This is a genomic window from Cohnella sp. (genome assembly GCF_041640265.1).
Classification (GTDB): Bacteria; Bacillota; Bacilli; order Paenibacillales; family Paenibacillaceae; genus Cohnella.
The window spans coordinates 1-115,343 of record NZ_JBEQAP010000013.1; the positions used below are offsets into that span (position 1 = coordinate 1).

118 protein-coding genes, 1 tRNA gene and 2 pseudogenes (1 of these 121 running past the window's edge) are annotated in these 115,343 nt (G+C 47.3%); 14 read left to right on the forward strand and 107 right to left on the reverse strand.

Annotation, left to right across the window (positions count from 1 at the left end; all coding sequences use genetic code 11):
* Positions 1-140: 140 nt before the first annotated feature.
* Both ACESLK_RS11730 and ACESLK_RS11735 read right to left on the reverse strand, forming a co-directional pair.
* Positions 141-369 (reverse strand): annotated as a pseudogene (locus ACESLK_RS11730) (DJ-1/PfpI family protein); the annotation flags it as partial.
* Positions 370-439: 70 nt separating this feature from the next.
* A complete protein-coding gene (locus tag ACESLK_RS11735; protein WP_373229635.1) occupies positions 440-2,248 on the reverse strand; it encodes a response regulator in 1,809 nt (602 codons plus the stop codon).
* A 193-nt stretch (positions 2,249-2,441) separates the two neighbouring features.
* Here ACESLK_RS11735 and ACESLK_RS11740 point away from each other — a divergent pair, with 193 nt between their 5' ends.
* A complete protein-coding gene (locus ACESLK_RS11740) occupies positions 2,442-3,266 on the forward strand; it encodes a carbonic anhydrase (protein ID WP_373229636.1) in 825 nt (274 codons plus the stop codon).
* Positions 3,267-3,401: 135 nt separating this feature from the next.
* Here the strand turns inward: ACESLK_RS11740 and ACESLK_RS11745 are convergent, their stop codons facing one another.
* From ACESLK_RS11745 to ACESLK_RS11760, 4 genes and pseudogenes are all read right to left on the reverse strand, one after another.
* A complete protein-coding gene (locus ACESLK_RS11745) occupies positions 3,402-4,400 on the reverse strand; it encodes a phosphotransferase (protein WP_373229638.1) in 999 nt (332 codons plus the stop codon).
* 168 nt (positions 4,401-4,568) lie between these two features.
* On the reverse strand, positions 4,569-4,964 hold the full coding sequence (locus tag ACESLK_RS11750) for a DUF6526 family protein (RefSeq protein WP_373229640.1): 396 nt from the start codon (positions 4,962-4,964) through the stop codon (positions 4,569-4,571).
* Positions 4,965-5,058: 94 nt separating this feature from the next.
* Entirely contained in the window at positions 5,059-5,562 is a 504-nt protein-coding gene (locus ACESLK_RS11755) for a GNAT family N-acetyltransferase (RefSeq protein WP_373229641.1), read from the reverse strand.
* Positions 5,563-5,717: 155 nt separating this feature from the next.
* Positions 5,718-6,023 (reverse strand): annotated as a pseudogene (locus tag ACESLK_RS11760) (Lrp/AsnC family transcriptional regulator).
* A gap of 167 nt (positions 6,024-6,190) precedes the next feature.
* On the opposite strand from ACESLK_RS11760, the gene ACESLK_RS11765 reads away from it, so the two are divergent.
* On the forward strand, positions 6,191-6,949 hold the full coding sequence (locus ACESLK_RS11765) for an MBL fold metallo-hydrolase (RefSeq protein ID WP_373229642.1): 759 nt from the start codon (positions 6,191-6,193) through the stop codon (positions 6,947-6,949).
* Between the two features lie 307 nt (positions 6,950-7,256).
* Here ACESLK_RS11765 and ACESLK_RS11770 read toward each other — a convergent pair whose 3' ends face one another.
* The 9 genes from ACESLK_RS11770 to leuC form a co-directional block, all read right to left on the reverse strand.
* Positions 7,257-8,063, reverse strand: coding sequence for a YitT family protein (locus ACESLK_RS11770; protein WP_373229762.1), 807 nt, complete (start codon positions 8,061-8,063; stop codon positions 7,257-7,259).
* Positions 8,064-8,318: 255 nt separating this feature from the next.
* Positions 8,319-10,118: an ABC transporter ATP-binding protein gene (locus tag ACESLK_RS11775; protein WP_373229643.1), complete on the reverse strand. Its 1,800-nt coding sequence runs from the start codon at positions 10,116-10,118 to the stop codon at positions 8,319-8,321.
* On the reverse strand, positions 10,115-11,917 hold the full coding sequence (locus ACESLK_RS11780; protein ID WP_373229644.1) for an ABC transporter ATP-binding protein: 1,803 nt from the start codon (positions 11,915-11,917) through the stop codon (positions 10,115-10,117). Before ACESLK_RS11780 ends, ACESLK_RS11775 begins: the two co-directional genes overlap by 4 nt.
* A 259-nt stretch (positions 11,918-12,176) precedes the next feature.
* Entirely contained in the window at positions 12,177-15,863 is a 3,687-nt protein-coding gene (locus tag ACESLK_RS11785; protein WP_373229645.1) for a dynamin family protein, read from the reverse strand.
* Positions 15,863-16,528 (reverse strand): endonuclease III, encoded by a 666-nt coding sequence (nth, locus tag ACESLK_RS11790; protein WP_373229647.1) that lies wholly within the window; start codon positions 16,526-16,528, stop codon positions 15,863-15,865. The genes ACESLK_RS11785 and nth overlap by 1 nt, the downstream gene beginning before the upstream one ends.
* 163 nt (positions 16,529-16,691) lie before the next feature.
* Complete coding sequence (locus ACESLK_RS11795) at positions 16,692-19,418, reverse strand: S-layer homology domain-containing protein (RefSeq protein WP_373229648.1); 2,727 nt, start codon at positions 19,416-19,418, stop codon at positions 16,692-16,694.
* Positions 19,419-19,480: 62 nt separating this feature from the next.
* The gene (locus ACESLK_RS11800) at positions 19,481-21,028 is read right to left on the reverse strand and encodes an N-acetylmuramoyl-L-alanine amidase (RefSeq protein WP_373229649.1); all 1,548 of its coding nucleotides are present in this window, start codon (positions 21,026-21,028) and stop codon (positions 19,481-19,483) included.
* A gap of 188 nt (positions 21,029-21,216) precedes the next feature.
* On the reverse strand, positions 21,217-21,819 hold the full coding sequence (gene leuD / locus ACESLK_RS11805) for a 3-isopropylmalate dehydratase small subunit (RefSeq protein ID WP_373229650.1): 603 nt from the start codon (positions 21,817-21,819) through the stop codon (positions 21,217-21,219).
* Positions 21,820-21,882: 63 nt separating this feature from the next.
* Entirely contained in the window at positions 21,883-23,304 is a 1,422-nt protein-coding gene (gene leuC / locus ACESLK_RS11810) for a 3-isopropylmalate dehydratase large subunit (RefSeq protein ID WP_373229651.1), read from the reverse strand.
* Between the two features lie 141 nt (positions 23,305-23,445).
* Here leuC and ACESLK_RS11815 point away from each other — a divergent pair, with 141 nt between their 5' ends.
* Positions 23,446-24,360 carry a LysR family transcriptional regulator gene (locus ACESLK_RS11815; RefSeq protein ID WP_373229652.1) on the forward strand — a complete coding sequence of 305 codons (915 nt, stop codon included), beginning with the start codon at positions 23,446-23,448 and terminating at the stop codon, positions 24,358-24,360.
* Position 24,361: 1 nt separating this feature from the next.
* On the opposite strand, the gene ACESLK_RS11820 is transcribed toward ACESLK_RS11815, so the two are convergent.
* Positions 24,362-25,159: a carbon-nitrogen family hydrolase gene (locus tag ACESLK_RS11820; protein ID WP_373229653.1), complete on the reverse strand. Its 798-nt coding sequence runs from the start codon at positions 25,157-25,159 to the stop codon at positions 24,362-24,364.
* Between the two features lie 155 nt (positions 25,160-25,314).
* Between ACESLK_RS11820 and ACESLK_RS11825 the strand changes: the two genes are divergently transcribed.
* The 7 genes from ACESLK_RS11825 to mtnB all read left to right on the forward strand — a co-directional run bounded on the left by ACESLK_RS11825 (position 25,315) and on the right by mtnB (position 32,711).
* A complete protein-coding gene (locus ACESLK_RS11825) occupies positions 25,315-26,490 on the forward strand; it encodes a pyridoxal phosphate-dependent aminotransferase (protein ID WP_373229654.1) in 1,176 nt (391 codons plus the stop codon).
* A 368-nt stretch (positions 26,491-26,858) separates the two neighbouring features.
* A complete protein-coding gene (proB, locus tag ACESLK_RS11830; RefSeq protein ID WP_373229655.1) occupies positions 26,859-27,986 on the forward strand; it encodes a glutamate 5-kinase in 1,128 nt (375 codons plus the stop codon).
* Positions 27,979-29,226: a glutamate-5-semialdehyde dehydrogenase gene (locus ACESLK_RS11835; protein WP_373229656.1), complete on the forward strand. Its 1,248-nt coding sequence runs from the start codon at positions 27,979-27,981 to the stop codon at positions 29,224-29,226. Before proB ends, ACESLK_RS11835 begins: the two co-directional genes overlap by 8 nt.
* Positions 29,227-29,239: 13 nt before the next feature.
* Positions 29,240-30,112, forward strand: coding sequence for a pyrroline-5-carboxylate reductase (proC, locus tag ACESLK_RS11840; protein ID WP_373229657.1), 873 nt, complete (start codon positions 29,240-29,242; stop codon positions 30,110-30,112).
* A gap of 30 nt (positions 30,113-30,142) precedes the next feature.
* Positions 30,143-31,372, forward strand: a complete 1,230-nt coding sequence (locus ACESLK_RS11845) for a 2,3-diketo-5-methylthiopentyl-1-phosphate enolase (RefSeq protein ID WP_373229658.1) — start codon at positions 30,143-30,145, stop codon at positions 31,370-31,372.
* Positions 31,369-32,061 (forward strand): 2-hydroxy-3-keto-5-methylthiopentenyl-1-phosphate phosphatase, encoded by a 693-nt coding sequence (locus tag ACESLK_RS11850; RefSeq protein ID WP_373229659.1) that lies wholly within the window; start codon positions 31,369-31,371, stop codon positions 32,059-32,061. The genes ACESLK_RS11845 and ACESLK_RS11850 overlap by 4 nt, the downstream gene beginning before the upstream one ends.
* Positions 32,058-32,711, forward strand: coding sequence for a methylthioribulose 1-phosphate dehydratase (gene mtnB / locus ACESLK_RS11855; protein ID WP_373229660.1), 654 nt, complete (start codon positions 32,058-32,060; stop codon positions 32,709-32,711). The genes ACESLK_RS11850 and mtnB overlap by 4 nt, the downstream gene beginning before the upstream one ends.
* 98 nt (positions 32,712-32,809) lie before the next feature.
* Here the strand turns inward: mtnB and ACESLK_RS11860 are convergent, their stop codons facing one another.
* The gene (locus ACESLK_RS11860; RefSeq protein WP_373229661.1) at positions 32,810-34,183 is read right to left on the reverse strand and encodes an arsenic transporter; all 1,374 of its coding nucleotides are present in this window, start codon (positions 34,181-34,183) and stop codon (positions 32,810-32,812) included.
* A 73-nt stretch (positions 34,184-34,256) separates the two neighbouring features.
* Entirely contained in the window at positions 34,257-34,457 is a 201-nt protein-coding gene (locus tag ACESLK_RS11865; RefSeq protein WP_373229662.1) for a hypothetical protein, read from the reverse strand.
* A gap of 1,091 nt (positions 34,458-35,548) precedes the next feature.
* On the opposite strand from ACESLK_RS11865, the gene ACESLK_RS11870 reads away from it, so the two are divergent.
* A complete protein-coding gene (locus tag ACESLK_RS11870) occupies positions 35,549-36,436 on the forward strand; it encodes an EamA family transporter (RefSeq protein WP_373229663.1) in 888 nt (295 codons plus the stop codon).
* Between the two features lie 349 nt (positions 36,437-36,785).
* Here the strand turns inward: ACESLK_RS11870 and ACESLK_RS11875 are convergent, their stop codons facing one another.
* From ACESLK_RS11875 to ACESLK_RS11990, 24 genes are all read right to left on the reverse strand, one after another.
* Positions 36,786-37,493: a DnaD domain-containing protein gene (locus ACESLK_RS11875; protein WP_373229763.1), complete on the reverse strand. Its 708-nt coding sequence runs from the start codon at positions 37,491-37,493 to the stop codon at positions 36,786-36,788.
* 43 nt (positions 37,494-37,536) lie between these two features.
* The gene (asnS, locus tag ACESLK_RS11880) at positions 37,537-38,829 is read right to left on the reverse strand and encodes an asparagine--tRNA ligase (protein ID WP_373229665.1); all 1,293 of its coding nucleotides are present in this window, start codon (positions 38,827-38,829) and stop codon (positions 37,537-37,539) included.
* A gap of 15 nt (positions 38,830-38,844) precedes the next feature.
* On the reverse strand, positions 38,845-40,071 hold the full coding sequence (locus tag ACESLK_RS11885; protein WP_373229666.1) for an acetate kinase: 1,227 nt from the start codon (positions 40,069-40,071) through the stop codon (positions 38,845-38,847).
* A complete protein-coding gene (locus ACESLK_RS11890; RefSeq protein ID WP_373229667.1) occupies positions 40,068-40,943 on the reverse strand; it encodes a 3-hydroxyacyl-CoA dehydrogenase family protein in 876 nt (291 codons plus the stop codon). The genes ACESLK_RS11885 and ACESLK_RS11890 overlap by 4 nt, the downstream gene beginning before the upstream one ends.
* Positions 40,944-41,065: 122 nt before the next feature.
* Positions 41,066-42,280: a hypothetical protein gene (locus ACESLK_RS11895; RefSeq protein WP_373229668.1), complete on the reverse strand. Its 1,215-nt coding sequence runs from the start codon at positions 42,278-42,280 to the stop codon at positions 41,066-41,068.
* A complete protein-coding gene (locus ACESLK_RS11900; RefSeq protein WP_373229669.1) occupies positions 42,273-42,791 on the reverse strand; it encodes a sigma-70 family RNA polymerase sigma factor in 519 nt (172 codons plus the stop codon). The genes ACESLK_RS11895 and ACESLK_RS11900 overlap by 8 nt, the downstream gene beginning before the upstream one ends.
* Before the next feature lie 167 nt (positions 42,792-42,958).
* Positions 42,959-44,461, reverse strand: a complete 1,503-nt coding sequence (locus ACESLK_RS11905) for an AAA family ATPase (RefSeq protein ID WP_373229670.1) — start codon at positions 44,459-44,461, stop codon at positions 42,959-42,961.
* Positions 44,454-44,987 carry a hypothetical protein gene (locus ACESLK_RS11910; RefSeq protein WP_373229671.1) on the reverse strand — a complete coding sequence of 178 codons (534 nt, stop codon included), beginning with the start codon at positions 44,985-44,987 and terminating at the stop codon, positions 44,454-44,456. Before ACESLK_RS11910 ends, ACESLK_RS11905 begins: the two co-directional genes overlap by 8 nt.
* A gap of 165 nt (positions 44,988-45,152) precedes the next feature.
* Positions 45,153-45,677 carry a cell wall elongation regulator TseB-like domain-containing protein gene (locus tag ACESLK_RS11915; RefSeq protein ID WP_373229672.1) on the reverse strand — a complete coding sequence of 175 codons (525 nt, stop codon included), beginning with the start codon at positions 45,675-45,677 and terminating at the stop codon, positions 45,153-45,155.
* The gene (locus ACESLK_RS11920; protein ID WP_373229673.1) at positions 45,674-46,978 is read right to left on the reverse strand and encodes an amidohydrolase; all 1,305 of its coding nucleotides are present in this window, start codon (positions 46,976-46,978) and stop codon (positions 45,674-45,676) included. Before ACESLK_RS11920 ends, ACESLK_RS11915 begins: the two co-directional genes overlap by 4 nt.
* Entirely contained in the window at positions 46,959-47,630 is a 672-nt protein-coding gene (locus ACESLK_RS11925) for a redox-sensing transcriptional repressor Rex (protein ID WP_373229674.1), read from the reverse strand. The genes ACESLK_RS11920 and ACESLK_RS11925 overlap by 20 nt, the downstream gene beginning before the upstream one ends.
* Positions 47,627-50,521: an ATP-dependent DNA helicase DinG gene (gene dinG, locus ACESLK_RS11930; RefSeq protein WP_373229675.1), complete on the reverse strand. Its 2,895-nt coding sequence runs from the start codon at positions 50,519-50,521 to the stop codon at positions 47,627-47,629. Before dinG ends, ACESLK_RS11925 begins: the two co-directional genes overlap by 4 nt.
* Positions 50,522-50,578: 57 nt before the next feature.
* Positions 50,579-51,214, reverse strand: a complete 636-nt coding sequence (locus ACESLK_RS11935) for a tetratricopeptide repeat protein (RefSeq protein WP_373229677.1) — start codon at positions 51,212-51,214, stop codon at positions 50,579-50,581.
* Positions 51,215-51,285: 71 nt separating this feature from the next.
* Positions 51,286-51,669 carry an aspartate 1-decarboxylase gene (gene panD / locus ACESLK_RS11940; protein ID WP_373229678.1) on the reverse strand — a complete coding sequence of 128 codons (384 nt, stop codon included), beginning with the start codon at positions 51,667-51,669 and terminating at the stop codon, positions 51,286-51,288.
* Complete coding sequence (panC, locus tag ACESLK_RS11945) at positions 51,669-52,565, reverse strand: pantoate--beta-alanine ligase (protein ID WP_373229679.1); 897 nt, start codon at positions 52,563-52,565, stop codon at positions 51,669-51,671. Before panC ends, panD begins: the two co-directional genes overlap by 1 nt.
* On the reverse strand, positions 52,562-53,425 hold the full coding sequence (panB, locus tag ACESLK_RS11950) for a 3-methyl-2-oxobutanoate hydroxymethyltransferase (protein WP_373229680.1): 864 nt from the start codon (positions 53,423-53,425) through the stop codon (positions 52,562-52,564). Before panB ends, panC begins: the two co-directional genes overlap by 4 nt.
* Before the next feature lie 312 nt (positions 53,426-53,737).
* Positions 53,738-54,709 (reverse strand): biotin--[acetyl-CoA-carboxylase] ligase, encoded by a 972-nt coding sequence (locus tag ACESLK_RS11955; protein WP_373229681.1) that lies wholly within the window; start codon positions 54,707-54,709, stop codon positions 53,738-53,740.
* An 11-nt stretch (positions 54,710-54,720) separates the two neighbouring features.
* Positions 54,721-56,016 carry a CCA tRNA nucleotidyltransferase gene (locus tag ACESLK_RS11960; protein ID WP_373229682.1) on the reverse strand — a complete coding sequence of 432 codons (1,296 nt, stop codon included), beginning with the start codon at positions 56,014-56,016 and terminating at the stop codon, positions 54,721-54,723.
* A 43-nt stretch (positions 56,017-56,059) separates the two neighbouring features.
* Entirely contained in the window at positions 56,060-57,223 is a 1,164-nt protein-coding gene (gene bshA, locus ACESLK_RS11965) for an N-acetyl-alpha-D-glucosaminyl L-malate synthase BshA (protein ID WP_373229683.1), read from the reverse strand.
* Between the two features lie 101 nt (positions 57,224-57,324).
* A complete protein-coding gene (bshB1, locus tag ACESLK_RS11970) occupies positions 57,325-58,035 on the reverse strand; it encodes a bacillithiol biosynthesis deacetylase BshB1 (protein ID WP_373229684.1) in 711 nt (236 codons plus the stop codon).
* The gene (locus ACESLK_RS11975) at positions 58,032-58,460 is read right to left on the reverse strand and encodes a methylglyoxal synthase (RefSeq protein ID WP_373229764.1); all 429 of its coding nucleotides are present in this window, start codon (positions 58,458-58,460) and stop codon (positions 58,032-58,034) included. The genes bshB1 and ACESLK_RS11975 overlap by 4 nt, the downstream gene beginning before the upstream one ends.
* 70 nt (positions 58,461-58,530) lie before the next feature.
* Positions 58,531-59,334: a 4-hydroxy-tetrahydrodipicolinate reductase gene (gene dapB, locus ACESLK_RS11980; RefSeq protein WP_373229685.1), complete on the reverse strand. Its 804-nt coding sequence runs from the start codon at positions 59,332-59,334 to the stop codon at positions 58,531-58,533.
* Positions 59,335-59,338: 4 nt separating this feature from the next.
* Complete coding sequence (locus ACESLK_RS11985; RefSeq protein WP_373229686.1) at positions 59,339-59,887, reverse strand: tetratricopeptide repeat protein; 549 nt, start codon at positions 59,885-59,887, stop codon at positions 59,339-59,341.
* 45 nt (positions 59,888-59,932) lie between these two features.
* Positions 59,933-60,301, reverse strand: a complete 369-nt coding sequence (locus ACESLK_RS11990) for a nucleotide pyrophosphohydrolase (protein WP_373229687.1) — start codon at positions 60,299-60,301, stop codon at positions 59,933-59,935.
* An 85-nt stretch (positions 60,302-60,386) separates the two neighbouring features.
* Between ACESLK_RS11990 and ACESLK_RS11995 the strand changes: the two genes are divergently transcribed.
* Positions 60,387-61,256, forward strand: a complete 870-nt coding sequence (locus ACESLK_RS11995) for a YitT family protein (RefSeq protein ID WP_373229688.1) — start codon at positions 60,387-60,389, stop codon at positions 61,254-61,256.
* A 9-nt stretch (positions 61,257-61,265) separates the two neighbouring features.
* Here ACESLK_RS11995 and ACESLK_RS12000 read toward each other — a convergent pair whose 3' ends face one another.
* From ACESLK_RS12000 to hisC, 14 genes are all read right to left on the reverse strand, one after another.
* Positions 61,266-62,249, reverse strand: coding sequence for a sporulation protein YpjB (locus tag ACESLK_RS12000; protein WP_373229689.1), 984 nt, complete (start codon positions 62,247-62,249; stop codon positions 61,266-61,268).
* Positions 62,250-62,286: 37 nt separating this feature from the next.
* Positions 62,287-62,940 (reverse strand): DUF1405 domain-containing protein, encoded by a 654-nt coding sequence (locus ACESLK_RS12005; protein ID WP_373229690.1) that lies wholly within the window; start codon positions 62,938-62,940, stop codon positions 62,287-62,289.
* Between the two features lie 62 nt (positions 62,941-63,002).
* Complete coding sequence (locus ACESLK_RS12010) at positions 63,003-63,878, reverse strand: c-type cytochrome (protein ID WP_373229691.1); 876 nt, start codon at positions 63,876-63,878, stop codon at positions 63,003-63,005.
* A gap of 18 nt (positions 63,879-63,896) precedes the next feature.
* Complete coding sequence (gene qcrB / locus ACESLK_RS12015) at positions 63,897-64,568, reverse strand: menaquinol-cytochrome c reductase cytochrome b subunit (RefSeq protein WP_373229692.1); 672 nt, start codon at positions 64,566-64,568, stop codon at positions 63,897-63,899.
* A gap of 19 nt (positions 64,569-64,587) precedes the next feature.
* Entirely contained in the window at positions 64,588-65,121 is a 534-nt protein-coding gene (locus ACESLK_RS12020) for a Rieske (2Fe-2S) protein (RefSeq protein ID WP_373229693.1), read from the reverse strand.
* A gap of 262 nt (positions 65,122-65,383) precedes the next feature.
* Positions 65,384-65,800: a DUF2487 family protein gene (locus ACESLK_RS12025; RefSeq protein WP_373229694.1), complete on the reverse strand. Its 417-nt coding sequence runs from the start codon at positions 65,798-65,800 to the stop codon at positions 65,384-65,386.
* A 240-nt stretch (positions 65,801-66,040) separates the two neighbouring features.
* A complete protein-coding gene (locus ACESLK_RS12030) occupies positions 66,041-66,223 on the reverse strand; it encodes an IDEAL domain-containing protein (RefSeq protein ID WP_373229695.1) in 183 nt (60 codons plus the stop codon).
* Positions 66,224-66,260: 37 nt separating this feature from the next.
* A complete protein-coding gene (locus ACESLK_RS12035) occupies positions 66,261-66,767 on the reverse strand; it encodes a gamma carbonic anhydrase family protein (RefSeq protein WP_373229765.1) in 507 nt (168 codons plus the stop codon).
* A 74-nt stretch (positions 66,768-66,841) separates the two neighbouring features.
* A complete protein-coding gene (locus tag ACESLK_RS12040) occupies positions 66,842-68,056 on the reverse strand; it encodes a hypothetical protein (RefSeq protein WP_373229696.1) in 1,215 nt (404 codons plus the stop codon).
* A 105-nt stretch (positions 68,057-68,161) separates the two neighbouring features.
* The gene (locus tag ACESLK_RS12045) at positions 68,162-68,770 is read right to left on the reverse strand and encodes a histidine phosphatase family protein (protein ID WP_373229697.1); all 609 of its coding nucleotides are present in this window, start codon (positions 68,768-68,770) and stop codon (positions 68,162-68,164) included.
* Entirely contained in the window at positions 68,767-69,366 is a 600-nt protein-coding gene (locus tag ACESLK_RS12050; protein WP_373229698.1) for an anti-sigma factor family protein, read from the reverse strand. Before ACESLK_RS12050 ends, ACESLK_RS12045 begins: the two co-directional genes overlap by 4 nt.
* Positions 69,363-69,959: an RNA polymerase sigma factor gene (locus ACESLK_RS12055; protein WP_373229766.1), complete on the reverse strand. Its 597-nt coding sequence runs from the start codon at positions 69,957-69,959 to the stop codon at positions 69,363-69,365. Before ACESLK_RS12055 ends, ACESLK_RS12050 begins: the two co-directional genes overlap by 4 nt.
* Positions 69,960-70,430: 471 nt before the next feature.
* Complete coding sequence (locus ACESLK_RS12060; protein WP_373229700.1) at positions 70,431-71,549, reverse strand: prephenate dehydrogenase; 1,119 nt, start codon at positions 71,547-71,549, stop codon at positions 70,431-70,433.
* Between the two features lie 4 nt (positions 71,550-71,553).
* Entirely contained in the window at positions 71,554-72,651 is a 1,098-nt protein-coding gene (gene hisC / locus ACESLK_RS12065; protein ID WP_373229701.1) for a histidinol-phosphate transaminase, read from the reverse strand.
* 177 nt (positions 72,652-72,828) lie between these two features.
* On the opposite strand from hisC, the gene ACESLK_RS12070 reads away from it, so the two are divergent.
* The gene (locus ACESLK_RS12070) at positions 72,829-73,455 is read left to right on the forward strand and encodes a LysE family transporter (RefSeq protein WP_373229702.1); all 627 of its coding nucleotides are present in this window, start codon (positions 72,829-72,831) and stop codon (positions 73,453-73,455) included.
* Here ACESLK_RS12070 and ACESLK_RS12075 read toward each other — a convergent pair.
* The 35 genes from ACESLK_RS12075 to ACESLK_RS12245 all read right to left on the reverse strand — a co-directional run bounded on the left by ACESLK_RS12075 (position 73,437) and on the right by ACESLK_RS12245 (position 102,012).
* Complete coding sequence (locus ACESLK_RS12075; protein ID WP_373229703.1) at positions 73,437-74,801, reverse strand: amino acid permease; 1,365 nt, start codon at positions 74,799-74,801, stop codon at positions 73,437-73,439. The two genes, ACESLK_RS12070 and ACESLK_RS12075, sit on opposite strands and share 19 nt — an antisense overlap.
* A 168-nt stretch (positions 74,802-74,969) precedes the next feature.
* Positions 74,970-75,809, reverse strand: coding sequence for a tryptophan synthase subunit alpha (gene trpA, locus ACESLK_RS12080; protein WP_373229704.1), 840 nt, complete (start codon positions 75,807-75,809; stop codon positions 74,970-74,972).
* On the reverse strand, positions 75,806-77,008 hold the full coding sequence (gene trpB, locus ACESLK_RS12085) for a tryptophan synthase subunit beta (protein WP_373229705.1): 1,203 nt from the start codon (positions 77,006-77,008) through the stop codon (positions 75,806-75,808). Before trpB ends, trpA begins: the two co-directional genes overlap by 4 nt.
* Complete coding sequence (locus tag ACESLK_RS12090; RefSeq protein ID WP_373229706.1) at positions 77,005-77,691, reverse strand: phosphoribosylanthranilate isomerase; 687 nt, start codon at positions 77,689-77,691, stop codon at positions 77,005-77,007. Before ACESLK_RS12090 ends, trpB begins: the two co-directional genes overlap by 4 nt.
* Positions 77,688-78,494 (reverse strand): indole-3-glycerol phosphate synthase TrpC, encoded by an 807-nt coding sequence (gene trpC / locus ACESLK_RS12095; protein ID WP_373229707.1) that lies wholly within the window; start codon positions 78,492-78,494, stop codon positions 77,688-77,690. The genes ACESLK_RS12090 and trpC overlap by 4 nt, the downstream gene beginning before the upstream one ends.
* Complete coding sequence (gene trpD, locus ACESLK_RS12100; RefSeq protein ID WP_373229708.1) at positions 78,484-79,530, reverse strand: anthranilate phosphoribosyltransferase; 1,047 nt, start codon at positions 79,528-79,530, stop codon at positions 78,484-78,486. The genes trpC and trpD overlap by 11 nt, the downstream gene beginning before the upstream one ends.
* A 19-nt stretch (positions 79,531-79,549) precedes the next feature.
* Entirely contained in the window at positions 79,550-81,130 is a 1,581-nt protein-coding gene (gene trpE / locus ACESLK_RS12105; RefSeq protein WP_373229710.1) for an anthranilate synthase component I, read from the reverse strand.
* A gap of 354 nt (positions 81,131-81,484) precedes the next feature.
* Positions 81,485-81,772: a hypothetical protein gene (locus ACESLK_RS12110; protein ID WP_373229711.1), complete on the reverse strand. Its 288-nt coding sequence runs from the start codon at positions 81,770-81,772 to the stop codon at positions 81,485-81,487.
* A gap of 1 nt (position 81,773) precedes the next feature.
* Positions 81,774-82,175 (reverse strand): hypothetical protein, encoded by a 402-nt coding sequence (locus ACESLK_RS12115; protein ID WP_373229712.1) that lies wholly within the window; start codon positions 82,173-82,175, stop codon positions 81,774-81,776.
* Positions 82,169-82,807 carry a hypothetical protein gene (locus ACESLK_RS12120; RefSeq protein ID WP_373229714.1) on the reverse strand — a complete coding sequence of 213 codons (639 nt, stop codon included), beginning with the start codon at positions 82,805-82,807 and terminating at the stop codon, positions 82,169-82,171. Before ACESLK_RS12120 ends, ACESLK_RS12115 begins: the two co-directional genes overlap by 7 nt.
* Before the next feature lie 158 nt (positions 82,808-82,965).
* Positions 82,966-83,334 carry a chorismate mutase gene (gene aroH / locus ACESLK_RS12125; RefSeq protein ID WP_373229715.1) on the reverse strand — a complete coding sequence of 123 codons (369 nt, stop codon included), beginning with the start codon at positions 83,332-83,334 and terminating at the stop codon, positions 82,966-82,968.
* Positions 83,335-83,339: 5 nt separating this feature from the next.
* Positions 83,340-84,446, reverse strand: a complete 1,107-nt coding sequence (gene aroB, locus ACESLK_RS12130) for a 3-dehydroquinate synthase (protein ID WP_373229716.1) — start codon at positions 84,444-84,446, stop codon at positions 83,340-83,342.
* Positions 84,446-85,615: a chorismate synthase gene (aroC, locus tag ACESLK_RS12135; protein WP_373229717.1), complete on the reverse strand. Its 1,170-nt coding sequence runs from the start codon at positions 85,613-85,615 to the stop codon at positions 84,446-84,448. The genes aroB and aroC overlap by 1 nt, the downstream gene beginning before the upstream one ends.
* An 89-nt stretch (positions 85,616-85,704) precedes the next feature.
* On the reverse strand, positions 85,705-85,866 hold the full coding sequence (locus ACESLK_RS12140) for a hypothetical protein (RefSeq protein ID WP_373229718.1): 162 nt from the start codon (positions 85,864-85,866) through the stop codon (positions 85,705-85,707).
* Positions 85,867-85,925: 59 nt separating this feature from the next.
* A complete protein-coding gene (locus ACESLK_RS12145) occupies positions 85,926-86,750 on the reverse strand; it encodes a CheR family methyltransferase (RefSeq protein WP_373229719.1) in 825 nt (274 codons plus the stop codon).
* Between the two features lie 32 nt (positions 86,751-86,782).
* Positions 86,783-87,226 carry a nucleoside-diphosphate kinase gene (ndk, locus tag ACESLK_RS12150; protein ID WP_373229720.1) on the reverse strand — a complete coding sequence of 148 codons (444 nt, stop codon included), beginning with the start codon at positions 87,224-87,226 and terminating at the stop codon, positions 86,783-86,785.
* 56 nt (positions 87,227-87,282) lie between these two features.
* The gene (locus ACESLK_RS12155; RefSeq protein WP_373229721.1) at positions 87,283-88,257 is read right to left on the reverse strand and encodes a polyprenyl synthetase family protein; all 975 of its coding nucleotides are present in this window, start codon (positions 88,255-88,257) and stop codon (positions 87,283-87,285) included.
* A gap of 4 nt (positions 88,258-88,261) precedes the next feature.
* Positions 88,262-89,137, reverse strand: a complete 876-nt coding sequence (locus tag ACESLK_RS12160) for a menaquinone biosynthetic enzyme MqnA/MqnD family protein (RefSeq protein ID WP_373229722.1) — start codon at positions 89,135-89,137, stop codon at positions 88,262-88,264.
* Entirely contained in the window at positions 89,130-89,771 is a 642-nt protein-coding gene (locus ACESLK_RS12165; RefSeq protein WP_373229723.1) for a UbiX family flavin prenyltransferase, read from the reverse strand. The genes ACESLK_RS12160 and ACESLK_RS12165 overlap by 8 nt, the downstream gene beginning before the upstream one ends.
* Complete coding sequence (locus ACESLK_RS12170) at positions 89,765-90,640, reverse strand: UbiA-like polyprenyltransferase (RefSeq protein WP_373229724.1); 876 nt, start codon at positions 90,638-90,640, stop codon at positions 89,765-89,767. Before ACESLK_RS12170 ends, ACESLK_RS12165 begins: the two co-directional genes overlap by 7 nt.
* Positions 90,637-91,359, reverse strand: coding sequence for a demethylmenaquinone methyltransferase (locus ACESLK_RS12175; RefSeq protein ID WP_373229725.1), 723 nt, complete (start codon positions 91,357-91,359; stop codon positions 90,637-90,639). The genes ACESLK_RS12170 and ACESLK_RS12175 overlap by 4 nt, the downstream gene beginning before the upstream one ends.
* A 6-nt stretch (positions 91,360-91,365) precedes the next feature.
* Positions 91,366-92,244: a heptaprenyl diphosphate synthase component 1 gene (locus tag ACESLK_RS12180; RefSeq protein WP_373229726.1), complete on the reverse strand. Its 879-nt coding sequence runs from the start codon at positions 92,242-92,244 to the stop codon at positions 91,366-91,368.
* Between the two features lie 107 nt (positions 92,245-92,351).
* Positions 92,352-92,885 carry a hypothetical protein gene (locus ACESLK_RS12185; protein ID WP_373229727.1) on the reverse strand — a complete coding sequence of 178 codons (534 nt, stop codon included), beginning with the start codon at positions 92,883-92,885 and terminating at the stop codon, positions 92,352-92,354.
* 98 nt (positions 92,886-92,983) lie between these two features.
* On the reverse strand, positions 92,984-93,205 hold the full coding sequence (gene mtrB, locus ACESLK_RS12190) for a trp RNA-binding attenuation protein MtrB (protein ID WP_373229728.1): 222 nt from the start codon (positions 93,203-93,205) through the stop codon (positions 92,984-92,986).
* A 91-nt stretch (positions 93,206-93,296) separates the two neighbouring features.
* Positions 93,297-93,373, reverse strand: a tRNA-Pro gene (locus ACESLK_RS12195).
* 152 nt (positions 93,374-93,525) lie between these two features.
* Positions 93,526-93,819 carry an HU family DNA-binding protein gene (locus tag ACESLK_RS12200; protein WP_483862617.1) on the reverse strand — a complete coding sequence of 98 codons (294 nt, stop codon included), beginning with the start codon at positions 93,817-93,819 and terminating at the stop codon, positions 93,526-93,528.
* 105 nt (positions 93,820-93,924) lie between these two features.
* Positions 93,925-94,911 (reverse strand): ABC transporter permease, encoded by a 987-nt coding sequence (locus ACESLK_RS12205; protein WP_373229730.1) that lies wholly within the window; start codon positions 94,909-94,911, stop codon positions 93,925-93,927.
* Positions 94,908-96,398, reverse strand: a complete 1,491-nt coding sequence (locus ACESLK_RS12210) for a sugar ABC transporter ATP-binding protein (RefSeq protein ID WP_373229767.1) — start codon at positions 96,396-96,398, stop codon at positions 94,908-94,910. The genes ACESLK_RS12205 and ACESLK_RS12210 overlap by 4 nt, the downstream gene beginning before the upstream one ends.
* Positions 96,399-96,541: 143 nt before the next feature.
* Complete coding sequence (locus ACESLK_RS12215) at positions 96,542-97,681, reverse strand: sugar ABC transporter substrate-binding protein (RefSeq protein ID WP_373229731.1); 1,140 nt, start codon at positions 97,679-97,681, stop codon at positions 96,542-96,544.
* Between the two features lie 348 nt (positions 97,682-98,029).
* Entirely contained in the window at positions 98,030-99,508 is a 1,479-nt protein-coding gene (spoIVA, locus tag ACESLK_RS12220; protein ID WP_373229733.1) for a stage IV sporulation protein A, read from the reverse strand.
* 221 nt (positions 99,509-99,729) lie between these two features.
* Positions 99,730-100,464, reverse strand: coding sequence for a hypothetical protein (locus ACESLK_RS12225; protein ID WP_373229734.1), 735 nt, complete (start codon positions 100,462-100,464; stop codon positions 99,730-99,732).
* Between the two features lie 22 nt (positions 100,465-100,486).
* A complete protein-coding gene (locus ACESLK_RS12230; protein ID WP_373229735.1) occupies positions 100,487-100,846 on the reverse strand; it encodes a 2Fe-2S iron-sulfur cluster-binding protein in 360 nt (119 codons plus the stop codon).
* Positions 100,843-101,457, reverse strand: coding sequence for a nucleotidyltransferase domain-containing protein (locus ACESLK_RS12235; RefSeq protein ID WP_373229736.1), 615 nt, complete (start codon positions 101,455-101,457; stop codon positions 100,843-100,845). Before ACESLK_RS12235 ends, ACESLK_RS12230 begins: the two co-directional genes overlap by 4 nt.
* Positions 101,458-101,481: 24 nt before the next feature.
* Positions 101,482-101,775 carry a 2Fe-2S iron-sulfur cluster-binding protein gene (locus ACESLK_RS12240; RefSeq protein WP_373229737.1) on the reverse strand — a complete coding sequence of 98 codons (294 nt, stop codon included), beginning with the start codon at positions 101,773-101,775 and terminating at the stop codon, positions 101,482-101,484.
* 24 nt (positions 101,776-101,799) lie between these two features.
* Positions 101,800-102,012, reverse strand: a complete 213-nt coding sequence (locus tag ACESLK_RS12245) for a DUF2768 family protein (RefSeq protein WP_373229738.1) — start codon at positions 102,010-102,012, stop codon at positions 101,800-101,802.
* A 157-nt stretch (positions 102,013-102,169) separates the two neighbouring features.
* On the opposite strand from ACESLK_RS12245, the gene ACESLK_RS12250 reads away from it, so the two are divergent.
* Complete coding sequence (locus ACESLK_RS12250) at positions 102,170-102,628, forward strand: hypothetical protein (protein ID WP_373229739.1); 459 nt, start codon at positions 102,170-102,172, stop codon at positions 102,626-102,628.
* 275 nt (positions 102,629-102,903) lie between these two features.
* Here ACESLK_RS12250 and ACESLK_RS12255 read toward each other — a convergent pair whose 3' ends face one another.
* From ACESLK_RS12255 to ACESLK_RS12330, 16 genes are all read right to left on the reverse strand, one after another.
* Positions 102,904-103,179 (reverse strand): stage VI sporulation protein F, encoded by a 276-nt coding sequence (locus ACESLK_RS12255; RefSeq protein ID WP_373229740.1) that lies wholly within the window; start codon positions 103,177-103,179, stop codon positions 102,904-102,906.
* A 60-nt stretch (positions 103,180-103,239) separates the two neighbouring features.
* Positions 103,240-104,301: an NAD(P)H-dependent glycerol-3-phosphate dehydrogenase gene (locus ACESLK_RS12260; RefSeq protein ID WP_373229741.1), complete on the reverse strand. Its 1,062-nt coding sequence runs from the start codon at positions 104,299-104,301 to the stop codon at positions 103,240-103,242.
* Positions 104,291-104,908: a glycerol-3-phosphate 1-O-acyltransferase PlsY gene (plsY, locus tag ACESLK_RS12265; protein ID WP_373229742.1), complete on the reverse strand. Its 618-nt coding sequence runs from the start codon at positions 104,906-104,908 to the stop codon at positions 104,291-104,293. Before plsY ends, ACESLK_RS12260 begins: the two co-directional genes overlap by 11 nt.
* A gap of 11 nt (positions 104,909-104,919) precedes the next feature.
* Complete coding sequence (der, locus tag ACESLK_RS12270) at positions 104,920-106,242, reverse strand: ribosome biogenesis GTPase Der (RefSeq protein ID WP_373229743.1); 1,323 nt, start codon at positions 106,240-106,242, stop codon at positions 104,920-104,922.
* Positions 106,243-106,316: 74 nt separating this feature from the next.
* A complete protein-coding gene (locus ACESLK_RS12275; protein ID WP_373229744.1) occupies positions 106,317-106,496 on the reverse strand; it encodes a capping complex subunit for YIEGIA in 180 nt (59 codons plus the stop codon).
* Positions 106,489-107,409 carry a YIEGIA family protein gene (locus ACESLK_RS12280; RefSeq protein ID WP_373229745.1) on the reverse strand — a complete coding sequence of 307 codons (921 nt, stop codon included), beginning with the start codon at positions 107,407-107,409 and terminating at the stop codon, positions 106,489-106,491. Before ACESLK_RS12280 ends, ACESLK_RS12275 begins: the two co-directional genes overlap by 8 nt.
* On the reverse strand, positions 107,406-108,026 hold the full coding sequence (locus ACESLK_RS12285; RefSeq protein WP_373229746.1) for a hypothetical protein: 621 nt from the start codon (positions 108,024-108,026) through the stop codon (positions 107,406-107,408). The genes ACESLK_RS12280 and ACESLK_RS12285 overlap by 4 nt, the downstream gene beginning before the upstream one ends.
* 128 nt (positions 108,027-108,154) lie before the next feature.
* Positions 108,155-109,378, reverse strand: a complete 1,224-nt coding sequence (gene rpsA, locus ACESLK_RS12290) for a 30S ribosomal protein S1 (protein ID WP_373229747.1) — start codon at positions 109,376-109,378, stop codon at positions 108,155-108,157.
* 138 nt (positions 109,379-109,516) lie between these two features.
* Positions 109,517-110,104: a lysophospholipid acyltransferase family protein gene (locus ACESLK_RS12295; protein WP_373229748.1), complete on the reverse strand. Its 588-nt coding sequence runs from the start codon at positions 110,102-110,104 to the stop codon at positions 109,517-109,519.
* A 3-nt stretch (positions 110,105-110,107) separates the two neighbouring features.
* Positions 110,108-110,812 (reverse strand): (d)CMP kinase, encoded by a 705-nt coding sequence (gene cmk / locus ACESLK_RS12300; protein WP_373229749.1) that lies wholly within the window; start codon positions 110,810-110,812, stop codon positions 110,108-110,110.
* A 131-nt stretch (positions 110,813-110,943) separates the two neighbouring features.
* Positions 110,944-111,147: a DUF5359 family protein gene (locus ACESLK_RS12305; protein ID WP_373229750.1), complete on the reverse strand. Its 204-nt coding sequence runs from the start codon at positions 111,145-111,147 to the stop codon at positions 110,944-110,946.
* Positions 111,148-111,183: 36 nt separating this feature from the next.
* Positions 111,184-111,843 carry a flagellar brake protein gene (locus ACESLK_RS12310; RefSeq protein ID WP_373229751.1) on the reverse strand — a complete coding sequence of 220 codons (660 nt, stop codon included), beginning with the start codon at positions 111,841-111,843 and terminating at the stop codon, positions 111,184-111,186.
* Positions 111,844-111,984: 141 nt separating this feature from the next.
* On the reverse strand, positions 111,985-113,337 hold the full coding sequence (gene ypeB / locus ACESLK_RS12315) for a germination protein YpeB (protein ID WP_373229752.1): 1,353 nt from the start codon (positions 113,335-113,337) through the stop codon (positions 111,985-111,987).
* A gap of 351 nt (positions 113,338-113,688) precedes the next feature.
* Positions 113,689-114,384, reverse strand: coding sequence for a glutamic-type intramembrane protease PrsW (gene prsW, locus ACESLK_RS12320; protein ID WP_373229753.1), 696 nt, complete (start codon positions 114,382-114,384; stop codon positions 113,689-113,691).
* 121 nt (positions 114,385-114,505) lie between these two features.
* Positions 114,506-115,105: a genetic competence negative regulator gene (locus ACESLK_RS12325; RefSeq protein WP_373229755.1), complete on the reverse strand. Its 600-nt coding sequence runs from the start codon at positions 115,103-115,105 to the stop codon at positions 114,506-114,508.
* 190 nt (positions 115,106-115,295) lie between these two features.
* Positions 115,296-115,343, reverse strand: partial view of a hypothetical protein gene (locus ACESLK_RS12330; protein ID WP_373229756.1) — the 3' end only. 288 nt of this gene lie beyond the right edge of the window; only the last 48 of its 336 coding nucleotides appear in the window; the start codon falls outside the window, past its right edge; its stop codon occupies positions 115,296-115,298.

The window sequence follows — 115,343 nt, forward strand, 5'->3', positions numbered from 1 at the left end:
CCAGTGGAGTTGACACGTTGACGGACTGGTTACCGTCCAACCCCGCTATCCCATAAGCTATTGCTGTTGGGACTACTTTTCGCAAAATATTCGCTGCGCCGTTCACATCATTTTCTACATCGAAACGGCGTGAATTTAACGCCAACGGGTTTGTTCCTATTGAAAAAATGACTGACGATTCTGGGGCTATGTCTATCCAGTCGGATATATTCGGGGGCTCTACCACCAGGAATGATCAGGCCGCTGTATTGTTCGGGAATGACTTCGATAAACGAGATATGCGATCCCAATTGATAGCCCGGTTTTCCGTATAGGTTTCAATCCCTCGAAATCATGCACGACCGTGCGCAATACTTTTCTCTTCGGTGAAAATTTTATCTTTTACGCTTTAAGATATTCATCCGTTCAAATTGCGTAGATAATATTGGGATGACCAAACCTACTCGGTCAACAAGCCTTCCGCACGTGCCTTCTCCACCGCATCCTCGCGATTGCTGACGCCCAGCTTACCGTAAATCGTAGAAATGTAATTGCGCACCGTTCCTTCGGACAAGAACAGCTTTGCCGCCAACGTCTTATAACGCATTCCCGAATCCAGAAACTGCAATATCTCCATCTCGCGTTTGGTTAATCCGTAAAGAAATCGATCCACATCGGCCGGTTCGGCGACCTCGGAAACTCGATCGAACCTCTCCAGCATTTTGGCCGTGATCTCCCGATTAATCGCGGTTCCCCCCGAATGGACGAGGCGTACAGTCTCAATAAGCTCCTGCAATTGCGCCGACTTCAGGCAGTACCCGTCAGCACGGTTCTTTAAAGCGGTTAGCGCCTGATCCAACTCCTCGAAGGTGGACATCATCAACACTTTGATTCCCGGATAATCTTGCTTGATTGTCTGTAAAGCGGAAATTCCGTCCATGACCGGCATTTGCATGTCCATGAGAACCAGATCCGGATTCGTACGTTCGCAGATCCTAATAGCCTCAAGCCCGTTCCCGGCGGTAGCCGCTACATGAATCCCGTCCTCATTCTCCAACAAGGTCTTTAATCCTTCCAGTACGATTGGCTGGTCGTCCACTATGACGACATGAATGACTGGCTTAGTTTCCGGCGATTGATACGGCAGGGAGCAAGTCACGATCGTTCCGTTCCGAGGATCGGACTGGAGCTGCAGGCTTCCTTTCAAGGCCTCGAGCCTCTCCCGCATACCCGTTATGCCGAATCCGGGCTGCAAAGCTTCACATCCCGTTCCGTTATCCCGGATCTGCAGCGCAATGCGATCCTTCTCGAAGCGAAGCATCACGGTGATACGATCCGCCTGGCCGTGCCGAACCGAATTGGTCAGGGTCTCTTGCAAACAGCGCATGAACGTGAACCGGCCTTGTCGAGGTACAGGAATAGGATCCCCCGACTGTTCCAGCTCAATCTTCACGCCGGTCTGCTGCGCAAAGGCCCTGGCGATTTCATCCAGCAGCACCGGAAGCGGCAAGTCCGTTTGTTCCGTTTGAATATCGTGAATATGACTGCGAATGTCCTTGAAGCCCGCCCTCGTGAGGGACAGGAGCGTTTCCAGCTTGCTCTTCTCCGTGCCAGAAGCCATCGACCCGCGAAGCGACTCCATACCCATGATCAGGGATGTGAGCATGTGCCCGATCGTATCGTGCATTTCGCACGAAAGCCGGTTACGTTCCTCCAGAAGTGTTATTTTCTCAATCTGCTTTATATTTTGCTCCAACACTCTGTTCTGCTCTTCGATGATTTTGCTTTGTTTAGTCGAAGTAATAAGTAAACGAAAGGCATAGCCCAATCCGTAAACAACGCAATAATTGAAAATAATCCCAAACACGATGGTATCCCAAGAGTAGTTCATATGCCAACCAAGCCATGCCGGAAAAGCGAAGGCTGTCAAAGGAGCCAGCCACATGAACGCATAACCCGGGCTGTTGTATCCGATCATGAAAGAAATCGGAAGGAGATACAAATGGGTGTCCGGGTTCGATTTATTCAACAGGAACAGGATCACTCCGGGAAGCAATAGCTCACAGGCAGCATACAGATCTTGATTGATCCGCATAACCAGGTACGGAACAGATATGACAATGAAAGCAATAACTATCTTAATCCAGAACGGAAAGCTCCACTGCCCCTCCACTTCCCATAATAGCGCAATAATGGAAACGCACCAGCAAATCCTGAGCGCAATCATGAACCAATCGTACCATTCCCATCGTGCTATCTGACCGCGCATGACAATACCTCCACGTTGCTTCGCTACATTCCATTATATCTCGTAGTCACATCGGAAGTAATATCATATATGACAATCTATCATAGCGAAAGAGTGACGTTTTATAACTAGACGATATGATCCTCGTTTATGTTAAATATATGGTGTGGAATCTTCCAAGATGAACTTAAACGAAGAAACGAGGAGAATGTAAATGAACAGAAACACAGTAATTCGTGGAATGATGGCTGTTGTACTTACTCTGCCGCTGGCGGCGTGCGCTGCTCAAAATAGCGCAATACCAAGTACCAGTGCCAGTGCCAGTGTCAGTGCGGGTGCAACTGCAACGAAGCCCCCTCATTGGTCCTACTCGGGTGATACGGACCCTGCCAAATGGGCGACTCTAGATACGCAATATGCCGCATGCGCGAATGGAACCGAGCAGTCCCCTATCGATATTGAGCTTTCTCAATTAAAAGTAGACAAAGAGTTAGGCAAATTCGAGACCAATTATAAACCGACCGCCTTCACCCTAATGAACAACGGGCATACCGCTCAAGCGAATGACGCATCCGGCAGCAATACCATTACCATTGAAGGCAAAGTTTACACGCTCGTTCAACTGCATTTCCATAAACCTAGCGAAAACCAGATCAACGGTAAAACTTTCGATATGGAGATGCATCTTGTACACAAGAATAGTGAAGGCAAGCTTGCCGTGCTCGGCGTTCTAATCAAGTCAGGCAGTGAAAACAAACAACTGGCGGAAATCTTCTCGAAGCTTCCGAAGGATGAAACCGAGGAAGATCTCAAGCTGGATCAAGTCATTGATTTGAACGCGCTGCTGCCACAAGATAAGAAAGCATTCCGATATAAGGGCTCATTGACGACGCCTCCTTGCTCGGAAGGGGTAGACTGGACCGTGCTGGAGGAACCGATTGAACTATCAGAGAAGCAGATCCAAGCTTTCGGCGCTATTTTCTCCGACAATCATCGCCCTGTCCAGCCGCTCAACGGCAGAACGGTTGACACCCAATAATGTCTGCGACCGCCGCGGTATGGATCAATGAATAACCTCAGCCGTTGGCGGTCGCCCTTCTTCACCATAAGTGCTAGTAAAAAGCAGCATCTAGCAATCTTATCCCCTCGATATGTGTAGGGAACGGAGTAGATATTACTCTGTATATAGCCTAAGATATTCGGGATAGGAACGTAGATGTAATTCTTTAGCCCGTTTCTGAGTCATTTCTTTCACATGTGGTACATTTTCCGCATCAATGTAATCAGCAAGAACATCAATCACGTCATCAAGGAGCTTCGCTCTAAAATATAACTCAATCCGCTCGAAAATTTCATTACCAGCTATACCGATGACTTGATTTTTCCAAAACGGCCAATCTTTTGATTTATACAGAGGCCAAAGAAGCACGGAGTAATCCATTGCAGCATCTCCATAAACACTTAAATCATCCCAATCGATAATCCAAAAATGACTGTTTTCATACGCCAAGACATTCTCCCAGTTAATATCGTTGTGCACTACATCAGTCGCTCTCTTTTGAAAAGAAGGGTTCTGACTTACAATTTGTCTTAATATCTCTACTTCAGAATCAAACCAATCTAAAGATTCTTCTGTCACGAAGTTAAGCAACTGCTTTTCAGATCTAATGACTTGTAAATCTTCTTTAAATCGAGTTATGTACTCCTCATTAAATGCCTCTGAATAAGAATGGCTTCCAGCCTCACTTGAGATGGCCGTTTTGATTTCTTTATCTGAATGTAATTGGTTTAGTGCTTTCAGAACCTTTTCAACAACTGGTTTTGGATTAGAGATGGAACTTAGTGGTTTTCCATTAATGAAATCAAACACTAAACCATAAGAATAACCAGGTATAATTTCTTGTGTCACTTCTTCAATTAATCGAGGTGCATTATAGTTGTTCCTCAGATGTTCACTTATCATAGCCCACTGTTTAAGACGAGGAGCTTTCCGTTCTTGTGCGAGTTTAATATGCCGAATCGTTGCGCCGTCGGATAAGCGATAAGACTGGTTAACAAATCCTCCTGGATTCCAAATATACTTAGCTTCTATCTTCGAGCCATTTAATCCTAATGAATGTGAGTTTGTTTCGGCCCATTCCTTCACCAGCTTTTCGATGAGTTGTAGATTCATTATCGATCCCTTCTGATATTTATTAAGTTCCTGTTTCCGTCACTTCAACTGGATATTTTCTCTATAATTTCACTAACACAATGTTCAATATCCTTATTTGAGCAATCAAAAGTTTTATCACTATACTTAATGTATAGTGGAACTCTTTCCTCGTAAACGTCCTTAAGACTATTTCCTTTCTTTAAGGCGCCAGTTCATAACCGCCGAACGGATAGTTGTAGGGCTCATTCCGTCGGTCGCCGCCCGTTCACACAGGGCTGGAAATTCATCATCGCCGGCGTAACGCAAGGCGATAATCTGGGAGATCGAAATACGCGAGTCCAGCGTTCGCCCGGTCAGCCGGTAATGACGGAAGTTCTCCTCTATCCGGATCATTCGGTCTTGCGTCTTCGTCGCGTATCGCCGGATGCACGCAACCGCGAAGGCAAGACATACCGCTAGTATGAAAAGCAGCCAGTCTAGGTTAGACATCTCCCTTTGGCCCAGACCACGGAAGAGCTCTATGGTCGAGAATATGAGCACGACAATCGCCGTTAAAAGTTTTTTTGAAATCGTTTGCCACACTCTCCTGCCCGTTAATAAAAAAAAGGGAGCAGCAGCCGTAGCAAACTGCTCCTTGTTTGTTCAACTCCCTCGTGTTCCGTTATTTCAGTGAAGATTATACTTTTAGAACCATAAAATCCTCATCAAAATACTTCCCGTTGTACTTTAGGGCGTTATTTTCCACACCATAAACTTTGAACCCTAAAGACTTGTAAAGTTTTTTTGCAAAGTCATTTTCAGACATGACTGCTAAGTTTATTTGCTCTATCCCATCGCAATCTCTTGCTTTCCTAATTAGTTCAATCATTAGCGATCTTCCCAAACCTTGCCCTCTCATTTCTGGTGCAACATACATCCCAAAAACATTACCTTTATGAGCAGTTTTTAGACCGCTCTCACGTACAAAAGCTACGATTCCAACTAGCGAATCACTAACATCAAAAGCCCCAAGTACAACCTTGTCACTAGTGGGTTTCATTCGTTCTACTACAGTTTCCAGTGAAAATTTTACTTCTCGCTCATAAGTTGAGCCAAAAGCCTCTGGGTTGATTTTTAGCGCACTTAATCGTAATTCTTGATATAGCCTAGCATCGTGCTCATCCAAAACTCGAATATTCATTGATTTTACTCTCCTTTTGGATTGAATTCGGGTCGCCAACTTAGGTCCAGAATTCTTTTCCTACTGGTATGTTCGAACTGAAAGATGTCTTCGTTGAACTCTCATCTATGTATATAATCATCATCTACAAATGTGTAACGGGCTGTCTATCGATCTCACGATCTTTTAATAACCATCGACATTTTGTAGTTTGCATGTTCGCTCAATCCATCAAGAAATTGATCTACGTGTTCATTCGGTGGGAATCTACACTCAAGGAGGTAACATCCATCCCCACTAATTTTGTAGTTATTTCATATGTAGTGCTCTTTTGTATCAAGGACGCCAGTATCCTCCAGTTTCGCTACACGACTTGAAGCTGCTTGACCGGTTAGATGCACTTTTTCACCTAATTCCTTCATTGTGATACGACTATTTTGGGACAATTCGGCCAAGATAAGCATGTCGGTTTGATCCATAATAATCCTCCTCGTGGAAAATAAAAACACTATACATTGAAATGAGGTAATATAATTCTGATTGTTTTTCAAAATTCAAGTCAAAACGCCAAATGACTTGATTTAAGCTATGTAAACCAAAATATGTATCCGATACAATCAATACATAACAAAGCAAAGGAGCTATAAACATGAAAGTTACACTAATTAGAAATGCAACCTTGGTTGTTGAATATGCAGGCAAGAAATTTTTAGTTGATCCATTTTTGGCTGACAAGGGGGCTTACCCACCTTTACCTAACTCGTTAAGACAGGACCAAATTAATCCGTTGGTTAGCTTACCCACTTCCCTTGATAACATTATAAATGTTGATGCTGTTATTGTAACTCATCTGCATTTAGACCATTTTGATGACAAAGCCAAAGAAATTCTGCCAAAAGATATCCCAATGTTTGTACAAAATGAAGAAGACGCAAAGGAAATTCGCAATGCTGGTTTCCAAAAAGTTGAAATCCTTAGTGAAAGTTCACGTTTTGAAGATATTCAGCTAATCAAAACAAAAGGAGAACACGGTCGAGGGGAAATATTAAAACTCGCAGGTAACGTTTGTGGCGTTGTTTTTAAGCACGCCGATGAGAAAACGTTCTACGTAGCTGGAGATACGGTTTGGTATGAAGCTGTTCAGGAAGTAATCGAAACCCACAAGCCAGAGATCATTGTCGTTAACGGTGGGGATAATCAATTCCTACAAGGCGGATCTTTAGTAATGGGTAAAGATGATATTTATCACGTTTATCAAGCAGCTCCAGATTCCAAAATCATTTCAGTCCATATGGAAGCAGTAAATCACTGGACCTTATCAAGAGAAGAATTAAAAAACTTCCTTGCTGAAAAAGAAATATCTTCTATTGTGTTAGTACCAGATGACGGCGAATCCTACTCATTTTAAATGTTAAGAATGAAACACAACAATTAGTAAAACGAAACAAGCGGATTCGCCATATTATGGCGTAGAGGGTCTTATAGAATCAGAAAAGAATATGCATGATATTTTCGGCAACTAACTATTTAATAATCTAGTCAACGAAAAGCTGCCGGATGCTCCGGCAGCTTTTTTAGTAAGTTTATGTAATGTAATTAGCGAAACATGCCCCTTAGCGTAATAAAGGGCTATCACGAGGCAGCCCTTTCGGTATTGAACTAGCGTGTCCCGTTTTATTGTTTCAGATCCCCTTGCATAAATGTGGGGCACTCCCTCAGTGGATATCCTTCTTTTTAAATCGTCCACCTTTTACGTCGTGTATGTTGCCGATAGCAAGGAAAGCAAAGGGGTCAATCTCCTCAACAATTGCCTTCAACTTTGCTTCCTCAAGTCGAGTAATAACACAGAAAATGACCCTCTTATTCCCACCAAATCCACCTTCTCCATGCAAATACGTTATGCCGCGTCCCAACCGATTTACAATAGCATCCCCGAGACTTTGATTGTTTTCGCTAATTATCCAAACGGACTTCGACTGGTCAAGGCCTTCGAGTACAACGTCGATCAATTTGAAAGCTATATAATAGGCGATCAAAGAATACATCGCATGATCCCAGCCGAACACAAACCCGGCGCTGCCGAGGATAAATAAATTGAAGAACATGACGATCTCACCAACAGAAAAGGGTGATTTCTTATTGCACACAATCGCCACAATTTCGGTTCCATCAAGCGAGCCGCCTGAACGTATAACTAGACCTACTCCGACCCCTACAATAATTCCTCCGAAGACAGCAGCGAGGAGCGGATCGATAGTTAAAGGTGGCACTGGATGGAGCAATGTTGTACCTATAGACATTACGATAACTGAGAATAGTGTGGATAAGGCAAATGTTTTCCCGATTTGCTTATAACCTATTATAAGAAACGGCAGGTTTAATAAAACGAGGAAAATTCCAAGAGGAAGCTTTGATAAATGCGATAAAATAATCGAGATACCGACAATACCACCGTCAATAATGTTATTCGGAACGAGGAAAATCTCTAGTCCCACTGAAACAAACGCTGAACCAACAAACATAAAGAAGGCTCTCCTCAGAAACTTAACCCACGATAATTTTTTATGGGTTGACTGAGCATTAGTTTTTTTTTGATTTGTCTCGTTAGCCACTAAATATCTCTACCCCTTATTTTATATTTTTATCATGAATGAAAATCGATAAACAACCCTAACTACTAACAACCACTATATCATTAAACTCTTCTGCTAGTTAGCTTAATAGTAAAAAACGCCCTGTCGACGATTTAATCGCCAACAAGACGGTTTGGGCTAAGCTTATGCGGACAAAAACCGATACTGGGCGTCAACCAAATTTCGATAATGTCCTGGTCGTTTCATTAATTCATCGTGACTTCCCTTGTCGACGATTTCTCCATGATCAAGTACGACAATGAGGTCGCAATGCCTGATGGTGGACAATCGATGAGCTACAATGAAAGAGGTGCGACCTTGAAGCAGAGTTGACAACGCTTCTTGAATTCTCAGCTCCGTCTCGGTATCGATACTGGCGGTTGCTTCATCTAGAACAAGTATGCGCGGATTCGCGAGTAACGCGCGAGCAAAGGAAAGGAGCTGGCGTTGCCCAACTGAAAGAGCATTACCTCTCTCCTGAACCTCCGTGTCGTAGCCAGCAGGCAAATCTACGATGAAGTCATGCGCTCGAACAGAGCGTGCCGCAGCTTCGACTTCGGAATCGGTTGCACCCGGCCGACCATAACGAATATTTTCCCTGATCGTACCCGAGAAAATAAAGGTGTCCTGAAGCACGATTCCAATCTGAGAGCGTAAGCTTTCAATCGTGACATCCCTTACATCAATCCCATCAAGCAGCACTCTGCCCTCGACCGTGTCGTAGAAGCGGCACAGCAAATTAACGATCGTGCTTTTGCCGGAGCCTGTATGCCCAACCAATGCTACGGATAAGCCGGCTTTAATATCCAGATCGACTTTTCTTAGAGCAGGCCGGTCAGGCTCGTAGCCGAAGGTGACCCCTTCGAGCTTCACATTACCCTGAAGCGCTGGAAGAGCAGCGGCGTCTTCCTTCTCTGGAACCGCTGGTTTCTCATCCATAAATTCAAAGATGCGTTCAGCCGATGACATCGAGATCAATAGCTGGGAATACAACATGCCAAGTCTCGTAATAGGCTCCCAGAAGCTGCCGACATAGGTGATAAAGGTAACGAGCACACCTACCTTCAAGACGTCGGTTTGAATCAGATAAGTACCATATAGGAGCAATATGAGCGTTCCGACCGCAGATGTAATTTCGATAACGGGACCGAACAGCTGGTTAAGCGCGGATGCGGTGTTCCAAGAACGAATATTACTGCGGTTCATCTCATCGAAGTACTGGGTATTTTCTCTTTCCTGCGCGAATGCTTGGGTGACTCGGATCCCTTGAATGCTTTCATTCAGATGGGCATTTATCCGGGATTGCTTAATCCGAACGGTCTGCCAGGCGAACCGTATTCGTTTACGCAGCGCGGAGGACACGATAAACATTAAGGGTACGGTTATCATTACCGCAAGACCCAGCTTGGGTTCAAGGACTAACAAGATGATCGTAATCCCAATAAGCTGAACAATATCAATAACAGCGTTAATAACGCCGTTAGTAAACATATCCTGCAGCGAGTTGACGTCATTCGTAACTCTGACAAGTACGGAGCCCGCCGGACGCTTATCGAAAAACCGGAACGATAACGATTGAATATGACGGAATAACGCGGCTCTTAAATCAAATATAACCTTTTGGCCGATCTCATTCGTCTTCTGGATCGTATAACGCTGTGCCCACCAGCGCATTCCGTACATGAACAGCATAGCGGATACGATTATCATTAACAACGAAGTGCTGCTATTACCATCTTCAGGTCGAATAGCACGGTCAATGGCCATACCTAAGAGAAAAGGAATCGCGAGCTTTGATAACATTCCGAACACGGTCATCACGAATACGACTCGAGTAACGCCAGCCTTATAAGGTTTAATAAAAGTGAACAATCTTCCGATCTGCTTCCAGTTAAAAGCCTTTACAATGGCTTCGTCATCCTGATAAACGAACTTGCGGCTCATCCCGTCACCCTTCTCTCTACTGCGCTCTTAGAGCTGCTTGCCGCAGCATCCAATTCTTCGGGGCGATCAGCATATTGAATTCTGTAAGTTTCGCGATATAAGCCAGGCAGTTTAATGAGCTTATCATGTGAGCCTCGCTGCATGGTACGGCCCCGATCAAGCACGATAATTTCATCAGCATGGCGGAGCGTCGATATCCGGTGTGCAATCAAGAATACAGTTCGCCCCGCCATAACCTTTCGAATCGCCGTTTGTATTTCATGTTCCGTCTCCATATCGAGCGCGCTTGTCGCATCGTCGAGAATCAGCACCTTCGGCTTACGAAGCAATGCGCGAGCAATTGCAATCCGTTGCTTCTGACCGCCTGACAAACCCATACCGCGTTCACCTACTACCGTATCATAGCCAAGCGGCAGCTCGCGGATAAAGTCTTCCGCTTGTGCTAACCTCGCAGCCTCTTCGATTTCCTCCGAGCTTGCATCCGGGCACCCATAGCTAATGTTCTCTCTAATGGATGCCGAGAACAGGAACGACTCCTGGAAGACGATCGCCATCTGGCTCCTCAAGCTTGCAAGCTCGATATGGCGTACATCCACTCCATCTAGTGTCACTGATCCTTCACCCACATCATAGGCTCTCAGAAGAAGCCCAACAGCAGTCGACTTCCCAGATCCTGTACCTCCAAGAAGGCCAATCACTGAGCCTGCCGGCGCATCTAGATTAAAGCTGAGCAATGCAGACGGCTGATCGTCCCGGTTGGCATACCGAAAGCTCGTTTCCTCGAAACGAATATGTCCTAGTACCGCTTCGTCCTCGAGCACCAGGCAATCCGTTCTGTTTTTCACGGAAATTGGCTGATACAGCAGCTCTAGCAATCTCTCGCCTGCAGCCTTAGATTGCGTGTAGTTATTAATCTGAAACCCGAGCGTCCAGAGGGGTGCTACGATTAAGCCAAGCATTCCTGAGAGCGCAACCAAATCACCCAGCGTTAAACTCCCATTAATCACTCGCCACCCGCCGGCCAACAGCAATGCTGCTACACTTAGATTAGCAATGAACTCGATCATGGGAAAATATTTCGCCCAGACATTCGCGAGCTGCAAGTGATTGTCTCTGTAATCCACGTTTCCCTTTGCGAATTTCTTCAATTCAAAGGGTTCTCGAGCGAATGACTTTACCGTTCTTACTCCGGTAATGTTCTCTTGAACGCTTACCGTCAGACGGCCAACAACCGAGCGGATAGAGCGAAATACGGGATGGATGTTCTGCTCGAAACGGATTGCGATAAAACCTAGCACCGGAATTATAACCAGGGTCATTAGCGTTAGCTTCCAGTCGATGAAGAACATCATAGAGAAGCCGAACAATACCAGAAAAATCGTGTTGAGCAACTGCGCGAATCCGAACCCGATGAAGTTGCGGATCCCCTCGATATCAGCCGTAAGCCTAGACATCAAATCTCCAGTTCTAGCCGTGTCGTAAAAGGAAAAGGATAATTGCTGAAGCTTCTCGTAGCTTGCATTACGGAGTCTATAGGCCAGTCTGTTTCCTAGACGTCCGCCGCTAAAGCCGTGAACATACTGAAAGCCTGCTTTAACGCAAATTACGCCAACAGCTATAAGCGATAACCCCAATACCCCTTCGAATTTCGCAGGAACGATCATGTCATCAATAAGCGTTCCGAGAAGCAGCGGGTACACCAATCCGAGTGCAGTCGCGATCGCTAATCCGGCTACAGAACCCCAAAGAAATCCTTTGTCTTGCCAATAATACTCTTTCAATGCGCGAAAAATTTCCAAGAAAGGTCCTCCCCTTTACTGCTTTCCTCGGAAGTTTAGCGCAATCGCCAATCCCCGGCAACAGCGTTAATTGCTCCTAATTGCCTCTCCAATGGAAGTAACAGCCAAGAAGGCTGCCGAATCACCCGATATCTCCCATATCGTCGCAAATCATGCCCTATATCCCCTTGTTTATGCGTTTGGCAAAGATATTTGAAGACAATAAAAGAAAAGACCTTCTCCCATCCAAAGGATGATGGGAAAAAGTCAATTTTGAAGGTTATTGCCTGATTTTCCGCCATTGCTCCTGTAAATCCGTCAACAATCGTTCTTCCCCAGGCTTTCGGAGCGCGTCACTCATACTATTAGCGAACGAGGTCAACTGCCCTGCCCAACCATTCGCGCCAGCTTGAATGGATTTCAGAAGAGTCGTTGCTGCGGTATGGTTCCATTGTTCCGTTAGAATAGACAATTCAGCGTCAATCGTGGAGAAGAGGGTTTCATAAAGCTGCTCGCGCAGTGCTGCTGCCCCTTCCAGCTCGAAGAAATGCTTAGGAGTACGGAAGCTGCTCCAAAGTCTCCTACTGTCCAGCTGCGGTCCCTCAGCGAACGATTCAGGTAATGGCATCTCTAATACCTGACGCTCCGCCGGCTCTGGCGAGAAGCCTTCTACCGATAGCTCCTGTATGCCTGTCATCGTATTTAATGCCTTCTCCATCATTCCATAGACAGTACCCTCTAGCCGTAAGCCTGCAGCGCGCAGCTCCTGCTTGAGGTCCTCGTTAAGCGAGCGTTTCAAATCTTCTCCGCAAGCCTGCAGCATCTTCTTCAGATCTCGCCCGTCATCCTGGAGTACAGAAGGATGAAACGCTGCCTGAAAATGATCCTTAAACCGGAATCGCAATCTTTGGCGGAGATGATAGAACTGCTCATTAATTTCTTGCTGTAATGGCTGTAAGGCTGTCGTTGGAATCTGCTCCCCGCCTTGGGAACGCCACTGCTCTGCCTGCGACTGCAGTCTTGCGGCTTTGGCCTCTCGAGTCGCCGCATCCTCGTTAGCCGATTGGAGCCAGCTTTCCAGCAAGCGGTCCACTCTGTCTAGTTCCTTGTTAGCGGAGGCAAGCGCCAGCCCGCCCAGCTCCTCCTCGGAGAAGCCGCGGAATGCCTTCTCGAAGGCTGCGATTCCGGAAGCATGAAACGACTTACTGTCACCTGATCGCTTCGCATGCAGGCCCTGCAAGCTGGAAACGGCGAAGAGCCTTGGCTTACGGATGCCATGCTTAAGCAATTGGGAGCCCACATGAGCTTGTACCGACTCTAGCTCTGATTCAGAGGATGCAAGATCCGCAGCATTAATAATGAAAAACATTTTATCCAGCTCGAACACGTCCTTGACGCTTCCAAGCTGATTCAGAAATTCACGATCGGCTTCCGTGAACGCATGATTGTAATAAGTGACGAACAGAACCGCGTCCGCATTCTTAATATATTGGAAAGCTACTCCCGTGTGGCGGGCGTTAATAGAATCAGCGCCTGGCGTATCAACAAGTACGGCCCCGCTGCGAGTAATCGGCGAATCAACGAAAAGATCGATTTCTGCGACAAAGCAGGACGCTTGCTCCTCGGCAGCATATCGCCGATATTCCTCCTCTTGCACGATGAACCGAGTCCCAAGCAAAGCTCCATATTGCTTCCAGCCTTGAGCGGCAGCATACAGGAACGCGAGATGCGGACGTCCGCGCGGATGAAGCTCATTCGCAGAGACAGGCTCCTTCAGCGCAAGCAATTTCGGAATGTCCGAACCTACTTTATGAAGTGCCTCCTGACTGATCCCGATCCGCTTAAGCGAATGTCGAATATCCTCCTCGAAGGCTTCAAGAGATTTCATCATGATGAGGGCGGTACCATCTTGATTATCTCCAGAGGGAGCTAGTATTCGATTAATAGTCGCAGTCGTAGGATTCGGCGATACGGGAAGTACAGACTTACCGACCAATGCATTCGCAAAGGACGATTTGCCTGCGCTGAAGGCACCGAATAAGGCAATCGTGAAGCTCTTGTTTCTGAATCGCTTCGCCTTGGCGGACAGCCCGTCTGCAATCGAACGAAGCGAAGGAATCTGCGACAATAATTCAGCAGAACGCTCTAACCTATCCGCTGCACCATTCGGTGCTCCCAGGAGAGAATGGGTGTCATGCTCAAATTGATCATCAATCGCTTCAACTGCTGCTATAGGATTATACTCATTATTATTTTCTTCAATATCAAGAGTTAGATGATCAACTGAAACCGACTCCGTACGAGGTAAATCGAAATCCACGATCTTATCTATAGCGGGCAGACAAGCAAGCAGCTCGCTCTCCTTCGCCCGTTCGCTGGCCTCAAGCGTTGCTAATTCCTCAGCGGCTTCGTCTTTCTTATCAAGCTCAGCCAGCTGCATGTTCAAGGCTTCCGCCGCTGCATCAAGCTTTGGCTTGCGAAGCTGCTGGAGATCGTCGAACCACTGTAATGCGGCTTTACGATAAAATGCCTTCCACTGCGTACTGATCTCGGCGGAATAATGAAGAACGGCCTGACCTTCTGCTCCCGCACCAGGCTTCACCCGTTGCTTCAGCCATTCAGGCGTTGCTGCCTCGAAGGCTTTATCCAAAGTCACTTCCGTTAGATCGTCTTTCAAGCCCGCTTCTAATGCTTCCTCGCGAAGCATCGCCTTCAGATGTCCGGTAATATGTGCAGTAACCTGTTTGTTGAAATCCTCAGAAAGCCGCTCGAGTCTGCGTGATCTCTCCGCCTCTGTTTTCGCTGCACCAGCGAGCCACCCCGCCTTAAACCCCGATTGCATAGCCTCCAATACTTCTTTGGCTTTGTCTCTTGTTTCTGCTGGCGTCAGATTTGCATTGCCCAGCAAGCGATCGAGCTCAACACGAACCGTTTCTCTACGTTTAACAGACATACCTTTGATCTCGTTAAGCTTTTGTAAGAGAGAGGTTCTCAGTGAGTCTCTTAGATCGGATGCTCCATTCTCTCCTAACCTGAGCTGAAGGGCCTCGCGTTGATCTTGGTTTTGATGCTGCAGCGCTTCTCGGAACTGCTCAGACAGATGAGCCGCGGAACGCTCCGCACTTCTGAGCATTAGCGGCACTGCTAGAGGTTGGAGAGAAATAAATAAATCCTGCAATTCGCTCCATTGCGACAGAGGATGATTAAGCTCCCTTAAGGAAAGAAACAGCATCCCTGCAGGCTTGATATCCCAGTTGCTTAAAGCTTGACGGAGACTGTCCTGGAAAGCTGCAAAAGCAATTTGCTCCTCACGGTGTTTATCGATTTGGTTCACGATGACATAGGTCGGCTTACCCCACCTGGCTAGACTGCGCAGGAACCGAAAGTTAACCTCGGATTGAACATGATTATAATCCGTTACGTAGAATACAACATCCGCTAGATGAAGAGCAGACTCCGTTGCGGCACGATGAGCATCATCGGTTGAATCCACGCCCGGAGTATCCACAATCGCCATATGCTCGCCTAGCAACGGGATCGGATATGATACTTCAATAGAAGTAACCCCTTCTCCGTCGACTGCAAAATCATGCAGCTGTTCAACCTGAATTTGTCGGGCGGGAAATACGGTCCCGTTAGAATCACGAAATACGGTTTTCGCAGAAGGCCTACCGTTTATAATAGTCACAACATTCGCACTGGTAGGGATCGGTGACGCTGGCAACAGTACGGCTCCGCACAGCGCGTTAACCAATGAAGATTTCCCCGCGGAGAAATGGCCGCAAAAGGCAACTGTCAACCGGTTCAGCTTAAGCTTATCGGATAACTCGCGAAATTTCTCGGCATGAACCGCATCCCCGTGAGACTTGGCCAATATGGACATTCGTTCTAAAGCAAGACGAAACTCAAGCATAATGGAAGAGTGCTGCTGATCTTGGCTTGGAGCCAGGGTGTCGGATGAGCTCACTAGGTAACGCTCCTTTTCTTCAATGCCGCTTTCATGCGGATTTTGCCTTCCTTGCAATGCTCAATCAAAGGGCATAGATCACATTTAGGGTTTTGGGCTTTGCAATGATAACGTCCGAAAAAAATAAGCCTATGGTGCGTCATCGTCCACTCCTCGCGCGGAACCTTGCGCATCAGCTTCTTCTCGACCTCTAGAACTGAATCCCCCGCCTTGGCAATTCCCAGCCTTTTGGACACACGTTCCACATGGGTATCAACGGCGATTGCAGGCACATCGAAGGCATTCGATACTACCACATTAGCCGTTTTTCTACCGACTCCCGGCAGCTCGGTCAAGGATTCATGCTCACGAGGGATTTCTCCTCCATGCTTATCGATCACGATTTTGCAAAGCTTCTGAATATTCGCCGCTTTGTTGCGGAACAAGCCAATACGCCGGATATCATTCTCCAGCTCTTCTTGAGGAACATTTAAATAATCCTGCGGTGTACGATATTTATCAAATAGAGATGCCGTTACCTTATTGACGGTTTCATCTGTGCATTGTGCAGAAAGCAGGACTGCAATCGTCAATTCGAATGGATTACGATGGTTTAATTCACATCTCGCATCAGGAAACATCTCTGCCATTGTATCCAAAACTAGCCTAACTTTTGCAGCGTTCATGGATTCTCCTTCTTAAATACAGAAATTCATAACAAGTTTACCGGAAGTTTAAGGAATGGGCAAGATAAGGGGGGTATCCCCGTAAAATCATAATCGAAATAAGAAGAAAGGGACTGCTCAAAAGTTTATCACTTTTGAGACAGCCCCTTCTTTAATAAAATGATTACTTAACGATTTCCAATAATTTACCCCGGACGAAGTAGAGAGAGATTGGATCTCCGTTAGTTAAGCTCGATAAATTCAAGGTTGTTGACCCTTGATGGATGTACACTGATGAATCTACTGTAAAGGTGAAGTTCGTATCATTGATTGTTGCTTTTTTAATAACTAACGTACTTGTGCTCACATTAACGGATTGGACCGTTTTCTTCAGCGGAGTAATGATCTGAACGATCGTGCGGTCATTCTCGTCCTTCCGAATCTCAACGCGATCCTCGGGCATAACAGAGGCAAGCGACGCAACAATAGTGTTATCACGCATTATGATTGGGTTCGTTCCAAGGGCTCTTGTAACGGCTGCATTGGAACCTGTAACGAGATCTAATGAAGATGCTGTCATATTCACGGACGACACTTTACCGAATACTCCCGCTTGTACCGCCTTGATCTTAACGGGAGTGGTTCCTTGGAATGAAACGTTAACTAAGCTTCCTGCGCTGAACGCGCTAAGGCTTACCGCAGTACCATTCTCATTTTGCAGGACTGCGTTAGAAGCAAGAGTCCATTCTACGGTAACACCATCGTTACCCTTAACCTTAATCTTGCTGCTTGCCGGAGTAACGGAAACCACTTCAAATTGTACGTTCTTGTGAATTTGTATGGTTGAAAGCTGGTTTTGAAGACCATTCTGAATGATGGTCACTTGATCTCCTACCGCTATATCAGCAAGACTAATAGAGCTTTGGCTATACACTTCAGCATAGGCATTGGTATAAGAAAGCGTCATGCTATTCGTTGCGTCAATCATGACTTTAATTGTACGTGTTACCGCATTATTCTCAATGACTGTACCCGTAAACTTGGCAACAAGTGATACAGTAACTAGGTTATCTCCCGTATAAGCAATATTGATTTTCTTCCCTACGGTTGAGAGATAGGAAGCTGCCGCTTCCAAAGTTAGATACGTTCCATTTAATTCAAACTTAGTCGTCGAGGTAACGTCGAAATTATGTTTTATCCCATTTAAATCATTAACGATAAGAGTTTTGGCATTCCCGGCGTAGTCGATAATCGTAGCACCAATCATATTTTTCACGGTGCGGTTGGTGACAGAAATCTGAATCACATCTCCGTTATCGTTAAAGGTTAACGATATCGCATCTCCCGCATAAATATCCTCAAACGTTGCTTCGGGGATTCCGTCGATTTTTACCTTAGCATTAGCAGCTAAGAAATCCGACTCTAAACTATTATTTACGGTGTATTGAATCGAATTGTTAGATTTAACGACGCCTACTAGAATACCCGAGACCGCAGGTATTGACGACTTAGTAACTACGATGCTGGATACCAAACCTGTCTTAACCTCGTAGGTAATCATATCTCCTGCCTTGAGTTGATCAAAGGTCAGGTTGGCTCCGATATTGTTCTTGATCGTTGCATTAGCGGACACCGTTAAAGTCTCTTTCATATCTGAAAAAGGATCGTCCAAATGAAGGGAACGAGTTGACGGATTCCACTCCGCAACCCTACCGCTGCCATTCTTGTTTACAACAGATTGCTTAACCTCAACTGCTATGATTTTCCCATCTGTTCTTATCGTATCTACGCTTAATTTCACTTCAACATTTGTCGGCAGATCCTTCAACAATACCGATTTACCGTTCGAATCCGTAATCGCAGGCAAATATTGCGGATCATAAGTAAAGGTCTCGTATTCCGTACCGATCAGTACAGTCAATCGATTAAGATCCGCTGTATGAAGGGTTAACGTACCCTCGTAAGTTTTAATCTGAGGCGTATCCAACGTTTGTTCAACGTAACCGATACTCTTGTCGCTATTACTGATTAGTATGACTTTACCGTAAAGCTTCAACTGTTCCAAAGCAGCGGAAGCATTAGAGTCATAACGATAGATTAAGGAGTCCGACATTAAAGAGTAATTATGTATACCTCCACCTTCGTGCAGCAAGGTCAACTGTGTTGGAGTAATAGCTAGGAGAACACCAGACACTTGTCCGGAGAAAGCAACCTCGGCTTGCGCCAGGCTGAAGAGTGTCGCAATGGAAGCACGCGTAACGTCGGCAATGGGGGCAAATTCCGTTATCGTGACACCTTTAACCAAAGTAGCGACACCTTTCACTAAACCAGTTGAAACCGCAACATTTACATAACCACGATATTGGGCGCCGATTCGATCATCATCGGGAAATTCCGTTGTCTCCGTCGCAGCTTGTTTCGCTTCAGAGTCTTTACCGATCGCCCGAACAAGCAGACGAGTAACCCATTCACGGCTGGCGGGGCTTTTTCCCCATTCCTTGCTTGGATCTTGCTCAGCTAAGGCAACTTCTTCATTTAGATTGAGAAGCTGCTTCTTGAAAGCGAGATTAAGATATTTCTTATAATCATCTTTGATCTTTAATGATTCCGGTAATACTATCACGTCTGATGAATCAAGTTCATCTTCAAGACCCATGAAACGAATCGCGATAATAACGGCTTCTTGATGACTAACGGATTTGTTCGGCAAAAACGTACCATCCGGATAACCGCTTAGGATCTCCTGCATGGTCAGCTTTGAAAGATGCTTCTGTGCCCAATGACCGGAAACAACATCGCTGAATTGTTTAGCAGCAGCAGATGCTGACGATGTTGTCCAGCCTGCCCCCGTAAAAATCATAGAGGCTGCCAATAACCCTGTAACACTTTTCGATAAACGTGTCATCTTCATCCCAGAATTTCCCCTCTCCCTAAATACACACATACCGGCCCCCCTAACGAGGGCCGGATAACTTAAGATAATTTCAAATATTGCTTGATCCCAGCAGCAATAGCATCGGCTATCCGATTCTGCACAGCTTCCGTCCATAACTTGGGTTCGTCAATTTTGCTAGATAAGTATCCGGCTTCCAGCAAGACCGCCGGCATTTTCGTATACTTGATGACTTTGAAGCCTGCATTTCGCACTCCGTTGTCTTTTAATCCTGTAGCAGATGTTAGAAGTGAGTGCATAAACTTAGCAAATTCAAGGCTGTCCGGCCGAGTATAATACGTCTCAGTCCCGTTAGTGGAAGCGGTAAAGCTATTGGCATGTACGGAGATAAATAAATCGGCTCCTATGCTGTTAGCAAGATTAACCCGATCATCAAGTGACGGATAGGAATCATCCTGACGTGTAAGTACGAGGTTGATCCTCTCATCTCCTGCCAGCAGGGCTTGTACCTTCTTCACGATAATAAGGTTAAAGTCCTTCTCCCAACGTCCGTTAATGCTTTTTGCCCCTGGGTCAGAACCGCCATGGCCAGCATCCAGAACGACTGTAAACAACGACTTGTCAGGAACTGGCTGCTTTAGAATGATGAAAAACTCACCGTTGACTAAATTGTTCTGAATCTCGTAATCCCAGGCTTGATTCAAATCGAGAACAAATCTAAGCGCCTTCGGTTTATCTGCGTAAAGCGAATAACGAACCTTCTGCAAAGCTGGATGATCCGCCACGAGTAACTCGCCTTGCTTTCCAACGGAAGGATCTATTGGCAAAGCCGGGAGGAAACCGGCGGCATAATCCGTATTTGGCAGGTCTATAACGACTCGCTTAGGATTATCTAGCGTCGTCACGGTTGGCAAGAGTACGCCGTCATACTTCAGTACGATCGTATCAGATTCATACCGGACTTGATGAACATTTCCTCGGGTAAGAGGATTTGCAGGAATTTCTGGCTCAATGATGGTTCCCTGATCCGGGATTGGAGTTGTTGGAACCGGATCGGGATTATTTCCAGGATCTGGAACCGGATTCGGCTCTGGCGTCGGCTTCGGGTTTGTTATACCTACATCCGTATTGCCATCTCCATCAATCCCGCCAACGATCTCACCGTCTGGCTTAGGTTTATCTTCCGTGTTGCTCGATGAATACATAAATGCGGATTTGCTCGTGTTATCCCAGAAAATTTGAACTCCCAGGGAATCAGCAAGAAATCTGAGCGGTATGAGAGTATTGCTTGATTTCAATGTCGGCGGCACTAACATTTTGAGAGGCTGTTTATCGAGATAGGCTATGGGCTTGTTTAATGTCATAACAAGCTGATTTACGCTATTCGATACCGTCACCTGCTTCTTCTTATTATCGTAAAGGACCTTGTAGCCTAAGTTCTCCGTCACGATCCGTACAGGTATCATAACGGACTTTTCCATAAGAACTGGAGGTATTGCAGACTTTAGAACTTTGCCGTCCAAGATTAGCTTAGGAGTCGGTACAGCCGAACTCGCGGCATGAACCATTCCGGCACTCAAGAACAGCATGGCTGAGGCGACGATCAATAAGGACAACCACTTCTTCATGCTTCACCTCGATGTAAGGAAAGATTTGCGAAACTCGCATTGGGTTATACCCCAGTGCCTTGTCCACGAATCATTAGACGTTTAAACGATAGAAAAGTTGCGAAACAGAGGAAAAAAAGGCCTTTTGTCCCGAATTTTGACGATTCGGAAACAAAAGGCCTCTATCAATTACTATTGTTAATTTTCTATTAAGCTTTAACTCCTGCCGCTCGTTTGGCTTCGTATGCGGAAATCGATGATTCGTGTTTCAATGTCAAACCGATATCATCTAAGCCCTGCAGAAGGAATTGACGGCGATGCTCGTCTAATTCGAAAGGGATGCGCAGACCGTCGTTATCGGAAATCACTTTATTTTCCAAATCGATAGTTAGCGTATAACCTTCTTTAGCATTCGTACGTTGGAACAAGTCTTCTACTTGCTCTTCGCTAAGCTTGATCGGCAGAATAGAGTTTTTGAAGCAGTTGTTGTAGAAAATATCCGCGAAAGACGGAGCGATAATACAACGGAAACCGTAATCGCCGATTGCCCAAGGTGCATGCTCGCGGGAAGAACCGCACCCGAAGTTTGCGCGCGATAAGAGCACGGAAGCACCTTGATAACGCGGCTTGTTTAAGTTGAAATCGGGAATAACATTTCCTTGCTCATCCCATCTCCACTCGAAGAACAGGAATTGGCCGAAGCCGCTTCTTTCAATCCGTTTAAGAAATTGTTTAGGGATGATGGCATCCGTATCTACGTTAACCCGGTCAACCGGGGCTACAAGACCATTTAATTGTACAAAAGGTTCCATGTTCAGCTCTCCTCCTAGAATGCGACCGCTAGCCAGCAACGTTAATTGCGCTCGGTCGGCATGTTACGCCTTAACTTCAGACTTGAATTCCCATGTGCGAACATCGACGAAACGGCCTTGAACAGCAGCTGCTGCAGCCATTTCAGGAGATACGAGATGCGTGCGTCCGCCCCGGCCTTGACGGCCTTCAAAGTTACGGTTCGATGTCGATGCGCAGCGTTGGCCTGGCTGAAGAACGTCTGGGTTCATTGCCAAACACATACTGCAGCCTGCGTCACGCCATTCAAAGCCCGCTTCCGTAAACACTTTGTCCAAGCCTTCTTTTTCCGCTTGGATTTTAACGCGTCCGGAGCCTGGCACGACAATTGCCGTGACGTTCGGGCTGACTTTATGACCGCGAGCTACAGAAGCTGCTGCTCTCAGGTCCTCAATGCGTCCATTCGTGCATGAGCCGATGAAGACGTAGTCGATCGCGATATCGGTCATTGGAGTGCCTGGTTTCAGATCCATGTACTCCAGTGCGTTTGCTGCTGCTTTGCGCTCGTTCTCTGTTGGCAGATTCTCGGGAATTGGAACGGCAGAAGTAATACCGGTACCCATTCCTGGGCTTGTGCCCCATGTAACTTGAGGAATCAGCGAATCTACGTCGAAGTCGATCACCGTATCAAACTGTGCGCCTTCATCCGTACAAAGCGCTTTCCATTCTTTAACCGCAGCGTCGAATGCCGCACCTTGAGGAGCGTATTCACGACCGCGAAGATATTCGAAAGTCGTTTCATCTGGAGCGATCATACCGGCACGTCCGCCTGCCTCAATGGACATGTTGCAGACTGTCATCCGCTCTTCCATGGTCAGCGTGCGAATCGATTCACCGGAATATTCCATAACATAACCTGTAGCAAAATCAGTGCCGTATTGCGCAATCAAGCCCAGAATCATATCTTTAGCCGTGATGCCCGGCTTGCGTTTGCCGTTAAAACGGATAAGCATAGTTTTCGCTTTGGACTGCTGCAAGCATTGCGTAGCAAGTACATGCTCAACCTCGCTTGTACCGATTCCGAAAGCAAGCGCTCCGAACGCACCATGAGTAGAAGTGTGGCTATCTCCGCATACAATCGTTTTACCCGGATGGGTCAAACCTAATTCAGGTCCCATAACGTGCACTACGCCTTGGTCTGCTGAGCTTAGATCATACAGAGTTACGCCGAACTCTTTACAGTTGTTCGATAGCGTATCGATCTGCTGCTTGGAGATTGGATCGGTAATATTAAAGCGGTCTTTCGTTGGAACGTTGTGATCCATCGTTGCGAACGTTAGATCAGGACGTCTTACTTTACGGCCGGACATACGCAAGCCTTCGAATGCTTGCGGCGACGTCACTTCATGCACGAGGTGCAGGTCGATATAAAGGATGCTAGGCGTTCCTTCGTTTGCGACAATGACGTGATTGTTCCAAATTTTCTCGAACATCGTTTGTTTACTCATGTCTCGTTTCACCTCAATAAAGTCATCTTTAGGTCATCTTTTCTTCCCATGCTCCTATATTAACATTTCTTCTTTCATTGTTCCAAGATATAATATCTATAAGGTTAATAGTTCCAGTCTATAAAAGAAAGAAGGATGTACATGGAATTCCGTCAACTGCTATATGCGATCCAAATCGCTTCCGAACGCAATTTCTCTCGCGCCGCAGAGAAGCTGCATATCGCCCAGCCCTCTTTAAGCCAGCAGCTCTCTAAGCTAGAGAAGGAATTAGGTGTTCTATTATTCAAGCGCAGCACCAACTCCGTAGAACTCACTTATGCGGGCTCTGTATTTGTAGATAAAGCGCAGCAGATCGTGGATATGACGGATCAATTGCGCCGTGAAATGGAGGATATTGCCGATATGCGCAAAGGCAGGCTTGTTATCGGAAGCTTGCCAATGACCGGTGCGCATGTGCTTCCGCAAGTTCTTCCGGCTTACCGCGAAGCTTACCCTGATATCGAAATCGTGCTTATCGAAGAGTCTACCAAGCGATTGGAGCAGCTAACCGCCAGCGGAGGCACGGATGTCAGCCTGCTTTCCCTTCCGCTAGTCGAACCCTCCTTAGCTTATATCCCTGTTATCGAAGAAGAAATCTGCCTTGCCGTTCCGCCGGATCATTATTTATCCCAGCCAGAGTACAAGTCGGGCACTATTGCAGTTTCCAAGCTGCAAGACGAATCGTTTGTACTGCTAAAAAAAGGACAAGGCTTCAGGGCGATTGCCCATGATCTTTGCCAAACCGCGGGCTTCGACCCTCGTGTTGTGTTCGAGAGCGGCAATATCGAAACCGTTCAGTCCCTTGTCGCGGCTGGTATGGGCATTGCCTTCATTCCCAAGATGATGACCCGCAGCGATTGGCAAGGGCGCGCTCCAACCTACCTGACACTAGAAGGACGTCCGACGAGAACACTAGTCATTGCATACCGTAAGGGTCGTTACCTTTCCAATGCTGCTGAAGCGTTCATCACAATTTTCAGAGAAACGCTAAGCCGACTCGGCAATCGCACACCGTAAATTAGTTATACAAATTAGGTCTGCGGTCCGCGAATACCGGAATGCGTCCCCGAACCTCATCGGCAAGGGCCAGATCTATTTCAGCTGTTAAGATCGTTTCATTTTCCCCAGCCTCCGCGAGCACTTCACCCCATGGATCGATAACCATCGAGTGACCGAAGAAGCTTGTTCCTCCGCTGTCTCCAACCGTGTTGCAGGAAACCACGAACATTTGGTTCTCGATGGCACGTGCTTGCAGCAGCGTCCGCCAATGATGAAGACGAGGATGAGGCCACTCCGCAGGTACGAAAAGGATTTTGGCACCGCCTAGAGCCAGAGAGCGTGCTAATTCCGGGAATCGGATATCGTAACATATCATAACAGCTGCAGGTATTTCACCGATTGAGAACGTTCCTGGAGTATCTCCCGCTTGGAGATGCAAGTGCTCGTTCATCAATTGGAAGAGATGAATCTTCGAATATTCGCCGATTACTTCACCCGAACGATCGAATATATGAACAGTATTCGTTACGGCATCTCCCCTGCGCTGCGCAATTGAGCCGGCTAGAACACTAACCTCGTGACGTTTGCAAAAAGCCGATAGCAGCTTTTTCGTGCGCTCCCCATCCGGATCCGCCAAAGACTGTATTTGTTCCAGCGCATAGCCTGTATTCCACATTTCAGGCAATACGATAAGCTCCGGCTTCGGTTCAAGCGCCGCGGCGGCTTCAAGTCGCTCTATCATCTTCGCGAAGTTCGCGTCGGGATTTCCCGCTTCAATATTCATCTGAACCAATGCCAGGCGTAGTTTCGCCGTCAAATGGATGCACCCCTATCAATCGTTCCAATATGTTTCTCATCGTACTGCATTAACAGGACTTCAGCAACCTTCCTGCACGTTCCTTGCGTTGCCGAGTTTCATCCCATATGCTACATTCATCCTATCTTAAGTATGACGGAGCGTGACGAACCAAGATGTCTTTTAACATTACACCCGCAAAACGCATTCAGATGCTCCCCGAGCAATTTTTCGCTAAACTAGTTGCCAAAGCTAATGCGCGCGCCTCCACAGGAGGCGATGTCATTAATCTGGGCCAAGGCAATCCCGATCAGCCTACTCCGAGCAATATTGTAGAGAGATTAAAGCAAGCCGCGGATAATCCCCTGTATCACAAGTATCCTCCCTTTCGCGGATTCCCTTTCCTTAAACAGGCTGTCGCTCAGCGCTACAAGGCAGATTATGGCGTTGATCTCGATCCTGACAAAGAAGTCGCTATCCTATTCGGAGGCAAAACAGGTCTGGTGGAGCTCAGCCAGTGTTTATTGAATCCTGGGGATGTGTGTCTTGTACCGGACCCAGGTTATCCCGATTATTGGTCCGGTGTCGCACTAGCCGGCGCAGATATGGCGTTCATGCCGCTCACTGCAGAAAATGACTTCCTTCCTATCTATGACTCGCTAACTCCCGATCAAATCAATCGGGCTAAATTGATGTTCCTTAACTATCCGAACAATCCAACAGCCGCCACAGCAACTCCGGAATTTTATAAGAAAACTGTCGCTTTTGCAGAGCGTAATGGTATCGTTGTCGCGAGTGATTTCGCCTACGGCGCCATAGGATTTGACGGCAAACGTCCGATTAGCTTCCTGGAAACCCCAGGAGCCAAGGAGGTTGGCGTCGAGTTCTACACTTTGTCTAAGTCATACAATATGGCAGGCTGGCGTGTCGGTTTCGCCTTAGGTAATTCGCAAATTATCGAGCTTATTAATCAAATTCAAGATCATATTTACTGCAGTTTATTCGGCGGAATTCAAGAGGCAGCGACGGAGGCTTTAATTGGACCGCAGCATTCGGTTCAACAGCTAGTAGCAACCTATGAGCGGCGGCGTGATGTTCTATACAAGGCGTTGGATGAAATAGGCTGGAAAGCCGACAAACCTTCGGGCTCCTTCTTCTGTTGGCTTCCTATCCCTGTGGGCTATACCTCAATGTCCTTCGCGGACTACTTGCTAGAGCAAGCGGACGTTGTTGTCGCACCGGGATCCGGCTTTGGCGCGAACGGTGAAGGTTACGTTAGACTTGGCCTGCTCACAAGTGAGGAACGTTTAAAGGAAGTTGCTGCAAGGATCGGCCGTTTGGGACTATTCTAATGCTCGGTTTACATGCCTTTCATTCCTTTACAACCCTTATGGCACATGGTATTCTTAGTTTAAATTAAGGCGACGATCGGAATTCGGCGCAACATACGAACGCATTGAAGGGAAACGAAGCGGATCCGGACACGACCAGAGAGTAAATTTCTAGGCTGAGAGAATTTACCTTGTCCCCTGCCTCCCCTATCCCCGAGCGGCCGGCGATGAACCGGACAGTTCCTGCTGTTATCAGGATCATGAGAGGACGGATGCCTGCGATATAAGGCGCCGTCAATGAAGGTGGTACCGCGGAAGTTAATCTTTCGTCCTTTATTTAGGGCGGAAGTTTTTTTTATGCCCTTAGAAATGATAAAGGGGTTGAATTTATGGGTCAGCGTATCGTTGTCAAAATCGGAAGCAGCTCCCTCACCTCTGAGGAAGGCGGGCTTAACCGGGAGCATGTGCGTTTCTTCGCGAACGAGCTCGCCGCACTGCATGCAGCCGGCCATCAGGTGCTGCTCGTTACCTCCGGTGCCATAGCCGCTGGATTTCGCCGTCTTGGGTACAAGACAAGACCCAAGCAGGTTCACGAGAAGCAAGCCGCTGCCGCTGTCGGCCAAGCGTTATTGATGGAGGCCTATCAGGAAGCATTCATGGCAAGCGGAATTACCGCTGCACAAATCTTGCTTACCAGGCCGGACTTTAGCCATAGAAGCCGCGCACAGAATGCTCAGCGTACGATTGAGGAATTACTGAAGCAGCACGCCGTCCCAATTATCAACGAGAACGACACGGTTGCCGTCGATGAAATTAAATTCGGGGAGAACGATTCCTTATCCGCCCTCGTAGCCAATCTGGTCAAAGCAGACGGATTGTATATTCTTACCGATATGGACGGCGTCTACACCGGGGATCCTCGTACGACTCCCCATGCAGTCCGCATAGATCGTATTGAGGTTCTCTCCGATGAATTGTTCCGCTTCGCGGGAGGAGCCGGATCTTCCGTAGGAACAGGCGGAATGCGCTCCAAGATAGATGCAGCGCATATCGCTATGCAAGGCGGGGTGCCTTTGTTTGTCGGCAGAGTATCGGAAGCCGGTGATCTTCAGGCAGCTGTAGCCGGCAGCGGCAAGGGTACTTATTTCGCGTCCTCCCTTCATTCTTTGTCCGCCAAGAAGCACTGGATCGGCTTTCTTTCGGATCCCCAAGGCCGAATCATTGTCGACCATGGTGCCGAAGAGGCTTTGTTGAACAAAGGCCGAAGTCTGCTGCCTGCTGGAATAATCGCTTCAGAAGGTGAGTTTCACCCGGGAGAAGTGGTGGAGGTTGTTAATTCCCAAGGTCGGATATTGGGCCGGGGCGTAACCCACTATTCTGCTTGGCAAATTACCGCTGTTGCGGGCTTATCTAGCGAAGAAGTACAGCGACGCGTGGAGGTCGCTCGCATTGAAGTGATCCACCGTGATGAATGGGTCGCATCATCCCTAATTAAGGAGGCTAATACTCATGAGTGAAGTTGTGAATAAAGCTGCCGCAGCTAAAGCTGCCGCTGCAGTTCTTAATAGACTGACAACAGCCGAGAAGAATGAGGCTCTCCTCCTAATGGCAGGTGCCTTGATCTCTGAGCAGGACGAAATTTTGGCGGCCAATGAGGAGGATCTCATTCGTGGACGTGAGCAAGGCACCTCCTCTTCTCTACTCGATCGACTGAAGCTGACACCGGAACGAATTGCCGATATCGCTGAAGGCATAAAGCAAATTATCGATCTTCCCGATCCTGTCGGAGATGTGCTCGAAACGATCCACCGTCCGAATGGCTTATTTATTGAAAAAACACGTGTCCCCCTCGGAGTTATCGGCATCATTTATGAAGCAAGACCCAACGTGACGGTAGATGCTGCTGCGCTTTGTTTGAAGACAGGGAATGCAGTCGTGCTTCGCGGCGGCTCTTCCGCGATCTCCTCTAACCGTCGGATTGTAGCCGCGTTGCGGAATGCCTTATCTCGCTCCGCTATGCCTGCCGACTCTCTTCAGCTCATCGAGGATGCTAACCGCAGCTCCGTTGAAGAGATGCTTAAGCTTAATGGCCTTCTAGACGTCCTGATCCCTAGAGGCGGTGCCTCGCTCATTCGGAACGTTGTTCAAAACGCCACTGTACCCGTTATCGAGACAGGTGCAGGTGTTTGTCATACTTATATAGATGATACTGCCGACTATTCAATGGCTGAAGCCATTGCCCTAAACGCCAAGGTACAGCGCCCTTCTGTGTGTAACTCCATGGAAACCTTACTGTTGCACAGCACTTTCGCCAACAAACATTTGTCCGTACTGGCTGACAGATTTCGTGAAGCTAATGTGGAGCTTAGGGGCTGCGATCTTACTCGCGAGCTTATTCCTGGCATTCTTTCGGCTAGCGATCAGGATTATGCGACAGAATACAACGATTACATCCTTAATATAAAAGTGGTGCAAGACTTGGATGAAGCCTTGCAGCACATCGGTTTGTTCGGAACGAAGCATTCCGAGTGCATTGTTACGGAAACAGAAGCGCATGCAGACCGTTTCCTTATGGAGGTCGATGCAGCAGCTGTATATCATAATGCCTCGACTCGTTTCACCGATGGATTCGAATTTGGCTTTGGCGCCGAAATTGGCATCAGTACGCAGAAGCTCCATGCTCGCGGTCCTATGGGGCTGCCTTCATTAACGACTACTAAATACCGGGTCAAGGGCTCGGGTCAAATTAGAACCTAGGAGTGTGACCAACATGAGCGACCAGCTCTCCTCATCTTCATCGGGCCTATCCCTTTGTTTCTATGGAGCCGGAGCTATAGCCGAAGCGATATTGCGCGGCCTTATAGAGTCGAAGTTAGCAAACCCTAAGCAGATAAGCGTCATGAATCGTCAAAATGCAGATCGGTTACAAGAACTGAATCGGCTTTACGATATTGTTCCCGCAGCAACGGATATGGAGAAAAATATCGCTTTAGGCTCATCCGACGTTATTATCCTGGGGATGAAGCCGAAGGATTCTGCTGACGCTCTCAAAGCGCTGCAGCCTCTCTTGCGTCCGGAGCAGCTTATCATATCTGTAATCGCCGGCTTATCTATTTCGACCATTCACGAGTTGCTTGGCCGGCCTCAGCCGGTTGTCCGTACAATGCCCAATACCTCCAGTACGATCGGTCTTGGTGCTACGGGAATCAGCTTCTCCGAGTCGGTATCGACTAAGCAACGTGAGCTTGCACACGCCATGTTTCAGGCGATCGGCATAACGGCAATCGTGGACGAGCCTTTAATTGAAGCCGTTAACGGGGTATCCGGGACGGGTCCAGCGTATGTATATTATTTGATGGAAGCTATGATCTCTGCGGGCATTGAGCTTGGTTTGACTCCCGAAGCTGCCAAGGAGCTGACCGTCCAAACCGTACGAGGAGCGGCAGAGATGGTTAAAGCGACAGGAGAAAGTCCAAGTGATTTACGCCGCAAGGTAACCTCGCCGAATGGCACGACTCAAGCGGCTTTGGAGGTTTTGGAGCAATTTTCCTTCCAACAAGGAATGAATAAAGCGATTATTCGCTGCGCAGAACGAGCCAAGGAGATGGGTGAGGCGATTCGAGCAGAAGCGGTTAATTCGTAATATGGTGAAGAGAAAGAAGGCTGTTTCCGTATGAAACCATCCTATAGCAATGCGACTTACCGCGTTTATGATGATAAAGCTGACTTTCAGAAAAAAGCGCTCGGTATTGCCGTCGGCTTAACCGTCGGCAGCTGGACTGACTTGCCTGAAACGGCTAAAGAGCAGATGCAGAAGCACCTAGGTCAGGTAGTGTCTGTTAACGTTCATGAGCCTGAAGGGTTATTAGCAGGAGAGCGTTATGCTGACATTACAATCGCTTACCCAGACCTGAACTTCAGCCGGGATCTTCCCGCTTTTCTTGTGACAGCATTCGGAAAGCTTTCCATGGACGGGAAAATCAAGCTCATGGACATTCAACCCTCCGCAGATTTCCTTACCGCCTTTCCCGGACCGAAGTTTGGCGTCCAGGGTGTTCGGGATTTGCTCGGGATTCATAATCGTCCGCTTGTGATGAGTATTTTCAAATCGGTTATCGGTCATGACCTTGAAAACTTGCGCGAGCAGTTTCTGCAGCAAGCCCTTGGCGGCGTCGATTTGATCAAGGATGATGAAATTCTGTTCGAGAACCCTCTTACGCCGCTGCACAAAAGAATCGAGGTTTGCATCAGTGCCGCGCGTGAAGCTGAGCAAACGACCGGGCAGAAGCTTCTCTACTTCACTAATCTCACGGGGTCGACGTTCAAATTAAAGGAGAACGCCAAGCGGGCAATCGCAGCCGGGGCTAATGGACTCCTATTTAATGTTCTCGCCTATGGCTTTGATGCTTTAGCTGAGCTTGCAGCAGATCCAGATATTCATGTACCGATAGCCGCCCATCCAGCGATGGCTGGAGCCTTGTACCCTTCCCGCCATCATGGCATTTCCGCACCTCTCTTATTAGGTAAGCTGATGCGGATCGCCGGGGCAGACCTCTCTCTCTTCCCTTCGCCTTATGGCTCCGTTGTGATGCCAAAGGAAGAGAACTTAGCGGTTATGGAAGCTCTATTAACGTCAGATCTTCCTCAGAAGCCTGTATTCCCGGTTCCTTCTGCAGGCATCCATCCTGGCCTTGTTCCACTCATAATGGGAGATTTCGGACCGGAAGTCGTTGTCAATGCCGGCGGCGGCGTACACGGTCATCCCGGCGGCTCAGCAGCTGGAGGCCGTGCTTTCCGTCAAGCGGTGGATGCAGTAAATTCCGGCCTCTCTCTAGAGGCTTATGCTAACGACCACGAGGAATTAAGAATCGCCATCGAACGCTGGGGGGTACGCAACCCTTGAGCAACGACAGCAGCACGACAAGCTTTCCTCGTCCACCGGTCCTATTCTGTGATTTTGACGGAACGATCACCCTCAAAGACAATATCGTCGCTGTTATGAAGCACTTTAACCCGCCCGGTTGGGAAAATATTGTTCGGGACATCGTTAACGAGAGCATATCGATACAGCAAGGCGTTGGAGAATTGTTTTCACTCCTGCCCTCCTCCAAGAAGGAAGAAGTTACAACGTATATCTTGTCGAATGCCGGCATTCGAGACGGATTCCCGGAGCTGCTCGATTGGTGTAAGGAATATGATGTTCCATTCTATGTAACTAGCGGCGGAATCGATTTTTTCGTCTATCCATTACTTGCGCCGTATGGAATACCCGCAGATCATATTTACTGCAACGGCAGTGATTTTAGCGGTGATAACATCTCGATTACATGGCCGCACACCTGTGATGATAGCTGCTCGAACCGATGCGGCATGTGCAAAACAACAGTCATTCGCAAATTTCCGAAGGATGACTATTATCGTATTCTTATTGGCGACAGCGTTACCGATTTTGCGGGCGCGAAGCTTGTGGATCTGGTCTTCTCCCGTTCACACCTTACAGACAAATGCCGGGAGTTGAGCCTTCCGCATATCCCGTTCGAGACGTTCCATGATATCATTCGCCATCTTAACCAAGGAGGTCGTCCCTCATGAGCTTTGCCAGCTTGACATTGGAAGCTAAACAGCAAGTATTAGGAGAGCTATCGGCTATAAAAGCCGATTTTGCGGCACGCGGGTTTTTCCCCGGAACAAGCGGTAATCTATCCATGCGAGTTGGGCCGTATACTCCGGAGGAATTCTCGTTCGCCATTACAGCAAGCGGCAAGGACAAGTCCCAGTCGACACCTGAGGACTTCTTATTCGTTGACCAGAACGGAAAGCCGTGCGAGAATACTGCGCTTAAACCATCCGCCGAAACCCTAATCCATTGCGAGATTTACAGACTAACTGGATGCGGAGCGATCTTCCATATCCACTCCGTGTTCAATAGCCTCGTCTCGGAGTTGTTCTGGGAACGCCGTGCGGTTCCGATTGAAGGCATAGAGTTGATCAAAGCCTTCAATATTTGGGAGGAAGAAGCGATCATTGATGTTCCGATCCTATCTAACTTTACGGATGTACCGCGTATCGTTCCGGAGGTATCCGAACGCATCGATGTACGTATTCCCGGAATTCTCCTGCGCAAGCATGGCATTTATGCTTGGGGGCGAGATGCCTTCGAAGCTAAGCGTCATCTCGAGGCCTTCGAATTTCTTTTCGAATATGTTTATCGCTGGCAGCTGCTTACAAACCATAAACAATAAAAAGGATATCCACTCCATTACCTGCCCCCACAGCAGTTAAACGAGTGGATTTTTTTTCAGCCTGTAGCCTGTACAGCTACAGCCTAATATACCTTCTTCTAAATCAGAACAAACTCCGCAATCCAATTCACCCAATAATAAAGCAGGATAAGAGTAAAGATTAACGTCGGCGGGATCACTAGAAAAGTTACGCGTACATATTCCTTCCATCCAATCATAACCTTGTTCCTACTCAAAATATGAAACCAAATCAGAGAAGCTAAAGTTCCGATCGGTAATAAGAGCGACCCCACATCGCTGCCTATTACATTAGCCAAATAAGCGATTTTTAATGATAATGGATCAAGATTCATTTCCGTCAAAGTCAATGTACCGATCATTAACGCAGGATGATTATTGAAAATGGATGACAAGAAGGTCATTAAACCGCCCATGAGCAGGCTGGCATTCAATAGGTTGCCCGTTACTATAGGTCTCAGAAGTTCAACGAGCATCTGAGTTAAACCAATGTTATGAAGCCCGAATATAATGACGTACATTCCGAATGCGAATACGAAGATGGCCCAGGGTGTTTTTCGCAAGATATCGGTCGGAGCAATCTTCATCGCCATCCAACGCCAACCGAGGAGAATAAGAGAACCCGCAACCGCTACCCACTCCACGGGGATGTGGAAATAAGAAGCAACAAACAAACTCATTCTGACCAGGAATACAAAGATTAATATGTTACGCATCAAACGATTTCTTCCGATAAGCTCTTCCCGTGTCGGCTGAGATTTCAGAGGATGGTACTGATGACGACCTATACCATATCCGCCTCCCGCTACCTTCAAGGGGATCCTGCGCGGAATGTCCTTCTGCATAACCAAGAATAGCAGTCCAAATAGGAGCAGCAGCCCTAAAGTCGCAGGTACAAACATCAACAAGGTTTGCATATAAAGATCCATGCCCACAATTTTTAAAGAGATAAGATTAACGATATTGCTTACCCCTATTGGCGCGCTGGATGCCGTTGCTATTAAGGCTCCCGACAAAAGATACGGTATCTTCTGAGCATGCTTGAGTCCCAGATTGTGCAATAGAATGATTAAGATTGGAGTCGTGATCATTATGCTGCCGTCATTGTTAAAAAATAGGGTCATCAGAAAACAAAGCAAATTCACATACCCAAACAGCTTGTAGCCTGAGCCCTTCGCTCGTGCAGCTAATCCTTCTGCTGCCCAATAGAAAAATCCTACGCTCTCCAGTACCATCGCAATGACGAGCGTCGCGATGATGGTGATCGCTGCCCCACTTATCGTTTCGCCGATGACGGCAAGATCGGATAGAGATACGCTCCCAACAAATAAGACAAGCAGAGCGCCTCCGGTTGCGGAAATTGATTCGTCTAATCCTCTGGGGCGCCACAGAATCAACAGAGTCGTAAATAGGAAGAAGAATATCGTCAGGCTTACGACGGTGGGTCCATACACTTATTTCACCCCTAAGCTAACCAAGTAAAACGGCTTTGCCGTCTTTAAGACGGCTGTAGACGTTTGTATCATGCTACTCATTAACGGTTTGCTTTCTCATTAATGTTGTACCGGTTGCAGCAACGCTCGGGATATCCTCCAAGCTCTTGAAGGGTGCGGCGTTGCTCGTAACAGTCTTGGAATCTGACTCTTTATTCATAAGAAGGGGAGGCTTAAGCAAGAAATACACGCCAACAGCTGAAGGAACAATAAAGAGCAATAACAGTAACAGCATTTGAATCCCCCCTTCCTTGCCAACACCTCCCCTTACATCCATCATGAGAGGTTGTCTATACTGCAAGTTTATGTGGGGGGGATCAATACGGTTCTAATGACGATGCCCTATTTCCGCACAAATGTTCGTTTGTACGTGCGGCGATCGCACAATCTTCTAACAATATTTTCCTAATAATAGCTGATCCTTAAGGGAGAAAACCCATTTGCTATCAGAATTCTGATAGATCTATTGATGTTCGCTGAGTGACAACTGACTGTATTTCAATCACCTTCGTACGAGAACGAAACTAATAGTCGTCTCTTCATTGTCGCAAAATCCAACAATGTGAGCGCTTAATCAAGAAACGTCTCACCATTGTCGCAAAATCCAACAATGAGAGCGCTTAACCAAGAAACGTCTCACCATTGTCGCAAAATCTAACAATGAGAGCGCCTAACCAAGAAACGTCCCACCATTGTCACAAAATCTAACAATGAGAGCGCCTAACCAAGAAACGTCCCACCATTGTCGCAAAATCTAACAATGAGAGCACCTAACCAAGAAACGTCTCACCATTGTCGCAAAATGAGGCTGTCGATTAATTGTGGACAGTTTTAACATGAACGTACACATGCAGAGAATGTATATGATTTTTCGGATACATTTATAGAATCAGGGCTCAAATCGTGTTCTGTGTATGAAATTTCGCATAGTATCGACTGATTCGATGTGTGTGCTGCTCATTTTGTATGATTTTTCGCATACATTTTGTGGTCTCCCGCAAATTTCCGAAATTATGAATTATTAATCGACAGCTTCAAAATCCAACAATGAGAGCGCCTCGTAAGTGATGTACTCCGTAAAAGCACTCTATAGCTCACCTACAAACAGTGAGAAAGTTATGTTCGTTGATTGTGCTGTCGAAAACCGCTTTCACCCGACGGCTAAATGTGTTTGAATTAATAAAAAGACCGGACCCCTTCACATTGATGAAGGGGTCTCGGTTTTAATTAAAGAATGGTTTCTCCAGGTGTATTCCATTATACTTAGTTTTTTCAGCTATCGACTCTTGATTTGCTAATCTACGTAACTTAGGAGGGTAAACGGAGATGTGGTTAGTTTTTGCAGCAGCGGCAGCCGTTTGCTTTGGACTTAGAGGTATCTTGTACCAGTGGACCTCGCAAAAACTGCTTGATCGAAATTTAATGCTTCTAGGCGTTTTCTCCTTGGGTATAGCCGTTACGGCCATCGCGAACCTGTTCGCGGGTCAAGCATGGTCTTGGGGAGCTCTTATGGGCGTAACTATGGGTATCTTCTCCTTCGTTTCGAATTCAGCCATGTATAAGGGATTTGCCACGGCCAAAGCTTCTATTGTTGCGGTCTTTACAGGATTACCCCCTGCTGTCGTTGTCATAATTGCTTACTTCCTTTGGGGGGAGACGCTGAGTGGCTGGCAGATTGGCGCTTTTATCGTTATTCTGCTCGGCATACTCGTTATTCGTTATTCTAATGAGCTTTCCCTCTCTAATTTAAGAGGCGTACAGTGGGCAATTATTGCCATGCTCGGATTCGCTATAACGGATTTGTCCTCCAAGCAGTCACAGCTATGGGATGGAGAAGTTCTCCCTACACTTACTATGATGTTTACGACAGGTACGCTGTTGTTTCTTATTTCATGGCGCAGGCAGATCGCTAACCATAGAGTTATCTCATCGTTGTCCAGTGCGAGCCCTGATACTCCCATGAAACGTTGGTCTAACAGTCGCACCTATTTATGGGGAATGGTTGTTGGGATCACGAATGTTTCCGGCATGATCCTGATCTTGCCGGCATTCAAGTTAGGTGTAACAGGGCTCGTATCCGCAGTTATTGCAACAAATGTATTGCTGATCCTTTTGTTCTCGCGTTTGTTCTTAAAGGAACGATTTACCCGATTACAAATTGCCGGAATAACCTTTTCCATTACTGGCGTAATCCTGCTTCGTTTGCTTGGGTAATTATGAAAGCATTATCTGGCGCTGGTTAGCGAGTATTTCGTGTATCGTTAGATATCTAAGCCTCCACCACATTATCGGCAGCATCCGTGTTAGTTATTTGAATTCCTTGAGCTGCTAGCTCATCTGTATACTTTTCAAACTGTCCCTTGAGCTAGATTGTAAAGAATAGCCTTTAAGACGCTGCGAGCGTGCTAGAGGTGGAGAAATAGCCAGTTTCGGTGAGTATTAAACTAGTTCTGTTAAACTTAAGAAGACCCAAGCAATTACACTTAGGCCTTCTCTACTTTCTGTCATAGCTACTTATGAGTCAGAACCACTGGTTACGCAATGTTAACGAATTCAGATGAATTTAGCGTCCGGTACGGAACTTTTGTGCGTGCAGGCGCGCTTCCTCTACGTTCGTAACCCGGTTACGGCTCCATTCCAGCAAGATTCGATCGATATACCGGAAATTAAGCTTTCCTGAGAAAACGGATTCCTTCAGAGCAAAACGGATGAGCTCGTCGTGATAACGATCCTGGTCCAACCAGCCATTAATCGTCTCGTATTCCATAGGCGTAAGAGGACGGCCGAATTCTTGCTCGAACAACACAAACAGGTTATTCGGTGCTGCAATAGCGATCGGCTCCACTCTCGATGTCTCCGATTGATGCCCAATGCCCGTATCTCCTGCGTTGCCGCTGCGCAGCGGAAGCTCACCCGCGGCTAATAAAACACCCATTTTCTGATAAAGGCCGAGTAGATTGTATTTCTCTGACTGTACCCCGTTTGAAGGGTCAAATACTTCGTCTATCGTGATAAAGCCTTGTTTCATCAGCTTCTGTACGGCCTGCCCAACAATGGCTGGAGATGCACCCATACGTTCTTGAAGCTGCTCAATGGTCGGAAAATCATTCTGCTCCAGCTGCCGGAAGGCAATCAGGTGAAGCAAGAGCATTCCTTCCGTATCCGTCAGCTTCAAAGCCCGATAGGTACGCAGTAAAGCGTACGGGACGCTAACGGATCCATCCATATAAGCCTCCGCCATCCCGCGTGCTAATGCATTACGATCATTCATCACGGATCACCAACCTTCTCCAATCATATATAAGAAAATCGCTTTATGGATATAAGCGATAAAGTGTGCGTGGGAATGCTATCGTCTCGCGAACATGATCTAACCCGCATATCCAAGCGACAGCCCTTTCAAGACCCAAGCCGAAGCCGGAATGCGGAACCGAACCATAACGACGCAGGTCCATGTACCATCCATAAGCTTCCTCAGACAACTCATGCTCAGTGAATCGTTGCTCAAGCAACTTAGGGTCATCAATTCTCTGGGAGCCCCCAATAATTTCACCGTAGCCTTCAGGAGCAATCATATCCGCGCATAACACGACATCGGGTCGTTTCGGATCCGGCTTCATGTAGAAAGCTTTGAAGCTTGCAGGGTAGTGGGTGATAAATACCGGACGATCGAATTTCTCCGCAATCGCTGTCTCATGGGGCGCTCCGAAATCCTCTCCCCATGGCAACTCCATTCCTATTTCTTTTAGCAGAACAAGCGCTTCGTCATAGGTGATCCGAGGAAACGGCGGCAGTACACGTTCCAGCGCGGTTATATCTCGTTCAAGTACTGTAAGCTCGGCTCTGCATTTACTCAGAACTTGCCCAATGACGTGAGCGATGAACTGCTCCTGAACCTTTAAGCTCTGCTCATGATCAACGAAAGCCATTTCCGGCTCAATCATCCAGAACTCAATGAGATGGCGACGAGTTTTGGACTTCTCTGCACGGAAAGTCGGACCGAAGGAATACACCTTGCCGAGTGCCATTGCGGCAGTCTCCATATAGAGTTGCCCGCTCTGCGTCAGGTACGCGTCTTCATCGAAATACTTAGTATGAAACAAATTCGTCGTTCCCTCGCAAGAAGAAGGAGTCAATATTGGAGGATCAACTAATGTAAATCCACTTTCATCGAAGAAGCCTTGTATGGCAGATATAATCACAGCGCGAATACGCAGTATCGCCCTTTGCCTTGGTGCACGAAGCCACAAGTGCCGATTATCCATCAAGAAATCCACGCCGTGCTCCTTAGGTGTTATTGGATAATCCTTAGCAATCTGAATAATCTCTATCCCTGTTACGGAAAGCTCGAAGCCGGAAGGGCTTCGCGGATCTTCTCTCACTATACCAGTAACATAAAGCGAGCTTTCCTGCGTCAACTTGCCCGCTTGCTCCCAGACGGTTTCATCGACGTCCGCTTTAACCAGAACTCCTTGAATGAAGCCTGATCCGTCCCTTAGCTGCAGGAACTGAATTTTACCGCTCGAACGTTTGCGGGTTAGCCATGCTCCAAAGGTGACTGTTTGACCTATATGAGCTCCAATTGTGGCAATATCCATTCGTTCCATGGTTACTTTCCACTCCTATTCTGAAGTCGTTTCCTTAGTCTGGCGTTCAAGTACTAGCCGATACGTATCCCTTGCAATGAGCAGCTCTTCGTTCGTTGGGACGACTAATACGCTAACCTTGGATTCATCAGTAGTGATCCGGCGTGTATCCGAGGAGCGGACAGCATTACGAGCCTCATCAATATGAACCCCTAAGTAGGTTAAGCTCTTGCACACCTCTTTGCGCAGAACATCCGAATTTTCCCCAACGCCCGCTGTAAAAATAATAGCATCCGTTCCGTCCATTGCTGCCACATAAGCGCCAATATATTTACGGATGCGATATGCATACATTTCAAAGGCGAGCTTCGCATGCTCATTCCCTTCTTGCATCGCTTCTACGACTTCCCGCATATCGCTGCTTATTCCCGAGATGGCCAACAGGCCGCTATGCTTATTTAACATGGAATTGACTTCGTTTAAGGTTAGGTCCTCTTTGTTTAGCGTATACGGAACGATTGCCGGATCTAGGTCACCGCTTCTTGTTCCCATCATTAATCCTTCAAGCGGCGTCATTCCCATGCTCGTGTCGAAAGACTTGCCATGGAGGATTGCCGCACAGCTAGCCCCGTTTCCGATATGACAAGTTATTAGCTTCAAATCCTTCAGCGGACGTTCGAGGAACTCCGCCGCTCGCTTGCTCACATAATCGTGAGACGTTCCGTGAAAGCCGTATCGACGGATTTGGTGCTTACGGTAAAGCACAGTGGGAATCGCGTACAGGTAAGATTGAGGCGGCATGGTCTGATGAAAAGCCGTATCGAAAACAACTGCTTGAGGAACATGCTGAAGATTCGCCTCTACCGCAGTGATACCCATCATATGTGCTGGATTATGAAGGGGAGCAAGATCGAATAGCTTACGGATCTCGAGCTTAACATTCTGGTCGATAAGCACTGATTCGCTGAATGATTCACCTCCATGGACGACCCGATGCCCAACGGCTTGAATATCATGCATGCTTCTCAGCACCCCGAAATCCCGATGAGTAAGCATGTCTAATACTTTCTTGATCGCGGTCGTGTGATCCAGAATTTCGCTGACTTCCCGTACCTCCGGCTGGTGATCCACCTCGTGGGAGAGTATAGATGATTCCATGCCTATTCGCTCTACCCGACCCTTGGCCAGCACATTCTCTGTTGTCATATCATAGAGCTGATATTTAAGTGAGGAGCTCCCCGCGTTTATAACGAGTACATTCATGAGAGCCGTTCACCATCCTTATCGTAACTAAAAAAACCAATGCCGCTTTTAATACCAAGCTGTCCTGCACGAACCTTTTTCTTAAGCAGAAAAGAAGGACGGTACTTCAGTTCTCCATACTCGCGGAACATCCGTTCAAGCGCTGCGAGCACAGAATCGAGGCCGAACCGATCCGCCATCTCGAGCGGACCGTGCTCGAATTGGTAACCCATGCTCATGGCAGTGTCGATATCCTCCGGAGAAGCAACACCCTCCTCGAGCAGATGGAGCGCTTCATTGATGAGCAAACAGATGAGACGAGTTGTAACGAACCCGGGGGATTCGTACACCATGACTCCTTGTTTATCGATCACATTATCAATAAACGACTTCGTCCTGTTAAAGGTATCATCAGAGGTTTGCAATCCCCGGATGATCTCCACTACCTCAATCCGGATAGCGGGATAGACGAAATGCATGCCAATGACACGTTCCGGATACCGGCTTGCCCCTGCTAACTCCGTCAAGCTTAATGTTGAGGTATTGCTTGCCAGAACGGCATCCTTGGCCAATATCCCATCCAATTGCCGGAATACCTCCAGTTTGCTGTCCAAATCCTCGCTGATGGTCTCGATGACTAGCTCGCAATCCGCCAAATTCTGCAGCGATGTTTCCATATGTATTCGATTTAACGTTAATTTTTTCTCTGCAGCCGTTATCGCCCACCGTTCTATCTGACGGTCTAGGCTCGCTTCCAGCATTTCCTTTGCCTGCTGCAATTTTTCCGGAGTCTTCTCCACCAGGTGTACGTCTAGTCCCTTTACTGCAAGCATCTCCGCAATCCCTTGTCCCATTGTTCCAGCACCAACTACTCCAATACTTCGAAACGTCATCAGTATGCCCCCAACTCACTTCATGTTGTCGAGAAAAAAAATGATCATACCCCCGATGCGACAGATCGTAACTCGGTCGTTACAATATTAATCACAGTTCAAGATGAGGTATGATCATTTTATCATAAACGGGGTGTCGCCGTCGGCGGAATCCATTTGCTTAACTGTTTCTTCCAAGAATCGATATAATCAGTTTCCGCCCATTGGACCATGATAATGGACTCGTTGGGGGCAGTCTCAATCCTTAACGGCTTCATCCGTTCCTTAGGCAGCTTATAAGGATATAAGTCAATGCTAGTCGCCATCACTACAGCCAATATATCTTCGGTCGAAGAAGTGAAGGCATCCTCCGCATAAGGCTCAATCGCAGTTATTTCGTCCCATTCGAGAGCTAACATGTCCGGACCTGTGACCTTTGAGGTTAAAGGAAAGGAGATTTGCTGCAGGTCATACACGGATGCCGCATTGCTCAACTTCGATGCATCCGAGAGCTGCTTAGCCACCCATTTGCCTTGCGCGCGGGCGATTGTCCATCTGTGGATATCGGAGCCTATGGCCTCTAGTCCAAGCACCTCAGCAAGCGTATAATGCTTCTTCTCAAGGTTATTGGAGTTTCCTATACGATTAGATGCAAGCAGATGCTCAACCTCATTCACCCATACGTTGCTTTCATTAACGGCAGCGCCCTCTACAGATGCAATACTGGTCTGCAGAACGGACAAATAACGGTTGCCCGCAAAGAGCAGCTTCTCAGATGTTATAAGCGAATCAGAAGGTTTATTGATGGATTCAAGCGACTTTGCTTCATCCGCCGGGGCTGCAACTAAAATTTGAACGCCTTTACCGCGAGGGTCAGGTACAGTTGTGATTTTCCAGAATTTCTGCTTGAAGGGCATATAAATCCCGGGTCCCTCCGCAGCTATCGTAAGCTCATCATCCTGGGGAACAACAAGCACCGTACGATAGTCACTGCCGGGATAGCCTTGCTCCGAAGAAGAGAGGTCTTTCCTCAGACCGATCAGCATAGCGGCATTCAACTTTTCAGCCTCCGCGATCGAGGCAATCGGCTGTTGCATTGCAGATGCTTGCTTCGTGGCTTGAGCGCCATAGCCGAGATTACCTTTATTGAACTGATTCCACGACCATATTCCCAGTAGAACGACAAGTACAGTCGATAAAGCTAGTCCCGCCCTGCCGGCCGGCAGATTCCAGAAACGAGTAGTTCTCCGTCTCGGGTTATTGATGCGTTCGTGAATTCTCTTGCGCAGGGATTCATCAAATCCGTTTCGAGGAAGCGGACCGCGCGCAAGCTGTTCGAGTAATTCTTTATCATCCATTGCGGCTCGCCTCCTTCATCTTGGTCAATTTCTGCCGAGCATGGAACATCCGCGATTTAACTGTGCCCTCAGTTACATCAAGTACCTGGGCTATTTCTTTCAACGAAAGCTGATTATGAGCATATAGAATAATGACTTCCCTGTATTTGGAAGGCAGCTTAAGCACCATCTTCCACATGTCGTTAATCGCCAATTTCTCCACAATATCATGCTCGATGGAATGACGCTCTCCATAGTCCTCAACGAAATTTGATAATGTCACCTTGCGAAAAAAAGCCGAGCGCCGAAAATCGATTGCCGCGTTGCGCGTGATGGTCAAAAGCCAGGTTTTCACGGAAGCATCTTTACGGAAGGCATGCATATTACGAAAGACCTTAATGAACACCTCTTGCGTGATATCATCGGCTAAATCCCGCTTGCGCGTAATGCTAAAGGCATAATTCCAAACATCGTTACCGTATGCTTTCATTAATTCGTCGAGTAAAGCATTGTTATCTTCAGATTCAACCATATATTTTAAGAAATCGAAATTACTTCCTGAGTCCAATCCTGCCACCTCTATCCTAATAAACGATCTAAACCGGGTTTCGGTTCAATGCTATCATATTTAACATTTATTTTCCCGTTATAAAAAAAAAGGCCAACCAGTAAATCTGGCCGACCCATTCAATTAGTCATTTATGCAGCATGCTGTCCGAGGTACTCTCTCAATTGCTTGCCGGACAAGGTTTCTTCTCGAATAAGATGACTCAAGAGACTCTTAAAGGTATCGAGATGCGTACCAAGCAATTGTCTGGTTCGCTCTGTTAATCCATTTAAAATGGTTGCATTTTCTTGTGACCATTGCTCTTGTGTCAGAGCCTGAGGATGAATGATTCCAAGAGAGGACATTCCCGATTCAATCATCGTTCTTACGATGCTTGTCGCTTGCTCGAAATCCCCGCGCGACCCCGTACTTCGTCCCCCGTAGAACAGCTCCTCGGAGACCGCACCGCCAAGGGCGATCATGATCTGCTCCTCCAATACCTTCTGGGTGTAAAGATAACGGTCCTCTTGCGGATGATGGCGAACATAACCTAATGCCTGCCCTCGCGGTGTGAGCGAGACCTGCGCAACACTCTTAGGTCTTACACATTCTGCAACGATGGCATGTCCTAACTCGTGAATTGCCACTCGCTCGCGCTCTTCCCGTGTCGTCTCTCTGTCCATCCGCTCACCCATCATGACCTTATCGATCGCTTGGGATAAGTGAGAGGCTTGAATAAACTCAGCTTGCTCACGCATCGCATAGATTGCCGCTTCATTCATGACACTTTCAAGCTGTGCGCCGGAAAATCCGAAGGTTTCTTCAGCTACTTTAGTTAGTGACACTTCCTGATCGATCGGTTTGTTGCGGGCATGGAGCTGAAGGATATGCTCTCTGCTGGATTTGTCGGGCAAATCCACCTGGATTTGTCGGTCAAACCTTCCCGGACGGAGCAATGCAGGATCGAGCAGCTCCTTGCGGTTCGTTGCCGCGATCAGCAGCACTCGCACACTCTCTTCTCCTTGCACACCGTCCATTTCGGTCAGCAGTTGATTTAATGTTTGATCATACTCTCTGTGCTGGCCGCCGCCATCCCGCTTCCCGCCAATTCCGTCAATCTCATCGATAAATACAATGGCGCTTTCTCTCTTCTGCTTAATCGCCTGCTGGCGAGCATCTTTGAAGAGATCACGGATTCTGCCAGCACCGACACCCACATACATCTCCACGAATTCACTCCCGGAAGCCGCGATGAATGCAGAATTGGTATGGTGGGCTGCTGCCTTGGCAAGCAGAGTTTTACCCGTACCCGGAGGTCCTGTAAGCAGGATTCCCTTCATTGGGCGAATACCCAGCTTCTGAATTTTATCTCGATGAACGAGAAACTCCAAAGCCTCCGTAATCTCCCTTTTGGCCTGCTCCTGTCCTCCGATATCCTCGAAGGTTAAGAAGTCCGGCCTGCGTGATGCCGCTTTCTTACCCGCCGTTCCCATTGCGAGACCGCCTCTGGAACGCGAAAACATAAACAAGATCACAGACATAAAAAGCCCCATCATTAGGAAGACCGGCGGCAGGCCGATATAAATCAAGAAAATAATAAGAACAATGCCGATACCTATCGCCATTTCTTTGCCCATAGAGCCCAAATTACGCATTTGGCCACACTCCTAACATCGCAGGCTGGCGGGGCAGGATTACAAATTTCGCTTCATTGCCATCCCGCATAGAGATGTATACGTTAACTTCATCCATGTCAGTTGTAACAGAAACGCCGGGAAATTTCTCCGCCAGCTTACTCATAGCATCTCTAACATCTGAGTACTTCCGGTTTTCCATCGCTTCAGCGACGTCAAACAGAGCATAACTCCAAGCTTTCTCTAGACGCGGACTTTCCTTTGTCGAGACATTGAACTCTAATTGTTTGCCGCCGATTACCCCTGCGCCATCACGTTCAACAAGCCGATAGACCTCACTAAGATTCGCGTCAGGCGTTAGCTTAACTTTGACTATCACATGACTATTCGTCATATCGACTTCTGAGGATTCAACGCCGGGTATTTCATTTGTAATTTTGTCTAATGGCTGTTCTACTCCATAATGGCGATAGGCGAACCATCCACCGAATAGTAATGCTGCAGATATAGCAGCAGTTAACATCAATGGCAATATCTTCAGCTTCATTACACGATTCCCCCTATCTATAATTGCATTTGAGTATATACTAATATCATTCACAAGAGGCATCAATTAGTATATCAGATTTTGATAGACGATTCTTTAGATTATGATTGGTAATTAAGCCATCAACAATAAAAAAACGCCCAATGGGCGTTTTTGATCCTGCATTTAACTAGCTAACCAATACGTTCTAAGCTTCGTTCCGTTCTCGAAGGAGTAGAATTCAATCAATTGATGCCCATCTCTAGGTTCGTTTCGAGATCTGATTTCCCAGACGGGCTGCCCTTGGAACCATCCCGGAAGAATACGAAGCGCTATCCGCCCGGCATTTTCCCTTGCGAACATATCCAGCATTTGTTCTTCAGAGACATTCTCGCTTACTTTTCTTTTGACAAGCTCCTGCTCGCGCTCCCATACCAACCATTCATTGCCTTCAGAATCTTCACCTCTTACAACCCATACGGTTTCGTCCCAGGTATGGATCGAAGCTTTGTTGACCTCCTTCAAGCCGCCTTGGTTTTGGGCGATTTGATAAGCCTTCTTCTCAGCATGACGATGCCCCGAATCCGCAGAACGGATATACAGGACGAACGAGACGAGCAAGAACAATATGAATCCCGTAATGATAACCAGCCATCTAATAAGTGAAAGCGACGGTAATTTCCGCTCCTTGTCAGTACGGCTTAGAATCATCCCCGTAACCTCTGGTAACAACGCTCTGCTTCAGCCAGAATACGCTCTTCATCAAGTGTCAGCAACTGACCGTGACGCAGTAATTGGCGGCCATCCACCCATACATGCGCAACATCCGAGCCTCTCGCAGTATAAGCCAAATGTGAAATATAGTCGGTATAGGGTACAAAATGAGGCTTATTAAGCGATATGGCGATGAAGTCCGCTTTTAATCCTGCTTTTAATTGTCCTGTAACTCCGCCATGACCTATCGAACGAGCTCCGTAGACTGTTCCCATTCGCAGTGCTTCCGCAGCCGGAATAACCGTTGGATCACCAGAAACGCCCTTATGAAGCAATGCCGCCATCGTTATTTCCTGGAAGAGGTCCAGATTATTATTACTCGCAGCGCTATCCGTACCTAACGATACCGTCACTCCCGCCTGCAAGAGCTCAGGTACACGGGCCACGCCGCTCGCAAGCTTTAGGTTACTAACCGGATTATGAGATACGGCAACCTTACGTTCAGCAAGCAGAGCAATTTCCTCATCCTTCAAATGAACGGCATGAGCTAGCAAGGTCGGACGACTGAACATGCCAAGCCGATCTAGATGCTCCACCGGACGATATCCATAATCCCTTACATTTTGCTCTACTTCAGCTAATGTTTCCGACATGTGGGTATGCATAGGCAAATCTAGATCATGAGCCGCTTCAACAAATTTTAAAATGTAATCTGGCGGACAAGTATAAGGAGCATGCGGAGAGATCATAACGTTAATACGGCCCTCCGCAGCACCATGCCAATCTCTTGCGAACTGAATCGCCTCGGCTAGCTTTGTCTTCTGCTCTTCTTCCGAACAAAGTCCGATAACACCTCTTGTTAAGCTTGCACGCAAACCGGATTGCTCCGTTACCTCGGCGACTCTATGCATGTGATCATACATATCAACGAATGTAGTCGTACCGCTCTTGATCATCTCGGCTGCCGCAAGAGAGGAGCCCCAATACACATCATCTCCGGTAAACTTAGCCTCGGCAGGCCACATATGATTTTGCAGCCATTCCTGCAAGGCTAGATCGTCCGCCATCCCGCGAAGCAAGGACATCGCCGCATGACCATGCGTATTTACCAAACCGGGCATGAACAGCATCCCTTTGCCATCCATGATTTCAGAAGCTTGGCTAATTTCCTGCTCCGGGGCTGCTCCTGCACCTAAGCCTGCGATCCTGCTGCCTTCGATGGCCATCCAGCCTTGGAACTGGAGCTGCTCCTCATCCATCGTGATGAAAGCACCATTTTTAATTAATAATCGTGTCATTATCTCCGTCTCCATCCTTAGATCCTTTGATATGGTCCATGTAATATGCCAAGCTGAGAAGCTCAGCTGTGAAGTCAGCATGGTGTATTCGCACTCCAGGCGCAGCTTTAAGAACAACCGGTGCGAAATTCAATATTCCGCGAATACCTGCGGCAACGAATTGATCGGCTACATTCTGCGCTTCAGGAGCGGGAACCGTTATAATGCCCATCGTAATATCCAGCTCCCGTACGCACTCCGTCAGCTCCTGCATGGGTTTTACCAGAAGATGATTAATGAGTGTCCCTTTCTTACTTTCATCTGCATCAAAAACCGCCGCAATCCTCATGTTGTCCTTAATGTACATGTTGTAGTTACAAAGAGCGCGACCTAAATTACCGGTTCCTACCAAAGCTACATTCATCATTTTATCAAGCTTCAGGATTTGGCGAATTTTTTCGATTAAATAATCTACGTTATAGCCTACGCCTTTGCGCCCGAATTCCCCGAAGTAAGCAAGATCCTTGCGGATTTGGGCGGGATTCAGGTCTAGCTTCTCCCCAAGGTCCTGCGAGGAAACCGTCTGGATATTGCTTAGACTCAGCTCATTAAGAAAACGTAGATAGATAGGAAGCCTTCTTACTACCGCTTCGGATATTTTCAATGGTTTCATGATAACTGTTCCTCCTCTCCCGTATTGACCGGATTTAACCATGAGCTTACACGCGAGGCCATCGCGGCTGTCGGCAAATGCTCCATCTTGGGACCGGGCAATGAATACAAGAAATATTTGCCGTAATTCGTATCGATTACCCGCGTATCATACAGAATAACAATGCCTTTATCTGTAGCTGTTCGTACGAGACGACCGAAGCCTTGCTTAAACTTAATAACGGCTTGAGGAAGAGACAGCTTCATGAATGGGCTTTTGTTCTCTGCTTGAAGCTTCTCCGACTTGGCTTCCGCAACCGGATGATTCGGAGGCTGAAACGGCAATCTTACGATCGCAAGACAAGTCAGCGTATCACCGGGCAAGTCAATGCCTTCCCAGAAGCTGCTCGTCCCCAGTAAGACAGATGCGGGTTGCTTGATGAATTGCTGCGTTAAACGGCTTCGACTGCCTCCATCGATTCCTTGACCTAACACTTGAATGCCTGACGGATTCAAGCGATCCTTCAATGGTCCGTAGACGGTCTTGAGCATGCGGTGGGAGGTGAACAGCACTAGCATACGCCCACCTACCGTCGTTGCTATTTCCTGAAGCGAGTCAGTCAGCGCATTCAAGAATACAGCATCCCCATCTCTCCCTTTTATTGCGGGAAAGTCACGAGGGATAAGCACTAAAGCTTGTTCGCGGTACTTAAAAGGGGATGGCAGCAACGCAGTCTTTAGTCGTCCATCCTTCTCTGCAGACCCTAGTCCGAGTTGTTCCGTTACATATTTAAACGATTTATCGATCGTCAGCGTTGCAGAAGTCATGATTACACTAGACTTACGGTCGAAAACACCCTCCTTCAGCAAACCGCTCACGTCTGCAGGCACGCCATAGATCCATACAGATCTCCCTCGAAACTGGGAATGACCCTCCACCCAATAAACGAACTCCGGTTTACCTAATGTCACGAAGGATTGCGTATCCGTTCGAACACCCGACAAATCCTTTAGAACCCCGCTTAAATCCGTGAGCATTCCCTGAAGGCTCAGCTCGTCCGAATATTCCCGGATCTCCATCGACAGCTTCTCAAGTGGACGAATGAAATCCGACAATAGCTGGATAACGTTGTTCCCGTCAACAGAAAGGCTGTCCCACTGCGCGGGGAGCTCTGCGGGTTTAATCCGCAGGGTAAAGCTGCCCGTCTCGTCAGTGGCCGCCTGTCCAGCTAATAAATGGAACAAAGCCTCCATCCATCGCTCCCATGCATCTCTTATTTCGTGAATTTTCGGTAAGAGCAGCTCAAGCTTCTCTAACCAAGCTGCAGCATCCTCCGTACCTAAGGAGGAAACCGCGCTTATTAGCTGAGGAAGAATCCCCGTACGCGAATCCCTCCAAACACGTTGAAGGGGAATAGCTAAAGAGGAGTGACCCGTCTTCTGTCCCAGGTGCGTGCTGGCGACCTCTTCTAAATGATGAGCCTCATCGACGATCAATTGGTCATAAGCGGGAAGCAGACGATGATCCGCCCTTAAGTCCGTAAAAACTAAAGCATGGTTGGTTATGATAAGATCCGCTTTACCCGCATCTTGGCGCGCCCGGTGATAGAAGCATCTTCTGAACCACGGGCATGCTCGATTCAGACAAGAAGCCGCATCGCTAGAGACGGCATCCCATTCTTCCTTGTTGCGTCCGCTGATTGTAAGCTCTTCGGCTTCTCCCCTTAAAGTCTCCCCTAGCCATACGGTCATCCCGCCGCGAGTTACCGCTTCTTCTTTGCCCATTGCATGCTCTGGAATTTGCTGGCGATTCTCGAATTTCCTTAAGCACAGATAATTGCTGCGGCCTTTGAATACCGCTGCGCGAAAAGGCATGGGAAGAACTTCCTGAAGCAAAGGCAAGTCCCGCTCTCGAAGCTGCTCCTGTAACTGAATAGTATGCGTGCTGACTACGACTTTTTTGTCTTCTCTCAGCCCATAATAGAGAGAAGGCAACAAATAGCCAAGGGATTTCCCTGTGCCTGTACCCGCTTCAACGAGCAAATGGCTGTCATCCTGCAAAGCATCGAATACCTCTTTAAACATGATATCCTGGCCTTCTCTTGCCTCATAGGAAGGGAGAAGCTCCCGAAGGTTTTTTTGGACAGTTTCCACATATTGATCAAAGGTCATTTCTTTCAGAATAACTGAGGCGCTCTCAGATTCATTCTCATTATGCCTGCTTCCAGGCACATCTTCGCCCCAATCCCCTATATTCATAGCGAATTGGCGGAAGTGGTGAATGCCGTCTTCCTGAACTAGCGGCTGCGTTTCTCTCCATGCAACAATATCGGCAATAAGCCAGCCCAGATCGTTACGATCTGGATCAAACATTCCGATTAGCCTTTGAATGGTGAACAAAGGGAGAGTTCGCAGTTTGTTTAGACATAGAATGAACAGCTCAGCAGTAGCTAAAGCGTCGCTTTCCGCTTGATGTGGACGGTCATGCTCTATGCCAAGTGTATGGGTTAAGGAGCTAAGTGAATACGAAGGCTGCGTGGGAAAAAGCAACCGAGCAAGCTCCACCGTATCCAGCATTCGCCCAGTGAATGGCAAATAGCCGCCCCGATCCAGAGCGGCTTGCAGGAAGTGCGCGTCGAATTCTACATTATGTCCAACCAGCACGACATCTTGAAGCAAGGGAATGAGGTCGCTGAGCAGCTCGTCAAGCTCCGGCGCATTCATTACGTCGTCATCGGCAATACCGGTTAAGCGTGTAATTTCCGGCGGTATCGGCTTGCTTGGGCGAACGAAGCTTGCATACGTGGAACAAACGGCACCCGCATCATCTATAATCGCGAGTCCCGCTTGAATAATTTCATCTTTATCGGACGACATGCCCGTTGTTTCAAAATCGAGCACGGCAAATTTCATTCCTGACTTCCTTTCCCTTCGGCTTGCAGGGGTCGTATTCGTAATTTATTGGTTTCTCTAGACCTGAACCAACGTCTGCAATTCTGCGCTGCCGAACTGAAGCTGCAGCTGCCCGTTGCCCTGCTTGCACGATTCCAAGTTGAGCTTTGGATCTCCGAAAGTCGGATCTGTCTCCAACGCTTTTTCAAAATAACACTGGGCTCTTTCCAAATGCGCATAAATGGCTTGGATACAGCCAAGCGCATTATACGCGATAGCCTGCAGCCTAGATTCTTCAGTAAGGACTGCAATTAATTGGAAATGCCTCTGAGCCTTGCCCCATTCCTTCATATGCATTTGGGACATCGCCAAGAATAATCGCGCTCCGACAAAATCAGGATACAACTCGATTGCTTCCTCCAAGTGCTGTGAAGCCTGCTCGAACATATGAAGCTTGAAGTACCCTTGTCCTTTGATAAAAGACCCTAAAGACCTCGGGGGTTCGGCTGTATTCGTGTTTTGCTGTTGAAGCTCACGATATACGCCCATTTTATCTTCAAACTGAAGCCATGATTCAATAATATCATCACTTAGTGTTTTGAGCATATCCCATTGTTGCTGTAGTTGGTTTTTTTCTTCGCCTGAAGCATGCGGATAACGCAGAATAAGGTCGTCAAGAATTTCGTTCATCGTCGCGAACCATTGTTGAATCATCTTCGTACCTCCTTTGTAGCAAGCCGAACTGTACTGCTCATTCTGCGTTCGAAGGAGGTGTTTCATACGTATTACAAGACGGTCGAATGCGGTTCTTCCCCCAACAATTGAACAACATGGTTTCGTTCATCTAGGATAGCTACTCGCGGGTGGTGATTGCGGGCTTCTTCATCCGACATAAAGCCGTAATTGATGATGATAACAATATCTCCGGGCTGAACAAGCCTTGCGGCAGCACCATTTAGGCAAATGACGCCAGAGCCTCTTGGTCCTGGAATGGCATAGGTCTCGAAACGGGCACCATTATTATTGTTTACGATTTGAACTTTCTCATCTGGTAATATGTCAACCAGCTCTAACAAATCTTGGTCGATCGTCACGCTGCCAACATAATTTAAATTTGCTTCCGTTACAGTTGCCCGGTGGATTTTGGATTTCATCATTTGTCGGAACATTAATATTCACCTACCTCTACGGGAATAAGCAGCCTATTGTCGATTAGTCTTGTCTTGCCGAATCGTACTGCCAGTGCGATAATCAAGGATCCGCTGGCTTGCTGTAACGGCAATTGACTAGGGAGTAACGATAAGTCCGGATAATTGAGTACGTCTGCATAGTCAATATCAGCAAGGGGTTCTCTTCTAATTTCTTCAGCTATCTGGGCAATCAACTGAGGAGCTGTCATCCCGCCGGCAATCCAATCCGTCACCTTCGACAATGTTCTAGAGAGAACAAGCGCCTGCCGTCTTTCCTCCTGACCGAGAAATACATTTCGGGAGCTTAACGCTAAGCCGTCGTTCTCCCGTATAGTTGGGCAAGGAACAATTTCTACAGGGATATTAAGATCTCGCACCATACGTGATATTACGGCGATTTGTTGGGCATCCTTTAAACCAAAGTACGCCCGATTCGGCTGCACAATATTGAATAGCTTGGTCACGACTGTAGCTACACCATTGAAGTGACCAGGCCGGCTAGAACCGCACAATCGGTCTGTTATTTCTTCGACTGTTACCTCAGTCACGTTTCTCTGCGGATACATTTCCTTTACCTCGGGAATAAAGATCAGGTCCGTCCCGGCTTGGGATGCAATCCGGATATCATGCTCTTCATCCCGCGGATATTTATCTAAGTCCTCGTTTGGCCCGAACTGTAAAGGATTAACGAAAATACTAAGTACGGTTAAACCGTTATCGGCTGCAGACCTTCGCAGAAGGCTTGCGTGTCCTTCATGTAAATAACCCATCGTAGGAACGAAACCTACCGTCGATTTAATTGTTCCAGCGTTAAGCCTATAATGATTTATCTCATGTCTTAACTCCGCAATCGTACGAATAATCTTTGGTTTCATTTACCTTCGCCTCCGTACAGCTTCGTTGAGATGTTTTGCACTGAAATATTATCCAAAGGAAAAACGTGCTTCTCTTCGGGAAAAGCTTTTGTTTTCACTTCATCCACATACGCGGTAATGGCGGAACGTATCGTATCGCCGACGTTAGCATAGCTTCTGACAAACTTCTTGTCCCGAATGCCGGAGCCATACCGCAGCAAATCATGATAAACAAGAACTTGCCCATCACAGCCGCGCCCCGCGCCAATTCCAATCGTCGGTATTCCAATGGAATGCGTCACAGCCGTCGCAAGCTCCTCTGTAACGAGCTCCAGCACGATGGCGAATGCTCCGGCCTGTTCTAAAGCTTTGGCATCCTGTAGAAGCTTCTCAGCCTCTTCATTGCTTTTTCCTTGTACTTTATATCCGCCAATCTGATAAACGGATTGCGGGGTTAAGCCTATATGTCCCATAACGGGAATACCTGCAGATGTTAACAGTCTGATTTCCTCCGAAAGCTCCGAGCCGCCCTCGAGCTTAACGGCATGGGCGCCGCCTTCTCGCATAATCCTTGCTGCGTTCCGAAGCGTGCCTTCCGGTCCCAGTCTGTAGGTTGCAAATGGCATATCCGTTACGATAAACGTGTGAGGTGCGCCGCGAACAACTGCACGGGTATGGTAAATCATGTCATCCAAGGTAACGGGAACAGTCGTATCGTAGCCGAGCACTACGTTCCCTAAAGAATCTCCAACCAGAATGACATCTACTCCAGCTTCTTCCGAAAGCATCGCTGAAGGGTGATCATAAGCAGTTAGCATAGCGATTAGTTTCTTTTGGCTTTTCATGGCTTTTAGACGCGGTAAGGTTAAAGCTTGTTTCATGGCAAGCCCTCCTATTCATTACAGGATATAACAACAAAAAAACCTTTTTTGCCCATGAGCAAAAAAGGTTTCCATTCAACATAGAACGTCCTTCACGTCCTTCTGTCTCGGTCCTCTCGGCTCAGAGCAGAATCCATCGCGAATCATTGACGATATTGGATTATTGTAGCGTCAACAAATGGCTTTAAAGCAACGCAAGTGCGGTTCACTTTCATGAGCGATACCACCTTGCAACGCGATTATAACAGATTTCGAGTTTATCGTCTATCCAACAGGCATCATGATCCAACAGTCATCATGAGAGAACCCGCATCATACCCCTGAAACCTCCGCAGAATAAACGGTACGGTAACTCCCATCCTCTAACTCCACCTGCAAGCCGCCCATATCATCCAAGCCGCGAGGCACACCTACAAAGGAACCTTGAGGGGTATTAAGCTGTGTTTGCTGGTTAAGAGTAACGGAATGAGCCTCCCATAACGCACGAATTGGAGCAAAGCCTTCATCCAAATAGAGACCGTACAACCTCTCGAATTCCTCGAGTATAGCGGCGATAAGATCACTTCGGTTAATCGTGCTGCCTGAGACCATCTTTAAGGATGCAGCCTTAAGTAAAAGTTCCTCGGGATAGTCTTCCGGTTCTAGATTAACTGAGACCCCCAAACCAACTACGACATAACGTAACCGTTCATCTTCTGCTGCGGATTCAAGTAGAATTCCGCTGATCTTCTTGCCATCGACAAGCAAATCATTGGGCCATTTAATTCCGATGATAATCGGAATGATGCGGGAGATCGCGCGACTCAGGGCGACTGCTGCCAGCAGTGTTAGTTGGGGTGTATGCGGCAAGGGTACGGGGGGCCGCAACAGTAAGCTCATCCATATGCCTTTACCCGCAGGAGAAATCCAAGAGCGGCCCATTCTTCCCCGCCCGTTCGTTTGTTGCTCCGCGATGACTAACGTCCCCTCTTGAGCACCTTGCTCCGCTAAGCCGCGAAGCTCGTCCTGAGTGGAGTGTACGGTATTTAATAGTCGCAGGTTGCGCCCGAAGCTCCGCGTATTCAACTTAGGCAGCAGCTCGTGCACCGATAGACGAGATGGCTTCCCAGTCAGACGATAGCCAAGACGCGGCACCGCCTCGATGATGTAACCTTCGGTCTCGAGCTTGCGTACCTGTTTCCAGATCGCGGTACGGCTTACATTCATTTTACGACTGATTTCTTCACCCGAAACATATTCCCCTGCCTCTGCCTCCAGCAAGCTTAATAAAGAATCCTTACCCATTGCTGCGCCACCTACAATTCAGTATTTCCCTCTACTCGCTTCGCTGCTGCAAGAAGCGCAGCCCGTTCGTTGGGAACACGCTCGAATGCTACTTCTTCAAGCAAATAACGAAGCAGATCGGCAATCCATGGACCCGGCGGTTTGCCGAGGAAGCTCGACAGCTCGTTACCCCGTATATGGAGCTCCGATATTGAGGCAGCTGCAGGTTTAGCAAGCTTGCCTCTTTCCTCTGCTGCTACCCTATTCCCAGCCTCCGCCATATCGAGCCAATCCTGGGAGGTCGTTCGCCCGTATGCTAATACCGCACTAAACCAATGATCCTTCGTACTGAAGCTGCCAAGCTCATTCATCCGTTCGTTAAAACCCACAACGCTGGAGATACGCGCTATTCTTCGTCCGCTAAATCGTAACGTACGGCATAAGTCTTCGCAGTCCTTCTCGCGAATCCCAAACCCCGACAACAATGCAGCCCACCGCAAGTCCGGATCAGTTATAAGAGGAAGCTCTAGCAGCTGACTTCCAAGTGAGCCTAAGTCACCGAATGACATACTCCATTGCCAAGGCAGCCTGTTAAAGCGGTAGCTCTCAATCGCTTCCTGAAAAGCATAGGGCAACGGTTCCTTCACGTTCGTTAGCAAACCGCTCTTAAACAGATAGTGGCAGGCTTGCTCTGGACCGCTTCCTGCCATCATCTTGTCCCATTCCGAGCTTACGCGCTCCATAGCAACTTGCTTAAGCTTCGGACGTTGCTCGACAATTCCCCGCCATAGCTCGGGTGACAGCTGAAAGTCGAATTCCGCACCGAAGCGAATCGCCCTAAGCATTCTTAGCGCATCCTCCTCGAAGCGCTCTGAAGCTTCGCCGACTGAGCTTACGATACCAGCCTCGAGATCGACCTTGCCACCGAAGGGATCAACGAGCTCTCCATTTAATCCGATAGCCATTGCATTAAAGGTAAAGTCGCGTCTAGCCAAGTCCTCGCGCACATCGAGCACGAATGCAACCTTATCCGGTCTTCGGGCATCTGAATATCCGAACTCCTGGCGAAATGTGGTTACCTCGAAGGAGCGTCCATTCTCCATAATCGTTACCGTCCCATGCTTCAGGCCAGTCGGTATGGTTCGTGCGAACAATCCCATCACTTCTTCCGGCGTAGCGGATGTCGCGATGTCAATATCGTGAAGGCTGCGCCCAAGAAATCGATCTCTAACGCAGCCTCCAACCAAATACGCCTCATGGCCCTGTGAGATGATTCTGCGTATGACTTCCAAACCTTCTAACCACAATATTTCGTCCTGCTGTTCCATGACGCACATTACCTCCGGTCATCTTCATGGTTTGACCGAGCTGTTAGACCTTACATGCCTGGACAGGAACCTTAATCGGCATACCTAATACTCTATAGTAAATTTCCTCGTACTGGGCAGTAATGAGCTCATCGCAGAACACATAGTGAGCCCGTTGTATGCAAGCTTCCCTGAAATCCGCATAAAGCTTATCATTTGTCAGCAGTTTCAAAGCATTTTCAGCCATCTCGTCCGTATTGCCTATAGAAGACAGAAAACCCGTCTTCCCGCTCTGGACGAGCTCGGGAATACCGCCTGCAATGGAGCCGATCGTCGGCACTCCGCAAGCCATCGCTTCAAGCGCTACTAAACCGAAGCTTTCTTTCTCGGAGGGCAGCAGCATTAAATCCGCTATGGAAATAACCTGGGCAACGTCATCCTGCTTACCTAGGAAGTGTACCCGGTCCTGTAATCCCAATGCGTTGATTTTCGTTTGAATTTTCGGCAAATCCGGACCCTCTCCCACGAGCAGGAGCTTTGACGGAACCTTGGCATTAACCTTTGCGAATATATCTACCACGTCGCCAGTCCGCTTCACAGGCCGGAAATTGGAAATATGCATTAATATTTTTTCGTGCAGCGGGGCATAATCTTTGCGCAGATCAACACATTCACGAGGATAATACACTCGTTTGTCCACGAAATTATAAGTAAGATCGATCTTTTCCTTAATATCGAGCAGTTCACGGGTTTCCCGAATAAGATCTTGGCTTACTGCAGTTACCGCATCACTTTGGCGAATACCAAGTCGAATAATGTCCTTAAGCGACTCGTCTTGAGCGAGAACGGTAATATCCGTCCCATGCAGCGTTGTAACGACCTTAAGGTCGTCACCGGCCATTTGCTTAGCTAATATTGCGCATATCGCATGAGGAACCGCGTAATGAACGTGCAGCAGATCAAGCTTCTGGATCCTGGCAACCTGATTCATTTTACTAGCTAAAGATAAATCATATGGAGGATAACGGAATACATAATAATCCGACACTTCAACCTCATGATAGAAAATATTGCGATGAAACTTACCTAGGCGAAATGGCATACTATGAGTAATGAAATGGATTTCATGGCCTTTTTCAGCTAATAACTTCCCAAGCTCCGTAGCAACGACACCGGAGCCGCCAAGAGAAGGATAACAGGTAATACCGATTTTGAGCGGACGGTTCATGTCGATCCTCCTTTCTGTATGCGATGCGATCCGACGCTGAGTATATCTCTGAATCGCACGTCGGTTGTCATCACTCCAATATATTCCATAACTATTCGTCATTAGAAGCGTTGAATTGCGATAGGTCCTTTGGCAATAAAACCCTCCGCAAATTCGAATTTCTTCGTTTGACCAAGCAAACGGTCTCTTGCTAGGATGAGCTCCAAATAAGCACCGGTAAGCGGGGTTTCAACCCAATCCTCTTCTTGGCCTGCCGGCATAAATTGCGATTGATACGCCTTAAGGGCATTCATCTTAATGTCATGAACCTCACTTACATCAATAAGTAACTGAGGTGAATGAGCGTCATTAATAAAATAAAAGAGCAGCTGTTCAACTGTCCACGCCGTATGCTCCGGCATATATTTTCTAAGCTTAGCATTGAAAACAGCTTCCTCAGCCATTCTGCTGCAAGTAATATGATCAGGATGGCGATCGATATAATAAGGAGCGAACACTAGACGCGGCCGATACCGGCGTATCGCAGCCACCATAAGATCAGTATGCTGAGCAGTCGTTGCCAATCGTCGATCCGGCAAACCTAAATTTTCTCTTACGGACAAGCCGAGAACTGCAGTCGCTTCAGCAGCTTCTCTCTGCCGAATTACAACGTTGCCATTGGAAGACATCTCAGCATAAGTTAAATCTATGATTCCGACTTTCAAGCCGTCTTTCACATGCTTGGCGATTGTACCGCCCATTCCAATCTCGGCATCATCAGGATGTGCTGCAAAAACAAGTATATCAAGCTGAACAAATGGATTTCCGCTCATTCGTTTACACCCTCTATTCCCGGCTTGTACTTATGTACAAGCTCCCGCCACGCGAAGTCTCCACGCTCTAGAGCTTTGATAAGGAGCTCTCCGGTGGCGACATTCGTTGCGACCGGTATTCCCTGAACATCACACAAACGCAGAAGCGCGATGATATCCGGCTCATGCGGCTGTGCCATCAGCGGGTCTCTAAGAAAGATAATAAGATCCATTGCATTCTCCGCGACTCTAGCCCCGATTTGTTGATCACCGCCTAGAGGTCCCGACATGAATCTGTGAATGGATAATGATGTATTTTCCATAATGCGGGTGCCTGTTGTTCCTGTAGCGTAGAGACGGTGATGCATCAATACATGCTCGTACGCGATAGCGAAATTGACCATCTCTTCTTTCTTGCGATCATGGGCGATAAGTGCGATATCCATCATGTCATGATACTCCTTTCCCGAGGGAGATGTCTTAGGTAAACCTTATTGTAGCGTCAATCTTCTAGAGTTAATCTAGAAAATGTTCAAAGCCGTACACCATGCCTGTAACCGACATGATTTTCTTGATCGCGGTATTCACTCCCGGCATATAGCCGGCTCTATCATGCGAGTCATGACGGATTTTGAGCGTTTGCCCGAAAGCCCCGAATACGACCTCCTGTTGAGCGAATACCCCTGGCAACCTAACGCTATGTATGCGAAAACCGTTATAGTAACCGCCGCGAGCTCCTTCGATGACCTCTTCTTCTTTCGGATTCCCTTGGCGCAGCTCTTGCCGGGCTTCCGAAATGAGTTCAGCTGTCTTGATCGACGTTCCCGATGGCGCATCCAGCTTTTGATCGCCATGGTATTCAATGATTTCCACATGGGGAAAGTATTTGGCGGCCATTGCGGAGAATCTCATCATCAGAATAGCGCCAATGGAGAAGTTGGGAGCAATAAGACCGCCAATTCCTTGATCCCTGCATTGCTTGTCCAATTCAGCAATCTGCTCAGGGGTAAAGCCCGTTGTTCCGATTACGGGGCGAACTCCGAAGGAAATGGCTGTTTCGGTATTTGGCATTGCTGAGTGAGGAGTCGTAAAATCGACCAATACATCAGGACGTGTTGCCGATAAGGCTTCGGTTAAGTTAGAAGAAACGATGACGCCGGTATCGGATTTACCGACGAGAGTTCCGGCGTCAACGGGACCTGCTGAAGTATATATGGCTGCTGCGAGTTGAAGCGCTGGATCCTCTAAAACCATTTTCACGACCTCACGGCCCATTCTTCCGCCAGCGCCTGTAACGGCAACTTTGATTCTCTGCGACATGCTATCACCTATTCCTTTTCGGCTTATATTGTGAATACTGTTGTTTAAGAAGGCGGCGACGTTCCCCTCGCACTTCGTGGAGCAGTCGTTTGGCTTCCTCATGCTGCGGCTCCAGCAGGAGCGCGTCCCTTATGGATTCAAGAGCTGATCTATAATCCTGCTGCATTCGGTATAAGATACCGAGTAGCAGCCTAGCCTCAGCGGACAGTGGATCAAATTGGGCTGCCTCCTTGAGAAGCTGCAAGCTCTTCTCCAGGTCTGGGACAGGCAAGGAAAGCAAGGCTCTAGCTTCGATAATTTTCTGTCTCGCCATAAGGGTTCGTAAATTTAACTGATAGGATATTTCATTCGGATTGAGCTCTACAGCTTTAAGGGCATAAGTCATGGCTAGAGCGAGTTTGCCACTGCGTGCGCAGGTGACGGAGCCCTTGTAATGATAGGCTGCATTCTCAGGTTCCATCGCAATCGCCTGCTGGAACCAGAAGATAGCGGATTCGAAATCTCCATGAAAGATGGCGTCATACGCCTGCCGCAGGCATGTTTCCCCGTCCATGCTGACCATCCTCCCTTCATTCGGGGATGGTACAGCATATGACATTTAACGATTATCGGTGTCCTTCTTGGTCCACCTGCTTGCATCTCGCGTATTGAATTTGTGCATTACTTTCCGGTGAGCCTCCGTCATATCAATACCCAAAGAATTTGCAAAGCAGTTGACGATAAAGAGAATATCGCCCAATTCCATCTCGATCGAATTGTCAGCTTCATCCTTCTTCTTCGGCTTCTCGCCGAATTGATGGTTGACTTCGCGAGCCAATTCTCCGACTTCTTCCGACATTCGGGCTAGCATCGATAGAGGAGAGAAGTAACCTTCTTTGAATTGCGAGATGTATGCATCCACATCACGTTGGATGTCCGCAAGCGTACGCTCGGTAAGCTCTATATCAGCCAAACGGGATTGTCCCATTGTCCGCTTCCTTTCTTGAAGGTGTCATCCCTATGTTAGCGCAAGATGTATATGAAAACAAATGCAAATTTGGAGGAATCGTCCCATGAATAAAACCTTACCATGGAGTACCGTAAGATCGTGGAGCCTGCTTCTAGCAGGAACAGCTTTATATGCATTCGGACTGCAATATTTCATCATTCCTAACCTGCTCATGGAAGGAGGAGTCACAGGGGTTGCAGTACTCTTGAACTATGCCTTGAATATTCCGGTTTGGCTGAGTTCACTTGTAATCAACCTGCCGCTGTTCTTACTCGGCTGGCGCCAGCTTGGGAGGCATGCAATGCTTTACACTTTAGCCGGCACCTTGCTGCTATCTTTATTCTTGTGGATCGCAGAGCTTCTGGTGGATCATGGCTGGTTAACCCCTTTTCAATCTGAAAGTGATTTCATGCTAGTCGTTCTTTATGCCGGTGTGACGCTGGGCACCGGGCTTGGACTCGTATTCCGAGCTGGAGGAACGACAGGCGGAGTCGATATTATTGCCAGAATTCTTCACCGTCTGCGGGGCTGGAGTATGGGACAAATTATATTATCCTTGGACGTGCTTATACTCAGCGCTTCTCTTTTATTCATCCCGAAGGAGAAGGTACTCTATACCCTCGTCAGCGTGTTTATTGCTTCTAAAATTATCGATTTCATTCAAGAAGGCGCTTATGCCGCCAAAGCCTTCACCATCATATGCGAGAATCCCGATGAGCTAGCCAAAAACATAACGAAGGAGCTCGACCGCGGTGTCACCTTAATGCCGGCCGTCGGAGCTTATTCGGGCAATCAGAAAACCGTCATCTATTGCGTCGTAAGCCGCTTCGAAATTCGCAAATTAAAAAGCCTCGTCCGTCTGCACGACCGGAGGGCTTTTATCGTCATTAATGATGTCCACGATGTTTTAGGGGAAGGCTTTCGCGAGGAATAAAAAGCCGTTTCACTTGTTCCAATGCTTAAGCAGTCTCTCTGCCGCATCCACAGGCCGATTCGCTTTAGACGATTTCCCTGAAGGGGTATAAGGATCCGCTTTGTACCTGCGCCAGCCCACCCAAGTTAGAACTGTGACGATAAAGGAACCCATCATGGCAGTCCAACCCCAAGGCGGGGCGGTAATCGGCGGGACTATTGCGGACTCAGCTGTCTTGTTTGGCGGGAACAGACCTTCCATCGCCTCTTTAAGTTGAGAAACAACACTTGGCAATAGATAAGGGTTTGAAGGAACAGCAGAAAGAACACGGCTTGCGTAACGCATTACCGAGTCACTCCTCTCCACTATCCAAGGCTCCGAATGGAGCAATACAGCCGTACGAATAACATGATAGTGCTGGGACATTTGATTAAATTCCGCGAGAGCGGCTTTAACTGCAACGTCCGATTCCGTATCTTTCTGTTCCAAAATCGTTCTTATTCTTATTACGTCTTCTTGTATAATTGTCCGGTACTGATGCCAGATAGGTTTATTAGGATGCGACAAGGCGTCTGCAGATAACCTGAGCGCTGCTGCTCCCTGCTTCCATCTGTCTTCATCGGGAGAAGCTGCCGCAGCCGCTCGCTTCAACTCCGTTATATTTTGTGCCAAGGCCTGTATACCCTCAGCTGTTGTGATATTTATCATCGGCAATGATCGGAAGCCTCTCTCGGCATCGGCTAATCTGGCTGAAGCCTCCTCGAGCTTCCCCCTATTCACAGCTTCATAGAGCGCTTCAGCTACCACGAGGAATCTTCCGAACGGTTCAGGCGACGACACACTCCCCGATCGTTCTAAGGCAATAGAAGTAACCTGACCCGTTATACCGGAGGGGCTTCCCCAAGCCGCTGCGGATGAAATTAACACTAATCCGGCGAGAAGCATAATGCTGGTTAGCTTTATCCATATCCTTCTATGCCGCTGATTCTTTAAGCCATATAAAAACAAGGACATCCCCTCCTATCCCATGGATATGAGGAGATGATTTCGTTTAGAACGACTTGTCCGATTTCGGTTGCCCATACACAAATTTAGCAAGCCAAGCAGACAAAACACTAATTCCTGTCAATATAAAGGTGAATAAACCTACGTAAAACAAATCGTTGTAAAGCACCCTTGGCAGATATGGGAACACGTCATATGTGTAATCTATCGTGTCATTCAAGAAGGTCCATGCAGCCGCTGCAAGAAGGGCCATTCCACTAAAAATGAAAAAACGGGCATAAATCAGCGCGCAAACCGCCATCGCAGAATGGCCAATGATCAGCATCCATGAATCCCATTGCAGAATATCTCCCTGAGCCTGTCCTGCGAATATGATTACGGTGGCCCACACTCCATATTTCACCGATGTAACAACGCCTAGCGCCTCAATAATTCCTCGAGCTCCATTCACCCATTTGCGCTTAGACGGTTTAGGAGAAAGCCATAACCATACTACGGCAAGAGCGAAAAATAGCGAGGCTGTCGGACTATCAGGCACAAAGGGAATTTGCCAGTGGGGATGGGTATTCCAGGTTTTCTCCAACTGAACCTTATACCAATAGTAACCATATATGGTTCCAGGGACATAAACAAGCATAAGTAACCCTAAAGTCCTTGGATGTAACAAAAGTCCTCGAGATGTTAACCATGTCCAGTTCAAGAGTGTGCCTCCTTCGTAAAAAAACCTGACCGGCTAAGGTCAGGTTCAAGGCAGTGAGCTTATTATTCGGCTGCCGCTTTTTGTTTGGAAAGCCAGGTTGCGATTTGGTCAATCTGTTCAGCGCTTAAGGAATCCTTAAAGGCAGGCATAGCACCCTCGCCTTGGCCGTTGGTGATAACATCAACGAGCTCTTCCTTATTCAGATGGTCGCCAACACCGCGAAGCGCAGGAGCACCGCCGCCTTCAAGCTCGACACCATGACACGAAATACAAGCTGCTGCTGTCATAGTCTCCGTGAATGCCGGATCGTCAGCATCTACCATTGCGGCGATTTTCTCTTTTCCCGGAATCGGACGAGGAAGACCTTTTTCAATGGCTTCCTCAGCTTTTATCTCACGCTCAATATGTTCAGGAATTGTACCATTCACGGATAATTCATGCTGGTAATGATCCCAAGAAACCCACGTTAGATAAGTACAAGCGACCAAAGAAAGGAGCATCGCGGATGAAGCAATTGGACGGCGATAGAACCTGCGTTCTTTGCCTGTATCCAAGAAAGGAGCTAGTAATAATCCGCCGAATAAAATGCCTGGAAAGCCCAATGTTCCAAGAACGATAAAATCCTCAGACGTATAAGGGTACTTCAAGAGTTGATACATGAATAAGAAGTACCAGTCGGGCATAGGGATAAATGCTCCATTGAGCGGATCTGCAGGATATCCTAGCGGCGCAGGGTGGGCAACCGTCAATACCAAGAAGCCGACCAAAACCACGACACCAACCATCCATTCCTTTAACAGAAAGTTCGGAATGAAGGCTTCCGACTTACCTGGGTAAGCGGAATAATCGGGTGGTACTACATTCGAATAATCCCGTTTACGAACACGTGAATCACCGATGAATACGATTTTTTCATTTGGATCCTGTTTATGTGCCATCGCTAGCCACTCCTTTCTTTACAGCGGCCCGGAAATGCCCTGTTTTCGAATCATGAAGAAGTGTCCGGCAAGCAGAGCGAGCAGCGCACCGGGCAAGAAGAACACGTGAATAGCGAAGAAGCGGGTAAGCGTTTGAGCGCCAACGATCGTGCCGCCTTGCATTAACTCCTTGACGTATTCTCCCAAAATAGGCATGGATGCTGCGATCTCAATACCAACCTTCGTTGCGTAATAAGCTTTGTTGTCCCAAGGAAGCAGGTAACCCGTAAATCCGAGGCCTAACATAACGAAGAAGATTAACATTCCGACAACCCAGTTCATTTCACGCGGCGCTTTGTAAGAGCCTGTGAAGAAAACCCTTAAAGTATGTAGGAACATCATAACAATTACAAGGCTCGCACCCCAGTGATGCATCCCCCTTACAATAGCACCGAAGGCAACCTGATGCTGAAGGTAGTCAACGCTGTAATAAGCGTTGATAATATCCGGTACATAATACATCGTCAGGAACATACCCGATAGGATTTGTATGACGGTGATAAAGAACGTCAAACCGCCGAAGCAATATACGAAAGCCGAGAAATGATGCGCAGGGTTAACATGCTCAGGCACCTCATGATCGGCAATATCTCTCCACATCGGCGTAATATCCAGACGTTCGTCGATCCAGTTGTACATGTTTTTGAACATGAGACGAAACGCCCTCCTTCTATTTAACGCGACTATTCGGTACAAGCGGTCCGAGATATACCCAGCCGTTTTCACTACGCACTTCGTACTCGTCCAGTGACTTCGGAGCCACTTTTAAGGTTTTACCGTCTTTCGTGTAAGCAGCGCCATGACAAGGACAATGATATTGATCCGGCACTTCTGATGCCCAGCTTATTGTGCAGCCTAGATGTTTACAAATAGGAGACAATGCAAAGATTTTACCATCATTACCTTTGGTGATCCATGCTGTTAGCTTAGGATCGCTCTCATACCAGCCGTCGACTTGATGGATTTGGAAGTCCACCTTGAAAGGTTCATTCGAGATTTTGTTCTCTTCCACTACCTTTACGAAGTTACCTGTTTGCTTCTTTTGCAATATAGGATCGACGGCAAAGCGGATCATCGGTAAAATGGCCCCGCCAGCCATAAAGGCTCCTGCTCCGCCAAGCGTGTAGGCCAGAAATTGACGTCTTGTCATCTCTTTCCGCTTAACCGGTTTGTGCGTAGTTTCTTGTTGCATATTGTGGTCCATTCATTCTACCCCCTTTACCCCACCAATCTTGTGTCCAATACGGACGTTAACAGTTTGTTCACAAGGACATAACTATAATAGCCCACGCGCTTTAGAGCGTCAAGAATAGGCCGACCAGTTTCCTATCCAGACGAGAAAACCACAAGTAAAGTGTTCTCAAATTGTCACATTTCCCACAGTTATCGTCTGACTATTGTTTACTCTATATACCCAACCTTATGCGTCCTTTAACTCATAGACTGATTCGAGCATTATTGAGACTTTAACGGCTCCGCCATAAGTCTGTAACCGTTTTGCGAATATAATCGGCATCCGGCTCCTCAACCTCGCTTGTTGGTTGAAAGATTAGGTCTGCGCTCAGCTCAGATGATAATACTAAGGGCTGACCGCATATTGCGATAATATAACGAAAACCGTTTGCTCTCCATTGTTTACAGAGCTGATCAAGCCGTTCGAGATCATTATGACTGCCGCTAACGTAATGAAATGCCGGCATCGTCACTGTTCGTCCGTGGAAGGCACGCTCCAAAGCAGCTAACCATTTGCCAGCTCGCGCGACCTTCATAGTAGCTTCCCATGGCGCTTCTCCGCCTGTTAAGCCCGACACGGGGATCAAGCAAGTATCCAGATAATTCTGCAGCTCTGGCCAGCTGTTCTCATCAATTTCACTGAATTTCATTCGATTCGTCCACTCCTTGGGAGAACAATACAGCCATTCCGCGATAAATCATGTCCTATTTATCGTACTCCAAAAGCGCGGACAATAAAAGTGCCTTTTCCCAACGTAAAATGGGAAAGGCACTTTTAGATAACTCAATTATGCAGTTTAGTTAAACGTTTGAATAAAATAAGGCTGCCCATAAGAATCTTATGGGACAGCCCCTTCGGCAGGGAGAACCGACGGCCCGCTTAATCCGATCTAACGCAGGATTACCTTCAATTCATCGGTTAAGCGCCGGAACGATTCTACGTCTCCTTGCGCAAGCGCATCATCGATGGCATCATAAATTTTTTCCTTCCGGTAATTGCGCAGCGCTTCATCTAGGACCATTTCTGCCGCCAATCCCAGCATTGTCTCATAGGCGACTTTCATGTTGTCCATTCGTTGCACCTCCGAAATCCGGCGTTGGGTCTCCGCTCTAGGGGTTCCCGTATTGCTCGCCCTTGCTCACGTAGCTTTCAGCCGTCGTTTGCATCCGCAGCAAATCCTGTTCAGTCAATGACCGGACAACCTTCGCAGGCGTTCCCAAACACAAGGTGTTTGGCGGAATGACCTGATTCTCAGTTACGAGTGCGCCGGCTCCTACTAAAGCATATTCACCGATGTCAGCCCCGTTCAAGACGATAGCCCCTATTCCGATCAATGTACCTTTGCCTATTGTACAGCCATGGATGATTGCTGCATGTCCAACGGAAACGCCATCGCCTACGATTAATGGTTGATTCCTGTTGACATGACCGACAACTCCATCTTGAATATTACAATGCTTCCCAATATGAATGGGTGCCAAATCTCCACGCAATACTGCATTGAACCATACCGAGCTTTTCTCGCCAATCGTAACGTCTCCAACGATCTTCGCACCTTCTGCCACATAAACATCAGAAGCTAATTGGGGAAGCTTACCCATAAAGGGTAGCAGCATAACGATCTTCTCCTTCGGATCCCGCCAAGCAGGACGCTGTTTCAGGAGATTGTAGCAACCGTTATACAATACTGTCAAATCGGTGGTTTTCCTAAAATTAAAGTATCTTCAAAAGCTAGAAAGTTACCCGAAACAAGCATTTTACCCTGTGGTGTAATGCGGATCACATTATCACCCTCAGCTGTTTCGCCCCATTTAATGATCCCAAGATGCATTAACATCGCTAACACACGCCGCTCCAATACATCGCGTTGTGTATCATAGTAGTAGGAACGGACTAGAGGCTGCAAGATCTTATGTAACGATTCTACCGTAACCCAATTGTCTGATAACCGCATTATCCATTGTACTAATGTTGTGAGGTTCGGAATGGGACCCTTGTATAAACGAAGCCAGAATCGATAAAGCTTGGTCGGATCAGGCTTCATGGCACCATCGGTTATATTCCGGCCTTCAGCTGTCAACACAAGCCTATCAGGCTCTTCGGCGATATAGCCTTGATAGAAGGTGAAGTCATACAACAACGAGAAACGATCCGGATAGTCACGGAACTTGCGACCGTAACCAAATCTCCATCCTCCTCTTGTTGGAATGGTTTCACTTACCGAGAAGAGCTCTAAAGCTTGTGAAAGCTGTCTTTTGTACAGAACCCCGTCAGAAGTTACTTGGAGATCATTGTTACGTACAAACCTTAGAAAGTAGACAATGTCATCCATAATTAAGCTTCTTTCGTCTCGGTAGACAGGAGGCTCATCCGTGATCACGAGCGAGGACCTGTAACGCTTCTCCAAAACATCGCTTAACCTGTTTTTCACATCTTCAGGGACTTGATAAAGATAACGGGTTTGACCAGAAAAACCGTTAAACAGCCAGCCAAATCTCTTGAACCGAGAGATCGCAAGCCGAGCCAATTCATCAGGTCCCGTCGGCAGCGGCGGTGCAGTTTTTTTTCCTTTGCGAGAACGAGCACTCGCAGATGGCGCTTTAGGAGAGTCATTTGTTATGGGTGTTTGAACGGCAGGGGCCTGTTCACCATTTAAAGCTCTAGCCTTTAATTCTTCCAGACTGTAAGCCGCCCTGTTCTCGAATACTAACGAGTTCAGAAACCGCAAATCATTGACAGTCATCTCCTCCACTCTAGATTCCATTACATCCCGTCTTTGTACAGTTGATAGGATGGATTGAATCAATTCATTCTTGGAGTGGCTGCTACAGTCACAGTCATACGTTTCAGCTATTCTAGTTAACTCGGCGATATCCGCGAATACAAGCATGTCAGCCAAGTTCATATGCATTCCCCGCTTTATGGAGGATTTACTGTTCAGTATCGACCCTCATTGCCCATCTTAAACGTTACCAATACGCAAAAAAATCCGATTATGCACCGGATTTTTTCATTGGTTAGATTTCATGGCTTGTGTATGGAGGTGAAGCGTGCAATTGTGAAGCAAGGACTTCCAGCCTTCTTGATGCTTCTCAATTACGGTTAGAGACATATTAAGCAAGTGAAAATCATCAAGCTGAGTACACAACGAATGCAGCATCCTCGCGAGAAAGCTTCCATGTGTAACAACTAACCAAGCCTCACCTTGATGCTTCTCGGAAAGTTCATTTATGAAATCGTAGCCTCGGACTAGAACCGATTCATCGCTCTCTTGGTCTGGAACTAATTTTCTCCAATTGTTACCCCACTTAGTCTGGCGCTCCGCCTCCGTTGTCCCCTCAGCTTGCCCGAAGGAACGTTCCCTTAAGCGAGCGTCCTTGATAAGAGGAATTCCAAGAGCTTCGGCTAATATTTCAGCAGTCTGCGAGGCGCGTTGTAAATCGCTGCAGTATATTCCATTCCATTTCTTCGCTTCATGCGCCAAACGTTCAGCAAGTAAATGCGCTTGGTTTATTCCTTCTGAACTTAGCGGTATGTCGGTTACACCTTGAATCTTGCCCAGTTGATTCCATTCCGTAATGCCATGGCGAACCCAGCCAATCTTAGTAGCCGCGGTCATGAACGAACACGAGAAAACCAGTTTAGAATGAGTAACGTCATGATCATTCCAAGCATAGATAGGGCGACCCAATATTCTGGCATAGCCGGTGTTACATTAAGCATGATGGGGTCACTAAGACTCGCTACTGGCACATCAAGATGAACACTGTCACCAAATTGACTAGCTGAAAAGGCGTTTGCCGTCTCCATCACACCTGAACCGTCACTATCTTCTCCGTTCATACGATCAATAGATGTATAGAGAAATCCGCATATAAAGATTGCAAATAAGGCTGCTAACAGAGCTGCCACTTTCTTTCGAAATGCGAAAGAGAAAGAATATGTACGACGAACAGCAGGCATATACCAGCTCTGCTCCGTATAAATCCGATTCATGACATTCTGATTAACCCAATCTGTAGAAATGGGTTCTTCTTGGAGGAATTCACTATCTGGCATATCATGAATTAGCTGTGCACTCTCTTCCCACATCCTAAACTCTTCCGAACAGGATATACACCCCTCAACATGCGAATCCACAGCGAGTCGTTCGGCAGAATCATCTGCCAGATCCCTGTATATCCCAAACCATTCCCCAGCTTCTTCGCAATTCATCGCAGCTTCATCTCCTCGTACTCCTTCATCGTAGCGGGTTCAGTAAAGTAAGATTCCAATTGTGTCTTCACACTGGCCCTGGCTCGGAATAGCAACGATTTGACTGAACTGACCGTCTGACCCAATATGTTGGCGATTTCCTGGTAGTCCATGCCATCATATTCTCTCAAGATCAACGCGGATCGCTGCTTTTCGGGCAAGCTGTTAATGGCTTCGCGAACCATGGAAACCTTCTCGCCCTGCAGTAGTCGCTGTTCGGGTGCTTCCTCTAGCGGAGCGGCAGGTATATATGTGGAATCATCAAGTGAGAGATGCGTGGTCTTCTGCTTACGCAATTCACTAAGAACCGTATTACGGGCAATCGTATATAACCAAGTTGAAAAGGATGCATCTACTTCCCGGAAGGAATGCAAACTTCGATACGCTTTGTAGAATGTTTCCGAGCATAGATCCTCAGCTAATATTTCCAGTTTGGCGCTTTTGAGCATGTGGTATACAAATGAGAGTATCTTCTTCTGATAACGCCCCATCAGTACAGAATACATTTCTACATTACCGTCTTTAATTTCCCGAATTAACTGGGAATCGGTCATCATATCCGCGACCCTCCCCACGTCAGGGTGAACGTTCGCAGCCAGCAACTATATCTATTGTACCGGCCAGTAACGAAAAAGTTGCGCTAAGTCGCGCATAGGAATATTGTAAACCAGTATTTTACAAATTCTATATGCTATTGTAACACAGTAATGGGCATTATGAGCTTAAAAATTCCTCAATTTTTTTAGGGAAATATGTCCTATTTCAAACGAACACTCGATATACTCAGGGCAAAAAAAAATCCACCCCGAAGGGTGGGTGCACACAGTGCTAGGATTGGATAGGAGTGGAGAGAAACCATACTGTACTTTTATTATATGTATACGTTTACATTTTGTCAATAAGCGTTTTCATTTTATTTTTAAGCGATTACATTGACCTGGTTTTGGATTTGCTGCAATAAAAAAAAAGGACATCCTCAGCGCTGTATACGCTAAGCATTGTCCTTCTCTTAAATCAGTGTGTCGTTAAAAATGAACGGAATAATTCAAAGAACCGAGCAATTGGATAGCCTTCTGCAAATCCTCTTCTTCGCGGAAGGATAAACGTAAGACGCCTGGCACATCTTCCCTGCTCTCAATAATCTGCAGGTTGCTCAGATTAATCTTCATCTGACCAAGCTCCGTAGCGATTCTGCCAATTATTCCAGGATGGTCTGGTACATCCACGTAACATTCGTAGAGGGAAGTGATCATTCCTTTACGTCGCTCAGGAAGCTGGCTTCGGAATTCGCCAGCCTTGCGGAATTGCTCTGATACCCCTTCTCCATCGGCGCTCTCGAGCAAGTGAATAAAATGATCCATCTCTAATTGCCAATCACGTAACAATTGGAGTAACACACCATGATTGTTTAGTAGAATATCCCGCCAAATTAACGGATCGCTGGACGCAATGCGCGTAATATCACGGAAGCCTCCCGCCGCTAGGCTTCCGTATAAGTCATTTGCTTCGTTATAGCGTGCGATCTGATTAACTAGGGCGGCGGCGATAATATGCGGCAAATGACTGATCGCGCCTACGATTTCGTCATGCTGAGTCGCATCTGTTTTTACGATATTTGCACGAGTCCATTTCAACAGCTGCTCTAGCTTGCTTAAAGCAGCCGAAGGGGTTTCCTCGGAAGGAGTCAGAACATAATACGCATTTTCAAACAGATGAGACGTCGCAGCTTCTACCCCGGAACGCTCTGACCCGGCCATCGGATGTCCTCCGATAAAGACTGCTCCCTGAAGGGACAGCTTGTCAGCATGACGTACAACGGAAGCTTTAGTGCTGCCAACATCCGTAATGATACAGCCCGGCTTCAGGGGTAATTTGGAAAGCTCGTCCACATAATCCGCCAACCGCCCGACCGGGACACAAAGAAAGATAAAGTCCGCATCCTTAGATGCGTCCTCAAGGGAGGTAGTCGCCCAATCGACAACTCCTCGGGCAACATACTTCTCGGCAGATGCAGGATTAACGGAGTGGCCGATTACTTCAACCCCCGGCTTACCCTTGAAGCAAAGCGCCAACGAGCCTCCAATTAGGCCGACGCCATAAATGGCAATTTTAATCTGATCTTGTTCGCTAAACTCTCCGCTCATGCCTTCACACCTTTACCGCGATTTCTTGCAGCACGGCAGTCAGCGCGGCGACAACCTTCTCGTTCTGCTCCCTGCTTCCGACCGTAATACGGATATGCGTCGGATAAAGCTTATGGCCGCCTCTTACGATAATTCCCTTGCGAAGCAAGGCATCGAATACTTCCTGAGCGGGTCTTTTCACATCTACCATGATGAAATTTCCGTACGCGGGAAAAGCTTCGAGGCCTAGCTTCTCGAAAGAGCTGTTGAAGTACGCTAAGCCTTCCTTATTAGCATGGCGACAGAATGAGATGAACTCTTCGTCCTGAAGAGCTGCGAGCGCAGCCGCTTGACCGAAGCGAGAGGTGTTAAAGGGCTCTCTCACCTGATTGATACTCCGAATAACGTCTGGACGGCCTACTCCATAACCGATTCGTAACGAAGCTAACCCATATATTTTCGAGAATGTTCTTAATGTCACTACGTTGGGATATTTTTGCAGAAGCTTAATCCCATTAGGAAACGAAGAATTTTCAATATATTCGCAATAAGCCTCATCCAACACAACAAGTACATTCTGAGGCACCTTGGATAGAAACCATTCTATCTCGTCAGCTGTGACGATCGTGCCCGTTGGATTGTTCGGATTACAGACCCAGATCACTTTGGTCTTATCCGATACGCGCTCTAGCATCGAGAATAGATCATGAGTTCCGTTCTTGAGTGGAACCTCGATGATTACTGCATTCTCTATCTGCGCGTTGTGCTTGTACTGTGGGAACGTAGATTCAGCCATTATCGTCTCATCCCCGGGAACAAGAAACGCCCGAGCAATCATAAGAATAATTTCATCCGAGCCTGCACCAAAAATAATTTGATCGGGGTTTACACCATGGATAGCGGCCAAAGCCGCAGTTAAGTCCACAGCAGCGCCGTCAGGGTAAATACTAATATTGTCGACTTCCCGGGCGATTGCTTCCTTCGCTTTGGGAGAGCTGCCGAATGGATTCTCGTTGGACGCTAACTTGATGACTTCGCTTAATCCTAGCTCTCGCTTAACATCATCAACTGGCTTTCCAGGCTGATATACGGGTAAATGAACAATATTCGGTTTCGGTTGCATGTAGTCCCTCCTAAAAATATGACAAACGGGAGCATCCCGTAAGGAATGAAAATATGAATACAATTGTGCCATATCAAAATGATTGTGTACAGATGAAAATGATTTTTCGCACTCGCGTGTTGTACAACTCCTTCCCCCTGAATAAACTTGTACTACAAAAGAAGGGGGAATGGACGATTGAGTATTTTTATTAGCTATATCTTCTTGGGCTTGACGATTTCCGCACCTCTAGGACCAGTGAATGCTGCCCAAATCGATAAAGGAATTAAGATGGGATTCCTTCATGCTTGGCTCATCGGGCTAGGCGCAATGCTTGCTGACATCATGTATATCTCGCTTGTTTTTCTGGGACTCGTTAACTTCATTCATCTGCCTTTTGTCAAAACGTTCTTATGGCTCTTCGGGGGTTTCGTGCTTGTTTACACCGGAATAGAAACTTTGATGAGTCTGAATGGGCTTAGATCCGACCGGTCCAGCGACACCTCGTCCCACTGGAAGACATTATTGACGGGCTTTTTAATGTCAGTATCCAGCCCGTTATCGATCATATTCTGGATTGGCATCTACGGTTCAGTCCTCGCTCAAACTGCTGCAAGCGCAAATAATCACGATCTGCTCCAATATAGCATAGGAATCGTCTTAGGCATTATTATATGGGATTTCGCCATGGCAGGGATCGCCAGCATATTTCGCAGTTACTTAACCTCTCGCATTCTTACTCTTATATCCATCGTATCGGGGCTGTCCCTCATTGGCTTCGGGGGTTATTTTGCTGCTCAAGCCTTTCAAGCTTTGTTCGGCTGATGCCGCTTGTTCTTGCCCCAAATCCGGTTCATCACAAGGGTAATCCCTCCGATAAGGAGAAGGAAAATTAGACTGACCCATAGACCGGGCCTGCTAGTGTGATGAGTTACTGTACCGGCAACAGCAAGCAGAATAATGGCGATACCGCTCAATTGCTTGACCCTTCCAAGCTTACTCAGCTTGAGAATCCTGCCGGAGGAAACCAAGATGAATAGCCAATTATACAGCAGCATTAAACCTGCGGCAGTTGTTAGGTATTCGTATATCCGTTCGGGCATGACCAAGGCGAGCACAATCGAAGCAGCCATCCCCGCAGCGGTAAATCCGATAGCAGGGTATGGTTTTTTTTTAATTTTTTTCGTTAAAAATCCAGGGGCATCCTTCTCATCCGCCAGAGTAACCATCATTGTCGTAACGGCAAATAAAGAAGCTACCATGGTTGAGAATCCTGCAATGATGAGAACCCCATTGAATACATGGGGAACCCATGGAAAATTACCCCTCAGAGCCACAATGAATGGACTAACCTTGCCGTTCAAAGTCGTCCATGAGACTAGCCATATCGCTAGAAAAAGCGAGAGTACATAAATAAATGTTAACAGAAACAGCATGACTTTACCGGCCTTGGGTGCCTGGTTTGGATCTTTGAGACGAATAGCCATAATCCCCATGATCTCGATTCCTCCAAAAGCATAGAACGCGAAGATCATTGACGACCACCAGCCCATGAACCCGTGCGGGAAAATCGATTGATAAGCCTGGCCGATTTCTTGGGGCGCTTGTTTGCCGCCTAACCATCCGAATAGGACTGTAGCAGCAAGTAGAATGAACATGAGAATAGCGGCGATCTTCATAAGAGCCAAAACATTCTCCAAGCGCTCGAAGCCTTTTGTCCCGCTGATGATTACAACTAATCCTAAAACAGCGAAAATCGTTGCAAAGATCCATAAGGGGATATTCGGAAACCAAAAACGTGTAAACAGCGATAAAGCAGTCATCTGGCTGCCTGTGATAAGCATCTCAGATACCCAGTAAACCCATCCGCTTCCAAAGCCCGCCCATCTGCCAAAAGCTTTTTTGGCATAGGTACGAAAGGAGCCTTGGACAGGGTCGGCAGCGGTCATTCGCGACAAAGCATCGAATACGAAATAAGTTCCGACAGCCGCCAAGACAAAAGATAAGAGGATTGACGGTCCTGTCATCTGAATGCCAATTCCTGAGCCTAAGAAATAACCCGTACCAATCGTAAATGCTACGCCAAGAAGGGATAGCTGCCACCACTTCAGTTTCTTTCCTTCTTTCTGATCTGACTCGCTCGTTGACTGCTTCGCTTTAGAATTCGGCATTTAATCGCATCTCCAACCGCAAAAAGTATAGGTGGAAGTAAGATGGTTGAAATAAGTTATTATTATTCGTACGATTCCCTCCTTCTCCTTAAAACGTCAAAAAAGACTCGCCGTGAGGCGAGTCTTTTCGATAAAACAATAAGGAACTTGATGTCTTTGTGTGCTATTTTATAATTTGCGAGGTTTCAAGCCAGCGATAAAATCCTGTACCGCCTTAAGTCCCTCAGTACGCTCGGATTCAATCCCTGAGGTAAGAAGCGGCAGCGCATCTTCGACTTGGCGAACAATCGCGCTGCCGACGATAACACCGTCGCATTGGCCCGCGAATCGCTCTGCATGCTCGCGGGAGGAAATTCCGAAGCCTACGCAGATGGGTACGGATGCTGCCTTGCGAACCGTGCTCAAGAAGGCGTCGATGCCATCGTGGAATGATGAGCGAACACCTGTTACACCTAAAGAAGAAACGCAATAGACAAAGCCTTTGGCTTGCGAGGCTATCTTCTCCACGCGAGCTTCGGATGTAGGCGCAACTAGCGGAATAAGATGAATTCCGGAAGCTTCTGCGATAGCCCGGGTTTCTGAATCCTCCTCCAGCGGCAAGTCGGGAATGATGACTCCGCTGAAGTCATGCTCCTTCAGCAACTCGAAGAAACGCTCAAGCCCAAGCTGATACGCTGGATTGAAATAGGTAAACAAGATAAAAGGCATACGAACGCCAATGCTCCTTGCTTTGGAAGCAACGGCCATGCAGTCCGTTAGACTGATCTTGTTTTTAAGCGCTCGCTCAGAAGCCCGTTGAATGACGGGACCATCAGCAAGCGGATCGGAATAAGGAACGCCGAGCTCGATCATGTGCGCGCCTGCCGCTTCAGCTGCCTGAACAAGAGCAACCGAGGTTTCCAGATCGGGGTCGCCCATCGTCATGAACGGCATAAGCGCCGTTTCGTCCCTGGCCTTCAATTCGGCGAAGACGGTATCAATCGCATTAGGTGCGGTTATCGTACTCATTGCGGAAGCCCCCCTTGATTCTGATAGGAGAGAATCGACTCCACGTCTTTGTCTCCACGGCCGGACAAGTTTACGACGATAATCTCTTCTTTGTCCATTGTCGGTGCGATTTTCAATACGTGTGCAATGGCATGCGCGGATTCCAAGGCTGGGATAATGCCTTCCATACGGGATAGTATTCCAAGTGCTTCCAGAGCCTCGGCATCCGTGATCGGAACATATTCCGCTCGCTTAATATCCTTCAGATAGGAGTGCTCCGGTCCAATTCCCGGGTAATCAAGCCCTGCAGAGATAGAATGTGCAGGCAATACTTGTCCGCCTTCATCCTGCAGCACATAACTCATGGAGCCTTGAAACACGCCTGGCCGCCCCTTGGTCATCGTAGCGGCATGTTCCTCTGTATCCACGCCCCGCCCCGCAGCCTCTACTCCAACTAGACGGACTGAAGAATCCTCAATAAAAGGGTGGAAAATACCGATAGCGTTACTACCGCCGCCAACTGCTGCAACGATCACATCCGGCAGACGACCTTCGGCCTCCATGATTTGTTCGCGAGTTTCGAGTCCGATAATCCGCTGGAAATCACGAACCATCATCGGATACGGATGCGGTCCTGTAACGGACCCAAGAATATAGTAAGTATCATCAACATGGCTGACCCAATAGCGAAGCGTTTCATTACAAGCGTCTTTCAAAGTGCGTGTGCCAGACATTACCGGTATGACTTCCGAACCGAGCAGCTTCATTCGGAATACGTTCAATTGCTGACGCTTCGTATCTTCCTCGCCCATGAACACCTTACACTCCAAGCCCATTAGAGCCGCTACCGTGGCTGAAGCAACGCCATGCTGGCCGGCTCCGGTTTCGGCGATCACCTTTTTCTTGCCCATTCGCTTAGCGAGTACCGCCTGACCGATCGTATTATTGATTTTGTGCGCCCCGGTATGGTTCAGATCCTCGCGTTTGAGGTATACTTTTGCTCCGCCGAGGTGCTCACTTAGTCTCTCTGCATAGTACAGCGGAGTCGGGCGCCCCGAATATTGCTTAAGTAAATAACGAACTTCCTCAAGAAAATCTGGATCATCCTTATAACGGAGATAAGCTTCCTCCAGCTCGATTAACGCGTTCATTAATGTTTCCGGCACATATTTCCCGCCGAACGAACCGAAGCGTCCGTGTTGATCAGGTACTTGACTCATGAGCTTCTCACCCTTTCTGCGAATGCGGTGATTTTGCCAATATCCTTCACTCCGTCGGATTCCACACCGCTGGAAATATCGACTCCTTGCGGATGATAGGTTGTAACTAAATCATTAGCATTGTCAGGACTGAGTCCGCCGGCAATGAATAATTGAAGTCCATTTTGGCTTGCGGCCGCTTGATATGAAGGAATTACTTCCCAGCGAAAAGCTTTACCCGTCCCGCCCCCGGCTGTATCAAGCAGGATAACTGAGACAGCGTTTCTATATGCAGCAAGCCGATCAGCACAGGTACCGGCAGCGGCACCTTCGCAATTATCATCATCGGTTACAGGAAGTGCTCGCCATACTTCTACCTTGAATTGTTCTTGTACCTCTTGGCAGAATTCAGGCGTTTCTTCCCCGTGCAGCTGAACGACATCAAGCTTCACTTCAGATAATACTTCTGCGAGATATTCCAAGGTAGGATTAACGAAAACCCCAACCGTCCTTGGAGGTTTTCCCTCAGCCATCATGATGCTCTTGGCATAATCATGGAGCTTCCTTGCGCCCTCTAGTGAAATTTGCCTCTTGCTTTTCGCAAAGACGAAGCCGATGTAATCAACCGGAAGCCCGCTCATGCCCTGAAGCGTTGCCTCTTCCTTGATCCCGCATATTTTCACCTTTGTACCTTGGCTTCTCATTGTCCGATTCCTTCTTTAGTTACAGGACCTAGGAGTTCACTAACCGCTTCCTCTACATTTGCTTGACGCATGAAATGTTCTCCTACGAGCACGGCTTGTGCTCCCGCGCTGCGGACAAATGCGATATCATCGGTCGAAGATATGGCGCTTTCGCTAACGGCAATAATCCCTTTAGGCATCAGACTGATGAGCTGCTCGGTCACTTTAAGGTCTGTTACAAAGGTTTTCAAATCTCGGTTATTCACTCCGATTAGCGATGCTTTCCCAATCTCAAGAACGGTTTCCAGCTCTGGTCGGTTGTGAACCTCCACGAGCACGTCCAAACCAATATCGCGGGCGAGTGTATAGTACGATGATAGCTGACTTTTGGTCAGAATCGCTGCGATTAGAAGAATAGCATCTGCGCCTATTAAACGAGCTTCGTAGATTTGGTGTTCATCGATGGTGAAATCCTTGCGGAGCAACGGCACCTTAACCTGCTCGCGGATCTGCTTCAGATACTCGTTACTGCCTTGGAAATAGTCCTTATCAGTAAGAACGGAGATACAATCCGTGCCGGCGCTCTCATAAGCTTGCGCGAGGGCAACGGGGTGAAAATCCGGACGGATAAGACCTTTGGATGGACTCGCCTTCTTCACTTCGGCTATCAGGCCAACTGGGCGATTGCGCAGGGCCAGCGCTTGCTCGAATCCCCGACAAGGCGGAAGCTCGGAGATTGTTCTCTCCGCTTGGTTAATCGATAACGATTGTTTAAGCGCCTTTACCTCTTCATGCTTGGTGGCGACGATGCGATCAAGAAACATGGCTCACTTCTCCTGTCGTTACTATCCATTGCTGCAATTTATTCGCTGCATGACCGGAATCAATGGTCTCAGCTGCGATACGTACCCCATCAGGCAATGTATCCGCACGACCCGCTACATAGATACATGCTCCGGCATTAGCAAGCACTACTTCTCGATAGGCGCTCTTCTCGCCTCTCAGCACTCTGCGGATGATCTCCGCATTTTCTCCAGCGTCCCCGCCTTGAACTTCACTTAAAGATATTGTCGATAAGCCGAGAAGCTCTGGTGTGATATCATAGGTGACCACCTCACCATCTCGCAGCTCTGACACTTGAGTCGGTGCGGAAATGCTGATCTCATCCAATCCGTCATGACTGCCGACGACCATCGCTTTCTTCAAGCCTAATCGGGACAACACCTCTGCAACAGTAGCCGTCCGTGTTCGGTCATACAAACCGATAAGCTGGCGGTCAGCGTTCGCAGGATTCGCTAGCGGCCCAAGCATATTAAATATCGTTCGGACACCAAGCTCACGTCTCGGAAGAGCGGCATGCTTCAGTGCGGGATGATACAGCTGCGCAAACATAAAACAGATACCCGTTCTTTCCAAGCATTGAGCGGCTTGCTCAGCTGTAAGGTTAATGTTAACGCCTAAGGCTTCCAGCACGTCTGCGCTGCCAGCTTTACCGGACATTGCGCGGTTGCCATGTTTGGCAACACGTACTCCTGCTGCCGCTGCGATTATAGCGGACACAGTAGAAATGTTGAACTTATGAATACCGGAGCCTCCGGTTCCGCAGGTATCGAGTAAATCTTGATTTTCAGTAGGCACATGATTGGAGAAGGCTCTCATCGCTTCGGCGAACCCTGTAATCTCGTCGACAGTTTCTCCTTTCATTCGCAATGCGATAACCGTCCCGCCGATTTGCGCAGGTGTTGCTTCGCCTTTCATAATCGTTGTCATCGCCCCGAAGGCTTCGTCCCGCGTAAGATCCACGCCGCTTATTAGCTTAGTCAGAGCTTGCGGTAAGCTTATTGTGAGTATATCGCTCATTCTACGATTCCCCTTCTCCTTAGTCGTAATCGAGATTCGTGCGACGATCCCCAGCGACGGCAACCGGAAATTCATAACCGTAACGCGAGCCTTTGTTCACAACTGGGAAAGCCGCCTCCGCCGAACGAATAGCCTTGAGCATGCCTTTGGCTTTATTGACTGTTTCCTCGTACTCGTTCTCCGGAACGGAGTCCCATACGATCCCAGCTCCCGCTTGCACATAAGCCTTACCATTCTTGAAGATGATCGTCCGGATCGTAATGCAAGTGTTCAGGTTGCCCGAAAATCCGAGATATCCAATCGCTCCAGCATACGCGCCTCTTGCTTCATTTTCCAATTCGGCAATGATCTCCATCGCCCTTAGCTTCGGTGCACCCGACACCGTTCCGGCAGGCAGGCAAGATAGGAAAGCATCGTAGAAATCTTTATCAGGCGAAAGCTGTCCCGTCACGTTCGAAACAATGTGCATGACGTGAGAATAACGTTCAATCTCCATATAGCTATCGCATTTAACAGTCCCAAACTTAGACACTCTGCCGATATCGTTACGTCCAAGATCCACGAGCATGACATGCTCCGCACGTTCTTTCTGGTCCGCTAACAGCTCTTTCTCGAGCGCTAAGTCTTGCTCAGGTGTTTTACCGCGAGGTCTAGTTCCCGCTATTGGCCTAGTCTCTACCTTGCCGTTATCCACTTTGACCAGCAGCTCGGGTGAAGTTCCGACGATTACCTCATCATCAAGCTTAAGCACATACATATATGGAGAGGGATTCATTGTTCTCAACACGCGGTATACGTGAAGAGGATCTACCTCAGTCTCAATATGGAAACGCTGCGAGAGCACCACCTGGAAAATATCGCCCGCGCGGATATACTCTTTCGCCTGATTCACGTTGTCTAGAAATTGCTGTTTAGTCAGGTTCGAGGAAATCTCTCCAAGCTCCGGATCCTGCGGCGGTGTACCTCTGGATGCCGCGACGGGAAGCGGCTGCTGAAGCCTGCGAATGGTCTCGTCGATACCATGACAAGTCTCCTCGTAAGCGAGTTCGATATCTGCGTCGGAGGCCCCCTCTTTTATATGGACATTGCCAATTACGAGCACGTGCTGCTTGAAGTGGTCGAACACAATGATTTTGTCGCAGAACATGAACTGCATATCGTCCATGTTCAGATCATCCGTAGGATGCGGCGGCAGCTTCTTCTCATAATATTGCAGCAGGTCGTATCCAAAAAAACCAATAGCACCGCCGGTAAAAGGAGGAAGCTCAGGCATAGCTGGGCTGCGATAGGAGCGAAGCTTTTCGCGAAGCAGCTGCAGCGGCTCGTCCGTACGATGGGACTCGGCTCTGCCATTCTGCTCTAGTGTAAGCTCATTCTTCTTTAGCTTCAAAACAAGAAAAGGATCCGTCCCAATAAAGGAGTATCGCGCCCATTTAACGCCGCCCTCTACACTTTCCAGAAGGAATGCACGTTTGTCCTTGCTTAGATGCTGGAACACTCTTATCGGTGTCTCCGTATCAGCAAGCAATCTACGGACGACCGGGATAACGTTATATTGTCCTGCCATAGCTTTGATTCCTTGCAGCTCCTGCTGGTCCATAATTGCTCTCTCCCTTGTTCACATAGGTTCGCACACATTGCGATGTGTAAAAAGCATTTCTGTAGTCTAAAAGTGTTGTTCATGGAGACTTTTTGCCGATTGTAGGTTAGACAAAGGTCCATTAAAAAAGCACCTCTGCTCCGCAGAGATGCGCTTAATTGATAAGTTAGGTACCGGCTAGACATACGCAATTATCCTGCGTAAGCGCACGGCTTTCTCCGCTCATCTCATCTCTGCTTGGCTCGCATCTGCGTAAGTTGTCGTCCCTCTGGCCGACCGTTCCGCAATGCATAATATGTAACTTAATATAGCATTCCGAGGTTGCGATCGTCAACCCTTCCCTCGCTTACTTCATCAATCCACAATGGCATTTACTAAACCAACCAATCTACTCCTTCTCGCCGCTCCAGCGATGACAGGCATCACTAAACCAACCAATCTACTCCTTCTCGCCGCTCCAACGATGACAGGCATCACTAAACTAACCAATCTTATCCTTTTCACCGCTCTAGTGATGATAGGCATCACTAAACTAACCAATCTTATCCTTTTCACCGCTCTAGCGATGATAGGCATCACTAAAACAACCAACCTACTCCTTCTTACCGCTCCAACGATGACAGGCATCACTAAACTAACCAATCTACTCCTTCTCGCCGCTCCAACGATGACAGGCATCACTAAATAAACTAACCAATCTACTCCTTCTCGCCGCTCCAACGATGACAGGCATCACTAAACTAACCAATCTCCTCCTTCTCACCGCTCCAGCGATGACAGGCATCACTATACCAACCAATCTTCTCCTTTTCACCGCTCTAGCGATGACAGGCATCACTAAACTAACCAATCTACTCCTTCTCACCGCTCCAACGATGACAGGCATCACTAAACCAACCAATCTACTCCTTTTCACCGCTCTAGCGATGATAGGCATCACTAAACTAACCAATCTACTCCTTCTCACCGCTCCAACGATGACAGGCATCACTAAACTAACCAATCTACTCCTTCTCGCCGCTTCAACGATGGCAAAAATCACCATAAATATTTGCTCACACCGTCCACCAATACGTATTCATGATGGCGAACAGCATTTACTCGCAGCGGTTTCAATAGATTTTTTTCAATCATCTTCCTCAAGATACTACGGCAAAATTGATGCGAGGACTGCAAGCATTCACATACATCAGCCATACGGATTGGTCGATTCAATCTTAATGCATACCTGATTACTTCACGCTCGTACAAAGAAACCTCAGAATAAGTTACTCCTGACCAACCACCGCTAGTATGTCTTCCCAACACCTCATATATAGCCCTCCTGCAAAACTCTGTTTTCTTATCCATCTCGTCCCATGTAAAAGGGAAATATTTAAGGTCATTTACCGACATTGATCGAACCTTATTCCGTTCGAAATCAAATCGGGAACGGGTGATGTTCTGAGCATGGGCAACAAAACCTTCCCCTTCAAATCCAATTTCAAGCGGCTCGTAAAAGGCATCAATATAAGCCTTAACGCCTGATAAAGTAACAATTTCATATTCTAATATCAGTCCTTTAGTCGATCTCAAAACCGGCAGCACAATATCCACCAGAAGCTTTTTTTCCCCCTCACCTTGTTTATTCAGCATCTCCAGACGCATACCAGAAGCTTGTCGCTTTTGCTCCTCCAACAGCCTTTCGTATTCCAATTCGAACATCATTTCTCCTCCATCTTAAAATAAAAAAACGCCGCTCCCCCCCCAAAGGGGAAAACGACGTGTTCTTCACGCGTGACTAATGACTCACTACACTGCAACTCACTACACCTGGGACTCACACAACTTGAAAGCTACTTCCCCGACAAATCCGGACGAAGAACTTGTGCACCGTTCAAGTAAACGTGACGAATGTCCTTCTGTGACGCCTCTGTGTTCACAAGCACCATCAGACGGATACATTTCTCCAGGCTGCCTTTAACAGGCACTTCCAAGGAGCACATAAGCGGCACGAGCTCCCAGCCTGCCATCTGACGAATGGCTCTTGCCGGGAAGGTAGCGTCTAAATCCTGAGTAACAGTAACAAGAACACTGCAGATATCTTCTGGAATGATATGATTTACAGCTAAAATGCCATTCAACAGCTGGATCGTTGCTTCTAGTATCGGGCTTTCCTCATTCGCATCAACCGTAATGGCTCCGCGGATTCCCCTAACGCTCATGATTGCTAAATCCCCTCTCTTAATCCGTCCACAATTTCGCTCACCCACGAGGACGGTACATCTTGTCGAATCTCTACGCTTCCGATTGCCGTAGGAACGACGAATACCATTTGACCCTCAAGAAACTTCTTGTCATGCAGCATTGCGCTCATGATTGATTCCGTCTTGAATTCCGCCGGAATTCGAACGGGTAACCCGAATTTACGGAAAATCCGCTCAGTCTCCCCTGCAATTGTCTCCGAGTATCCGAATCGCGCAGCTAACCTTGCCGATCCTATCATACCGATCGCAATCGCTTCACCATGCAACAATTCACCATAACCCGCGACAGCTTCCAATGCATGTCCAATCGTGTGCCCAAGATTAAGAATAGCCCGCAAATCGTTCTCCCGTTCATCGCGGGAAACGACGATAGATTTCACCTTGCAGCCCTCGTACAAAGCATACCCCAGTGCATCCGGCTCCAAAGCAATCAGCTTATCTGCATTCTCATCGCACCAAGCAACGAATTCTTTATTCCAGATGAGACCGTGTTTGATAACTTCAGAGAGTCCAGCCCGCACTTCACGAGGCGGTAAGCTCATCAAAGTATCTAAATCATACAACACAAACTCCGGCTGATGAAAAGCTCCGATAATGTTTTTCGCTAATCGATGGTTCACAGCCACCTTGCCTCCGACACTGCTGTCATGAGCAAGAATCGTCGTAGGGATTTGCACGAAGCGAATACCGCGCATATAGGATGCGGCCACGAACCCCGCAAGGTCGCCAACAACTCCGCCACCCAGAGCAATAACCGTTGACCGGCGATCCAAACCCGCTTTCAATGCTGCTTCGACTAAATCGTCTAACATGGCTAGAGATTTAGATGATTCCCCCGATGGAACAACTGCCCTTGTTACGGAATAACCCGATGCAGTCAGTGAATCCTCGACTTTAGCTGCATACAACCCAACGACAGAAGAATCCGTAACGAGTAAGATAGGAGATTTAACGGGAAAACCTCGCTCCGCAAACATTTCGCCGGTTCTTGCTATCAATTCAGTTCCGATATAGATGGGATAAGAACGCTCTCCAAGCTCAACTGTCAGTTCCCTTGTCCCGCTCGCCATTAATAAGCCTCTACCTGACTTAAATAGCTATCGAGATTCGCCTGAATTTCCTCCATGGAATCTCCGCCGAATTTCTCTAGGAACGCCTTGGCGACTTCCCATGCAACGACATGTTCCATAACCACGCTTGCAGCAGGTACAGCACAAGCATCGGAGCGTTCAACCTGCGCGGTAAAAGGCTCCTTCGTGTCGATATCAACACTAGCTAAAGGTTTATATAACGTTGGGATAGGTTTCATCACGCCACGAACGACGATTGGCTCGCCAGTCGTCATCCCGCCTTCGAATCCTCCAGCTCGGTTGGAGGCGCGGTGGAAGCCATCTTCCGTGTTATATAAAATCTCATCATGCACTTGTGAGCCCGGAATACGGGCAGCTTCAAACCCTATGCCAATTTCTACGCCCTTAAAAGCGTTTATAGACACTACTGCTTGAGCGATTCGTCCATCAAGCTTACGATCCCATTGAACATGACTTCCTAATCCGACCGGCAGACCGACCACGACGCACTCCACGACACCGCCGATTGTATCGCCTTCTGTTTTCATCCGGTCGATGAGCTCTATCATTTTTTGTTCTGCAGCTTTATCAACAACCCTTACAGGCGACTCTTCAGTCGCTGCAATTAGCTCACCGATTGGTAGATTTGGCGAAGCCGCAACAACTTCACCTATCGAGACAACATATCCAGCTACCTGGATACCGAATTTAGCAAGCAATTGACGTGCGACAGCGCCGCAAGCCACACGAGCAGCAGTCTCGCGCGCACTGGAGCGCTCAAGAACATTTCGTAAATCCTTCAGATTATATTTCAAGCCGCCATTTAAATCCGCATGACCCGGACGCGGGCGAAAAACTCGGCGCTTTGCTTCGTCATTCCCTTCAACCGGTTCAACATTCATTACGGATGTCCAATGCTTCCAATCCTTGTTCTCCACAACAAGCGCTACGGGCGCTCCAGTAGTACGACCATGACGAACACCGCCGACGATTTGCGCTGTATCCGTCTCGATTTGCATCCGACGACCACGGCCGTGACCCTTCTGACGCCTTTGTAATTGAAAATTCAAAGCTTCGAAATCAAGCTCCAGATTACTTGGTAGTCCTTCAATAATAGCTGTAAGCTGCGGTCCATGTGTTTCTCCCGCTGTTAAATAACGTAAACTCAAGCTTAGTTCCTCCCTTTTCGCCACTAAAACCGTGAATATCTTTGCTCATTATAGTACAGCGTTAAAGCGTTTGACAAGAAAACAGCCCGTCACGTTCGGACGGACTGTTTCTTATTCGGTTTGGGACGAGGTGCTCGGGTCTCCCTCATATAGCTGAGCAATTCAATATTGTCCAAGCCTAAAATTTGCGCGCATTCCTGCACAGAAATTAACCCTCGCCTGTACGCGCCAATAACTTTACGTTTGTCCATGATTCCCTCCGTATAACATACTAACGTTATTATCGGTTGGGAGCCTATTTAACATACGTTTAAATCATCTTCCGGTAAAAAAAAGTGTCTGCGGCTTCCAATCCGTATTGTCCGGGCGAAAAAATTTGCTCGGTGCTGCCAACGAACAGCAAACCTCCGGATTTAAGCGCTTTGGAGAACTTGCCATACAACAAATGCTTGGCCTCTTCCGTGAAATAGATCATAACATTACGGCAAACAATTAAATCGTAATTGTCGCCGAAGTTGTCCAAGAGAAGATTCTGCTTTTGAAATTTAACCGATTTCTTCAAGCGATCGGAAACTTTGAAGGCACCATCGGCCGGTGAGAAATATTTGGTTTTAAAATAATCAGGCACTTCTCGTAAGGAGCGTTCTAAGTACACACCTTCCTTTGCTTTACTTAGAACCCCATCGTCGATATCTGTTGCCAGCAGCATCGTACTGTCCAGAACTTCTAGCTTGTCCAGTATCATTCCGAGTGTATAAGGCTCTTCTCCGGTAGAGCATGCCGCACTCCAGATCTGGAGACGGGATGAAGATTCTTTGATCATCTGGGGGAGAAATTTATCCTTGAGCAACTGCCAACGGTTCGGATTGCGCCAGAATTCCGAGACGTTGATGGTCATCCTGTCCAAAAATTCGTTGCGCAGCTTAGCATCGCCCGATAAAGCCGTGAAATACTGAGTAAACGTAGTATATCCATACTTCATTCGTAAGGTGGTCAATCGACGCCGCATCTGGTTTTCTTTGTACTGGGACAAATCAATGGAGGTTGAGCGCTTGATGTTGGCGATAAATCTAGCGAAATCCTCGTCTTCGGAAACATTCGCATTCATACCCGGATTAGTCACTCTGTCTCCCATGAGGACTTGCTCTCTCCCTTGAAATTACAGTATTATATCCACGCTTGCATAGGCATATCGTAAGAAACCAGTTCTTCTTCGGAGAAGAAGATTCCGATCTCGCGCTCGGCGCTGTCTTGAGAATCCGAGCCGTGAATCAAATTGAATCTTGTATGTATCGCGAAGTCGCTGCGGATCGTACCTGGTGCTGCTTCCAAAGCGTTCGTTTTGCCGATTAGGGCGCGGCATAAGCCAACTGCTTGATCGCCTTCCCACACCATTGCGAATACAGGACCAGAGGTTATAAAGTTTAGGAGAGGTTCATAGAAATCTTTGCCCTTGTGCTCTGCATAATGGCGTTCAGCCAGCTCTTCAGTGACATTCATAAGCTTAGCTCCGATCAGCTTCAGCCCCTTGCGTTCAAAGCGACCGACGATTTCACCGATCAAACCCCGCTGTACACCATCAGGTTTAATCATTAAGTATGTTTTTTCCATAAAATCTCTCCTTTCAGTAACAATAGTAAACCTTATCTTACCATAAAAAAGAAAATTTAATAACTTCGCTTTGCTACAAAACGGGCAATATCCGCTAAATTTCGTCTGGCTGGGATATCGGGGATAGCTTCCAATGCTTTTAATGCTTTTGCAATGTATCTGTCCGCTATTTCCTCTGCAACTTTGATCCCAGCGCTTGACCGTACTATCTTAACTGCCGCAACTGAGGTAATGGGGCCATCGGCGTTCTTGATCAGTTCGATTTCCGCAAGCAGCTTTTCTCGCATGTTCTCCTCTTGTAGAGCGAACAAAACGGGCAACGTAATGTTTCCTTGACGCAAATCACTACCCGGAGGCTTGCCGATCGCTTTCTCTGTCCCGCACAAATCAAGCAGATCATCCGTGATTTGGAAGGCCATCCCTACGTTATACCCGAACCGATACAAGGCATGACAAACCTTAGGAGGCGCATCCGCCGCCATTGCCCCAAGCTGACAGCTAATCGCGATGAGCAACGCTGTCTTCCTCCTGATCCGGCGCAAATAATTGCGGACACTCTGCTCAACATTAAAGAAATCGCGAATTTGCTCCATTTCTCCAATGCACATTTGGACAATCGCACCGGATAGAATTTGATGGATACGCGGCTTATCCAGCTCTGTAATGACCGTTAGAGCTTTCGCGTAAATATAGTCGCCCGTGAACATTGCGATCCGGTTATCCCATTTCGACTTTACGGTTAACTGTCCGCGGCGTGTCTGTGCATCATCAATTACATCGTCATGGACCAAGGTAGCCATATGTATCAATTCCAATGGAACGGCAACACGTTTAAGCGTTTCCGTGGAGTAGGTTCCGAACTTACCCGCAAGCAGCACAAATACAGGTCTAATCCGCTTTCCTCCAGCCTTCAGTAAGTGCAATGAGGTTTCACTCAGGATTGGAAGGTCTGAAGTTACGGTTTGAGCCATTTGGTCTTCGATCGCTTGCAGATCGGATTTCATAGAAGCATAGAGCTGCATCAATTTCATAGGTTCACCTGTGGTTTGGTAGGTTGTCGGCGACACGTGAGCAAGGCAATTCAGAGAGATTAACCTCTTCTGCCATTAAGCCCAGCTCGCGCGCATATTGAAAGTATAGCTGTAAGCCAGCTTTTTGCTTAGGGCCGAAATCATGACATAAATTCTTGAAATAAATAGACCAATAGTCAGCAGTACCGCCGATTTGCCGAAGAGCCATGGAAACGATCGGCTCAAGCTGACGAGAAGATCGCTCTTTTCCCTCTAGCAGTCCTTCATAAATACTCCATATGGCTTCTGGGTAACGATGTGCCGTTTCTTTGTGTACAGCCCACAAGGCATAAGTCATCCAATGACCTGTCCATAAGTTCCACACTTCCCCCAAGTCCAATACTTTATAACCATGATTTAACCAGGAAGCTTTAATAGCATGGTCACCGATCAACAAAGCTGCATCTGCGTTTTCCAGCATTTTTTCCAGAGCAGGCTCTGCGTCCTCATAGGATGGTTTTCCTCCATAAAATTTCTCTATGATGATCTTCAGCAAATTAACGGAGGTAGCAGAGGTTGTTGTAAGAGCAATTCTCCCGTGAATAACCTTCTCAAGAGGAGATTTCAGAAACAACAGGATAGACTGTACCCGACCAAAGGAGCTGACCGACAAATTCGGGAGTAAATAATAGGAGTCCGAAGATAAACCGTAAGCGTAAGAAGAGATTGCCGCCATATCGATTTCGCCTGCTCTAAGCTTGCGATTGAGAGTTGCAGGCATATCCGAGTGTACTTCAATCTTATAAGGCAAGGCTGCAGGATCGAAATGATGAAAGACAGGCCAAGCATTCGTATATTGAATTTTCCCGATTGAAATCGGACGCGCAAGACGATTATCCATTGGATGGTCCCCATCTTTTATATAGATTGTGTGTAATACCCATGCTGTCCATTACTTTACCTACCAAGAAAAACACAATATCCTGTATCGTTTGAGGGCCATTGTAGAAAGCCGGCATTGCTGGAATGATTTTGACACCCATTCGTGCAAGCTTCAGCATATTTTCGAGATGTATGGCATGAAGGGGGGTCTCCCTAGGTACGAGCAGCAAAGGACGCCCTTCCTTAAGCATGACATCCGCAGCACGGGTAAGCAAATTTGTTGAGGCACCATTGGCGATATTCGATAAAGAGCCCATAGAGCATGGCATGATAACCATGCCTTCACAACGAAAGGATCCGCTGGCAATACTTGCTCCAATGTCGTTCAAGGGATGGTAAGTGATACGCCCATCAGTCAACGCAGACTCGAACGCCTTGTTTAGACAATCCAACCGATGCGAGGCATCCCAATCTAATTCTTCTTTTAGCACGCGCCAACCCGCATCGGAAATGACCATATGCAGATGACAGCCGGCAGCTAGAAGCTGTTGACATAAAGTTACTCCATATATGGCCCCGCTGGCTCCGGTGATCCCTACAACCCATCTTGACGCATTAGCGGCTTCCTGACCGTTTTCACCAGCTTTTACCACGTTCTCACCACCACTAGATCAATGAACGTGAATACGAAGATAACCGCGCTCAGCACACCGTTCATGGTAAAAAAAGCAGCGTTAAGCTTGCTCAAGTCATTAGGTTTAACCAGTCGATGTTCATAAAATAAAAGAGCTGCTGCAACGATTGTACCGGCAAAATACCACCAGCTTAAATCAGTTAGAACGAGTAATAACGCAAAACCGGCAGCCGTAAGTGCATGTAACGCACGTGCAATTCCTAATGCGCGAGAGATACCGAACCTAGCTGGAATGGAGTGAAGTCCTTCCTTGCGGTCGAACTCCACATCCTGGCAGGCATAGATAATGTCAAATCCGGCCGTCCACAAGGCAACAGTTAAATAAAGGATAATAGAGGTCCAAGTCACGCTTCCCGTCACAGCAACCCATCCGCCTAGCGGTGCCAGTCCGATCGTTAATCCAAGAACGATATGGCAAGTCCAAGTAAAACGTTTGGTGTATGAATAGAAAACAAGAAAAAACACCGCCAAAGGCAGCAGTTTCACAGACAAGCTATTGAGCTGTGAGGCTGCCCAGAACAATAATACAAGAGAAACGACAATGAATATCAAGACGTCCTTGGACTTTAACAGACCTGCAGGGATCGCACGCATGGCCGTGCGCGGATTGCGCTTATCAATCGCCTTGTCAATAACGCGATTAAGTCCCATTGCCGCAGTTCGAGCGCCAACCATCGCAAGAAGGATCCATCCGCATTCGCTCCAGTCCGGCAGACGTTTCTCCATTGTGACGGCTCCAAGGATCGCACCTACGAAGGCAAACGGAAGGGCAAATAACGTATGTTCAAATTTGATCATTTCCAAAAAAATACGAAGCTTGGAAATCATATAACTTCATTCCCCTTTGTGCCGATATGCAGCGCCGCAATGCCGCCCGTCAGAGGATAGGCTTTAACGTTACGCATTCCAATCACGCGGAAATGCTCTGCAAGGGCCTGTAAATCCGGGAAAGCCGCTAATGACTCCGGCAGCCAGCGGTATTGCTCGTAACGTTTGACAAACCATTTAGCCATAAGCGGCAACAGCTTCTCGAAATAAAAATAATAAATGCCCTTAAAAGGCTGCCAAGTGGGCTTGGATAGCTCTAAACAAACGATTTTGCCGCCCGGTTTAACGACTCTCTTCATTTCTTTAATGACTTTATCGATATCAGGAACGTTGCGAAGCCCGAATCCTATCGTTATAAAATCAAAGGAGTTATCCTCGAACGGCAGCTCCATCGCATTGCCTTGGATAAGAGTGATTTGACCATTCAAGCCAAGCTTGTCGACCTTGGCTTGTCCAATGTTCAGCATATTACGGCTAAAGTCGAGCCCGACGGTTTTGCCATTACCGCTTGCTCTTGCCAATGCAATGGTCCAATCACAAGTGCCGCAGCATAGATCCAGCGAGGACTGTCCCGGTTGAACATTCATCTTGCGCATGGTGAACCGACGCCAAGCCTTGTGCCGTCTAAAGCTAAGTATATCGTTCATCATATCGTATTTAGGAGCGATGCTCTCAAACACCGCATGAACGTGTTTTTGTTTGGATTCAGCGTCCATCATGTCGTTTTATCCCAGCTCCTTTAGTGCAGTTGCCCGTCCAGGTCCATTTGCCTGGAGAAAGGGTTCAATCAAAGGCTGCAGCTCGCGCAGCAACTTGTCCGATTGCAACCGTTGAAGCAGCATTTGCAGCTGTCCCGTTGATTGACCCAGTAGAACACCCAGCTTCTCCGCAATATCATACTTGTCTAACATGGTTTGAATGAAGCCATGGTCCTCGTGTCGCTCCGCTAAAGCGCGGCGATCCTCCTCCGTGCCTTCCTGAAGAATATGCCACACTCCCCAGCTGTCGTTCAAAGAGGATAAGCTTTGCACTTTATTAAGCTCATGCAGCAATACTTCGCAACGGCTGAAGCGCTCTACAACCTCTGGCCATAACCGCTCATATAGTCCGCTCATAAACCCCGTAAAAGATAGGAAAAGCCCAGACTTGAGCTCCGCACCGTAATGGAGATATTCTTCTGCGTTCAATTTCATTTGCTTCATCTTGGCATATAAGTTCATTTTAATCCGGTTGATTTCACAAACCGCTTCGCTCATGCGCCGGATCGTGTCAATTTGTCCGGCTTGCGATAACAGATTATAGAATCGGCTGCTAAAGTAATCACCCGCTAGAACCTTTAATTGCTGTGCCCGCATAGCGATCATTCCGCTTTTCTCGTTGCCTGTTTCATTATCTACAAGGTCATGGGTGTCAAGGCCCATCTGCACGAGTGATGTGACAAGAGTCAATAGCTCCTTCTGAGAAGCTGCGTTAGGCTGATGACTCAAAACGGTGTATAACAAAGAAATCCTGCCCTCAGGAAACTCCGGTAACTCCGTATGCAGGCTAATCATGTCGTGATTCAAATATTTGCTCGCTAATTGCGTTATTCGTATTCTAGTCATTCTTCCGCCTCCGAACATGCTGCCAGGGCCCCTTAACAACAGAGGGTTATATTTCATTTATTATAACATATCCGAGTTAGGCTCGCATAAGCCGTGAACTTTGTTCATCAATTTGCAAAATTTGTGATCCAACGTCTACCCGACGGAGTTATCGTTAACCGTATCTTGGAGGTGAATTCAGGGTCAATCAAGAAGACGGACGGCCGTAATTCCTCCAGTGCCTTCTCGGTCCATTCGCTTTTACGAGTTTCGGCGGCCATCAACAGCACACGATCCTCTCCCCTGTTCTTGAATACCCGTATCAATACTTGCCTGACATTATGTACCTCTGAATAAGAAAACAAAATGAGCTGCTCCATATCCTTCCACACTTTATCGGGCTGCGTAGCGAGGAGGTCTACGGTAAGAATAGAATGATCCCAGCCTACCTTCATAAGCTCAACCTGTATTGGGAGATTAGCCATCACATCCACCAGATTATCATCCGTCAGCACCTTTGTTTTAACAGGCTGAAAGACTGCGGCGGCATAGCGACGCTGCTTCAGCCCTTGATCCACGAAAGGAAGCTGTCCCAGCAGCACAACGGCAAGAATAGCAGCTAGCAGCATTAAGCTCCACTGTCTTAAATAAGTAATGGGCATGGAAATATCCCCTTTCTTAAGAGGTTCCTCCCTACCCATTGTACAAACAAAAAGGGCAGGCTATGCCTGCACTCTTCAAGGTATATTCAGCTTACTGCTTAGGCATCCGTATCGACAGTCCCATACTTCGTAACTACCGTCGCTTTTCCTCTGATTTTCATCGCGGAAGTGTGGTCCGTAAATTGTACGATAAGTACTTCGCCCTTATCGAGCTTCTCCGTATGATGAAATTTTGTATCCTGTCCGCGAGTTAATCCGATGACCTGTACACCATTGTCCTTGGCCTTAATAACAATATATTCTTGATTGCTTGCATCCATATTCACAGAACCTCCCTAGTTCAATTCATCATCAAAGCCCACGCTTAGCTTACTTAATTAGGAGATATCAGTATGGAAAAAGGTTACGCAGTGGTCGGAACGGAGAGATTCGAACTCTCGACCTCACCCACCCCAAGGGTGCGCGCTACCGGGCTGCGCCACGTCCCGACGAAAATTTCGAAATGATTATAGCACAGTCTACTAATCCGTAGCAACTTACACCTATTTTCATAAAAAAACATTAAAAAACCACTCTCTCAATTTTTAAAAATACAAAATTGGAAAGTGGTCTATGTAGCCAAAACCAATGCAAATTACGATTATTTAATTCCTTCTTTAAGCGCTTTACCCGGCTTGAATGCGGGGATTTTCCCGGCCGGAATTTCAATTTCAACACCGGTTTGCGGGTTACGTCCTTTACGTGCAGAACGTTCACGCACCTCGAAGTTACCAAATCCTACTAATTGCACTTTGTCCCCGTTTTGCAGCGCTTCAGAGATTACGTCAAAAACAGCGTCAACCGCTTGCGTTGCATCCTTCTTGGACAAGTCGGACAGTTCAGCCACTTTGGTTATCAATTCGGTTTTGTTCATAGCATTCACCTCCCTAGGCATTACGATGGCATGTTATCTGTTTATCCGTTTCAACAGAAATTATACACCCCGCAGGCGCGAAGTTTCAAGCGTGGCGCGATAATTTACAAGATAATAGGCAGTAAGCTATGTTTTTCGACGGTTTAAGTGAATAAAGGTAACGGCGAGCGCCAGAACAAGAACAGAGCCTTTGATAATGTCCGTCGTATAATACTGTACATTCATCATCGTCAGTCCATTCACGAGCACCCCCATAAGTACGGCACCGAAGAAGGTACCGATAATATTAGGTCGTCCAGCAGCAAATACGGAATAGCCTACAAATACTGCAGCTACAGATTCCATTAGCATAGGTGCACCCGCATCGATTTGACCGGATCCAATTCGCGATGCGAACAGAATACCTCCAATTGACGCAAATACACCCGATGCGACATAAGCAAGAGTCCGAACGCGTTTAACTCGCAGACCGGACAGACGAGCAGCCTCCTCGTTACCCCCGGTCATAATTAATTGACGGCCCCAGCGTGTGTAATTGAAGAAGACATGCACGGCGATAACAGCCAACAACATGAGGATCACGGGAAATGGAACTCCGAATAGCTTACCCTGCCCGATCCATAGAAAATCCTTGTTCATCACGCCAGGGGCTGTAGAACCGTCTTGTAAAGGCATATTATTATAAATCGAATAACCTTTGGTGTAGGTCTTGTGAATCCCGTTCACAATGTACATTACCGCTAAGGTTGCTAGGAGATCCGGAATGCGGACCTTAACAATTAATAACGCATTGAGCAGACCAATAAGCGCACCTGCAACGAGCGGTATAATAAGAACAACAATTAAGGGCATTTCGTACCATACCATCAAGGTGGCGGTTAACACGGTAGACAAGGAAACTGTTGCACCGACAGATAGATCGAAACCGTCTATAGTTAAAGAGATGGTAAGGCCGATTGCAACGAAGGTTACGATTGAAATCGAACGCAGAATGTCTGTTAAGTTACTATAGGTGAAGAAATATTCGCTCTGGAATGAAAAGAACAGCACGACTAGACCAATAAAAACGAGCGCGCCGTATTTAAATGTAAAGGGCAGTAAAAGATTTTTCACACGAGTTCCTCCCGGCCTGCACTAGCGTAATACAGCAAATCCTCTTGAGTCGCTTCTCCGCGGGCAAATGATTTCACGATAACACCATCGCACATGACTAGAATGCGGTCAGCAAGGCCAAGAGCCTCCGCAAATTCGCAGGTGAGGTAGAGGATTCCCTTCCCTTGCTGCGCGAGCCTTCCGATAATCCGGAAGATATCACTTTTGGCACCAACATCGACACCTTTAGTAGGTTCATCGAAGAGAAATACATCCGCATCTGTTCCAAGCCATTTGCCGATCGCTACTTTTTGTTGATTTCCTCCACTTAGATAAGCGGTCAATTGAGTGACGGCAGTCGTTTTGATTCCTAGCTCTGATACTTTGCTTTTGGCATAGCCCCGTTCGGCTCCACCGGACAGAAATCCAAGCCTGCTAATCGATCTCAAGAGAGGCAAGCTTAAGTTATGAAGGACCGATTCCCTCACAAGAATGCCTTCCTTGCGCCGTTCCTCGGGAATAAGCGCTATGCCTGCTTGAACAGCATCTGAAGGTGTTTTAAACCTCACGGATCGACCCTTTACAGTTACTGTTCCATCTTGAAAAGCATCTGCTCCAAAAAGCACACGAGAAAGCTCTGTTTTTCCAGCGCCAACGAGACCCACAACAGCGACAATCTCTCCCCGCCTTAGCTCAAGGTCAACCCCTCGAACTCGGCTTCCAGCCACTAAGCCATGGACAGTCATTATAGACTCTCCTATAGCAGCAGGCAGCTTAGGAAACTCCTCCTCGAAGCTCTTGCCAAGCATTGCCTGCACAACGCTTGCAGCATCCATCTTCTCCGTGCTCTCGGTTACAACCCTTTGCCCATCTCTCATGATCGTAATTCGATCGGCAACCTGGAACACTTCAGGAAGACGGTGTGTGATGAAGATAACTCCTATTCCGGCCTCCTTGAGACCCTTCATAATTCCGAATAACTTGTCTGCCTCTTCCAAGCTAAGGGGAGCCGTCGGTTCGTCTAGAATGACAAATTTCGCCTCTTGGGCAAGTAGTCTAGCTATAAGTACAAGCTGCTTCTCCGATAAAGCCAAATCCCGAACAAGAGCACGAGGAGAGATCGACAAACCTAATTTCTTCAGTACCGTTTCCGCTTCCTGATGAAGTTTGCTCCACCGCAGTAAAGCTTCACCTTTGGAGGTAGCCAGCCGATCAAGAAATATGTTCTCAGAGACGCTGAGATGAGGAACGAGAGAAGTATCGACTTCTTGATATACGCAGTGGATTCCTGCAGCTTTGGCATCTGCGGGAGTTTTTAGAGAAAAGGAGTTGCCGGTAATCGCGATCATGCCTACATCCGCTTCATAAGCCCCTGACAAGATTTTCATCAATGTGCTTTTTCCAGCCCCGTTAGCTCCCAGCAAAGCGTGAATTTCTCCACCGCGCACATGCAAGTCGACATTCGTAAGAGCCGGCACACCAGCGAATGCCTTTGAGACATTTCGCATCGTTAACTCTTCAAATTTTGTTGACCGAGTCACTACCCAGCGTTCCCCTTTCCCTGTTCTGCAATATGGTAATTTGTATATGACAGCAGGAAACGGCGCGGTTAATATCCGCGCCGTAACTTACTGGTCTGCTTTGCTCTATTTTATTTCGCGCCTACCGAAACTTCAAGCTCTTTCAAGTATTCCGTGTTACCTAGCTCGCTGTTGCCCCATCCTTCAACATACTGGGAAAGCTCAGCTGTCGTGATGACCTTGTCTTTCGGAAGAGCGTCGCGGTGAACGAATACCGGCTCAAGCTGTACAACAGGGTCTGTAGTATCGCCATTCAGCTTTTGATACAAATACCTTACTTGAACTGTACCGATGCTCGTAGGATCTACCGCTGCCGAAGCAACCCATGGGCTGGTCGGATCTTGAATCATCTTCAAATCCTCATCGCTCAGATCGATGCCGTATAGCTTGATTTCATCGCGACCCGCTTGCTTGATTGCATTAGCAGCGCCTTTAGCGAATTCGTCCCATGATGCCCATACAGCCGTGATGTCGCCTTTGTTCGGATTCTGCTTCAAAATAGCTTCCAGCTTGTTTTGAGTATCAAGCTGCGGATTGCTTGCGTCACCGAAAGCAGCGATTTCTTTAATATCCGGATACTTCTCTAGGAAAGCTTTATATGAAACTTGACGGCTCTCCATAGGAGGGAAACCAGCAACCCATATCTTAACGATGTTTCCTTTGCCGCCTGCTTCTTCAGCAAGCTTCTCAAGCGTGAATTCAGCAAGCTGTTGATCGTTCTGAGCAAGGTTAGTCACACCTTCAAATGCGTTCAGGCCAGAATCGAAAGCAACAATTGGAATTCCAGCTGCTATTGCATTGTTAACACCATTCGTTAGAGCAGCTGCATCACCATGATCGATTAGGATTCCATCGAATTTCTGAGTAACGGCTGAATCCAAGTTAGCTGCAAGCTTACCCAGATCATTATCGGAAGCAAGTACTGTTACAGTACCGCCATATTTGGCAACCTGTTTCTTAACTCCATCAACGTACTGAGCGGAGAATGTACCTGTGTTGAATCGCATAACGAGTGCAATCTTCTTGCCTTTAAGTGATTCGATGGCTGCATTAGCTTCCGGTTCTGCTGATGCTGCTGCGGATGCAGTTGGAGATTCAAGAGCTGCAGGAGAGCCGCTTGCATTGTTGTTCTCTTTGTTGCCGCAGGCAGCAAGCACCAATACTAGAACTACTGTTAGTGCGAGCCATACGCTAGTTAATTTTTTTGACATTCTTTTTTGCCTCCCAAGTCTATCTATATATAATTGATAAAATTACTATAATGACTAATTCCGACTATGTCAATCGGTTTTATTTCAATAAAGGATATATTCTAGCTTTTTTAGTGTTTACTTACACAATTCACCCATCATTGTAGGCGATAAGTATAGCAATAACAATCATTTCGGCAATATGTTCATTATTTAGACTAAAAGTCACAGTGCATGCAAACGTCTTAAATCCCTCCTGAAACGGAGAAGGTTTAAACGGAAAACAGATGAGCGGAGAAGATCACCGCTCATCTGTTTTCCGACAATTATTAAATTAATATACCTTTGAGGTCGCCCTACCCAATGACCTTATAAGATAATAGCGATTAAGCCCCCTGAGCCTTCGTTAATAATGCGACCCAGAGTTTCTTGAAGCTTGTAACGGGCGTTATCCGGCATCATGGCGATCTTGCCTTGAATACCTTCTCGGACAATGGAATGCAAGGAGCGGCCGAAGATGTCCGATTCCCAAATCTTGATGGGGTCCTTCTCGAAATCCTGCATCAGATAACGAACGAGCTCTTCGCTCTGCTTCTCCGTTCCGATGATCGGCGCGAATTCGGACTCCACGTCAACACGAATCATGTGAATGGAAGGAGCTGTCGCCTTGAGCCTAACACCAAATCGAGACCCCTGGCGGATCAGCTCAGGCTCATCAAGTACCATCTCGGCAAGGGATGGAGCCGCAATGCCGTAACCGGTTGTCTTCACCATTTCAAGCGCTTCAGCGAAGCGATCGTATTCCCTCTTGGCATGAGAAAATTCCTGCATAAGCTGAAGCAGATGGTCTTTGCCGCGAATTTCAGTCCCTACAACTTCCATGAGGATTTTATCGTAAAGCTCATCCGGAGCATACAAATCAATTTCAGCGACGCCTTGACCCATATTCATGCCGCTGAGACCAGCTCGCGCAACAAAATCGTATTCCATAAACTGAGCAACGACCCGCTCCACATCACGCAGACGACGTATGTCTTTGACTGTCTCGCGAACTGAATTCTCGTAGCTCGCTCGGAGCCAATGCCCTTCACTAAGTACCATGACCCAGCTTGGAAGGTTGACGTTCACTTCATGCACAGGGAATTCATAGAGCACTTCCCTCAGCACGCCCATGACTTCTTCTTCCCCCATCGTCGCAGCGCTCACAGCCATAACAGGGATATCATATTTAGCGGCCAGCTCACCACGAAGCGCTTGGGCTTCTTCACCTTTGGGCCGGGCGGAGTTGACGATTAATACGAATGGCTTGCCGACTTCCTTTAACTCGTTTACGACCCGTTCCTCTGCATCGATGTAAGCGCTCCGCGGAATTTCCGAGATCGTACCGTCCGTCGTCACAACCACACCCAGTGTGGAATGCTCTTGAATGACTTTACGGGTACCAATCTCCGCCGCCTCTTGGAATGGAATCGGCTCCTCGAACCAAGGCGTAGTAATCATGCGCGGTCCGCCTTCGTCTTCGAAGCCCTTCGCTCCTTCAACGGTATATCCAACGCAATCTACAAGCCTGACATTCACTTCCAAACCTTCTGCTACTTTAAGCTGTACCGCATTATTGGGCACAAACTTCGGTTCTGTGGTCATGATCGTACGGCCCGCTGCGCTTTGCGGCAGCTCATCGATCGCACGTACACGATCCGCCTCAAGCGCGATATTAGGTAATACTACGGTTTCCATAAACCGTTTGATAAAGGTCGATTTGCCCGTACGGACGGCACCCACGACCCCGAGGTAGATATCACCGCCGGTGCGTTCGGCGATATCCTTGAAAATGTCCACTTTTTCCACTGAGATTCCCTCCCATCGTAATCGCGAAACCTTCGTGACCCGCCAGAAGGGCGGAACTCGTACACGAACTTGGACTGCTAACATTGTATGTGCGAACGTCTTATTTATGACGCTGCCCGTACAAAATGTTTGCCCTGCCGACGTACCCCCGCCGACGCTCCTGTTGTTTCCCCCATGATCATATGAAAAAAGAGAGACTCGTATGTCTCCCTTCTAATATTTTATTCAGTTGTAACTGCCTTAGGTTCACCGTTCACCCAGTGATAAACGGGGGAACGTACAGGAACGAAATAAGAAGCCTCAATTAACACTCTTCTTAAATCTTCGCCTTGCTGCGGCTGAATTTCCGACTTCTTGACCGCGGCAGCGATATCGATACCATAGTCAACAAGAACTTGTCCTTGGTTATTTATTAACAAATTTAAGGAATGTTTAGAGTATACGCTAATAATATCAGGCTCGCTTGCTCCTAACTTGCCGAAGTCGACGGTAGAAAAGCCTGGATAAATCTCATCACCCGATGGATTCTCGTTCAAGTGTTCGCTTCTATATTGATCGACCTTCTTTTGCACGCCCGCAATAGCTTGGAATACAACTAAGTCGAGAAGCTTCACAATTGGTTTCGTTTCCTCGTCGATGATTAGAAATTGATAAGACCCGCCATTTTCGAATGCCGCCGAAGGAATTTGAGAGATGAAGCTCATACGTTTTAGCTTGCCGAAGTCAACCTTATACTTCTCATAAAGGGGGACGTTCTCTTCGGCATTCTGAATGGGAAGAAGTCCCTGCTGCTCCCAATAACGATCTACCGCATCCTGAACCGTTAACACAGACTCTCTTGCTGAAACCTGGCTGCCCGGTGTTTGGTCATCCGGGTATAAGCAGCCTGTTAGCGATATCATAGTTATGGTCATCAAAAATAGACTTGCAACGCGAGAAAGCTTGCGCAAAAACATAGTTGAACCCCCTGGTCACCCATTATCTGAACCACTCATCCTCTTCCTGTTGCTCAGCCAGCTTTTTGCGTATTGCCGCCTTTAACGGATCCTCAGGAATGGATACGGCAACATTGCCTTGCGTCCTTGCTTGGCAAGAGAGTCGTACTCCCTCATCGAGCAAAGACCCTAGCTTACGCGCTTCAGCTTCCGTCGGCGGCTGCAGGAATTTCCCTTGATCCTTGGTTACATTCACCTTGCACATCAAACAACCGGCTACCCCGCCGCATCTTGTGCGAATGTTTACGCGTGCACGACGCGATGCATCCAGCAACGTCGTACCCGGTCTTACGGAAACACTGCGGTTCTCAGGCAAGAAAGTAACAAGATGTTGCGTCGTCAAGACGGCTCCTCCTCAGTAACATGGAATAAGTGGGAATCAGCCTGAGCCAGCCTTAGTGCCTTGTCCGACACGTCCGCAGCCAATTGGTTTCTCTGTAAAAGAGTGTGTAATAAAGCAAGTTGCTTACCCGGTTCCCGCGCTAGGAGCTGGCCAGCTATTTGAGCTCGATCCGTTCGTTCACGAAGTAAATTAAAGATCAGTTCGTGACCAAGAGGTACAATCGGAACGACATAACCTTGAATGTCAATCCAATCACTGCTTGGGTATAATACATCGTTAATCTCAGTCACATAGCTGGATTGCAACGCATTCACTCGAAAACCCCCGACTAGCTCTACAATGGTATCCCCCAAACGATAATGGGACAATATGGACTGATACCGCTCAGTTTCATTGTCTTCGGGCCCATCCAAAACATATTGGCGAAGCTTATTGTGTATAGGATACACTGAATCCCTGTCGGCATAGATATCTATGTCTCGTGGCGCACGATCCAGCTTTGCCCCTCTTATGGCTAAACCAGTACTGCCGCCTAACACCCATCGGGCTTTGCAGCTTTGCAGCGTTTCCGCTAAGCGTGCAAGTGCCAAAGCTGGAAAACCGCTTTGCATGCGGGTCACTTCCATTCCATGTGATCAGAAATAAGTCCGGTTAATCGCTTTAATATCCCCAGCTTTTGCTACGATTGCCTGACAACCAAGCCGATAGCCTGCATCCAGCTCTTCTGGGCCTAATCGCTCCCATTCAGCATCGCTTACTTCTGCGAGCAGCTCCGCTCCTTGCAAAATGCTGCATCTACACTTCGCGCAGGTTCCCCTTGAGCAATTGAACTGCCAGTCAATGGATGCCTGCATAGCGTGCTCGAGTAAGCTTAGTCCCATTTGGGGCTGTACGGTTTTTGTGAGAGTTCTTCCAGTTAAAGTAATCAAGCCCATGTCCTCCGTAGTCTTAGGTTACACAATGGCTAACATTCCACACACAATTCCGTAAATAAGCAAAACGATAGCGACAATTGTAAGAACAAGGCGAATCCAACCTTTTGTTTTACGTGCAAATGTAATTATTAGTGCCGCTAATACCATTAATCCAATACCGATGAAGGAAACCCACATCTTGTCCATCGCATCCAGCTTGGCCGCGGCGAACAGTTGTAACATCGTGTACATTAATGTATTCCTCCGTCTCCTATCGGCTATCAAATGCATAACATTATACCATTTGGGGATGAAGAAGACAAAATCAACTGGCGAGTTTGTAAGATAATGAAGGAAAATGTATTTAAATGTAGAACTATGTAATTTGGAAGGTATTTACTAAAAAGGAATGGGTGATCTTTTGGAAATCCAAGGACTGGAAACTAACTCCAATGTAGAACAACAGCAAACGCAAACATCAATTGGTAAAATTATTGCCGGCGGGTTTGCAGCTTCTTTGGTTGGAGCGGTTGTATGGGCATTAATTTCGTTTTACGGCGAGTATGAATTAGGTATATTAGCATCGGGAATTGGTGCCCTCGTTGGGGTAGCCGTTGCTTACATTGCCAAGAACAATGTTGAACAGACACATCAAGTTGTCGCTGTCATCTTCGGTTTATTCGGTGTAATTGCAGGAAAATATATCGCTTATTACCTTATGGTTAAGCAACTTGAGAATGAGATGGGTTTGGATATGCAAGGTTTGGTCAGCTTTAGCGACATGTTCGAAGCCATTGATATATTATGGATTGTTCTAGCCGCTGTGGCCGCTTGGTCGATTCCGCAAAAAATGGCCGGACGTGCCTGATATTTTATTTCTCTCACCTACAAAAAAGGAGATCCCCCTTTTTGATCTTTTGGCCTGGTCCTTAACAAAATCGATACTAAAAGGTGTGAATGTATCTCCTGTAGGAGCGAAGCGTTTGCTTTTTGAGAAAAGCGAATCTCCCAATAGGAGTCATTCCAAATTTTGGTTTTTCTCACTTGCAACCGGAAGGAGATACATCACACAAAAAACAACAATCGATTTAAGTGTTTAAACTTACAAGGCTGCCCAAAATCACTCAGGGGCAGCCTCCTTTTTCACTTCTTAATCATCATCTTAACCAACGACTCCAGATTGTTCAGGTTCATTCCGCTTTTCTTCACGGCACTGATGATTTCCTTCATAGTATCTTCCGATACCGGTACATTTGCCATCGCAGACACCTGTTTAATCAGCTGCTTGATCTGCGCTTCGTTTTGCAGCGTACTTGGTGTGACATTACTCGCTATTTTTTTGATGGAGTTCTCGGAAATGTTTTTTCCAGCTTTTTTGTTGACTGCGCCAAGTATATCCTTGGGAAAATTCTTGTCCATGCTTTCCCTCCTCCGGGTCTTTGCAATCATCCTATGAGGAGGGCAATTAAAGTGTTCGAATTACATTCCCGAATTATGGTTCAGCCATTTATCGCGGGAAGCCGAAGCGATTTCTTCGATCTCGTGCGTGCGTACACGACCCATAAGGGTACCTACTGCCTTTTCTGGGGAGAGCCCCTCGAACAGAACGGCGTAGAGTTGATCTGTAATGGGCATTTCTACGCCATAGTGTTCGGCCAGCACATGAGCAGCTTTTGTCGTCCTTACTCCTTCGACAACCATCCCCATGCGCTCTAGAACCTCTGTTAGAGGAAGACCTTGTGCAAGCATGGAGCCCGCTCGCCAGTTACGGCTATGCTGGCTAGTGCAGGTTACGATCAAATCCCCAACACCGGCGAGTCCGGCGAATGTTAGTGGATTAGCTCCCATAGCCGAACCTAATCGAGCAATTTCAGCAAGACCACGCGTAATCAAAGCTGCCTTGGCGTTATCACCAAAGCCAAGGCCATCGGATAATCCGGCACCAAGTGCTATAATATTCTTAATAGCTCCTGCTGTTTCAACTCCGATCACATCGGGGTTTGTGTAAACACGAAAATAAGCATCGTTAATGAATAAATCCTGTGCAGCCTCCGCGCACGAAGTCTCCTTCGAAGCCACTACAATGGTTGTCGGATGCCGATTGATGACTTCCTCCGCGTGGCTTGGACCAGATAAGACAACAATGTGTTGCTCCGGACGATTAAGCTCCTCTGCCAGAACCGTAGACATCCGTTTAAGAGTGTCCGTTTCAAAACCTTTAGTGGCGTGAATAACTAATGCATCGTTAGATATGTATAACGCAGCTTGACGCGCAACGTCTCTCATTGCAGAGGATGGCGCAACGAAAACCACAGCCTCCGCTTCGGAAACGGCTTCGGCCATATCCGTGGTAGCCGTAATTCCATCGGGCAATACAGCTCCAGGAAGAAATTTCTCATTTCGGCGTTCTTTGTTGATCTGGTCCGCCTGAGCGTTATTGCGCGTCCAAAGCTTAACCGCATTCCCATTATCCGCTAATACCCGCGCCAAAGCCGTCCCCCAGCTGCCTGCGACAAGGACGGTTACCTTCTTATGCGTCATGAGGCTCACCCTTTTTACTGCCGCCTAACTTGTTCTCGGTACCGTTTATGAGCTTCACTATGTTTCGCTTATGTCGAACGACAGCTAATAAAGCAACCGTCAACGCACCCCAAATGTAGGCAGCTTCCAGTCCGAATAAATAGAATAGAAACGGGAGTGCAATAGCGAAGATCATGGAGCCTAGCGAGACAAAACGAGTTAATGTGATAACAATAATGGCAATAATGCCAGCTATTAGAGTTGGGACAAACGCCCAAACCGCTAATGCGCCTATCGTTGTTGCAATCCCTTTGCCGCCTTTAAAGCGGAAATAAATCGGCCAATTGTGTCCAGCAATCGCTGCGAGCCCGCATCCTACGGGAACCCAGTCACTGCCGCCTCCGATCCAGCTTCCCAGCCACACTGCAACCGAACCCTTAGCGATATCGAGCAAAAACACCGCAATTGCGGGTCCTTTGCCAAGCACTCGCAAAGTGTTCGTCGCTCCGGCATTTCCGCTCCCGTGCTCGCGAATATCGATTTTACGCAACCAGCGAGCAAATAGGATGCTAAACGAAATTGAACCTAACAAATAACTAATCACGATCGTAATGATTGAATTAAGCACTCCTGACTCCCCTATTCTTGGTCCGACTTCTTGCGTGTAAATAAACGCAAAGGAGTACCTTCAAATTCGAAAGCCGCGCGAATTTTGTTTTCCAGATAACGTTCATAGGAAAAATGCATCAATTCGGGGTCGTTGACGAAAATGAGAATCGTAGGCGGCTTAACCGCTACCTGAGTGACATAATTAATGCGAAGTCTACGCCCTTTATCGGTAGGCGGCGGAGTGATCGCAACCGCGTCGGAAATGACATCGTTAAGTACATTTGTAGGGACCCTCAGTGCATGCTGCTCCGCTACTCGGTTAACAACCGGGAACAGCTTAGTTACCCGGTGCTTGGTTAAAGCAGACAGGAATAACACAGGAGCATATGACATGAACAGGAAATGATCGCGAATCGTGTTGGTGAAATGCTGCATCGTTTTGTCATGCTTTTCCACGACATCCCATTTATTAACAACGAAAATAGCCGCTTTGCCATTCTCATGCGCATAACCTGCTATATGCTTGTCCTGATCAATAATACCCTCTTCGCCATTAATGACAACGAGTATGACATCTGCGCGTTCTATAGCCTTCATTGCACGCATGACGCTATATTTTTCAGTTGTTTCGTACACTTTACCCCGCTTCCTCATTCCAGCGGTGTCGATGAGTACGTATTTCTGTCCATCCTTCTCGAACGGCGTATCGATTGCATCGCGAGTTGTTCCCGCTATAGGACTAACGATAACGCGTTCCTCGCCGAGAATCGCATTCACTAACGATGATTTGCCCACATTCGGGCGCCCGATCAGAGCAACCTTGATAATATCATCATCATATTCTTGCTCCTCGGTCTCAGGCAGCTTCTTAACCGCGGCATCAAGTAAATCACCGATTCCCATTCCATGCGCACCAGAGAGCGGTACAGGATCTCCGAAGCCAAGTGAATAGAACTCATAGATATCATCCATGCGGTTAAGGTTATCCACCTTGTTCACCGCCAGCACAATCGGTTTCTTAGAACGGAAAAGCATTTGTGCTACTTCTTCGTCCGCGTTCGTCACGCCAGCTTTCGCATCCACCATGAATATGATTACATCGGCTTCTTCGATGGCCAGCTCCGCTTGCGCTCGAACAGAACGAAGCAAGCTGTCTTCTCCCTCGAGTTCGATGCCTCCAGTATCAATAACGCTGAAAGATATTCCAATCCATTCACCAATGCCGTAGATCCGATCACGGGTAATCCCCGGTTTATCTTCGACAATAGCAAGCCGGTCGCCAATAATCCGGTTAAATATCGTGGATTTGCCCACATTAGGGCGTCCTACGATGGCGATAACGGGACGTGCCATATTTTTCCCACTCCTCGACTAAAAAACAATCACAATTTTTATCATATCAAAAATCCTAGCGCTTGGCTAACGATTTAGTGGCGGTCGACTATGATGAATAGATCTTCACTAACCTCATGCGCCGCGCAATCCATCACTTTCTCTAGAAGATGAGCAACCTTCTGCAGGTCCTCTCGATTTTTTGTATAGAAAATCGGAGACCCTCCGCCTATACTTTTCTCATCCGTCGTAACGACTCCAACAATTTTAGCCACGCTGTTTTCCCTCCGTGCTTTTACGATTAGCTTCAGTTGGCATCCTGACTGCCGCCTCGAGTAAGGGAACGTTAATCACAGCCTGATACGCTTTATCCGTGTCTTTTTCCCGCGGTAAAACCAGAAGCCCCAGATTACCGGTTTTGAGACCAAGCTTCCCAAGCGGCAGCAGGCCTGGATCGCCGTCATCCCTATATACGCCTAGTCTTGTCGAAATATCATGCAGAATCGCTTGCCGTTGTCCCAAATTGGCGATAGTTACTCTTGAATCATCATTTTTGGGTGTAAGAATAAAGCCAATACCCTGATCTTGAATGATCATTCGATTCTCATCCAAGCCTACGTTCATCATATAGACGTCCCCGACATATAAATTCGGACCATCTAACTTCAAAGGAACCATTTTTACATCCGCAATATGCGCAATCGTCTTCCCTCTCATAAACCTATGGACAACCAGCAACGACAGCAAGCCGCTCAATAAACCTGCCCACCAACCTACAACCATGACCGACAAGCTAGTCAGGAACGCAGCCAATATGGCCAAATAATTTCGCCCTTCGAACACGACAGCAATTCCCTCTATGTAAGCAGCTCCTCTTGGAACTAGCTCCAAATGATCAATAGCTGTTAACGTGCTGCGTTCCATATTGCGAACCTCGCGAAATTGTTGGGCTGCCAGCGCTAGAAAAGTAATCGCCGTATAGTCTTTATTGTATAGCGCGGGAACTGCGACTGCCCCCAACGCACCCGCGATTAATCCGAGTGCTAAGTGAATGATCTTTCCATGCGGATAAGCGGGATATTGTCTATAATCGGTTCGAAGCATCAATAACCTAGCGGCCATTCCAAAAGCAGTGCCCATAATTACACCTGTAAGATCCTTATTGGTAATGAGCCAATCCCCTATCATGAACGCTGTCCCCCTCTTCTCCAGCCCATTCTAAGCGCCCACCTTGTTGTTAAGCTCTTAATTGAAGTCATGGAAACCGACCATAATCTTGCGCAGAGAACGGCGATCCACCAACCCTTCACCCACTCCGAAGACTTACCTAAAGCCATCATATCCGAAGGAAGCAGAACTACGTCTGTAATTCCATCAATCAGAAAGAGAGAGATTGTAACAGCAATCAATTGTTCAGGTGCATTCCGAAGCAATAGCGCAGATAAACACCCTAGAACGATTGCCAATCCCCATGGCGATAAGAAATGCGATAATGCGAAAGGATAATAAGAAAGGCGGCCAAGCAACAAATAAATAGAACCTAGCAGCACACCCGCAGATAGGGCAGTCCATCTTCGAAGCGGTTGAATACGCCATGCTAAGGTAATAAATGCCGCCAACGTCCAAATCCATGCTCCATTCACCGTTAAGGTTGAACTTAACTTCATTTCCCATAATAAAGTGAAAGGCCAGCCCGCCAAGAATACCCCGACAGCCCAGTGAGGGATTCCTTCCGCAGCTTCTTCCCTCCAGCCGCTCCACCAAAGTACGGTCGCGGAGATCCACAGCATTACAGCGCTTAACACCGGTACCCCCCCCCCAATCTCCTTAGGGTTAGTATGCGCCGGAAGGAATAGTAAACATGCCCCCGAGTCGGATAAATGTGAAAAAGCGGCCTCCATAGTGGAGACCGCTAGACGAATGCTTTATATAATTACTTAAACTTACTCAGTTTGTCACCGAATTTCTCACCTAGGTTAAAGCTCATGCTCTCCGCAGGAGGAAGATTCGTTTCTTCTCTAGGAGCTCGAGGACCGCGAGGTTCGCGTTGTTCGCGCTCGGGACGTGCAGGCGCCTCTTCTGTTTCCTTAATGGAAAGAGAAATCCGTTTCTCTGCCGGGTTGAAGTCAAGAACCTTAGCTTTGACCTCTTGACCTTCTTTAAGCACTTCGAACGGAGTTGCGATGTGTCGATGCGCGATTTGCGAAATGTGTACCAGTCCTTCTACACCGGGAGCGATTTCAACGAATGCACCGAAGCTTACTAGACGTTTAACAACGCCGGTAACCACTTCGCCAATTGCAAATTGTCCTGCCGCAGAATCCCAAGGACCAGGCTGAGCAGCCTTAATGCTTAACGAGATTTTACCCAAGGAAGGATCAATTTTCAGAACCTTTACCTTTACGCTTTCACCTTCGGCTACAACATCCGATGGATGAGCAACATGTGTGTATGCCATCTCCGATACATGAACGAGACCATCAATTCCGCCGATATCTACGAATGCGCCGAACGGCGTCAGACGTTGAATCGTGCCTTCAAGTACTTGACCAGGCTGAAGATTGCTCATGATCGCTTGCTTTTGAACTTCATATTCAGCATCCAATACGTCTTTGGCAGAAAGAATGACCTTATTGTTCTCACGATCGATTTCTTTCACTTTAACCTTTAGCGTACGACCCTTGTAAGAGCTGAAATCTTCAACGAAATGACGTTCAACCATAGAAGCCGGGATAAATCCGCGAACTCCCACGTCAGCGACAAGACCGCCCTTAACGACGTCGGTAATGGTCACTTCAAACGCATCGCCATTTTCGAATTTCGATTGCAGATCATCCCACGCACGAGGGCTGTCGATTTGACGCTTAGAAAGCACCATCGACTCCTTAGCATCGTTGATACTAACAATCTTGGCTTCAACCTCTTGACCGATTTGTACGGCTTCAGAAGCGTTCTCCAGGTTCACGGAAGACAATTCGCGAAGCGGAATGACTCCGTCGTATTTGTATCCAAGGCTTACGTATGCTTGGTTATCCTCGATTTTGACTACCGTACCTTTCACGGTGTCGCCTTTTTTCAAGGTCACTACATTTTCTAGTGCGTCCTGCGTAACCTGCTCAGCGGCTGCTGTTTCCTGAACGTTGACTTCTTCAGACATGAAAATACCTCCTCGATTCTACCCCAACTTTATTTAAACCCGCTTCAAGCGGCGCCTAAATCTCATTTACCCAAAAAGACGAGAACCAAATAATACCTTTAGTATGAGGGATTCCTTATCGAAACATGCATCGATCTATTAGGATGCCGGTTTACCCGTTTCAAGCATTTCGCGAATGCGCGACATAATTAATTCAGTAGCCGCTTCCATGCTCTCCGATGTGCCTTCTTCAGCATAAGGTCTCATATCAATTGGTGCTCCATAGACTGCTATCATCTTACGGAATAGACGATAATCGCCAACGAGCGCAACTGGAACTACAAAAGCCTTGGCGCGAACTGCCATTGATACAGCACCGCGTTTGCCCATACCCAGAGATTCGTTGCGGGTGCCTTCCGGGAAAATACCCATCACTTGACCTTTCTGCAATAAGGTGATGGCCGTTCTAATTGCTTCCTTGCTTACCCCACCACGTTTAACGGGAAATGCTCCGACTCCTTTGATCAATGGACCGAACAGAGGAATGCGGAACAGCTCGGCTTTCGCCATATAATGAACTTTACGGGGCACCCAAGCCCCTAAAGTAATGGGATCTTGTAGACTCTTATGATTGCTGCATAGAATGACTGGTCCTTCGAGTGGAATATTCGATATCCCTCTCGCTTCAAGTCGATACAAAACAATAAAAAAAGTGCGTACGATGAACCTACAAAAAAGGTATAACATAATTTACTTCTCCTCCGCCAAAATGGTTCTTGCAACTGCAATTCCCCATTGTACGATTTCTTCCGCCACTTCGTCCACCGTTCGACCGGTAGAGTCAATTAGACGAGCGTCAGGAGCGCGCAGGAGAGGAGCAATTTCACGCTCTTCATCTAAACGGTCACGTTCTTTAATTTCTTGCTCTAGCTGATTCAACGAAATGCCTGCATCGGGGCCTAATTCCAAATAACGTCTTGTTGCTCTTTCCCTGGGCGTCGCTGTTAGGAAAATCTTCAGTTCAGCATCCGGCAGGACATGTGTTCCGATATCGCGGCCATCCATGACGACACCTTTCGATAGAGCCATCTGACGTTGAAGCTCAGCCATACGATAGCGAACGGTTTCGAGTCTTGCGATATAGGACACGCTGCGATTAATATCCAGCGTCCTAAGCCTTGAGCTGACATCTTCTCCGTTAACAAGCACGCGCTGAGCGTCAGTGCCTGGCAACAGTGTAATGTCTAATTCTTTAGCCAAGCGTCCGACTAGCTCATTATCTTCAGTCGATAAGCCTGCTTCAAGGGCCTTAAACGTAACTGCCCTATACATAGCTCCCGTATCCACATAAATATATTGGAGCGAGCTGGCAACCATGCGGGCAACAGTGCTCTTACCCGCACCTGCCGGCCCGTCAATTGCGATGTTTATTCGAGCTGTATGGGGAACATTCATGAGACAACAACTGGCCTCCTACATGAGAACAACAAGATGACAGAAGAAAAATAAGGCAGGAGAACCCTGCTTTGAATGAACAAAATTATACCACACGGCACACCGGGATGCAAAAACTGTACCGATGGGAGCTAGTGAGAGATATAATGAAACGGAACGCCTTCGGAGCTGTCAGTCGTCGTTAACAAATGTCTTGCAGAAGGAAATTGCAGAATAAGTTGGGCAATGCAAAGAAAGATAACGAGAATTACAATGACCCTTTTCAAAATTTTCTCTACTCGATCAGACCAAGCGGTGAAATCCGGTCTAGTACTGTTATCATCGTCTCGTTCCATCATAGACCTCCTGAGTAGTGCCTGATGCGCTTCGGGTTAAACTTTACGATTGTCCAATTGGCGCTCAAAGCAATAGCGAATTATTTTCTGTTGATCGGAATCTGCAATGTCCTGAAAGCGCATCATAATGAGGTGCTTGTCCGGCTCTATGGGCAGCACTCGGACAACCTCTCCTTCAAACTTTGAATGCGCGACGGACCCACTTTTATAACTTAGTAATAACCAACAGGTAATGACAAGGTTCGGAACAATAGGCCATTTACGTTCACACGTAAACGAAATTCCTCCTCCACCGACATCTTCTGTTATCGCTACGAACCGAAGCTTATCACCAACTTTCACAGCGAGCTCCAAATTCGCTTCAACCCGCAGGAAGCTTCGGCGTTGATCCTTTGTTATTTCCTCCAGCTGCGGCTTCCGAACAGCGACAAGTGTCACTGTCTCTTTACGAAAGCCTGTAACCGTACTCGCGAATTGAAGCTTAACCCCTTCTGAAGTAAAGAAATACAGCTGAAATTGCTCTCCGAGATGAGTTCGATAGTACTTTCGACTCTTCTCATCTAACGGAACTTCAATATAAATGTTGCCACTATCCATATCTGCCACGCGAGAGCGCAGAATTATTGCTGAGCCTCCCGTATTCTCGGATACGGTATTCGCTTGTATGTACATCGTTTGGTTAATTTTCGGCAGCACCGTTAACCCTCCACAGTTGCATGATCGGTATGTATTTCCATTAATCCTGTCTCATTATACCATGGGTCTTGAAGTTTGGGGAATGGAAACAGCTTCGCCCGATCCTTTATTGTCGGGCGAAGCGCGTCGCATTACAGCTGTTTACTGAATCGCCTTCGCAGACTCAGGGATTTGTTCGATGCTTTCTTCCAAACCGGTTTCGGCATTCATGAAAATCCGGTAATGGTGATCATTGATTTTACCTACGAATTCATGGCAGAGAACGGGTTTTCTCATATCGTTCTCAATAACGGTCAGAGAATAATCCTCGACTTTGAAATCGGTATTCAGTCCTAATTGGGCTTGTTGCTTACTTAGCTTAGGTTTACCTGGTGTAAGGAGCTTCTTCTCGAAGACGTGATCCGAGGCCTGAAGTCCCACAACCTCCCCATTATCTAACGCAACGCGTACCGTTACTTTGTCTTCGTAGATTTTCACATTATCAAGCGTCTGGACATAGGTGAAAACCGCGATATGGTTATACTCATCATAGTTGATTGGACTCATATTCTTATAGCCGTGCCTTATCAGAAACTGCGATGCTTTATTGCGTGCGGTATCGAAATTAAGCTTGCGGCTTTTGACGTCCCGGGGGTTCATGAACCATAAGAGATGTCCGCCCTTGCGTGTATAGTCCAACTGAATATTCGTTCCCTTCTGACCCTTAACGGTAACCGAATAGACGGGAAGATCTGTTTTCTTGCCAGCCTCATTTATATTAGCAGCTCCCGATGAAGCTTGTGACCCGAGAAATTCAATTGCTTTTTTCATAACCTCGTCAGCTGTCATATCCCTGCCCTCTAAAGCTGCGGATGACAGCTTCCTATCCGTTGACATTGCGGAAGGTCCCCAATCGTTCTCGGGATAGGCCCCCATTTGCTTATCAACCGCCTTGAAGCCGTCTATAATTGTATTGTCGTGCGGACTGTTCTCGCTAGCGATCGCGACCTCTACGTCCATCCAGCGCAGATGATTTGCAATTACTGCATCCTGGACCTTACCGATCTCTTGATTAACAGTGCCGGATGTTTGATACAGCGACTTCATGGTCTTCATCTCTTCGGGAGTGAGCGGCTGCTTGCTTAGATCACGCACAGCGGTACGGTAAGCGAAGTTAGAGATCCGGGATAGGAATTGCTCCGCTTTGTTGAATGGGAGGAGCGCTAGAGGCAACTGGTTAATCTCATTCTGAGCTTCGCTTGTCAATCGCCATACATTAACTAATCCCTTGCGCTGCATTCCTTGCGAAGTTGAAGAAACCGCCAAGGTCTGTCCTAACTCATCATGGAGCCGCCCCATGTGATGGCTTAATTCATGGAACGCACGTTGGTATTGATTCTCCGCCTTAATAAGTACGGAGTTCTTCTCCTGATGCTCCTGATACCCCCAAATAATGGCACCAACGAACAGAAGTGTGGCTATAGGGAACATGATAGAACTTAACCGAGCATACATGAAACGCCGACCCCTTTCATTCCCATACGGTATGCCGTTAGTGTGGGAATATGGTTCCAGCTTTATGCGTAAAAATAAAAACAAATTCTTCGCTCTTGTATGGCCGAATATGTCCTAAAACGCCAAAAAGCACCCTTCAATTCAGAAGAGAGCTTCTACCTCGATTTCGAAATCATCCGCGTTGCTGCATAAGCATTTTTTAAACCCGGTTTCTACGCGTCCTCGTTCCTTGCGACCCCGAAGGATAAATTTCTCGTTACACCTGTTGCATCTTATGGTGACTTTATGCCGATAAGACAACAGCCATCTCCCCTTTGCCGGTTATTACCACACCCAGTATAGACAGAGAGGTCAATATTTAATCTCTTCCTCCCTTTTCAGGAGACGGAAAGGGGAGACGGAATTCGCCCTATTCACGTAACGCATTCCCCTGAACCACAGGATAAGCATGAAAGGGACGACTAGCCATATCCAGGTAGACGGTACGGTAAGCAGCATGAAATCATAGATTCCGTGCCATAAGATGGGTAATAAGAGCGATAACCATAAATGGAACTTGATTTGGGAGCCGCTTGAAAACTTAGCCCGTCCCAGAGAATAACCCATATATACTCCGAATAAAGCATGTCCCGACACCGGAAGAAGCGCGCGCATCATTAATGTACCGAAGGTTGCCGGCTGGAGAAAGGCATAAAGTACATTCTCCAAGGTAGCAAAACCAAGCGAAACGGCCACGGCATAAACAATCCCATCATACGGCTCATCAAACTCCGTATGGTTATAAATAATATGGTAAAGAACAAACCACTTGAAAAACTCCTCGACACCTGCTGATATAACAAAGGAGAAAGTAATAGGCGAATCTCCCCACATGATCATTAAACCGCGTTGAACGATCATGATCGGAAGAACGATCAAGACCCCGGTTAGGAACATTTTCAATACCATGTGGAGCGGTTCGGCGTCGTAACGATCCTTCCAATAGAAATAAGCAAGCAACGCGATACCAGGTGCGATCGAGCCCGCCAAAACCGAGACCCACAGCATTTCCTGTTCCCTCCCTTCCTACCTCCATTATAACAGCAAAACAACGGCCATAAAAAAAGAACATTTTGCGAAATGTAGCTTTTCTCGCAAAATATTCTTTGATGGCCGTTCTGAAAAGCTGTTAATCTTTGAAATTGTCAGCCAATACCTTGACCGCGTTAGACGCTATGATCAACTTGCCATATTCTTCCAATACGGCCGGTGTTGTAGATGTCGCTTCCCCGTACTCCGCAAGAACAGCGATTAGGGCATGGTAGCTAGTGCTTTCAAGGCCAGCCGGATCGAAACAGAGCAACCACTGGTTCTGATAACGATACATTCTTCCTTCATCCGTCAGATGTCCTGATAACGTCTTGGCGGCGCCGATAGCGTCTTCAATGTCCCTGAACCGATATATAATGGCTTCGCTTTGTTCAAGCGTAACTTCCAATTCATAGACTTCTTCTTCGTCATCAGTGGCAGAATCCGCATCTCGTTCGAGTTTCCCTCTGGTGACAATGACGACCATTCCTTGTGCGGGCATCGCGAATACTTCGACTGCAAGCGGTCCTGAAGCATCGAATCCAAGTTCATTATATGCTTGATCCATCATTTCGCTGAAAAGCTCATGTACCTTGGGAATCTCGCGCCACATATCTTCCTTCTGGATCCCGCGCTCAGTCAAATCGTCGAACGTGAGGAAAATACGAATCTTGTCTTGGCTAAGCCGCTCCATCCTCATGACAGGATCCTCCTTCTGTGGGTGATAACAGCTTATGATTACGCATATAATGCGTGAATGAAACATTTCTTGAGAATATGTTATCACTTCTCCCACTGAAATGCACTAGGGAAAACCCTCGATAAATAAAAAAACGGCACCATTCCCCCATTATAACAAGGGAATAGCGCCTGTTTTTTCTGAGCTTATCTTAGATTCGTTGTTCCCCATTCTGCTCTAAAATCGAGTTGATTTCCTT

Coding starts and splice junctions, on each gene's coding strand:
- ACESLK_RS11735 (WP_373229635.1), bottom strand. CDS start 2,248: ATGCGCGGTCAGATAGCACGATGGGAATGGTACGATTGGTTCATGATT.
- ACESLK_RS11740 (WP_373229636.1), top strand. CDS start 2,442: ATGAACAGAAACACAGTAATTCGTGGAATGATGGCTGTTGTACTTACT.
- ACESLK_RS11745 (WP_373229638.1), bottom strand. CDS start 4,400: ATGAATCTACAACTCATCGAAAAGCTGGTGAAGGAATGGGCCGAAACA.
- ACESLK_RS11755 (WP_373229641.1), bottom strand. CDS start 5,562: ATGAATATTCGAGTTTTGGATGAGCACGATGCTAGGCTATATCAAGAA.
- ACESLK_RS11765 (WP_373229642.1), top strand. CDS start 6,191: ATGAAAGTTACACTAATTAGAAATGCAACCTTGGTTGTTGAATATGCA.
- ACESLK_RS11770 (WP_373229762.1), bottom strand. CDS start 8,063: ATGTTTGTTGGTTCAGCGTTTGTTTCAGTGGGACTAGAGATTTTCCTC.
- ACESLK_RS11775 (WP_373229643.1), bottom strand. CDS start 10,118: ATGAGCCGCAAGTTCGTTTATCAGGATGACGAAGCCATTGTAAAGGCT.
- nth (WP_373229647.1), bottom strand. CDS start 16,528: ATGAACGCTGCAAAAGTTAGGCTAGTTTTGGATACAATGGCAGAGATG.
- ACESLK_RS11795 (WP_373229648.1), bottom strand. CDS start 19,418: ATGAAGATGACACGTTTATCGAAAAGTGTTACAGGGTTATTGGCAGCC.
- ACESLK_RS11800 (WP_373229649.1), bottom strand. CDS start 21,028: ATGAAGAAGTGGTTGTCCTTATTGATCGTCGCCTCAGCCATGCTGTTC.
- leuD (WP_373229650.1), bottom strand. CDS start 21,819: ATGGAACCTTTTGTACAATTAAATGGTCTTGTAGCCCCGGTTGACCGG.
- leuC (WP_373229651.1), bottom strand. CDS start 23,304: ATGAGTAAACAAACGATGTTCGAGAAAATTTGGAACAATCACGTCATT.
- ACESLK_RS11815 (WP_373229652.1), top strand. CDS start 23,446: ATGGAATTCCGTCAACTGCTATATGCGATCCAAATCGCTTCCGAACGC.
- ACESLK_RS11825 (WP_373229654.1), top strand. CDS start 25,315: ATGTCTTTTAACATTACACCCGCAAAACGCATTCAGATGCTCCCCGAG.
- proB (WP_373229655.1), top strand. CDS start 26,859: ATGGGTCAGCGTATCGTTGTCAAAATCGGAAGCAGCTCCCTCACCTCT.
- ACESLK_RS11835 (WP_373229656.1), top strand. CDS start 27,979: ATGAGTGAAGTTGTGAATAAAGCTGCCGCAGCTAAAGCTGCCGCTGCA.
- proC (WP_373229657.1), top strand. CDS start 29,240: ATGAGCGACCAGCTCTCCTCATCTTCATCGGGCCTATCCCTTTGTTTC.
- ACESLK_RS11845 (WP_373229658.1), top strand. CDS start 30,143: ATGAAACCATCCTATAGCAATGCGACTTACCGCGTTTATGATGATAAA.
- mtnB (WP_373229660.1), top strand. CDS start 32,058: ATGAGCTTTGCCAGCTTGACATTGGAAGCTAAACAGCAAGTATTAGGA.
- ACESLK_RS11865 (WP_373229662.1), bottom strand. CDS start 34,457: ATGCTGTTACTGTTATTGCTCTTTATTGTTCCTTCAGCTGTTGGCGTG.
- ACESLK_RS11870 (WP_373229663.1), top strand. CDS start 35,549: ATGTGGTTAGTTTTTGCAGCAGCGGCAGCCGTTTGCTTTGGACTTAGA.
- ACESLK_RS11875 (WP_373229763.1), bottom strand. CDS start 37,493: ATGAATGATCGTAATGCATTAGCACGCGGGATGGCGGAGGCTTATATG.
- asnS (WP_373229665.1), bottom strand. CDS start 38,829: ATGGAACGAATGGATATTGCCACAATTGGAGCTCATATAGGTCAAACA.
- ACESLK_RS11885 (WP_373229666.1), bottom strand. CDS start 40,071: ATGAATGTACTCGTTATAAACGCGGGGAGCTCCTCACTTAAATATCAG.
- ACESLK_RS11890 (WP_373229667.1), bottom strand. CDS start 40,943: ATGACGTTTCGAAGTATTGGAGTAGTTGGTGCTGGAACAATGGGACAA.
- ACESLK_RS11895 (WP_373229668.1), bottom strand. CDS start 42,280: ATGGATGATAAAGAATTACTCGAACAGCTTGCGCGCGGTCCGCTTCCT.
- ACESLK_RS11900 (WP_373229669.1), bottom strand. CDS start 42,791: ATGGTTGAATCTGAAGATAACAATGCTTTACTCGACGAATTAATGAAA.
- ACESLK_RS11905 (WP_373229670.1), bottom strand. CDS start 44,461: ATGCGTAATTTGGGCTCTATGGGCAAAGAAATGGCGATAGGTATCGGC.
- ACESLK_RS11910 (WP_373229671.1), bottom strand. CDS start 44,987: ATGAAGCTGAAGATATTGCCATTGATGTTAACTGCTGCTATATCTGCA.
- ACESLK_RS11915 (WP_373229672.1), bottom strand. CDS start 45,677: ATGATTCTAAGCCGTACTGACAAGGAGCGGAAATTACCGTCGCTTTCA.
- ACESLK_RS11920 (WP_373229673.1), bottom strand. CDS start 46,978: ATGACACGATTATTAATTAAAAATGGTGCTTTCATCACGATGGATGAG.
- ACESLK_RS11925 (WP_373229674.1), bottom strand. CDS start 47,630: ATGAAACCATTGAAAATATCCGAAGCGGTAGTAAGAAGGCTTCCTATC.
- dinG (WP_373229675.1), bottom strand. CDS start 50,521: ATGAAATTTGCCGTGCTCGATTTTGAAACAACGGGCATGTCGTCCGAT.
- ACESLK_RS11935 (WP_373229677.1), bottom strand. CDS start 51,214: ATGATTCAACAATGGTTCGCGACGATGAACGAAATTCTTGACGACCTT.
- panD (WP_373229678.1), bottom strand. CDS start 51,669: ATGTTCCGACAAATGATGAAATCCAAAATCCACCGGGCAACTGTAACG.
- panC (WP_373229679.1), bottom strand. CDS start 52,565: ATGAAACCAAAGATTATTCGTACGATTGCGGAGTTAAGACATGAGATA.
- panB (WP_373229680.1), bottom strand. CDS start 53,425: ATGAAACAAGCTTTAACCTTACCGCGTCTAAAAGCCATGAAAAGCCAA.
- ACESLK_RS11955 (WP_373229681.1), bottom strand. CDS start 54,709: ATGGGTAAGGATTCTTTATTAAGCTTGCTGGAGGCAGAGGCAGGGGAA.
- ACESLK_RS11960 (WP_373229682.1), bottom strand. CDS start 56,016: ATGGAACAGCAGGACGAAATATTGTGGTTAGAAGGTTTGGAAGTCATA.
- bshA (WP_373229683.1), bottom strand. CDS start 57,223: ATGAACCGTCCGCTCAAAATCGGTATTACCTGTTATCCTTCTCTTGGC.
- bshB1 (WP_373229684.1), bottom strand. CDS start 58,035: ATGAGCGGAAATCCATTTGTTCAGCTTGATATACTTGTTTTTGCAGCA.
- ACESLK_RS11975 (WP_373229764.1), bottom strand. CDS start 58,460: ATGGATATCGCACTTATCGCCCATGATCGCAAGAAAGAAGAGATGGTC.
- dapB (WP_373229685.1), bottom strand. CDS start 59,334: ATGTCGCAGAGAATCAAAGTTGCCGTTACAGGCGCTGGCGGAAGAATG.
- ACESLK_RS11985 (WP_373229686.1), bottom strand. CDS start 59,887: ATGGACGGGGAAACATGCCTGCGGCAGGCGTATGACGCCATCTTTCAT.
- ACESLK_RS11990 (WP_373229687.1), bottom strand. CDS start 60,301: ATGGGACAATCCCGTTTGGCTGATATAGAGCTTACCGAGCGTACGCTT.
- ACESLK_RS11995 (WP_373229688.1), top strand. CDS start 60,387: ATGAATAAAACCTTACCATGGAGTACCGTAAGATCGTGGAGCCTGCTT.
- ACESLK_RS12000 (WP_373229689.1), bottom strand. CDS start 62,249: ATGTCCTTGTTTTTATATGGCTTAAAGAATCAGCGGCATAGAAGGATA.
- ACESLK_RS12010 (WP_373229691.1), bottom strand. CDS start 63,878: ATGGCACATAAACAGGATCCAAATGAAAAAATCGTATTCATCGGTGAT.
- qcrB (WP_373229692.1), bottom strand. CDS start 64,568: ATGTTCAAAAACATGTACAACTGGATCGACGAACGTCTGGATATTACG.
- ACESLK_RS12020 (WP_373229693.1), bottom strand. CDS start 65,121: ATGGACCACAATATGCAACAAGAAACTACGCACAAACCGGTTAAGCGG.
- ACESLK_RS12025 (WP_373229694.1), bottom strand. CDS start 65,800: ATGAAATTCAGTGAAATTGATGAGAACAGCTGGCCAGAGCTGCAGAAT.
- ACESLK_RS12030 (WP_373229695.1), bottom strand. CDS start 66,223: ATGGACAACATGAAAGTCGCCTATGAGACAATGCTGGGATTGGCGGCA.
- ACESLK_RS12035 (WP_373229765.1), bottom strand. CDS start 66,767: ATGCTGCTACCCTTTATGGGTAAGCTTCCCCAATTAGCTTCTGATGTT.
- ACESLK_RS12040 (WP_373229696.1), bottom strand. CDS start 68,056: ATGAACTTGGCTGACATGCTTGTATTCGCGGATATCGCCGAGTTAACT.
- ACESLK_RS12045 (WP_373229697.1), bottom strand. CDS start 68,770: ATGACCGCGGCTACTAAGATTGGCTGGGTTCGCCATGGCATTACGGAA.
- ACESLK_RS12050 (WP_373229698.1), bottom strand. CDS start 69,366: ATGAATTGCGAAGAAGCTGGGGAATGGTTTGGGATATACAGGGATCTG.
- ACESLK_RS12055 (WP_373229766.1), bottom strand. CDS start 69,959: ATGACCGATTCCCAGTTAATTCGGGAAATTAAAGACGGTAATGTAGAA.
- ACESLK_RS12060 (WP_373229700.1), bottom strand. CDS start 71,549: ATGAGCGGAGAGTTTAGCGAACAAGATCAGATTAAAATTGCCATTTAT.
- hisC (WP_373229701.1), bottom strand. CDS start 72,651: ATGCAACCGAAACCGAATATTGTTCATTTACCCGTATATCAGCCTGGA.
- ACESLK_RS12075 (WP_373229703.1), bottom strand. CDS start 74,801: ATGCCGAATTCTAAAGCGAAGCAGTCAACGAGCGAGTCAGATCAGAAA.
- trpA (WP_373229704.1), bottom strand. CDS start 75,809: ATGAGTACGATAACCGCACCTAATGCGATTGATACCGTCTTCGCCGAA.
- trpB (WP_373229705.1), bottom strand. CDS start 77,008: ATGAGTCAAGTACCTGATCAACACGGACGCTTCGGTTCGTTCGGCGGG.
- ACESLK_RS12090 (WP_373229706.1), bottom strand. CDS start 77,691: ATGAGAAGCCAAGGTACAAAGGTGAAAATATGCGGGATCAAGGAAGAG.
- trpC (WP_373229707.1), bottom strand. CDS start 78,494: ATGTTTCTTGATCGCATCGTCGCCACCAAGCATGAAGAGGTAAAGGCG.
- trpD (WP_373229708.1), bottom strand. CDS start 79,530: ATGAGCGATATACTCACAATAAGCTTACCGCAAGCTCTGACTAAGCTA.
- trpE (WP_373229710.1), bottom strand. CDS start 81,130: ATGGACCAGCAGGAGCTGCAAGGAATCAAAGCTATGGCAGGACAATAT.
- ACESLK_RS12115 (WP_373229712.1), bottom strand. CDS start 82,175: ATGGTGATTTTTGCCATCGTTGAAGCGGCGAGAAGGAGTAGATTGGTT.
- aroH (WP_373229715.1), bottom strand. CDS start 83,334: ATGAGCGTTAGGGGAATCCGCGGAGCCATTACGGTTGATGCGAATGAG.
- aroB (WP_373229716.1), bottom strand. CDS start 84,446: ATGGCGAGCGGGACAAGGGAACTGACAGTTGAGCTTGGAGAGCGTTCT.
- ACESLK_RS12140 (WP_373229718.1), bottom strand. CDS start 85,866: ATGGACAAACGTAAAGTTATTGGCGCGTACAGGCGAGGGTTAATTTCT.
- ACESLK_RS12145 (WP_373229719.1), bottom strand. CDS start 86,750: ATGGGAGACAGAGTGACTAATCCGGGTATGAATGCGAATGTTTCCGAA.
- ndk (WP_373229720.1), bottom strand. CDS start 87,226: ATGGAAAAAACATACTTAATGATTAAACCTGATGGTGTACAGCGGGGT.
- ACESLK_RS12155 (WP_373229721.1), bottom strand. CDS start 88,257: ATGAAATTGATGCAGCTCTATGCTTCTATGAAATCCGATCTGCAAGCG.
- ACESLK_RS12160 (WP_373229722.1), bottom strand. CDS start 89,137: ATGGATAATCGTCTTGCGCGTCCGATTTCAATCGGGAAAATTCAATAT.
- ACESLK_RS12170 (WP_373229724.1), bottom strand. CDS start 90,640: ATGATTTCCAAGCTTCGTATTTTTTTGGAAATGATCAAATTTGAACAT.
- ACESLK_RS12175 (WP_373229725.1), bottom strand. CDS start 91,359: ATGATGGACGCTGAATCCAAACAAAAACACGTTCATGCGGTGTTTGAG.
- ACESLK_RS12180 (WP_373229726.1), bottom strand. CDS start 92,244: ATGACTAGAATACGAATAACGCAATTAGCGAGCAAATATTTGAATCAC.
- ACESLK_RS12185 (WP_373229727.1), bottom strand. CDS start 92,885: ATGCCCATTACTTATTTAAGACAGTGGAGCTTAATGCTGCTAGCTGCT.
- mtrB (WP_373229728.1), bottom strand. CDS start 93,205: ATGGATGCAAGCAATCAAGAATATATTGTTATTAAGGCCAAGGACAAT.
- ACESLK_RS12200 (WP_483862617.1), bottom strand. CDS start 93,819: ATGCCTAGGGAGGTGAATGCTATGAACAAAACCGAATTGATAACCAAA.
- ACESLK_RS12210 (WP_373229767.1), bottom strand. CDS start 96,398: ATGCGAAATGTCTCAAAGGCATTCGCTGGTGTGCCGGCTCTTACGAAT.
- ACESLK_RS12215 (WP_373229731.1), bottom strand. CDS start 97,681: ATGTCAAAAAAATTAACTAGCGTATGGCTCGCACTAACAGTAGTTCTA.
- ACESLK_RS12225 (WP_373229734.1), bottom strand. CDS start 100,464: ATGTTTTTGCGCAAGCTTTCTCGCGTTGCAAGTCTATTTTTGATGACC.
- ACESLK_RS12235 (WP_373229736.1), bottom strand. CDS start 101,457: ATGCAAAGCGGTTTTCCAGCTTTGGCACTTGCACGCTTAGCGGAAACG.
- ACESLK_RS12245 (WP_373229738.1), bottom strand. CDS start 102,012: ATGTACACGATGTTACAACTGTTCGCCGCGGCCAAGCTGGATGCGATG.
- ACESLK_RS12250 (WP_373229739.1), top strand. CDS start 102,170: ATGGGTGATCTTTTGGAAATCCAAGGACTGGAAACTAACTCCAATGTA.
- ACESLK_RS12255 (WP_373229740.1), bottom strand. CDS start 103,179: ATGGACAAGAATTTTCCCAAGGATATACTTGGCGCAGTCAACAAAAAA.
- ACESLK_RS12260 (WP_373229741.1), bottom strand. CDS start 104,301: ATGACGCATAAGAAGGTAACCGTCCTTGTCGCAGGCAGCTGGGGGACG.
- der (WP_373229743.1), bottom strand. CDS start 106,242: ATGGCACGTCCCGTTATCGCCATCGTAGGACGCCCTAATGTGGGCAAA.
- ACESLK_RS12280 (WP_373229745.1), bottom strand. CDS start 107,409: ATGATAGGGGATTGGCTCATTACCAATAAGGATCTTACAGGTGTAATT.
- rpsA (WP_373229747.1), bottom strand. CDS start 109,378: ATGTCTGAAGAAGTCAACGTTCAGGAAACAGCAGCCGCTGAGCAGGTT.
- ACESLK_RS12295 (WP_373229748.1), bottom strand. CDS start 110,104: ATGTTATACCTTTTTTGTAGGTTCATCGTACGCACTTTTTTTATTGTT.
- cmk (WP_373229749.1), bottom strand. CDS start 110,812: ATGAATGTTCCCCATACAGCTCGAATAAACATCGCAATTGACGGGCCG.
- ACESLK_RS12305 (WP_373229750.1), bottom strand. CDS start 111,147: ATGGAACGAGACGATGATAACAGTACTAGACCGGATTTCACCGCTTGG.
- ypeB (WP_373229752.1), bottom strand. CDS start 113,337: ATGTATGCTCGGTTAAGTTCTATCATGTTCCCTATAGCCACACTTCTG.
- prsW (WP_373229753.1), bottom strand. CDS start 114,384: ATGCTGTGGGTCTCGGTTTTGGCGGGCTCGATCGCACCTGGTATCGCG.
- ACESLK_RS12325 (WP_373229755.1), bottom strand. CDS start 115,105: ATGAGGATGGAGCGGCTTAGCCAAGACAAGATTCGTATTTTCCTCACG.